The sequence below is a fragment of the Azospirillum sp. BE72 genome, from assembly GCF_031455875.1.
In the GTDB taxonomy this organism is placed as follows: domain Bacteria; phylum Pseudomonadota; class Alphaproteobacteria; order Azospirillales; family Azospirillaceae; genus Azospirillum.
This window is the reverse complement of the sequence record NZ_JAVDTO010000005.1, coordinates 57085-172188: the sequence shown is the minus strand read 5'-3', so window position 1 is coordinate 172188 and position 115104 is coordinate 57085. Positions and strand designations below refer to the sequence as shown.

Genomic DNA, 115104 nt, shown 5'->3' with positions numbered 1-115104 from the left:
CGAGCCTCGGCGGTTTCGCTATAGTCCTTGCCGCATCGCGTGCTCAGGACGGCGACCTCCTTCTCGCGGGCGGTCGCTGTGGCCCGGCCCTGAGCAGCCAGTTCCCGCTGGGCGGCACGCGATCGCTTCGAAAATTCGTCGATCAGGGCGAACGGCACACCGTCCACCTCGAAGGTGTCGTCGATGATGTGGATGCCGACGCCCAACCGCGTGCGGAGCACATCGGCCAGAGCGGCTCGATAGATGGCGCCGAGTGCGAGCTTGTTGGCATAGAGGGGAGCAGCGTCCAGCGCCCTGATCTTGCCGTCGCGACACAAGAGCAGGTTCAGGATGAATCCATGCGTGTGTAGCTGCATGTCACCGGGTAGGGATACTTCGTGCCCGTCATCGTCGAGTTCGGTGGTCGGCCGAGAGGCCCCATGTTGCCAACAGGCCGCGATGATGCGCCCTGGAATGCGGTGCTCGCCGTCCTTTCCGACGCGCACCCAGGCGAGATGCAGCTCGAGGTGGTGCAAGGCAGTGCGGACGGCATGCCGGTGAGCAGACTCGATCTCCTGCCGGACGGTTTCCGGACACAGCGCCCACAGGAGCGAGACCGACTTTGGCGCGGAGAAGGTGAGATCCAGCCCCGGAACGCGTTTGGCGTCTTGTCGCTCTCCCTCCTTTCGGCCCGCCGCGCCAGCGTTGCGCACCAGGGGGCGCCCATCGCCATCGAAACCGGCATGCAGTTGCGCAAACAGACGAGGATTGATGATCGCACCATCGGGCACGCCGAACTGACCGCTCGGGTTGTACCAGACGCCGTCCGGTTCGGGACCGCCAACCCCAGCCCGGGTGTAGTAGCCGGTCGCCGGATTGAAGGACCAGCCGAGCTCCTCCAGATAATAAGCGGGGCTGATGGATTTCCGGATGCTCAGCATCAGCGCCTCGCGGGCGGGACGCCGCGGTCCAGTAGGGTCAGCACGCCGTCGCGGAGGTCGTCCGTCGTGGACGCGATGGCATCGGTGGCAGCGCGGATTGTCTCCATCATGGCCCTCATCTCCTGGCGCATGCACGCTATCTCGGCGCGCTCCTCCTCCAGATCCAGAGCCTGCTCAAGCAGGCGCAGCATCGTACCGGCATCGGTGCCGCGTCCCCGCCGCTGGCGGACGCGCTGCATCAGGTCGTCCGGCACGTCCAGCGGGACGCGCTCGTATCCAGTCCGGATTCTGGCCATGTGATGATCTCGCTGACGTTGGTTCCCTCCTTCCATATGGGCTTGGCGCTGAACCCCGCCGAACCGGGTTCAGGCACCTCGTCCGAGCGGGCCGGCGACACATTGCTAGTCGATGAGGGTGGGCTATCCGCCGGAGCCGGGCGTCCAAATCCATCGTGACGATGGGGACCCGTTACGGCACCCTAACCAGCCGGGAAGCAAAGCTAGCAAGGGCTGGAGCGTGCCGCGCCGGTACAATTCCGCATTTCAATGCACGGGTGTGTGTGAATGAATAATCATTGACTGGTCAATTCATGGTCAATGACTTGGATTTCCTCAGACCCGTTGCCGATGCTCTTTCCATCCTGTGTCGATATGCCCGCATCCGTCCCTCCGGGTAACAGGTTGCTGTTCGATCCAATGGCGCGGCCCGGCGACTCCGGCGCCGGGCCGCGCCTCCCTTCCAGATATTTCGCTCCGTCACGAGCGCGCAATGTCCGTCTCTCCCATGTCCTTATAGGATTTGGAGGAGAGGTGCTCACGATGACGACACCCAGCTTCTGGGATGCCCGCCGGGTCGCGCAGGCCGCAGCGAAGCCGACGGTGCGTGATTTGATCCGTGCTCATCTGAAGGACATCCGTAAGGCGCGTCAGGACGGCGACTCCTGGGCGGTGATCGCCGAGGCGCTGGCCAGCCTGGGGGTCCGATGGAAGTCCGGAGTGCCCATCAATGGCGCGGCGCTCTGCCGGATGGTTGGCGACATCGAGCGCCTGGACCACGGCATCCGCCGCCCGGTCGGACGACCGGGCCGGACACAACCGTCCGCCGCTCCAATGGTACCGCGCTGCGAGCAGGGCAGCATGGCGGAATGGCAGAAGGAGGGCATCCCCATGGCTCAACCCCGACAGATCGCTCCTTCGGTGCCGGATCGGACCGCCGACACCCCCGATTACGAGCATCGCCTCTTGGAACCGCATCAACGGCGGTCGAAGGCGGTACCACCGGTAAGAAAAATCACTGATTAGAGGAAAATCCGCCTTTGCCCCGACTCTGTTCTGATTGCGCCATCGGCAATCCGACTCCAAGTCCCAAGCAGGGAGGCGCGCTGACGCCGCTCCCTCTTTAATGGAGGTCATGATGACCAAGCGCATGGACAGCGTCCCGACGGCCGTCACTACCCCGGCCGAATCCCCGGTGGTCCCCTGCATCGAGCCCCGGCCGCTGGTCGCCATTGTCGCCAACCAGCGCGGCGGCGTCGGCAAGACGACCATCGCCACCGCCATCGGCGAGACGCTGATTTCCCGCGGCGCCGGGGTGGGGTACATCGAGATCGAGTCAAGCGCGCGGTTGTCACAGATCTACGGCGACGCCGTCCATCGTGTGCAGCCGCCGTCTCTGCAGGAAGCCGCCGAGGATGCCTCGCGAGCGCTCGCCACCTACGACGAGATCACTGACCGGACCGCGGAGGGCAACGTCGTCATCGACGTCGGCGCTAACGAGATTGCCTCCTTCGCCGAGTGGGCGGGCTTGTCGGACTTCTCCAGCGACGTGATCGACCGCGGCCACCGATTGCTCCTAGTTGCTGTCGCAACAGCTGAGCGGGAAGCAATGACCGGTGCCTTGGACGTGCTGTATGACAAAGCTACGGCGTTTCCGGGCGCGGAGCGGTACCTCGTCCTCAATGGACCCCCGCGTGCAAGTTTTGAGGATTGGGTCGATCTCCAGAGGGTGGAGGACGAGGGAATCCGGATATTGCCAATCCCGCGCTGCCTGAGCGACATGTGGCGCATCGTCGATGGCAAGATTCCGATACGCTTGGTGAAAGCCTTGAAGCTCACGCGGATGGACCTGGAGGAGGATTACGGCATGACGCGGGCTATGTCCGCCCGCGCCGTCAGATCCTACGCCGATTGGGTAACGAAAGTCATGGCTGCGATCAGCGGCACGCTGATCGAAGAGCGGGGTACGGTCTGACATGAGCGAGGCTGGTGGCATGACCCCGCACCACCTCTTCCTTAAGGAGTTGGCGCACCGTCGGGCACAGGTCGATCAGGATTACGTGCAGGATCGAGAGCGTCTGATCCGCCACATCCGCAGCCTGCCGCCAGCCGAGCGAAGGATCTATCTTTGCAGTGATGAGGAGGCCTTGGTGCTGCCGGCTGCTGATCGGCGGGAGCTGATGGTGGAGAGCAACGCCGAATCCGATGCTGCGGTCCGCGCTTTGCTGTGGCGGCAGAGCTGGAGAGAGGTGGCCGCCTGGGCCGGCCTTCTCTCGGTCGCCATTATTCTTGTGTTGATGTCGGGCGGTTTGGTCCAGGTTTCGGCGGCTCTTGATCAGGCGCGTGCTGAAGGGAGGGCGCCTTTGCCGTCCGAGCAGCAAGTTGCGCTGCAGCGGATCAATGAAATCGGAACGTCAAAATTTACGGATGTATCTCTTACCGAACTGCGGCAGCGGGTCGAGATGCCCAGACAAATGCTTGAGGTGTGGCAACGCCTAGAAGTGAATGACGCGGCCTCCTCGGTTGACAAGGAGAAGCGTGAGAAGGCGCGCATCAACGTCGTCGGTGCGTTCCTCTATGGCACGAATACGCCAGAGCCATGGGTTCAGAAAAGGGGTATTGATTTGCTGGCCGATCTGTTTGGCAATTCTGATAAGAGGGGGGAGGTTCTGGAAAATCTGTGCCATGAAAATCGATCGCCACGCAGATAATTGGTCAAGCGCAGTTCTGCGCGGCAAGTTTGGCACCGTGATTAGCTTCGTTGAACTGACGCATTTGTGGTCATCTGACGTCATGGCGGATTGCATGGTGGATATTGACAGAGCTCATTTGGATGCGCTCCAGGGCTTGGCTCTGCGAATTCCCGTATAAAACGATTTTCAGGGTGGGGCACAGCCGGTGGCTACGCCTTTCCCTATGCGGTCGCCGTTGCGCCCAATGGGGCGACGCACTGTTTGACCTCGTCTTCGGTCCAGAGATGGCAATGGCGGAGCAGTGGCTGATCTCAGGTAAGCGAGCAGGAAGCCGATTGCCGCGCCCGCTTGCTGCGCCTGTGCTGAACGCTTATCGTTCAGGCGATCGATGATCGAGCTTTGGGTACTGAAACGGACGATGATGCAGGGGATGAAAGAGCGGGGAAGGCAACAGTGGGTATGGACTGTCGGCGGTCATGAAGGCTGCCGATGTCGTTTGCCTGTGCCTTCAGTGGGATCGTGCCGTCTGATATGACATTCCGGCCGCTCCAAGAGGTGCGCACCCGCGCAGGACGGGGAGGCGCCAGAACCGCTCTGGTGCTGACTGCGTTGTCGGTGGAGATCAGGGCCGTCCTCGCGCACCTGACAGATCGCGAGAGCGTTCGCGGCGATCTCGGCATACACTACGAATGCGGGCGCTTTCGGGGGCCGTCCGACGAGTGGTACGTCATCGTGGCCCAGACCGCGGCTGGAACCCATACCGCCGGCACAATCGCGCAGGGGGGTCTGCAAGACTTCAGGGACGTTGACGTCGTACTGTTCATTGGTGTCGCGGCGTCGCTCAAGCCGGAATTATCTATCGGATCGGTCGTGGCATCGAGTCAGATCTACAACGTTCACGCGGGCAAGCAGGCGCAGGAGCACCTCGAACGCCCGGCCAGCCTCGCGGTCGACTTCGAACTCTGCCAGATTGCCCGGCATGTGGAAAGAAACGGCGCTTGGCTCGCCCGCATCATACCACCCGCCGGCATTTCCCTGTCCTTGGAGCAGCGATCCCGCTGCCCGATCCCGCCGCGCGCCGAGGTCGCGGCGATCGCCACCGGCGAGAAGGTCCTAGCGGACGGGCAATGCGATCTCGTCATGAACATGCGCCGCCAATACAACAACGCGGTCGCGTATGAGATGGAGGGATACGGCGTCCTCTTCGCGGTGAGCCATTTCGCGAAAACGCCGTGCATTGTGGTCCGCGGGATCTCCGATTTGATGGATGGGAAGACCCCGGAAGCGGATGCGCTGTTCCAACCCATTGCTGCGGCGCACGCGGCGGCGTTCTCGTTTGAAGTTCTGTTGGTGATCTCCAGGTCCGGCGCCCTAGCTAGCCCCCAGTCGCCTGAGGTGCCCGCCACGTGGGAGCGTGGCGCAGCCAGAGATGCGCGCCGCGCCTCGCTGGTGCTGTCCATCAATGGCGACCCCGCCGCCCTCGATCGGGCGCGCCTTGATGCCATCGTCGATGTGTTGCACTCCCTGACCGGCGACCGGACGATCACCTTGACGGCGGTGGAAGCCGGGTCGGTGAACCTCGTGCTCAACGCGGCATGGGAAACACAGACATACCTGATGGACGGCGACGTGCGGAAGCATCTCGCCGCCAAGGCGGGGATCACGATCCGGACGATCCTTCCGGAGAGCGTCTTCCGCGCCACTGCGGAGTTGAAGTACGCCTTCCGGTCGGCGTCGGAGGATCTGCGCCGCTGGGAGCGCACGCTGCCCGGCGGGACCTGGATGGAGCGGCAGGAACTTGCGGGTCTGCTCGACACCGTCCGTTCCGAACCGTCGTCCACCTTCATCCTGCTGGGGGAGCCGGGGTCCGGAAAATCGGCGCTGCTGTCCAAGGCGGTCGAATGCCTGGATGAGGCGCGGGTGCCCGTGCTCGCCGTGAAGGCCGACCTCCTCCCTGCTGACCTGAGCCGCGACAGCGACCTCGCCGCCCACCTGCGCTTGCCGGTGGATGCCGCGACGGCCTTGCGGAACGTCGCTCGGAGCGAGCCAGTCGTCCTGGTCATCGACCAGCTCGACGCGCTGGCGGGTTACCTCGACTTGCGGACTGGACGCCTGAACGTTCTGCTCAATCTGGTCCGGGACCTTTCGGGAACTCCCAATGTTCATATCCTGCTGTCCAGCCGGCTGTTCGAGTTCCGGCATGACGTCCGTCTGCGCTCCATTGCCGCCGATGAGGTCGGGCTCACCCTGCCACCCTGGCACACCGTCGCCGCGACGCTCCGCGAGCGTGGGATCGAGTCTGAGAATTGGCCGGACGTGCGCAAGGACCTCCTCCGTTCACCTCAAGCGTTGCGGATCTTTCTGACGCTGCTCACCGGCACCCAGGAGGATCGCATTGAGTCCGGCTATCGCGGTATGCTCGGCCAGCTGTGGCGCGACCGGCTGCAGCGGACCTCCGAAGGACAGCGCAGTGCCCGGCTTGCCACCGAACTCGCGCTTGCTATGGCCGAAGAGGAGACCCTGTGGCTGCCGCGGATGCGGTATGACGAGAGGGAAGATCTCCTCACCTGTCTCGAAAGCAGTGGTCTCATCATCGCCACACCGGATGGCCTGCGTATTGGCTTCAGCCATCAGACCGTCTTCGAGCACGCGCTGGCCCGCACCTTCGCCAAGGATCCGGACGGCCTCGCGAACTACATACGGGAGAGAAAAGGGTCGCTGTTCGTGCGGCCGCACCTGTGGGCCGGGCTGGGCTACCTGCGTGACGGCGACCCGGCGGGATATGGGCGGGTGCTGGCCGATATCTGGAACGCGCCGGACCTGCGGCGCCACCTGCGCCACCTCTTGGTCGAATTCATGGCCGGGCAGCGGGAGCCGATCGATGTCGAAGCTTGCCTGCTGATCCCCGCGCTGAAGGAGCCCGTTCTGGCGGCTGTCGCCTTCCGCACCGCCGCCGGCAGCGCAGGCTGGTTCGACCGCCTGAAGCACTTCGCCCTGCCTGAGGCCATGGAGGACGAAGCGCGTGCGCATGCGACGGTGCCCCTGCTGTCCGAGGCGTGGGGCATCGAGGCCGACGCGGTAGACGCCCTGCTTCGCGAGGCATGGCTTCCTCACGCCGAAAAGCGCTGGCTCGTCTGGCTGGTGCTGGACGGATGCCGACACTGGACAGATGCGACCGTGGATCTTGCCACGGCCGTCTTGCGCGGAACGACGATCGCCCCAGCTCTTGTCAGTCGTCTGGCGGCTACCATCGGTGTGGAGCAGCCGGACATGGCGCTCCGCATCGTCCGGGCCGCGCTGGATCGCGCCATGGAAGACGCAGATGCCGAAACGCGGCAGGCGGTGCGTACGCCGCCTAACGAAGCCACAGACATCGCGAGCCAGATTGCTTGGGAACTCGAGAATAACCCGCAAGGCCCTTACAAAAAAATCCTGAATAATTATGGGGACTGGGATGATCTCGCTGAACTCGCCCGCATCGCACCTCTCCAATTTCTGATCAACCTCTGGCCCTGGTACCTGCGGCTGTTCCGGTGCCTGGAGGACAGGAAGCCGGTCAATCGACGCGGCTTCGTGCACGGCCGATACGAGTTGGACCATCTTGTTGGCGAGGACGGATCGAGATCGCCTCCGCCTCTGATCGACGCGGTCGCCACGGCGGTGAGGACAGCCGCCACAGAACAACCGGAGGCGTTCCGCATCTGGGCTTTTGGAACCAAGAGCGTCGAGATGCCGACCGTGCAGCGGCTGATCGCTGTCGGCTTCCTAGCTGACTCGGAACGCTACGCTGGAGACATTCTCCGCTTCCTGCTCGACGATCCGCGACGGCTGATGCTGGGCACGACGTCCGACCGGTTTTCCGAGAGCAAGCGCCTGATCGCCGCGTCGGTTCCGCACCTTCCGGACGAGTCGGTGCTGCAGCTGGAACGGGCGGTGCTCAGTTTCGAGTCCTTCGACCGCCATACCAGGGATTGGGACGACCGACGAAAGCGCCGACGGTGGATCCGTGAAGATCGGCTCCGTCTGCTTCGCGCCTTCCCGGCCGAGCGCCTATCGCAGCGTGTGCGCCAGCGCGTGCCGGAAGAGGAACGCGCGCTTGGCAGCCCGCCGGATTGGGACATCGGCCCGGTTGAGGGCGGCTATATCGGCAGTCCGATGAGCGCCGAGGCCATGGTCAAGGCCAAGGATGAGGACATCCTGAACGCGCTTGCCGAACTGGACGACGCCACCGGCTGGGATCATCCGCGGGACTGGATGAAGGGCGGAAGCATCCCCCTCTCGAGGGCGTTCGCCGAGTTCGCGCGCGCGGCCCCTGAACGGGCGTTCCGGCTGATGCGTCAGATGCAGCCCGGACGTCAGGAGCGGCCGGCGGCGTACGCGATCGAAGCCATGGCGGGCGACGACGGCGATCCCGATACGCTCCTCGATGTCATCCGCGAACTCGACCAGAAGGGGTTCGGCGCGGGCGGCCCGGCGAAGGACGAATACCGGCATTCCATCGCCATCGCGGTTACCCGGTTGGCCGGGCGCCAAGCTTCAGTACCGGATGACATCGTCGCGCTCTTCCTGGGATGGCTGGCGCCTCCGGAACCGCGGGCGGAAGCGGAAGCCGGCGCCTACAGCGTCAAGCCGGGGAGTGCAAAGGACGAGGCCCGCAGCATTCTCTGGGACACTGGCAGCATCCATGCCGTGGCAGGTGGAAATTATTCCGTGCTTGCCGCGATCAGGGACGTGCTGCTGTCCCGCACGCCGAAGGAGGCGGACCGCTGGCTCGAGGTGCTGCACGACCACCTGTCCCGTCCGGAGGATGACGCGGTCTGGAAGGAACTGCTGCGTAGCTTCCCGCAACTCGTCCATGCCGATCACGATCGGGCGGCTGCGTTCCTCGACGATTGCTTCGCCCGCTATCCGGACCTCCTGTGGAGCACCGCCGGCGTGCAGTTCCTGGCGCGGGCGCGGTCATGGGTCGGCGAGGCCCGTCTGCGAGCATGGCTGGAGGCTATCCGCGGCACTAAGCACCGGCGTGCGCAGCAGTCCTACGGCGAACTGGTCGGTCTCATTCATGTTGCCGATGGCAAACCGGCATGGTCCGCGGAAGCCGTGGACTCCGTCCTAGGACGCGAAGGAAACGGAGCGATACGGAAGGGCCTCGCGCATTCCGCCGCGCACCTGTTTCCGACACGTGCGCACCGGGACGCTGCGGCAGGCGTGCTGGTGCGGCTCTTGAAAGACGCGGACGAACCGACAGCGGCGGCCGTGCGCGACGTCTTCCGGTTGGTCGATGCGCTTCAGCCGGATGGTCCGACAATCCGTCTGCTATCCGCGCTGGCCAACGAGCCCCAGCGGCTTGGAGACGAGGGAGACGAGTTCTTCATCCAAGCTCTGGCGAGCCTGCTGCCGAACGAAGCGGATCTCGTGGCCCGGCTCGCCCGGCTGGGTGCGGAGCGTTGGGCTGGCCCTCTGGCCGACATCCGTACGTCCATGGCGGCGACTGCACCCGAACTGGTCGACGTCGCTTTGACACTGCACCGCCTCGGTGGTCCCCTGAGGCAGAGAGGCCTGGAGTTGTTCGAAACAATGCTCGATCTCGGCGCCTATGGATCGCGTGACGCGCTGGCGGAGATTGACCGCCGACCGCAGGCGGGATCGCATGCTCCTCGTCCCCGTCTGCGCCGTCGGCGCCGGTCCCATCGTCACGTGTGAGCGGCGAGCGCTGGCCTTTCCGTCAGACCTCCCGCTCTATCGAATAGGACACGCCATCCCTCCCGATGGCGTCCAGACGGCACATGGTGAACTCGATCCCGGCGTTGCGGCATTTCCGTTCGATGAAGCGCGCCTCCTCGATGTCGTGCGTCGACATGATGACCTGATAGCGTTCAGCCTGGATCAGAGGGCGTAGCACGTCGAGAACGGCAGCCTTGTGCACCAGATCGTTGTGCTGCAACGGATCGTCGAGAAGAAGGGCGCGCCAGCGCGACCAGCGGTGGGACGTGCTTGCCGCTAGCAGGAAGCTCAGCGCCTTGACTCCGGCTTGCCCCTCACTCAGCCGCAGATCGGCGGCATCTCCATCGATCAGAGCGTCGAGATGCGAACTCCCACCCTTGCGCCGATGTCCCAAGCCGATGCGCCGGTCGGGGAAGGACGAGCAGGCAAGGTCGAACGCGTTCACGCGTGCTTCGAGGGGCCGGATGATCGCTTCGTAATAGGTCTTTTCCTCGTTCTTGATCACTCGTTCAACGTCATCGGCGAGCCCCCGGGCCCGATTCCATGCCGTCACCTTGGCCTGGGCCTCCAGGACGCGATTCTCCAACAATGCCAGACAAGCTTCGACGTCCCGAGCCTTCATCTCCCTGACGATCACGTCGATCTCTTCGCGCAAGCGCCTGCGCCGCTCGTCGGCAAGCCAGCGTTCGTATCCGCGCCGCAAGGCAGCGCTATGTTCGTCGGACGCGCGAACGCTCTCCTCGGCGGCTGCGGCATTCACACGGACCTGGATTAGAGTGGTGTGCGACGGCTCGCCAGGCAACCCAGCGGCATGCCAGGCCGCCAGCGTCTCCTTCTGCGCCACCACAAGCGAAGCTTGGCGAACCTTCAATTCCGCCAGCTTCTTCTCTAGCCACGCATCGAGCGCCTGCCCGCCCACCCCCTCTTTTAGGTCAGGTTCGAGAAGCTGCCACGCAGCTGCGGACTCCCTAGACGCCTCGAACAGAGCCTGCTCGGCTTCCGCCAGGGCCGTTTCGACAGTCTGCGGATCGATGTCGGGAATGTTCGGAACAGCCAAGCGCGCGGCGGTGTGGGTCTGCTCGCGCTCGGCAGTGAGCCGGTTCCGATCCATTTCCGCCGCCTCAATTGCGGCAGCTGCCTGCGCGACGGCAGCAGCAGCGCGAGTCCGGCGGTCCTGCAACGTATCCTCCGGGTCGAGATCGCGGCGTTCCTGGCGGCTGCGTGCGATATTAGCCTCAGCCGCCGCAACCCGTTGGGCCAGCCACTCGGCCAAGCCCTCCAAAGGCCGGCCGGACACCCGCGAGTCGTACCGGAGCGCGTTAGCTCGTTCTGTGGCGTCATTTGCCCGGCGTTCGAAGGCGGTTGCCAGCACCTGAGCGGCAGTGAGCAGCGGTGCGTGTTCGGTGAGCGCGACGAAGCAGTCCTGGAGTCTGCGGCGCGCATCCTGCACCCGCTCCGCGGCTGCCGCCAGGCTAGGATCCTGCCGGCTTAGCGCGTCACGGGCACGCGCGATGAGCTCACCGGTTCCGTGCTTCGTCAGGCACAGCGGGCACTCGTGGTCTTCGTCGTGCAGCGTTTTGATCAGCGCGCCGAGGTGCGCCGCCTTTTCCTCCACCTGCCGGGCCGCCGATGCATGGACCGCCTCCGCTTCCGCCAGATCACGCTCCACTTCGTTGTGCGCCTCCGTCAACGCTTTGTGTCGATCCTTCAGGGCCGCGAGAGCCGCTTCCGCAGCGGCGCGCGCCGGAACCTCCTCGGCCACGACCTCCAGGGCGGCGCTCACCTCGGCTTCCGTCCCGGCCAGCGCACGCCAGCCGTTCAGAATTGCTTCGTCGCTCCGGATCGCCTCATCAAGCTTGGTCGCCTTGAAGTTCAGTTTTTCCAGCTCCGCCTGTCCGCCCAGCACCTCATCTCTGGCCCGAATGCAGTTCTCCAATTGCGCGGAGGCGGTTGCGGCCGCCGCGTCCAAGTCCGGCAGTCGCGCCAAGTGGGCTCGGCACTCCTTCAACCCGTTGCTCCGTCGGCCCGCTTGGGCAACCCGACCGAAGGCGGCGAGCGATTCGGAGGCCTGCTGGATGGAGCGTTCGAGGCGCGCAAGGAGCGTTGCCCGATCCTGCCAGGCATCCGGCAGCGTCGCCACCCCGGCAAGCCTCGCTTGCCGCGACGCCTCGTTCGCCCGCACCCGCTCGATTGCCGCGGCGAGCGCTTCCAACACATTGGCCGCGTCGTCCGGCACCGCCACTTCCGTCCCCGTGGCTTTCCGAAGCCGTTCCGCCAGCCTGCGCCCCTCCGCCAGGATCCTGTCCGGAGGATAGGCGGCGTCAGCGCTGAGCAGGGCGTCCAGCATGCGGGCCTCGCGTAGGAGGTTGTCCAGACGCGTGCGAGTCTCCGCGAGGGCATTCCGATCCTGCTCGACTCGGCTGACGCCGTTCGTGAGGAGTGTCTTCGTGCTTTTCCCCAGACGCTCGACCATGCGGCCGATGCTGGCGGCGCCAGTCAAGTCCTTCAGATCCTCCCAGCGTTCGTCCGGGCTGCGGGAGGTAAGGCGGAGCGTCGGCGACTGGCTGAGGAAATGCGTGAAACCGAGATAGGCCGACAGGTCGAGGATAGGGAAGGGCCAACGCTCGTCAGCAAGCCAAGCCCTGACTTCGGCCACCGAAGGCCGCGACTCTGAGCCGCGCATAAAGGGTGGCCGATGGCCGAAGGTCAGGGAAACGCTGTGGCTGCCGGGTGCGACACCCTCGGCCTTGCGCGTCAGGGCCGCCTCGATGTCTTTGTCGGCATGCCGCGCCTTGAAACGGCGGATGCTGCCGGTCAACGCCCATTCGATCCCTTCCATGAGCGTCGTCTTGCCCAGACCGTTGGGGCCGACGGCCACAAGGACGCTTGGCCCAGGCTCCACCGGAATGATGCTCTGGGGGCCGAAGCTGCGGAAGTCACTGAGCACAACTTCACGCAGGAATATCTGATCGCCGTTCATGGCGCGGGCTCCAGCGCAGTGACGAGCGCCTCAATGAGGTCCGGACGGGCGGCTGGATCGGATAGGACCCCGATCCAGCGCGTGGTTTCCTCTGCGCTGAGCCCCGTCTCGCCAAGCCGAACGCGGAGCCGCCCCATCAGGTCCAGGTCTTGCGGTGCGGAAATCTCACTGGCCCCGCCGCCGGGCAACTTCTGATCATTGCCGCCATTGGCGGGTAGAGGCAGCCAGGGGCACGCCAGGAAAGTGCGCCTGATGATGCTCTCAATTGACGTGTTCAGCCGGGCGGAGTCCGACGGCGGCAACCAGACAAGCTTGCGGCAGACGCGCTCATCGCGCTCGACGCTGCTCCTCAGGTCCCGCCACTCGTCCGCCTCGTCCCCGTCCTGCGGTGGTCCGACCAGGATCAGGAGCAGATCGTCCCCCTGACGGCCGAGCCACGACCAACCGATGATCATCTGGTTGAGGTATTGACGGAGCACCGTCTGCACCGCGCGCAGATTGGGCGTGGGGCCGAGCGAGCCCAGGAGCACCCGGTGATGGCCAATGGCCAGGGAAATCGCCTGCTCCGGAAGGTCGGCCTCGGACACCAATGGTCCTTCCACGCGCCCGGCGCCTATGGCCGCATCCACCCAGAGACATCTTTTCGCCATCTCCGGGACGTCGCGGGTCACGTCCAGCGGTGGGAGATCGGGCCGCTTTTGCCGGATCGCTTCGGCACGGGCGATCAGAGCCTCGGCCAGGGCATCAAGATGGTTCATGGACAAGCTGTTTCGTAGGGGCGGGAGGGGAGACGGTGAGCAGATATTTCGCCTGCTCGTCACGCAGGTCGTGCAGCACGGTCCGCAGATGGCTTTCGACATCATGAATGCCGCCTGCGAGCGCTTGAGCGAAGGCTTCGTCGAACGTCAGGGTGATCGGGCGCGCCAAGCTGCTGTCCGTCAGCCGTCCGCTCGGCGCCACCCGTCCGATCAGCTGCTGCCGCAGCTGTGTGAGCTGCCGCGAACTCCGCAGACCGCCGAGCATGACGATGCGACATTGCCAGGGTAGGTGCGTCAGCGTGTCGATCCAATGCTCGATCGGTTTGCCCTTGACCCGCTGCGCGCCGGAGCTGTGGCCGCGCAGGGTCGGCGAGGCAAGATTTCCGGGCGCCGCGCCATGCGGCTTGAGAGGCCCGTCGCCCGTCGGGTGCATGATGGCATCGCCGCATTCCGCGACGGCCAGTGCAAGAATGGTAGCGGGCACCATGCAGTCGCGGACCGTCTGTTGTCCGATGCCGATCCCGGCTTGGGGGTGGCCACCCGCATCGTGTACGGCCGCCAGCATTTCGAAGAAGTGGCGGCGCGTCTGCGTGTTCATCCCGTCTTTCCAAGCTTCCCAGACGGTGCGGAGGCGTGCTGCCAGGGCTGGATCGACTTCGACGAAGCACCCGTGCAGGGGCTCGCGCCCGTCGAGGACTCCCTGGACACCCTCGTCCAGCCACCTCATCGTGCAGGCGTCGAGCACCAGCTCGATGCGCTGGGCGAGGTCGTCCGCCGTCAGCGGCTCTCCAGAACCCGCGGCTGGCAGCGTTGTCGGTGGCCGTAGCCGGCGGAAAACCGCTTGGTCCCTGCAGGAGGGCAGCATTTCCTTCAGGCACCGGCGGTAGTCAGTCAGCCAGTCACTGCAGTCCAGGATCTCGACGTCGAACGCGTCCTCCGGCGCGTGGCAGAGAAGCCGCAACAGCGCGTGGCGCAACGCGGGCGAGCAGCCGTGGGGCACGCCAATGCGCATGACGGAGATGGAAGAAGGACGGCTCCAAAGCCGCCCGGCCTCGGTCAGCGGCACCGCACCGCTCCATACGAACCGCCCGGGTCCGACTTCGCCGATCTGGACGGCCGGCGGAGGCGAGACCGGGGAAACCTTGGGGCGCACGCCGAGGGACGTCATCCGTGCGAGGATCTCGAAGGCGACGGCGGCGGCGCTGTCGGCGGCGATGTCCTGGCTGCCGCGGGCGTCGGTGGCCGCCTTGTCGTCGAGCAGGTCGGAGATGCCGCGTACGACCAAGCCGCGGACCTCCTCGTTGTGGTTGACGGCGTCGAGGAAGCCGTAGCCTTCCATCTCCACGGCGATGGCGTCGTTGTAGTGCTCGCGCAGGAAGCGGCACAGCTCCGACTTCGCCGAGGCCACCAGCTTCTCGCCAGCGGCGACACGGCCGAGAAAGATCTCTGGTTTGCCCTCAATCCGCCGAACCTTAAGACGCGCCCTCCACGCTGCATCATGGGCGAGGCCGCCTGCCAACGATGAGAGCGTCGTGCTGCTGTGCAGCTCGTGGGGCCTGACGAGGAAGCGGTTCTCTTCGACCTTGCCGGACTCATACCGATAAACGCCGCTCGCGATGACCACGTCACCGATGCTCACGTCCTTGACGCCCCCGGCGATGCCGACGAAGAGGGCGACCTCGGGCTCGAATTCGGTGATGGCACGCTCGGTAACCAGGGCGGCCGTGCTATTGCCGGCGCCTGTCTCGCCGACGGCGACGCTCCAGTCATCGGCTCCGCAGGAGAGGCGCCCGACATGGAAGAGGCTGCCGCGCCGCATGACCTGCTGCGGATTTGCCAGGTGCCGCAGCACCGCCATCGTCTCCACCTGGACGGCGGTTAGGACGACGGCGTTGCGTGTCGGGACCGCCGACGCGCCGGCTGCTGAGTCATGCATCGCCGGCCGCCGTGCGAACGGTGCGGACAGTCGCCGTGTAAGCGATCGGCAGCGGCCGGAAGCCGCGGCCGGACGGACGTCCGGTGTTCCAGCCCAGCTGGCAGAACAGGTCGCCGGCCGACGTCCGGCAGTTCGCACTTGCTCGGGTGTGCCAGGGATTGTTGACGTTCAAGACGAGCCAAGTCCGGGTCATTGTCGGCAGCGGCATGGAGTGCAGAGAAGAGGGCGCACGATATCAAAGACATACGAATTAGGCGAGAGGGCTCTTGCGCAGGTAATCGTTGCGCAGACATCCGCCGCGTGTGCCGACGGCTGGAGAAGCTGACGACACCTATATGTGTTCCCAGCTGAATGTCTGTATGAAAATTCAGATAGGCCGCCACGAACAGATCAACCCGTCATTGCCACGGAGAAAAGTCGCATGTAGTCTTCCGGCCCGCATCACCGGAGCAGAGCTATGCGCACCGCTATCATCATGACCGCCATACCCGTGGAGACCAGCCATGTGCTGCAGCATCTTCAGGGTCTGCGGCGGGAGATGCGGCGGGGCAGCCTATTTCATATCGGACAGTTCTCGGGCCAGACGGGCAACTGGAACGTCGTTGTCGGCGAGATGGGGGCGGGGAATGCCATGGCCGCCCTGCTCACCGAACGCACGATCGCCGAGTTCAAGCCGGATATCGCCCTTTTCGTCGGCATCGCCGGCGGCATGAAGGACGTCCGCATCGGCGACGTGGTCGTCGCCAGCAGTGTCTATGGGTACGAATCCGGAAAGATTGAATCCACCCGATTCCTGGTTCGTCCACGCGAACTGCGCAGCAGCACGAGCCTGATGTCCCTCGCGCGCGGTTTGCCGTATCGCAACGACTGGGTGGCCCGGCTGCGCTACCGGCTTCCCGGAGACAATCGCAAGCTTGTTTTCGGCCGTGTCGCCGCTGGCGAGAAGCTGGTGGCCTCGGCGAAGTCGGAGCTGTGCCGCTTCCTGCGCGAGCACTACAACGACGCCATCGCCGTGGAGATGGAAGGCTACGGCTTCCTCGACGCCGTCAACCACAACGAGGAGGTCCGCGGCTTGGTCGTACGCGGCATCTCCGACCTGCTCGACGACAAGGCGGCCACCGACGCCCGCGGCAGCCAGGACATCGCCGCCGACAGCGCCGCCGCCGTCGCCTTCGAGATCCTGTCCATGCTTCCGGACCCGATGATGGGGACAATGCTGGTAGGTTCCGGACCGGGTCCGGAGGGAGTCGTCCTTTCTGCAACCGTGTCTGCCCATACGGGCGCTTCGGCGTCCTTCTCCGTGCAGGACGGCGCGGCCAAGGAGACGCCGCTTGCTCCGTTCTGCACCATTCCGCAGCGGGAATGGCTGCCCGACCGCTCGCCGCCCGGCGCGCTTCTGCGCGCGGATTACGGAGTCGTTCCGTTCCACGGCCGCGAGCTGGAACAGCTGGATCTGGTAAAATGGTGCGAGGAAGACACGTCGGCGGTTGCCGTGCGGCTTTATACAGGAGCCGGTGGCATGGGCAAGACACGCCTGTTTATCGAACTCTGCCATCGTATGCGCAAGGACGGTTGGCGTGTCGGGTTCGTTGATCCCGACCAAGCGCCGGGCAGGCCAGACGGCTGGACAGGCAATCTGCCGGACGGCAGCGGCGACCGGATGTTCATTGTCGTCGATTACGCCGAGACACGTCCAGAGATCGTCGAAAGCCTGCTAGCCAGGGCCTCGGGACAGGAGGCGGGCCGCCTGCGCATCATCCTGCTGGCGCGCGCCATCGGCGACTGGTGGGAGTTGATGAAGGCACGCAGCCGCGGCGTCGGCGACCTATTGAGCGGACCTGCGACGCGCTGGCACCAGCTGCGACCGCTGACCCTTTCCGATGACGAGCGGCGGCATTCTTACCATCTGGCCCGGCAGGAATTTGCGGGGAAGCTGCACCGGCCCGAGCCGCAGGACGACGAGTTCGACATCGGGCTCACGCTGTTCGACCGAGTGCTTCTTCTGCATATGAGGGCGCTGGCCTCGATCGAAGGGATCCGGGTCCAGGGTGAGGACGGCGTCCTCAACTACGTATTGCAGCAGGAGAAGCACTATTGGGAGGAGCGTGCCCGCGCCCGTGGACTGCCCCCTACGCTTCTCGACGGCATCAGCCAAGCCATGGCAGTGCTGACGCTGGGCGGCGGGGCTCGAACGGCTGACGAGGCTCGGGCTATCCTTGCCAAAGTACCCTTGCTGGCCGATCAGCCGCAGCACATCCTCAACGAAGTGTCAAAGCTACTGCGCGATGCCTACCCCGGTGAGCGGTGGATTGAGCCGCTGCTTCCCGATCTCCTGGGTGAGCACCTCGTGGAGGCCGAACTCGACCGCAACGCTGACGCGCTGTTCGATCTTGTCTTCGGCACCCGGGATTTGCCATGATGGCGGATCCGTTGCCGACCCCATCCATCGTGGTGTTGACCCGTTCCTTCGAACTGCTGGGTCGCTTGGCCGCACGGGATCCACAATTGGTGCCCCGCCTGGAGCAGGCAGTGGACCGGAGTTGGCCGGAGTCCGCATCCGACGTCATGAATGCCGCGGCTCTGGTAGGCCCTCCGGTCAGCCGTATTCTGGTGGAGCTGCTGGAAAGGCGCTCTGCCCCTGCTCTGGGCTCCCAGCTCTACTCGCTGCTGCCGGAGCGGACAGTCGCCATGGCTGACGTCGCCGAGGCGGTGACCCGGCTCCATCTTCAAGACGTCTGGCGGACCGATGCGGTCGAGGCCCGTATGCTGGCTGTCACCGAGGCCCTGGATAAAGCGAAATCACACCACGAACAGGGACTGTCCACACAAGCTCGGAACCGCTACGGGGAAGCGCTTCGGCTCCTGACGCCACTGGCAGACCAGAAACCCGAGCTTTTCGGCGCGGTGCTCCGCGCCGTGGACAGCCGTATGGTGCGGTTGCCTTTGAGCGGGGCGCCAGATGACATGCAGCATGTCGAGGGACGTGCTTTGGCCGCTAGGTTCAGCGACATGCCGGCGGCATCGGGGCTGGCGCAGATTTCGGCCCGGTTCGTTCGGGAACTGCTACTGATGCGAAAGCTGGACCAGGCACTTGGCCACTGCGAGGCAGCATGCCGGCTTTTCTGCACGCTATCTATCCTCGACCCTAACCACTTCCGTGCCGACCACGCGCTGCTGCTGAACGTCCTCTCGCGCTGTCAAAGCCAGATGGGTCATACCAGCGAAGCCTTGAACTCGGCGCATTCCTATCTTGAGCTGTGCTCCGCACAAAACGGGGGCTCGAGCGTCTATGACGTCCATGGGATCGTTGCGCTCCACAATCTCTCGCTGCGTCTGGCCGCACTCGGCAGGGAACGCGAGGCGTGCGCAACGGCGACCGACGCCGTGCTGCGGATCAGGCTCGTCAGCGGGACCGACGACCCTCCCTCTCCCGAACGCGCGGCGGTGCACGCCAACGTCGGCGTCCGCCTGACTGTCAAAGGCGACTGGGCTGACGCCGAGCACCATCTGAAGCGCGCTATTGCCGAGTACCGCGCCTTGGCGGGCCAGCGTCCCGACGCCCATGAGCCGGATCTCGCGGTGGTACTCGCCGACACCGCCACGCTCTACATTCGCCTAGAGGCGCGCAGTCAGGCTCTTAACGCAGCCAAGGAAGCCGTCGACATTCTTGACCGGCTGGGCGCCGAATACCCCCTGCGTTTCGGAGAGGATCTCGGGCGGGCGCTCATCCAGCACGCGGCGGCCTTGGCTCTGACCGGAGAGGACAAGGATGCCCTGACAGCCGCGAGGCGAGCGGTGGAGTGCTTTGAGCGGCTGGGTTCTGCCGGAGCGTCCCCGGCCCGCGCCGGCCTTGCGGCCGCTCTGCGGACCATGGCGGCCATGCTGGACCGCAATGGTGAGGTGGTGACGGCCGCCGCCGCGGCTGACCGAGCCGTCAACATCTGCCGCGAACTCGCCAATAGGGTGGGCGCGGCGCATGCATTGGGTTTGGCGCAGTCGCTGGTTACACGGGCGTCGTTGCGGGGCATCTTCGATCCGACGTGGAATCCGGATCATGATCTTCGGGAAGCCATCGCGCTCTTGAGATCTGAACGAAAGGATGGGCAGCGAGAGGTTCGGCCGGAACTGGTGCATGCGATGGTACTCCGCGCCCAAGTCTGCCGAACCTGCGGACAGGCAAAGAAGGCGCGGCGCTTGGCCGGATACGCCGCCGCCTTGGTCGCCTCGCTGACCAAGTGCAACACGAAGGCATTTCCTGATCGGCAGGCGGCGGTATCAGGTCTGCAGGCAGCGTTGGCATTCGATGTAGGCGACCTGTCCGTGACCAAGGAGTTCGCGGGACGTGCCCTGGATCTGCGCGGTGCCGTCGGAATGGATTACCCGGCGGCGGTCGCGGACGACGTCGCCTCCATTCATGAACTCCTGACATTGGCCGCGCTCCGCACCGACGATCTTCAAGAAGCGCAGAAGGCGGCTGAATGTGCGTTCGACCACCGGCAGAAGCGGATGGAGCAGGTACCGACCGCACAACGGGAGTGCGCGCTGGCACGCAGCGGCATGCTGCTGGCGGAAACGTACCGGCGCACTGGGCTACTGGCCAATGCGCTGGTGCTTGCCCAGGATGCCGTCGACCGGCTTCGCACTGTCAGTCGGGACAACCTAGTTTATCGGAAGGATCTCGCCGCAGGGCTTCTCACCCAGTCCCGCGTTCAGCATGCCGGCGGGCGCTTCTACGATGCTTTGATGCTGGCGGGAGAGGCGGCCCTGATGGGAGCGGGCGCGGTGCGGAGGTCCGTTCAGGGCAATGGTCCAAGTCAGTGCGGATCGCGGGATTAGTAGGTAAGCGCGCTCAAGTCTTTGAGCGTAAGTGGCGCGCAATCAGGTCACACTCTCAAACCGCCGACCAGGATGGCGTCATCGTTTAAGAGCGCCAATGATTGCACGGCAGTCCTGGAGAAGCATAGATCAAGCATAGAACTACCAAAGAGGACGAACCATGACCGAGAAAAAGTCAGAAATCGGGGCGGTCTCGCACCGCGAGGATTCGGCAGGGCCGACCACATCGGCGCAGTGCCTGCAGCCAACAGACAAGGGGCTGGATCATGCATGGCGTTATTTTGCTCTGCACGCCCAGCAACGGATTTCAGTATTTAATTTCTTTGTTGTGTTGTCGGGCATTATATCAGCAGGTATCGGCGCCGGCCTTCAGGGAGGAAAACCGATGGCGCCGGTCGTCGCAATGCTCGGCGGCTTGCTCATGCTGTTCTCCTTCCTCTTTTTCAAGTTGGATCAACGCGGATCTGAACTCGTTAAGATAGCGGAAAATGCACTAGCATCGGGAGAAACCGCATGCATGCCGAATTTTGCCCGTGTCATCTTGGATGAGGCGCAACGCGGCCGAGCCGGTTCACAGGGGAATGACACTAAACTTGTGACATGGACGTTCGGCCGCTCGTTCAGGCTAATCTTCAGGATTATGGGGGCAGTGGGGGCAGTCGCAAGTGTTATTTCAATCTACCGCTGGATAAGCTAATAATATTTTTGTAGAAAGAGCATTGTGGTTGATGCGGAGTGGAATGTTACTGTTTGCTGAACAGGGGCGTTGCTGGCGAGAGGCGGTCTGGTACATCTGCGAGAGTTTTCACGACTGTCTGCGCCAGTCTCTATGGGCATCGCTATTCGTTCCGCAAGCATCTCACAACGTCGAGAGACGCATTTTGCAATGTGAATGCCTCCGTTGACGAGGTGCTGGTCGAACGGATGACGATGGCTGCAGACGGCACATGGACGACGCGCTCCGGGCCCAAACTGCCATTGACGGGCGTTATAGATGGCGGCGCAGGCAACGTCTTGGTCCCCAGGCCAGGGTAATCGCTTGAACCGCATCACTATACTGTCAAGCGGCACCTCATCCGCCGGCCACGATCCGAAACGCACAAGAACCCAAACCCCTAATCGTCATCCCCGCGAAGGCGGGGATCGATGCGTTCCAAAGCGGCATGCCATGGGAGTTATGGATCCCTGCCTTCGCGGGGGTGACGGAAAAGTGTTGTTCGGCAAAGGCACGGCAAGGCGCAAACCAAGGCAGGAGCTATCAAGCGATTGCCCTGCTGCCCAAGCTGGTGCCCCTTCCCTGGTGCCCATCGATCACCTATAATCAGGAGGATCGCGGCGGAACCGGCTTCCTGAGCGGTCGTGACGAGGCGGCGGGACGCTAGTTTAGAATCCTAGTCCCCCAACCAACCTTTTCCAAGCGGCCAGCACTCTCAGGAACTTAAGGGCGGCGCGCACCCTGCAACGCCGGGCGTGTGCGAAACTGACTCGCAACGCTGTCGCACATCGCGCACCCCCGGCCAGCCCGGAGTGACCGAGCGTGGCGAAGATGGCCCACCTCTCTGCGTTCCGGAATCTGGTATTGGCGGCGACGCTGCCCGCGTGCTCTTCCCTGCGGCGATCATCGGACGACATACGAGATGTCGCTCAAGACGGGCGACCGGCGCACGGCCATTCGACGAGGGCTTGCGCTTGATCTCGCGTTGGAAGAGGTCATGATCATGGATGCGCCGCCGTCCGGTCTCACGATCCGCACGCTGCTGGTTAACCTGCGCAACGAGCTGGTGCTTGAGGGCGAGATGGAGCGCGCGTCGCGCCCGACGGCGCCCAGCGCGGCCTTTGTGAACCGCGCCGGATTTCCTGGAGGCCGGATTGGTTGCGTCACGCTGCCGTGGCGACGTCTTCGGTTTGGGCAAAATTGCGCGCTTCGGCCACTGCGGGAGGAATGTTGCCGATGGGGTCGAGCAGGCGTCGATGGTTGAACCAGTCGACCCGCTCCAGGGTGGCGAACTCGACAGCCTCCAGGGTGCGCCATGGCCCGCGGCGCCGGATCACCTCGGTCATGTAGAGACCGTTGATCGTCTCGGCCAACGCGTTATCGTGGGAATCGCCAGCGCTGCCCACGGAGGGCTCGACCCCGGCTTCGGTGAGACGCTCGGTGTAGCGAATCGCGACGTATGCCTACCGGGTTATCGCGACCTGTTGCAGGCGGCCGGGATGCGGCAGTCCATGTCGCGCAAGGGCTGCTGCTACGACAATGCTCCCATGGAGAGCTTCTTCCACACTCTCAAGGTCGAGTTGGTCCATCGGACTCGGTTCGAAACCCGCGACCAAGCGCGCCGGGAGGTGTTCGCCTATGTCGAGACCGACTACAATCGTCAACGCGCCCACTCGGCCATCGGATACATCACCCCCGAACAGGCCGAGCCAAGATCTGCGTGAACCCGTGTCCACCGAACCGGGGCAAGATCAAAGTCCAACTCCCCAAATCGGCCGGATAATGGAAGCACTAAATTGTACGTAATGCAAACTTGACTGCGCCGTCAGTCCGGCGCATGATGGCGACCGTGATGGATGGTGCCGAAAATGCATTGTTCCCACGACGCCGACCGGCTTGACGGCCGGCCGGAACCACGGCTGGAGTTCCAGAGGCAACGCCCTGCGGCCGCTGTCTTGCGCGCCGCCACATGACCTGTTGCCCGTCCGGCTGAGCGGCGGCGGAGCCATACCCGGGTGGCTCCGCCGCCGATTGTTTTTTGGGCTTTGGCCCACGACGGCCTCATTCCCGTCCGATCCCGGCCATCTTCCTGCCTCATTCCTGTCACGTCCTGTCGCCCTCCGCCTGTACCCCACAAAGCGGTCGACGTAGAATGGACTTGACCCAATTGCGTACCACTTTTGAGCAAAACACGGGGAGATCCCCCGACGCATTCGCTCGAAATTCAAACGAAAATTCGCAAAATATTGGTAGGTTTTCGCAAAATGGGGGTATGTGCTGTGGCTTTAACGCGCCATTAACCAGGATGGACTGAGTTTAGGGTCATCAGACGCGGTCAACCCCAACTCAGACGCGAAGTAAACTTTGCGGTCAGATGGAAACGGCCGGTTCCGTGTTAATGCCGCTATAGCCGACCATCTCGTGTTTGTCCCTCCAGTGTTTGAAAGGCTCGCCCCCATGACCGTGCCGGCAGTCCTCCGCGATGTGGCGCAGTTCGGCGCCTACGCCGCCGGCCGGGGCCGACATGCGGGCCTGCTGGTCGCGGTCCTGCTGCTGGCCGGCTGCCCGGCCAACACGGTCGGGCCGGGATGGGGCGGACCTGATATGTCGGCCGCCAACCCGAACGCCCGTCCGGCTTCCCCGCCGGTGCCCAGGCAGAAGCCGGTCCGCAAGATTGCCGACGCCGCATCGCTGGCGCCGACCCTGCCGATGCCGCAGCCGGGCCCGCCGGTGACGAACGGCGACGTGGCGGCGGCCAGCACCGACGCCAACGCCGCCGCCACCCAATTGGCGGCCATTGACCCCCGGACGGCGAACGCCTCGGCCATGCCGGCCGTGGGGCCGGCCGTGGGGCTGACGCCCACCCCTCCCGCAACCACCAACGCCGACCCCGACAGTCTTGTCGGGCTGGACGAAGTCCAGACTCTCAACCTCCTGGGGTCCCCTGTTGCAAGGGAAGAGGCGCCTCCCGCCAAGATCTGGCGGTATTCCAAGGGTGACTGCACCCTCAAGGTCTTCTTCTTCATGGATATGACCTCGTCCCAGGACTTCCGCGCCCTCTCCTACGATATGAAGAGCAGCCAAAATGTCCCTGACGCCGACCACCGATGCTTCGCCCAACTCCTCGCTCACGCTGACGCAGGGCGCCCTGTCCGCCCCGGGATTCAGTAAGGCGGAGTCGAACAAGGGAATGTCCGCAATGACCGAACCGACCATTGCCCGCATCGCTCTGGTGGACGACGACGATCTGTTCCGTGAGTCGCTCAGCCTCAACCTCGGCGACGAGGGATACGAGGTCATCACCTTCGACCGCGGCGAGCCGGCGCTCGATTTCTTCGCCGCCGACGGATCGGTCGACATCGTCCTGCTGGACTGGCGCATGCCCAAGCTTGACGGCATCGACGTCCTGCGCCAGATGCGCGCCCGCGGCATCGCCACCCCGGTGATCTTCCTGACGGTCCTGTCCGACCAGATTTATGAAGAGGCGGCGCTGGCCGGCGGCGCGCTGGACTTCGTGGAGAAGTCGCGCAGCCTGTCGATCCTGCTGAAGCGCATGCGCCTGATCCTGGACGGCACCAAGGGAGATGCGGTCAAGGGTGCCGAGGAGGCGGAGGCCGGCGGCAACGCCACCATGCATCGCCTGGGCGAGCTGGAGCTGCGCCTGGACAACAGCCGCGCCTTTTGGAAGGGCAAGCGCATCGACCTGACGCTGACCGAGTTCAACATCGTCAAGCTGATGTCGACCCGTCCGGAAGAGGACGTGTCCTACCGCGAGATCTACGACCTCGTCCACGGCAAGGGCTTCGTCGCCGGCTATGGCCCGTCGGGCTACCGCGCCAACGTCCGCGCCTTCATCAAGCGCATCCGCCAGAAGTTCCGCTCGGTCGATGCCAACTTCGCCTGCATCGAGAACTATCCGGGCTTCGGCTATCGCTGGGGCAAGGGCGAGAACCCGGCCCAGGGCGGCGACGAGGACGGCGTGGACAATGCCCCGGGCAACGGCACGCGCAATGGTATGAGCGAGGACATGCTGATCAATGGCGCTGCTGCCGAGTGACCTCGCGATGCGGGCGCCCAGACAAGCGTCCGCCCGCCTGCTTTGGCTGTGGCGTTCGATGGCGAGCCGCCTGGTGCTGCTCACCGTCGTCTTCGTCGCCGTGCCGGTTCTGCTCTACGACCAGTTCCAGCGCGCCGACGAGGCCTCGCAGCAGCTCCTGCTGAAAAGCGCCCAGCGCCAGGGCGAGCTGATCGCCCGCGCGCTGGAACCGGAACTTCTGGGCGTCGACCGCACGGCGCTGCCCAGCCTCAGCAGCGCGCTGGCCCGCTACGGCGACGACCGCACGCGGCTGAAGCTGCTGGTGCGTCCGCGCGTGGCGGCCACCGGGGCCGCGGCGCTCAGGACCGGACCGGAACCCTTCTTCTATGTCGCGGCGGCGCCCAGCCTGTCGACCGCCGACATCGATGCCGAACGGCGCCTGCTGCTCGAACAGGGCGTGCTGGACCGGCTGGGGTCGAGCTGTGCCGGCAACTCCACGCTGGCGATGCGCGTTCCCCATGCCGAGGGCGGCGAGGAGGTGCTGTCCTCCATCACCCCGATCAAGACCAGCTTCGGCTGCTGGGCGCTGGTGACCAGCCATGCGACCGAAGCCTACATCTCCTCCTCCATCGGCCGTCCCTATTGGAGCACGCCGGCGGTTCAGGCCGCCGCGGCGATCTATCTGGCGATGGCGGCCCTGGTGCTGGCCGTGCTTGCCGGCGTCTGGCGCAACCTGAACCGTTTCGGCGATCTTGCCCGCCGCATCGTCGGCGGCGAGGATACCCCCGACCATGAGGGCCGCAGCGCCTCCTTCGCCGCGCGCAACACCGTGCCGGAACTGGCCGGGGTGGCGGAGGATTTCGACCGTCTCGTTTCCACGCTGCGCGACAGCGCCCAATCGCTGCGCCGTGCGGCGGAGGACAACGCCCACGCCTTCAAGACGCCGATCGCCGTCATCCGCCAGTCGGTGGAGCCGCTGCGCCGCGCCCTGCCGGCGGAGAACGCCCGCAGCCAGCGCGCGCTGACGATGATCGAGAAGTCGCTGGACAAGCTGGACGGGCTGGTGTCCTTCGCCCGCCGCATGGACGAGGCGGCGGCCGACCTGCTGGCCCCTTCGCGCCGCCGCGTCGACCTGTCGTCACTGGTGGAGCGGATGGCCGGCGGTTATACCGGTCTGCTGGCCGAACAGCGCCTGCACATGCGCTCGCGCATCGATGCCGGGCTGGTGGTCCGGGCCAGCGAGGAGACGCTGGAGACCATCGTCGAGAATCTGGTGGAGAACGCCGTCAGCTTCTCGCCGGCCGACTCCGCTGTCAGCGTCCGCCTGACCCGCAACGGCCGCTGGGCCGAGCTGGTGGTGGACGACGAAGGACCGGGCGTCGATCCGGCCAACCTGGAACGCATCTTCGAGCGTTACTTCTCCCACCGCGAACCCGGCCGCGGCATGCCGGAAGACGAATCGGCGGCCCATCAGGCCGGGGCCGCGCATTTCGGCATCGGCTTGTGGATCGTCCGCCGCAACATCGAGGCCTTCGGCGGCCGCGTCAGCGCCCAGAACCGCCCGACCGGCGGGCTGCGCATGACGGTGATGCTGCCGCTGGCGGCGTGACGGCGTCCGCCCGTCACCGGCAAACAGGCTTCGGAGTGGCGCGGTCGGCGCCGTTCCTGCTATGGTCGGTTCCGGGGTCGCCCCGTTCTTTGCCCGAAGATCGGGGCAGCCTGCCGAACAGCATTCCGAGCCGCCGATGGACCGCAGCCTCGATCCCACCGATATCAAGATCCTGCGTGAACTGCAGGAGGATGGACGTCTCAGCAATGTCGAACTGGCCCGCCGCATCAACCTGAGCCCGGCCGCCTGCCTGGAGCGGGTGAAGCGGCTGCAGGCGGACGGCATCATCCAGCGCTATGTCGCGCTGCTCGACCCGCACCGGCTGGAAGCGGGGATGCTGGTCTTCGTGGAGGTGGTGCTGGACCGCACGACGCCCGACAATTTCGACGACTTCAAGGCCACCGTGCTGCGCATGCCGCAGATCATGGAATGCCACATGGTCGCCGGCGGCTTCGACTATCTGGTCAAGGCGCGGGTGCGCGACATGAACGAATACCGCCTGTTCCTGGGCGAACTGCTGTCCACCGCGCGCGGCGTGCGGGAAACCCACACCTATGCGGTGATGGAAGAGGTCAAGAGCGTCACCGCCATTCCGCTGGACGGCTTGTCCGAAGGCTCGTTGCGCGGCTAAACAATTAGACTGTATAGCTTTTTTCAGTTTGCACCGCGCGCCGCGCCCGCCATTCTTTTCCGGACGCATTTTGCGACAAGTTCGGCGGGCGGAGATCGCCTTTCCGTTGTATTCCGTCGCGCAGATTGTTCAGCTGCTGTCGATTTATCGCGGCATGCCGCTTGCAGCGCAACGTCCGGTTCGGGGGTGCGACCGATGCGGTCGTCCGGCGCTACTGTTTTCGCCTCCACGCCCGACCGCTTTCTGCAAGACTCTGGCTGGAGCGGAACCGCGTCATGCGCGTCAACACCCCGATCACCGACCGTGAGGTCCATCTGACCGAAGGCGTCCCCCTGGTGTCGCGTACCGACACCGGCGGGCGGATCACCTTCGTGAACCAGGCTTTCGTCGAGATCAGCGGTTTCGACGAACATGAGTTGATCGGCGCTCCGCACAACCTCGTCCGTCATCCCCACATGCCCAAGGAAGCCTTCGCCGACCTGTGGGCGACCGTGAAGTCGGGACGGCCCTGGGAAGGGCTGGTGAAGAACCGGACCAAGTCCGGCGACTTCTACTGGGTGCGCGCCAACGTCACCCCGGTGATCGAGAACGGCGCCGTCACCGGCTATATCTCCATCCGCTCCAAACCATCGCGCGACGAGGTCGCGGCAGCCGATGCCCTGTATGCGGCCATGCGCGACGGGCGGGCGGCGGTGGCGCTGGAACAGGGCGCGCTCGTTCGCCGCAGCCGCGCGGGCCGGGCCGCCGCCATGGCGTGGTCCAGCCTGTCCGGGCGTCTGGCCGGGGTGATGGTGCTGCTGATCCTGGCGATGCTGCTGGCCGGCTGGCTCGGCCTGGACGGCATGGAGGCCTCCAACCGGTCGCTTCGTACGGTGTATGAGGATCGGACCGTTCCCGCCTATCAGATCGGCGAGATCCAGAATCTCGCCCGCGACAGCCGGCAGCGCCTGACCGATCTCGCCGCGGATCTTCAGGCGGGCAAAGGAGCCGGCGACTTCGGTGCCGTCGAAGCGGAGGTTTCCGGCAACACCGCAGCCATGCAGCGGCTGCTGAGCGCCTATCTCGCCACCTACCTGACGCCTGAGGAGGCGGTTCTTGCCGACCGGTTCAAGCCGCTGGTCGGCTCCTATCTCCAGTCCGGCATCGGTCCGGCCCTGGCCCTGGCGCGGGAGAAGAACGGAGCCGCGCTGGACGCCCATCTGCGCGGCTCCGTCCGCCCCGCCTTCGCCGAGCTGCGCCGGGTGTCGGACGCGCTGCTGGAACTCCAGATCCGGGTGGCGCGGGAGGAGTTCGACAAGGCCGAAGCCGACCACGGGCGGCGCATCGCCGTGGTCGACGCGGCGGTTCTGCTGAGCTGCCTGCTGGCCGCCCTGTTCGGCTGGCTGATCCTGCGCACGGTGCGCCGTCCGCTGTCGGTCCTGGAACAGACGTTCGAGCGCATCGCCCGCGGCGCTCTCACCGATCCGATGACGCCGATCACCGTGCCGGAATTCGCCCGCGTGGCGTCCGAACTGAACGCGATGAAGGCGAAGCTGGCCTATGCCGCCCACGAGAAGCACGAGACCGAACTGCGGCAGAAGGCGCTGACCCGCCAAGCCCTGCTGGAGACCTGCAAGTCGATCGAGAGCGATTTGGATTCCACCTGGATCGGGGTGGAGCTGACCAGCAACCGCGCCGGCGACGGCATCCAGCATCTGATGCAGGCCCTGGGCGTGGTGCGGGAGAACACGATGGTGGTGTCGGCGGCCTCGGAGCAGGCCAGCGCCAATGCCCAGTCGGTCGCCGCCGCGACGGAGGAGCTGAACAGTGCCGGGCACGAGATCGCGCGGCAGGCGGCCCGGTCCAGCGAGGTGGCCCGGCGGGCGGTGGACAGCGCCCGCGGTTCAGCCTCCGCCATCGGCCAGATGGAGGTGGCGACGGAAGAGATCGCCAAGGTCGCCAACCTGATCAACGAGATCGCCGGCCAGACAAACCTGCTGGCACTGAATGCCACCATCGAGGCCGCCAGGGCAGGGGAGGCCGGCAAGGGCTTCGCCGTCGTCGCCAGCGAGGTCAAGGCGCTCGCCAACCAGACGGCGCGGGCGACGGAGGACATCGCCCGCCAGATCGACCAGCTGAAGCAGGCGGTCGGCGGCAGCGTCACGGCGATCCAGACCGTCATTTCCGTGATCGAGGAGATCGACGAGGCCGCCGCCGCCACCGCCGCCGCGGTGGAGGAGCAATCCGCCGCCAATGGGGAGATCGGGCGCAGCGCCACCAACTCGGCCGGCGGGGCATCGCAGGTGTCGGTCAGCGTCCTGCATATCCGCGATCAGGCCGATGGGATCACCGGCATCGCCACCGACGTCAGCCGCCGGATGGCCGATACCCAGACCGCCGTCGCCGATCTGAAGCGCCGGCTGGTCATCGCGCTCCGCCAGTCGGTTGCCGGCGACCGCCGCATGTCCGACCGGATCCCCTGCGAAGAGCCCGTCACGCTGGTCCTGGCCGGCGATCGCCGCAACGCCACCATGCTTGACCTGTCGCTCGAGGGGATGCTGGTGGAGGGCACGGGGCTTCCCCCGCTTGCCGAGCAGATGCGGCTGACCGTAACGTTGCGCGATGTCGGCGACCTGCCGGCTGTCGTCGCCGGGATCAGCGACCTCGGCCTGCATCTGGCCTTCGACGAGCTGTCCGATGGTCAGGCGGACCGTCTGGGCCGGGCCTATCGCGCGATGGTGGAGGCCGATTCCGACGTCATCCGCACCGCGCAGGACACCGCCGCGGCCCTGTCCAAGGCTCTGGAAGGCGCTCTTTCCAGCGGCAGCATCGGTGAGGAGGCGCTGTTCTCCACCGACCTCTCCCCGATTGCCGGCAGCGACCCGGAACAGGCGCTGGCCCCCTTCACCGAGTTGACCGACCGCCTGTTCCCAGCGATCCAGGAGCCGGTCCTGGCCTCCAACCCCCGCTTCCAGTTCTGCGTGGCGGCCAACAGCGTCGGTTATGTGCCGACCCACAACAGCCGCTATTCCGAACCGCAGCGGCTGGGCGACCCCGCCTGGAACACCGCCAACTGCCGCAACCGCCGCGTCTTCGCCGACCGGTCGGGCCTTGCCGCCGCGCGCAACGCCCGGCCGTTCCTGCTGCAGGCCTATCGCCGCGACATGGGCGGCGGCCGGATGGTGCGCCTGAAGGAGGTCGATGCGCCGATCGTCGTGCGCGGCCGCCACTGGGGCAATGTGCGGCTGGCCTATACGCCCTGAGGTGCCCCTGAGGCGCTAGACCTGTGCCTCCGGCACCAGCACGTCGGCACAGATCGCCCGCACCACCTCGGCGCGGTCGGCCGCGGCGCCGGGGGCGAGCAGCCCCTGGCCGAAGGCGAAGGCGTAGAACAGGTAGGCGCGGGCGAAGGCCTGGTCGGGGGGGAGGCCGAGCGCCACGAACAGGCCGGCGACGCTGTGAAGGCGCTCGCGGTCGACCTCGGCGATGACGCTTTCCGCCTCGGGATCGCGCCGCGCCCAGTCGCGCACCGCCAGCTCTATCGCCATGCCCCGCGGCTTGCTGCCGCCATAGAGCGCCAGCAGGTCGCGCAGCTGGTGCGCCGGTTCGCGCCCGTCCAGCCGGGTCTGTTCCTTGATGGCGGCGATGCGGCCCAGCTTCCAGCTGTCGAGCAGGGCGTTCATCAGGTCGGTGCGGTCGCGGAAATGCCAATAGAAGCTGCCCTTGGTGACCTTCAGGGCCTTCGCCAGCACCTCCACCCGCACCTTGTCGACGCCGCCTTCGGCCAGCGCCGCGAAGGCGGCGGCCAGCCAGGATTCGCGGTTCTTCGTCTTGGATTCCATACCCGTCCTTCGCGCTCCCCCGGCGTCCGCCGCCGCATTCCGCCGCAGCGTTCTCAAGGGCGATCTATACCCGAAAACCGGTGCCCCTGCCTATTCGCCCTGCTGCATCTGGATCGCGTCGGATGCCCGGCCGCGGTAATGGATGTTGCCGTCGCCATCCAGGAAGGCGCGGTCGCCGGTCAGGTAATAGCGCCGGCCATGGCGGAAGCGCTGGGCGGTGCGTTCCGGGTTGTTGGCGTAGGATTCGAACCAGAACAGCGGCGAGTGGTCGACGTCGATGGCGATCTCGCCGGCGCCGCCGACCGGCGCCTCCCGGCCGTCGGGGTCGAGGATGACGACGCGGAATCCCGGCATCGGCCGGCCGAGCGAACCGCTGGGCGGCTGGGCGGCCTCGCCACCGTCGGCCCCTTCGGATTCGTAACGGCCGATTCCGTCGGGATCGTAGCGATTGACGATGAAGATGCCGGTCTCGCGCTGGCCATACTGGTCGAGCAGGGGGACCTTCACCGTCCGGTTGGCCCAGGCGATCAGGTCGGGTGGCAGCGGTTCGCCCACCACGGACAGGATGCGCAGCGCGAACTGGTGTGACACACCGGGATCGGCGCCGTGCCAGGCGCGGATCTGCGATGGGGCGGCGGTCAGGTTGGTGACGCCGAACTTCGTCAGCATGCGGTAGCCCTGCCGCACGTCGTAGGGGCCGTCGCAGAAGATCGTCGTCCGCCCCAGCAGCAGCGGCCCGACCAGCCCGTAATAGGCGCCATAGGCCCAGCCGGGATCGGCCATGTTCCAATAGATGTCGTCGTCGCGCAGATCCAGGCCGATGCGCATGTACTGTTCGATCCCCGACAGCGCCTTGACCGGCAGCGAGACGCCCAGCGGCGTCGGTTCGGATTCCGACGTGTAGATCAGGGCGAAGGCGTCTCCCTCGCGATAGCGCGCCACCTCGGCCAGCGGCGCGGCCTCGTGCAGCGACGACCAGAAGGGCACGGCATCGGGACCGAAGGCCTCGTCGCCCTCCACCGTCACCACCGGCCGGGTGTTGTCGCGCGGCACCTTGCGGCGCAGGAAGCCGTTGGTGACGATGGCCCGCGCGTCGCTGTCGGCCAGCCGGTAGGCCACGGATGAGGCGGTATAGGTGGTGAACAGCGGCATGTAGACGCCGCCCAGCCGCCAGATCGCCAGCGCGGTGATCAGCAGCTCCGGCCCCTTGGGCAGCAGCACCGCCACCCGGTCGCCCTGTCCCACCCCCATGCCGGCCAGCACGGTGGCGAAGCGCGCCGAATCATGGGCAAGGCGGGCGAAGCTCAGTTCCGTGGTCTGTCCCGCGACGCTTTCATGCAGCAGCGCCGCCCGCGCGCCGTCGGCGGCGCGGACATGACGGTCGCACAACAGCGAAGCCAGTGCGATGGACAGGCCGCGATACTCCGGCCGCAGGAAGGCCGACGGCCTCACCATCAGGGGCGGCGGCGCCTCGGCAACCACCGACGCCGCTGCTTCCGGCGGCTGGGGCAGGGCAGGGGGAGCCGGCCGGTGCCGCAACGCAGCCAGATCGCCCAGCGCCACCAGATCCGGACCCAGGTGATAGCGCTTGCTGCGCCCGTCCTGCTCCACCAGCCCTTCGCGCGCCAGCGCCATCAGCAGCCGGTGGGTGGTCGCCTTCGACAGCCCGACCCCGGCCATCAGATCGGCCAGCCGCGCGCCGTCCGTGCCCGCGTCGGCAACCGCGCGCAGCAGGGCAATGGCGCGTTCCAGGCTTTGGGTGCCGCCCGCCCCGCTCGGAGCGGCAGGAGGTGTGGCGATGTCGGCGTGACTGCTCATGAGGTCCATCATATGGACCGCGCGGCGGCTTGTCGCGTCAAAAAACATGCAATAGCGGAATGTCAGTGTTGATAACAGAACGGAACCCGGTATATAGTGCGGAAGTTGCTCATGAAACGGTCCACAATATGGACCTCGCCGGCCACCAAAGAGCCGGGTCGTGACCCCGAGAAGCGGTACCAACAGCAACGGAGGAGGAAATGTCAGGCGCGCCCGTCGCACCACACCCCGGCCCTGCCAAAACGTCGCCCACCACCCAGGCGGAGACCATCTTCGAGGCTCGGGGCGTCAATCTGCGCTTCGGGGGCGTCCATGCGCTGACCGACGTCAGTTTCGGCATCCGTAAGGGCGAGTTGTTCTCGATCATCGGCCCGAACGGGGCCGGCAAGACCTCGATGGTCAACTGCATCTCCGGCCGCTACAGGCCGACGGACGGCAAGGTCTATTTCAAGGGCCGCGACGTGACGGGGATGACCCCGAACCATCGCGCCTCGCTCGGCATCGGGCGCACCTTCCAGAATCTGGCGCTGTTCGGGCACATGACCGTGCTCGACAACATCATGGTCGGCCGCCACCACCTGCTGAAGAACAACTTCCTGACCGGGTCGCTCTACTGGCTGACCGGCGCCAGGAAGGAGGAACTGTCCCACCGCCGCGAGGTGGAGGAGATCATCGACTTCCTCGAAATCCAGCATGTGCGCAAGGCCACCGCCGGCACCCTGTCCTACGGCCTGCGCAAGCGGGTGGAACTGGCCCGCGCCATGGCGCTGAAGCCGGACCTGATCCTGCTGGACGAGCCGATGGCCGGCATGAACCTGGAAGAGAAGGAGGACATGGCCCGCTACATCGTCGACCTGAACGAGGAGTTCGGCATGACCGTGGTCATGATCGAGCACGACATGGGCGTGGTCATGGACATCTCGCACCGGGTGATGGTGCTGGAATTCGGCAAGAAGATCGCCGAAGGCAGGCCGGAAGAGGTCCTGGCCGATCCCCGCGTCCGCCGCGCCTATCTGGGCGAGGACGACGAGGAAGAGGCGCCGGCGGCTCCTGCCGCGGTCGTACCGCCGCGCAAGGAGGTCGCGTGATGTCGAACCTCAATCTGCCTGATCTGGCCGTCTACGACACCCTGCCGAAGCTGGTGGCATTGCACGCCCGCGACCATGGCGGCGACATCGCCATGCGCGAGAAGGATTTCGGCATCTGGCGGACCTTCACTTGGGGCCAGGTGCATGCCCGCGTCCGTGCCTTCGCGCTGGGCATGACCAAGCTTGGCGTCGTGCCGGGCGAGGTGGTCGGCCTGCTCGGCGACAACCGTCCCGACTGGGTGATGGGCGAGATCGCGACCCACGCGCTGCGCGGCTACAGCCTGGGCATCTACCGCGATGCGCTGGACGAGGAGGTCGCGTACCTCATCACCTATGCCGACGTGAAGGTGGTGTTCGCCGAGGACGAGGAGCAGGTCGACAAGCTGCTGAACCTCGCCGACCGGCTGCCGACGCTGCAGCACATCATCTATTCCGACCCGCGCGGCATGCGCAAATACCACGACTCCCGGCTGATGCCGGTCACCGACCTGATCCGCATGGGCGAGGAGCTGCTGGCCGCGCAGCCGGACCTCTACGACCGCATGGTGGCGGAGACCAAGGGCGAGGATGTCGCCATCCTCTGTACCACGTCGGGCACCACCTCGAACCCGAAGATGGCGATGCTGCCGGCCGGGCGCCTGATCCGCCACGTCGCCAGCTACCTGTCCGCCGATCCCAAGGGGCCGGAGGACGAGTATGTCTCGGTCCTGCCGCTGTCCTGGATCATGGAGCAGGTCTATGCCGTCGGCATGGGCGTGGTGTCGCGGATGCGCGTGAACTTCGTCGAGGAAGCCGAGACGATGATGCACGACTTCCGCGAGATCGGACCGACCTTCGTCCTGTTCGCCCCCCGCCTGTGGGAGGCCATCGCCGCCGACGTGCGCGCCCGGATGATGGACGCCTCGCCCTTCAAGCAGAAGATGTACGAACTCGGCATGAAGCTGGGGCTGGAGGCGCTGTCGAAGGGACAGCGCTCGGCGATGGCCGACGCGATCCTGTTCAAGGCTCTGCGCGACCGGCTCGGCTTCACAAACCTGAAATCGGCGGCGACCGGCGGTGCTGCGCTGGGGCCGGACACCTTCAAGTTCTTCCAGGCGCTGGGCGTCCCGCTGCGCCAGATCTACGGCCAGACCGAAACGATGGGCGCCTACACCGTCCATCGCGGCGCCGACGTGGATTTCGACACGGTCGGCGTGCCTTTCGACGACGGCATCGAGGTGAAGGTGATCGACGCCGACCACAACGGTGTCGGCGAGATCGTCACCCGCCATCCAAACATGTTCGCCGGCTATTACCGGAACGAGAAGGCGACCGTCGCCGACATGCGCGACGGCTGGATGCACACCGGCGATGCCGGCTTCTTCGACAAGAAGGGGCATCTGGTCATCATCGACCGCATCAAGGACATCGCCACCACCGCCCAGGGCGACCGCTTCAGCCCGCAATACATCGAGAACAAGCTGAAGTTCAGCCCCTATGTCGCCGAGGCGGTGATCCTGGGAGACAAGCGCGAATACCTGTCGGCGATCATCTGCATCCGCTTCTCCATCGTTTCGAAATGGGCGGAAAAGAACCGCATCGCCTTCACCACATACTCCGACCTGTCGTCCAAGCAGGAGGTCTACGACCTGCTGCGGGCGGAGGTGGAGCGGGTGAACCAGACGCTTCCCGAGTTTCAGCGCATCTCCAAGTTCCTGCTGCTCTACAAGGAGCTGGACGCCGATGACGGCGAGCTGACCCGCACCCGCAAGGTGCGCCGCGGCGTCGTCGCCGAGAAGTACGGCACCATCATCGACAGCATCTATGCCGGCCAACCGAAGATCGACGTGGACACCACGATCGCCTTCCAGGACGGCACCAAGCAGCGCATCCGCACGACGCTGACCGTCATCGATCTGCTGCCCGCCGCCGCCAAGGCGCTGCAGCAGCCGGTCGCGGCTTAGCAATGCACACGCTGAATACCCCTCTCCCCCCCGCTCACGCGCAAACGAAGTTTGCGCTGACGCGACAGGCGGACCTTCGGTCCGCCGAAAGTGGGGAGAGGATGGGTGAGGGGGATCCGCCTGCCGGACGCTCCTCGCCATGCAACCCCCTCACCCCGACCCTCTCCCCGGGGGGGAGAGGGGGATCTGGATCCCAATTCGGCGAGGCCACGCCATGACCCTTCTGTTTCAGCTTCTCGTCAACGGCCTGATCGTCGGCGCGCTGTATGGCGTGGTCGCCATGTCCTTCGTGCTGATCTACAAGGCCAGCCGCATCGTCAACTTCGCGCAGGGCGAATTCCTGCTGATCGGCGCCTGGACCTGCTGGTGGCTTCTCACCAGCTGGCAACTGCCCTTCTGGATCGGCTTCCCGATCACGCTGGTCTTCATGCTGGCCTTCGGCGTCATCCTGCAGATCGTCGTGCTCAGGCCGATGATCGGCGAGCCGATCATCTCCGTCATCATGGTGACGATCGGCCTGTCCATCGTCTTCCAGGCGGCGATGAAGTGGATGTTCGGCGTCTTCGCCAAGCCATTCCCGCCGATCTTCGCCAGCCCCACCATGAACCTGTTCGGGTTGGAGGTGCAGACCGTCTACGTCATGTCGCTGCTGATCTCGATCCTGATCATGGCGGGCTTCGGCTGGTTCTTCAAATACTCGCGGACCGGCCTCGCCATGCGGGCCACCGCCTTCGACCAGCAGGTGGCGCAGTCGCTGGGCATCTCGGTCCGCCACATGTTCGCGATGAGCTGGGCGATCTCCGCCATGGTGTCGGCGGTGGCCGGCGTCACGGTGGGCGTGGTCAACGGCGTGTCGTCGGCCCTGTCCTTCTTCGGCATCAAGGTGTTCCCGGCGGTGATCCTGGGCGGTCTCGACAGCGTCATCGGCGCGGTGGTCGGCGGCTTGATCGTCGGCGTGCTGGAGAACATGGCGCACTACCTGGACAGCCAGTGGCTGAACTGGGGCAACATGTACGAGATCGCGCCCTTCTACGTCCTGATCGCCATCCTGATGATCAAGCCCTACGGCCTGTTCGGCACCAAAGACATCGAGCGCGTGTGAGGCCCCCATGGCGAACATCAGCATCATCCCGAGCGGCGATTTCAAGACGTCCTACGGGACCGACACCACCATCTTCCCGACGAAGACCAGCCGCAACTTCGCGATCCTGGGAGTGGTCCTCCTGCTGGCCTGCCCGGCCTTCATGGACCGCTACTGGCTCAGCCTGCTGATCCAGATCAGCTATCTCGGCATCGCCGCGCTCGGCCTGAACATCCTGGTCGGCTTCACCGGCCAGATCTCCATCGGCCATTCCGCCTTCTTCGGCTTCGGCGCCTTCGCCTCGGCCTGGCTCAACAACAGTGTCGGCGTTCCGGTGGCGCTCGCCATCCCGCTGGCGGGCGTGGTCACCACGCTGGTCGGGCTGCTGTTCGGCATGCCGGCGGCGCGGTTGAAGGGTCTGTACCTCGCCATTGCCACGCTGGCGGCGCAGTACATCCTGCAGGACTTCTTCGCCCGCGCCGACTGGTTCACCGGCGGCACTGCCGGCACCATCGCCGAGCCGCTGACCATCTTCGGCTTCGCCTTCGACACCGACGAACGGTACTTCTACGTCGCCCTGGTGGCGCTGGTGGTGATGTACATCCTCGCCACCAACCTGATGCGGACCCGCGACGGCCGCGCCCTGGTGGCGGTGCGCGACCATTACCTGTCCGCCGAGATCATGGGCATCAACCTGACGAAGTACCGGACGATGTCCTTCGGCATCTCCGCCTTCTACGCCGGCATCGGCGGCGCCCTCTACGCCCATTACCTGCAGTTCGTGTCGGTGGAGGGCTTCACCATCCTCTTCTCGATCCAGTTCCTGGGCATGATCATCATCGGCGGGCTGGGTTCGATCATGGGCACGCTGATGGGCACCGCCTTCATGGTCTTCCTGCCGGAGGCGATGCAGGCGCTCACCAAGCTGGTCAGCGGCACCGCCATCGATACCGCGCTGAACCTGAAGGACAACATCGCCTTCCTGCGCGAGATGTCGATCGGTCTCGTCATCATCCTCTTCCTGGTGTTCGAGCCCGACGGGCTGGCCCACCGCTGGAAGCAGATCAAGGCCTACTGGAAGCTCTATCCCTTCTCGCATTGAGTTTCGACGCTTTGCCGGTCAACAAACAGAACAGAATGGGGAGTCAACGCACCATGTCGATCAAGACCGCGCTTTTCGCCACCACTGCCGTTACTGGCGCGCTCCTGCTGGCGACCACCGCCACCGCTTACGCCGACATCCCGGTCGGCCATCTGGCCGACCAGTCCGGCGCCACCTCGGACGTCGGCGTGCCCTATGCGCAGGGTGTGGCGGACGCGCTCGCCTACATCAACGCCAAGGGCGGCGTCAACGGCACCAAGCTGGCGGTCGACACCGTCGACTACGGCTATCAGGCGCCGCGCGCCATCAGCCAGTACAAGAAGTGGTCGTCGGGCAGCGACAAGATCGCGGCCCTGCAGGGTTGGGGCACCGCCGATACCGAGGCGCTGACCGGCTTCGTCGGCAAGGACGAGATCCCGGCCTATTCCGGCTCCTACTCCGGCCACCTGACCGATCCGACCGGCAAGGGCCCGCACGGCTCCAAGCCGGCCCCCTACAACTTCTTCTACGGCCCGTCCTACTCCGACGCGCTGCGCGGCATGCTGATGTGGGCGGCCGAGGACTGGAAGAAGCAGGGCGGCCAGGGCAAGCCGAAATACGTCCACATGGGCGCCAACCACCCCTATCCCAACGCGCCCAAGGATGCCGGCGAGCAGCTGGCCAAGGAGCTGGGCTTCGACGTCCTGCCGGCCGTGCAGTTCGCGCTGACCCCCGGCGACTACACCGCCCAGTGCCTGACGCTGAAGCAGTCCGGCGTCAACTACGCCTATCTCGGCAACACCGCCGGCTCCAACATCTCGGTGCTGAAGGCCTGCCAGACGGTCGGCGCCAAGGTGCAGTTCATGGGCAATGTCTGGGGCATGGACGAGAACGCCGCCAAGGCCGCCGGCGCCGCCGCCGACGGCGTGGTGTTCCCGATGCGCACCGCAGTGACCTGGAACGCCGAAGTGCCGGGCATGAAGACGCTGAAGGACATTTCCAAGATGTCCGACGCGGCCGGCACCGCCTATCGTCCGGTGCACTACATGGCCGGCGTCTGCACCGCCTTCTACATGAAGGAGGCGATGGACTGGGCGTCGAAGAACGGCGGCGTCACCGGTCCGAACATCCGCAAGGCGATGTACCAGAAGAAGGACTGGGTCCCGGCCGGGCTGGAGGGCGTCTGCGTTCCCTCGACCTGGACCGAGAACGACCACCGCGGCATGACGGCGGTCAACATCTACCGCGCCAAGGTCGGCGGCGACACCGGCGCCGGCGTGGACGAGCTGGTCAAGGCCGGCACGATCAAGCTGGACAAGCTGACCACCGTCGATGTGCCGCGCAAGCCGGAATGGCTGGGCTGGTAAGCCTTTGAGTGCCTGGCGCCTCCGCTTTTTCGCGGCGGGGGCGCCCCCCTTCTTCCGAACAGTTCAGGTGCCGCATGCAGACCACCGCCACGGCCGCTTCGACCAACGCACCCGTTGTACCGCCCGTCACGGCTGCGAAGCGGATGATGCTGTCCGTCAACAACATCGAGGTCGTCTACAACGACGTGATCCTCGTGCTCCGCGGCCTCAGCCTGGAGGTGCCGGAGGGAGAGATCGTTGCCCTGCTTGGCGCCAACGGCGCCGGCAAGTCGACGACGCTGAAGGCGATCTCCGGCCTGCTGAAAACTGAGGACGGCGAGGTCACGCGCGGCGACATCACCTTCAATGGCGAGCGCATCAACGGCATCGACCCCGACCAGATCGTCCGCAAGGGAATTTTCCAGGTGATGGAGGGCCGGCGCATCATCGCCGACATGACCTGCCTGGAAAACCTGCGCCTGGGCGCCTACACCCGCCGTGACAACGGGGTGAAGGACGACCTGGACATGGTCTTCAGCTACTTCCCCCGCCTGAAAGAGCGCACCGGCCTTGCCGGTTATCTCTCCGGCGGCGAACAGCAGATGCTGGCCATCGGCCGCGCGATGATGGCCCGGCCGAAGCTGATCCTGATGGACGAACCCAGCATGGGCCTGTCGCCCCTGATGGTGAAGGAGGTGTTCAGCATCGTCCAGCAGATCAACAAGGATCTGGGCGTCACCATCCTGTTGGTGGAACAGAACGCCCGCATGGCGCTGCAGGCGGCATCCCGCGGCTACATCATGGAAAACGGCAAGGTCGTGCTGGACGGCACTGCCGAAGAGCTGCGCAACAACGAGGACGTGAAGGAATTCTACCTCGGCGGCGGCAACGAAGAGCGCAAGAGCTTCAAGAACCTCAAGAGCTTCAAGCGGCGCAAGCGCTGGATTTGAGCGGGGAGGCGTCGGCTGACGATGCCCCCTCCCTAACCCTCCCCCGCTCTCGGCGGACCGAAGGTCCGTCCGATGCGGGGGAGGGGACTGCCGCCACTCTTCCCGACTAGCGCTTACCCCCTCCCCCGCCCAGCGGGGGAGGGTAGGGGTGGGGGCAAGAGGGAGGGGCAAAACTGGCGATGATCGGCCGACCCCTGAACGGACGAACGACCATGACCGACTTCTACGACGACCTCGAAACCCGTTCCTCCGACCGGCGCGAGGCCGAGCAGTTCGCGGCGCTGCCCGCCCATCTGCACCACGCCAAGGACAACGCTCCCTATTTCCGCCGGCTGCTGGCGGAGATCGACCCGGCGGAGATCCACGACCGCGCGTCGCTCGCCACCCTGCCGGTGACGCGCAAGGCCGACCTGATCGCGCTGCAGCAGGCGAACCCGCCCTTCGGCGGTCTGGCGGCGGTGGAGATCGGGCGGCTGGCCCGCGTCTTCGCCTCGCCCGGCCCGATCCATGATCCGGAGCCGCATGGCGTCGATCCTTGGCGCAGCGCCCGCGCGCTGTTCGCCGCCGGCTTCCGCGCCGGCGACCTCGCCCACAACTGCTTCGCCTATCACCTGACTCCCGCCGGCTCGATGTTCGAGACGGGCGCGCACGCCGTCGGCTGCGCTGTCATCCCCGCCGGCACCGGCAACACCGAAATGCAGGCGCAGGTCGTCGCCAGCCTCAAGCCACGCGGCTATATCGGCACGCCCGACTTCCTGAAGATCATCCTGGAGAAGGGCGACGCGCTGGGCCTCGACGTTTCCTCCATCCGCATCGCCGCCGTGTCGGGCGGCCCCTATCTGCCCGACGCCCGCGCCTTCTACGAGGCGCGCGGGCTGGACGTCTACCAGAGCTACGGCACCGCCGACCTGGGCATCGTCGCCTACGAGACCGAAGCCCGCTCAGGTTTGGTGGTGAACGAGGGCTGCATCGTCGAGATCGTCCGCCCCGGCACCGGCGACCCGGTTCCGGACGGCGAGGTGGGCGAGGTGGTGGTGACCATCTTCAACCCGGCCTATCCGCTGATCCGCTTCGCCACCGGCGACCTGTCGGCGGTGCTGCCGGGAACGAGCCCCTGCGGCCGGACCAACATGCGGCTGAAGGGCTGGATGGGCCGCGCCGACCAGACCACCAAGGTCAAGGGCATGTTCGTCCATCCCGGGCAGGTTGCCGAGGTGCTGCGCCGCCATCCCCAGCTCTCCCGCGGCCGCCTCGTCGTCGGGCGCCAGGACGCCAGCGACACCATGACGTTGCGCTGCGAGGCGGAGGAGAGCGGGGACAATCTCGCCGCCGCCATCCGCGAGACGCTGTCGTCGGTGACCAAGCTGAAAGGGGCGGTGGAATTCGTGCCGCCGGGCAGTCTGCCCAATGACGGCAAGGTGATCGACGACACGCGGAGTTAGACCCCCACCCTAACCCTCCCCCGCCCAGCTCTCGCACAAAGCTGTGCTTTGTGCTGACGCGGCAGGCGGACCGTAGGTCCGCTGAGAGCGGGGGAGGTTAGGTGGGGGTCTAACGCCGCAAGAATCCTACCTCAGCACTCCGCATCCGCCGACGGCATCAGCTCATACTGCGGTTTGTAGCCCGGCTGCGCGCGGATGCGGTCGGCCCAGGCCTGGACGTTGGGGTAGTCCTTCGCCTCGATGGCGGATTCGTTCAGCAGGTCGATCCAGGGGAAGGCGAAGATGTCGGCAATGGTCAGCCGTTCGCTCTGGATGAAGCTGTGGCCGGCCAGATGCTCGTCGAACAGCTTCATGCCGCTGGCGGCGGAAGCGTCGAGCCAGGGCAGGGCGTTGGCGTCGCCGTTGAACTTGCGCACGGCCCGGGCGCGCTGGACCGGCAGAAGCACGTCGGCCAGCCAGCTCAGCCATTCGGCGATGCGCAGCTTCTCGGCGTCGTCGCGACCGCCGAACTGCCCGGTCTGTTCGGCAAGATAGGTCAGGATCACGCTGGATTCGGAAATCGAATGGTCGCCATGCACCAGCGTCGGCACCCGGCCGAACCGGTTGATCGCCTGGTATTCCGGCGACTTCTGCTGCCCGTTGCGCAGGTCGACATGCCGGTACTGGAACGGGATGCCGGCCAGCCGGAAAAACAGCGCGACGCGGGTCGCCGGCTGGGAATTCACGTTGCCGTAGAGGATGAAGGGCGCTGTCACGATGCTCTGTCTCCCTGGTTTGCGGACCCGAATGGTCCCCCCGGATGATCGTGCGGAAGATCGATCTCCGGCTTTGCCGCGAGGATGGCCTCAACCGGACCGATCGCGCCAGTGGAAAGCGCAGCCCTACTATTCATGGCACTCCTGCAACAAGTTTCACACAACATCGGTGAAAGTGCCCTTCTCCAAAGCTGTGGGCTGCTTGACCGGCGAAACCAAAAGCCGTAGACACTGAGTTACATGTGAAATACCGCGTGGATATGCCGTGTGTGGTCCTGCGCGCCGGTCGGCGCCGCATGGCCGGCGTCACGGGGCGCGGAACCAAGGTCCGGATGACGAGATGGTGGACACGGTCGAAAAGACGCGGACGATCCTGGTGGTCGAAGACAATGTGCTGATGCGCAAGCTCTTCGTCCGTTGCCTGGAGGAAGGCGGCTTCGCCGTCGTCGAGGCGTCCGACGCCACCTCGGTTCTGTCGCTGATGCGCGAGATGGTTCCGGATCTGGTGGTGATGGACATCGTCATGCCCGGCCTGTCGGGGCTGGAGTTGATCAAGCAGATCCGCGCCGACGGCGACCTCGCCGCGACGACGGTTCTGGCCGTAACCAACCTCGCCACCCCCGCCGACAAGCGTCGCCTGGCGGATGCGGGCTTCGACGGTCATGTCTCCAAGCCGATCAAGCCCAAGGAATTCCAGGCCGCCGTCGCCGGTTTCCTGACCGCCGCCTGAGCGGGTCCGGGCGATTTCCGCGGGCGGCGTGAGATCCGCCATCCTAATCCTCGCGTACTTTCCACCATATACCCAAAATCGGAAGGAGCCGCAGCGATGGCGCGTTACCTGGTCACCGGCGGTTGCGGCTTCATCGGCTCGCACCTGATCGAGCGGCTGCTGGCCTCCGGTCACGAGGTCAGGGTTCTGGACGACCTGTCCACCGGCAAGCGCGAGAACCTGCCTCCGTCAGTGCCGGTGACGGTCGGCGACGTCGCCGACGCCGCGGCGGTCGAGGCGGCGATGGCCGGTCCTGACGGCAGCGGTGTGGACGGCTGTTTCCATCTGGCCGCCGTCGCTTCCGTCGACCGCTCGCGCGAAGCGTGGCTGGAAACCCACCATGCCAACCAGTCCGGCACCATCGCCGTGTTCGACGCCGCCCGCCGCGCCAACCCCAAGGGGCCGGTGCCGGTGGTCTACGCCTCCTCCGCCGCCGTCTATGGCGACAATCCGGCCATGCCGCTGACCGAGGACGCGGCGACCCGCCCGCTGTCCGCCTATGGCGCCGACAAGCTGGGCTGCGAACTGCATGCGCGGGTTGCCGACATCGTGCACGGCGTGCCGACCACCGGTTTCCGCTTCTTCAACGTCTATGGACCGCGCCAGGATCCGAAATCACCCTATTCCGGCGTCATTTCCATCTTCGCCGGCCGGATCGTGAGGGGAGAGCCGGTCACCATCAACGGTGACGGCGAACAGGTTCGCGATTTCATCTTTGTAAAGGACTTGGTGCGATACCTGACCGCGGCGATGGATAACCCAAGGTCCGGCCCAAGGTCCGGCGCACCGGTCTTCAACGTCTGCACCGGCCGTCCGACTTCGGTCAATCGGCTGGCGGAGGTGCTGGCGGAGCTGTCCGGCCGGCCTCTCGACCGCCGGCACGGCCCGGCGCGGCCGGGTGACATCCGGGTGTCCATCGGCGATCCGTCGCGCCTCGTCGCCGCCTTCGGCATGAGTTGCGACACGCCGTTGGAGGACGGGCTGCGCAAGACGCTGGCGTGGCTGGGCTGACCGTTCAGGTCGGGTAAGCGTCGGGAAGGGTTCGGCTGGCGTGATCGGTGGTCTGATCGGGCGGCGTGCTGTCGCCGCAGGGCTCGTGTCGGGTGCGGCGTCGCTGGCGCTGCCCAACCGCCCCTTGCGGGCCGCCGAGGCCGGCCAAGCTTCCGCTTCGCGGTCCTCCTTTTCTCCCTGGGCGGTCTATTACGCCGATGCCGCTCCGCTGTCGGCCTTCCAGCCCTACCGCCTGCTGGTTCTGGACAGCCGCGCCCATCCGCCGCTCCAGCCGCTGGCCGACCGCGGCAAGACCCTGTTCGGCTATCTCAGCGTGGGGGAGGTGGAGACGCACCGTCCCTGGTTCGGCCGGGTGAAGGACTGGGGCATCTTGGACCAGGAGAACCCCAACTGGCCCGGCAGCTTCTATGTCGACGTCCGCGACCGCCGCTGGGTCAAGCTGGTGGTGGAGGAACTGGTTCCGGCGATCCTGCGCGAAGGCTTCCACGGCGTCTTCCTCGACACGCTCGACAACCCGCCGCATCTGGAGCGCACCGATCCGAAGCGCTGGCGCGGTATGACCGATGCCGCGGCGGCCCTGGTGCGGGCCATCCGCCGCAACTGGCCGGATATTGGCCTGATGCAGAACCGCGCGTATGAAATCCTGCCGCAGACCGCGCCGCTGCTGAGCCATGTGCTGGGGGAGAGCGTCTATGCCGGCTGGGATTTCGCCGCCAAGCGCCCGCACCGCCAGAGCGCCGAGGATTACCGGTTCCAGGTGGAGGCGCTGAAGGCCGCCGGCGCGTTGAACCCGCGGCTCGGCCTGCTTACGCTCGATTACTGGGATCCGGCCGATACGGCGGGCGTCCGGGCCATCTATGCGCTGCAGCGGGCCAACGGCTTTTCCCCCTATGTCTCGACGGTCGAACTCGACCGCCTGATCCCGGAGCCGCCCCGGTGATGAGCATCGCCAAGGCGGCAGCGGCGGTGACGGCGCTGGCGCTCGGCCTTCTGCTGCCGTGGGCTGCTCCCGCCACGGCGGCCGGCGCGCAGCCCACGGCCGCACCATTCCGGCAGGAGGTGCCGCGCATCATCCTGGCGCTGGTCGACCTGCGCGAAGAGGAAACGATCCGCCTCGGCCGCATCCACACGATGGCGGAACTTCCGCTGAACCATCTGGGCCTGTCCGTCGTCTATTGGAACGTCGCCGACGGCCTTCCCGACCTGTCGCGCTATCCGGGGCTGCGCGGCGTCGTCACCTGGTTCGCGGGGGAGCCCTTCGCCGATGTCGGCGCCTACATCGACTGGGTGGGGCGGGCGATGGACAGCGGCGTCCGCTTCGCCGTGCTGGGCCAGCCGGGGGTGCGGCTGGAAAGCGGCGGCAGGCCGGTGCCGCTGGCGCTCGCCAACCGCTTCTTCGCCCGCTTCGGGCTGCGCGACGACGACGGTTTTTCCGACCTGACCTATAAATCCAAGCCGGCGCTCGCCGATGGCATGATCGGTTTCGAACGGCCGCTGTCGGGCGTGCTGCCCGGTTACCCGCTGTTCCGCAAGACCGATGCGCGCGTCGCCTCCCATCTGGTGATGCGGCGGGCGGACGACCCGGCCGGCGACAGCCATCTGGTGGTGACCGGCCCGGCCGGCGGGTTGGCGGCCGAAGGCTACAGCCGCTATTTCGACGCCGAGTACAACCGGCGCCAATGGATCGTCGACCCCTTCGCCTTCTTCCGGGACGCCTTCGCCACCGACGACCTGCCGAAGCCCGATGTTACCACCTTGTCGGGCCGGCGGCTCTATTTCAGCCACATCGACGGCGATGGCTGGCGCAACGTGACGGAGGTGGCGCCCCATGCCGCCAAGCGCGTGCTGTCCGCCGATATGGTGCGCATCGCCGCCATCGAGCCCTTTCCCGACCTGCCGGTGACCGTCGCCCCCATCGTCGGTGACCTCGACCCGACCTGGAACGGCACGCCGCAGTCGGTGGAGGCCGCCAAGAAACTGTTCGCCCTGCCGCAGGTCGAACCGGCCAGCCACACCTGGACCCACCCCTTCCAATGGGCCTTCTTCAAGGACTACAGCCGGCAGAAGGAAGCGCCGTTTCTCGACCGCGACGGCACCTACCGCCCCGCCAAGGGCGACGACCATGCGGCGGAAACGGTGGGCGAGGTGTCGGACATCGGCCGCTATGCCGTTCCGCGCGCCTATCTGCAGCAGCCCTTCGACCTCGACCAGGAGATCGGCGGCGCGCTGGACTATTTCACCCGGCTGGCGCCCGCCGGCAAGCGGGCGGTGCTGGTGCAGTGGTCGGGCGATACGTCCCCATACGAGGCGGCGCTGGCGGCGGTGCGCAAGGCGGGCGGCGTCAACATGAACGGCGGCGACGCCCGGTTCGACGCCGATTTCCCCTCCATCACCGGCCTGCCACCCGTCGGCCTGCCGGTGGGGGCGGAGCGCCAGATCTACGCCGCCGGCAGCAACGAGAACACCTACACGGACCTGTGGACCAACCGCTTCTACGGCTACCGCAATCTGGTCAACACCATGCGGCATGCCGGCGGTCCGATCCGGCTGAAGCCCTTCAACGTCTATTACCACATGTACAGCGGCCAGAAGGCGGCCAGCCTGAACGCGCTGGTTTCGGTGCTGACCGCCGCCCGTGGGCAGGAGCTGGCCCCGGTCGCCGCCTCCACCTATGCCCGTATTGCCGAGGGCTTCTACACTGCGCGGTTCGAGCCGCTGGAGGGTGGGCAGCGCTGGCGCGTGCGCGACCGTGGGGCGTTGAACACGCTGCGTTTCGACCGGGCCAGCGCCACCGCGGTCGATTTCGCCCGTTCCGCCGGGGTACTGGGCCAGCGCCACAGCCAGGGCAGCCTCTATGTCGCGCTCGACCCCGCCGTGGCGGAGCCGGTGGTGGCGCTCGCCGAGATCGACCGCGCCGACCGCGATCCGCCCGCGTCCGTGCCTTATCTGGTCGAAGGGCGCTGGGCCTTCTCGGCCCTGGCGGGGGAGGGCGCGGGGGAGGGCGCTGGCTTCCGCGTCGCCGCCGCCGGCTATGGCGAGGGCGCCATGGTCTGGCGGGTTCCCCGTCCCGGTCCCTGGACGGTCACGGCGGAGCGTGACGGCACCGTTCTGTGGACCGGCACCGCGACCGCGGATGAGGATGGCCGACTGGCGCTGACCGTTCCGGTTTCCGGCATCGCTCCGCTGCTGCTGCGGCTTCGTCCCATCCTTCGTCCCAACGGCGGCGTGGCGGGGTAAGGCGGCGATGCGTGCCAACATCCTCGTCGTCCTGCTGGTGCTGCTCGTGGGCATCGGCGCCAGCCTGCTGCTGATCCCGCGCGGCGGCGAGCTTGCCCTGCAGAAATTCCGCGACCGTGATTACGACAGCGCCCGCGCCGTCTACGAGGAGCGCTATGCCGCCGGCGACCGCGGCGGCGCCACGGTGATGCCGCTGACCCGCCTGTCGCTGGCCCAGGGCGACGTGGAGCGCGCCATCGCCCTGACCGAAGAGTTCATCGTCGCCGAACCGTCCTCGATCGAGGCGCGCGAGTTGCTGAACCGCCTCTACCAGGATGCCCAGCGGCCCGGCGATTATCTGGAAAACCTGACGGTCCTGGCGGAGCTGCGGCACAGCGCCGACCTCTACCGCGAACTGGCCTATGCCGCTGGTTTCCGCAACCGGATGGCGTTGAAGGCCGATGCGCTGGCCCGCTACTGCGCGCTGGCGCCCGACGATGTCGAGGCGCAGCAGGAACTGGCCGCCCTGCTGGCGGCGCGCGGCGACCATGCCGGCGCGGTGGACCGGCTTCTGTACGCCGACGACCGCGCCCAGGGCAACATCGGCGCAGACAGCCGCGAAATGCTGATGAGCCTGCTGATCGACCTCGGCCGGGCGGAGGATGCCTTCGGCCGCGCCCGGCGCTGGCTCGGCGAGCAGCCGACCGTCGCCGCCATGATCGGTTTGGCGAGCCAGCTGGCGGCGGCATCCCGTCCGGACCTGGGGCTGCGGCTGATCGAACCACAGGTGATCGGGCCGCAAGGGACCGGTCGAAAGCCCGCGCTGGCGCTGGAACTGACCTACATCGACCTGCTGATCGCCGCCGACCGCCGGGAGGAGGCGCGGACCCGCCTGTCGGCGCTGTCCGGCCCGGTGGAGGACACCCAGTTCGGCCGGCTGCTGGCGCTGGCGCTGAGTGCCGGGCAGGCGCAGGAGGCATTGCGTGCCGCCAAGGGCCGCGACCTGCGTCTGGTGCCGGATTGGGTGCTGGCCGGGCTGGCCGAGACGGCTCTGCGCGACGGCGACCGCCCCTTCCTCGACCGCCTGCATCACGAACTGGGCGAGGGGTTCCTGGTCGATTACCCGGTGCTGGCGGCAAACATCGCGCTCGGCCGCGGCGATGCCGATGCCGCCGCGCGCTGGGCGGAGCGCGGTCTGGCCGGGAGCGCGCTGACCCTCGGCGACCGGCTGGCCGTCATCCGCATTCTCGACCGCGCCGGCCGCCGTGCCGCCGCGTCCGCGGCCTTCGACCGTCTGGCACTGTCGGACTCTCTCTCCGACGATCGGTCGCCCGGCGATCAGTTGCCCGACGACCAACTGGAGGAGTTGGCCGCCCTGTTCATCGACCTCGACCGCGCGCCGGCCGGCCTGGACTGGTTCGCCGCGCGCCGGCAGGCAAAGCCCTCGCCGGCGGCGTACCAGGGCTGGGCGAGGCTGGCGGCCAAAGCCGGCGATCCCGATGCCGTCGCCGATTGGCTGGCCGCCCAGCCGGTGCTGCCCGCCGCCCTGTTGCAGGACATCGCCGGCAGCGCCGCCGAACGGGCCGTTGCTGATCGACGTGCCGCCCCGCTGGCTCTGGTCGCCGCGCAACGCGCCTTTGCGCTTGACCCCTCGCCGCGCAGCCGTCTGGCCGTCGCAGCCGCCTTTACCGCGACCGGTAAACCGGCGGAGGCGCTGCCGCTGCTGGCACCCCTGCTCGACCAGGGCGGTGCGGAGGTGGAGGCCGCCTACATCGCGGCGCTCGACGGCGCCGGCCGGTCGGAGGAATTGGCCCGCCACCTGACCGCCAAGCTGGCGAAGGGTGGACTGACCGACGTGGAGGAGCAGGGCATCGCCTATCTGCTGCTCGACCACAAGGCCTACCGCGCCGCGCTGCCGCTGCTGCGCGTACGGGCGGAGCGGCTGGGCGGCGATTGGCTGGCGGCCTATGCCGATGCAGCCGCCAAAGCGAACGCGCTGCCCGATCTCGCCGCGCTGCTGCAACGGCAGGCTGTCGCCGCCCCGCTGGCCGAGGCGGAGGACTCGCTCTATCGCGGCACGTTGGAAAAGCTGGGCCGCAAGGCCGACCTGCGCCGCTACCTGCTGGCCCGCGCGACCGACGACCGCCTGCCGGTCGAACGGCGGCGGGAGCCGGCCTCCGCCCTGCTGGCGCTCGGCGACAAGGCAGGGGCGCAGCAGGCCTTGCAACGGCTGGCCGCCGCGCAGGGGCCGCAGAGCGACGATTTCAGGCAGCTGGCCTATCTGTGGGGTCCACGTCCGCCCCCGGCTGCGCTGGACTGGCTGGAGGTGCGGGCCAAGGCGGCGGCGGGCCCGGCCGAGCAGGCGGCATGGTACGACCGTCTGGCCGAACTCGGCGGCGGCGCCCGTGTCACCGCCGGCCTCGTCACGCAAGCCGGCCCGCCGACCCAGCCGGCGCTGAAGGCCCCCTACATCGAGGCCCTCGCGTCGGCCGGCAAGGGCAAGGAGCTGGCGGTCGCCCTGCGTGCCGCCCTGCGCGAGGAAACCGCGCCCGACCGCCTGCGCCGCTATGCCCGCCTCGCCGAACAGACCGGCCAGCGCACCGCCGCCGGGGAAGCCTGGACGGCGCTGCTGGCGCAGAAGCCGGAGGATGCCGACGCGCTGCGCCAGCTGGGCATGCTGGCCTATGACGAGAATCGCCTCGCCGACGCCGAGCGCCTGTTGCGCCGTTTCACCGCACGCGGTCCCGACGATTACGAGGCGCATTACTTCCTGGGCGAGGCATTGACCGCCCTCAAGCGCCCGGCCGCCGCCGCACCTTTCTACCGCACCGCGCTGGCCCAGCTGCGCGCCCGCGGCGTCCGGGGCGACGCGGCGGTCCTGACGGAGGCGAACCTGCTGAACCGGCTGGGCAAGGTGGACGACGCGGTGGCTCTGTTCGAATCGCTGCGCAAGCGCCGCCCCGGCGACCGGCAGCTGAAGGCGGACTATGCATCGATGCTGATCGAAAACGGACGACTGCCGGAGGCCCGCCGTGTCCTGGCTCTTCCGTGACCGATCCCCGCAATCCACCCCCTCTCCCCCCCGGGGAGAGGGTCGGGGTGAGGGGGTCACATCGCGTGACTTCCCGAGAATACTCGCCACGCATCCCCCTCACCCTAACCCTCTCCCCGGGGGGGAGAGGGGATTCTGGGTGCTTCTCCTAACCCTCCTTCTCGCCGCCACCCCCATCCACGCCCAGCCGGCGCCATCCTCCGTCCGGCTGGAGACCGTGCGGGAGGACCGCGCCGCCCGCCTCACCCTGGGCTGGACCGCTCCGGTCGCAACCGAGGTGGAGCGCCAGGGCCGTGAAATCGTCCTGCGCTTCAGCCGGCCACTCGGCGAGGTCGCGCTCGACCGCGTGCCGGAGCGGCTGGAGTCCTGGATCGACAACATCCTCTACGGCTACGACAGCGTCGTCCTGGTTCTCGCCGCCGACGTCACGGCCGAGATCGCGGCGGACCCCAAGGGCGTCGCTGTTGCACTGGCCCGCGCCCCCGCCGTGCGCCCGACGCCGCAGGCCGAGGCGGCCGACCGGGCAGCCGGGCGCCGCATCGACTATTTCCGTGCCCTGGCCCTGATGGAAGGCGGCGAGGTCCGTTCGGCGCGGGTGGTGCTGCACGACCTGCTGGCGCAGGACCCGCGGGATGCCCAGTCCACCGCCCTGCTGGCCCAGGCGGAGGAGCGGCTCGGCCGCTGGCGCGAGGCGGTCATGGCCTATGACAGCGCGCTGGAGCTGACGCCCGACGAACCGTCGCTGGTCCAGGGCAAGGCACTGCTTCTGCACGCTAATGCCGACCGCGCCCGCCTGGACGTCGATTGGCAGCAGGTGCGCAACGCCGACATGCAGCGCATCGCCCGGCTGAGCGGCGTGCAGGAACTCGGCCGCTCGACCAGCCTGACATGGGCGTTGGAACGGCGAGAGGTGGATGTCGACGCCGCCCAGCGCGCCGATGGCCGGCTGGAGCCCTTCCACGGCGCGCGGTCGCGGCTGGAGGTCGGGCTGGTCCATGACTGGCCCGAGTTGCAACGCTCCACCCTGTCCGTCTACGCCGCCCCGCAGACGTTGGGCGCCGGCTACACCCATGCTTGGCGCGACGAGGAGTCGGAGACCCGCGCCGGCTTCGCCTGGAGCGAGCCCAACTTCGCCTTTCTGGAGGGCATCGTCGACGGCGGCAGGCGCGACCGCCTGTTCCTACAGCATGAGGAGCGGCTGTCGGAGCGCTGGTCCCTGTCGCTCGGTGCCGGGTACAACCGCTATGGGCTGGCCGGGGCCGCCGATCTGGCGCGCAGCGCCACGGTGGAAGGCTCCTTGCGTTACACCCTGAACACGGCCGGGCCGCTCGCCAGCGTCGCCTATGTGCTTGACGCCGAGTATGTCGGCCACCGCGAGGAACGGCAGAACGCGGACGGACAGACCTACGTCCCGCTGCCGGCTGCGACGCGCGAGGTCCACGCGCTCCAGATCAATGTCGAGGACCATGTCACGGATTATGTCCGCTATGCCGCGCAGCTCGGCTACGCCTACGACCGGCGGGGGCGCAGCGGCCCGCAAGGCGCGGTTTCCCTGGGTTGGGAGCCGGTGGACGGGCTGGAACTGGGGATTCGCGCCGCCCACGCCCGCTCCACCGCCCGCGGCACGGCCAGCGCGGTGAACAGCGCAGGCGTCACGTTGGTCTGGCGTTATTGACGGTGTGTCAACGTCTTCATGGTTAAAGGAAGGGAAACAGCGGAATGGGGATGCGTGACGCGATGGGTCCGACGGGCATGGGGATGAAAGCCAGGGGAATACAGGCTTGCGGCGCGCTTCTGCTGGCCGGGATGCTGCTGGCGGGGTGCAGTGTCGGGCGGATCAACAGCCGCGACTTTGCCCAGCCGGGTGCCGCGCTGCCGGCCGGCGCCACCGTCGCCGTTCTGCCGTTCGAGAACCTGACCAACCACCCCAACGCCGGCCAGATCGCCGCCGATCTCGTCTCCACCGAGCTGTATGGCGTCGGCAGCGTCCGCCCGGTGGAGGCCGGACGCGTCCGCAGCCGCCTTGCGGCCCAGAAGTCCACCGACGCCGGTGCCGCAACGGCGCCCGAGGCCCCGGCCGATGCCCCGCTCGATGCGCAGGCCGCCGGCCGGGCGCTGGCAGTGGACGCGGTGCTGGCCGGCAGCGTATCGGAATACGGCTATCAACATGGCCTGCGGGAAGAGCCGGTGGTCGGGCTGAACGCCCGGCTGGTCCGGGTTTCCGACGGTGCCGTTCTCTGGACCTCCAGCCAGTCGGAGGCCGGACGCGGCTATTTCAGCCGCGACAGCGTCAACAACGTTGCCCAGCGCGTGGTGACGCGCATGATCGACAGCCTGCGGCCGGTGGTCGCCGCCACTCCCTGAGGCTCGGTCCGACGATGAGCAGCCAGCCCCCCGCCGTCCCGGCCGACCCGATCCCCGCCGACGGTGCGCCCCGCCGCCGCTGGTTCGGCCTGCGCCCAGTGGCGCTGCTGGAGCTTGCGCTGTTCTTCGCCGTGGCGCTGGGGCTCGATGTCTGGCTCGGCTCCGGGCTGCGGTTCGAGGGGGTGCAGCCGCATCCCTTCTGGATCCCGGTCCTGCTGCTGGCGATCCAGTACGGCACCAACGAGGGCGTGCTGGCGGCACTGGCCGCGTCGGTGGCGTTGCGGCTGGGCAACGTGCCGGACGCCGGCATCACCCAGGACCTCTACGACCATCTCTTCACCCTGACGCGTGAACCGATCCTGTGGCTGGTGGCTGCCGTGCTGTTCGGCGAGCTGCGCATGCGCCAGCTGCGCGAGCGGGAGGAGCTTCGCGCCGGCCTTGCCACCGCCCGTCAGGAGGCGGAGGCCATCGCTCGCTCCTACCGTGCCCTGAAATCGGTCAAGGAGAGCCTGGAAACCCGTGTCGCCGGCCAGCTGCGCACCGTCTTCACCCTCTATCAGGCCGCCAAGTCCATCGACCGGCTGGACGAGGGGGAGGTGATGCTGGGCGTCGCCGACCTCGTCCGCACCGTCATGAAGCCGGAGAAGTTCTCGCTGTTCCTGCTGAACAACGACGTGCTGGAATCGGTGACGAACGAGGGCTGGGACGACGACAACGACACCTATGCGCGCTGGTTCGACAGCGGCACCGCCCTGTTCCAGCAGGTGATCGCCCGCCAGCGCCAAGTCTGCGTCAGCCGCGCTGAGGACGAGCGCATCCTGGCCGGCGAAGGCGTTCTGGCCGGCCCGCTGGTCAGCAGCGACACCGGCGAGGTGATCGGCATGGTGAAGATCGAAAGCCTGGGCTTCACCGACCTCAGCGTCAACACGGTCGAGAACTTCCGTATCCTGTGCGAATGGATCGGCACCGCGCTGGCCAAGGCGCGCCAGTACCGCGCCGCCAACGAACAGCGGGTGTTCACCGACGACGCGCTCTATTCCTCCAGCTACATCGGCCGTCAGGCGGAGTTCCTGGCCCTGCTCGGCCGCCGCATGGGGTTCGAGACGACGGCCATCACCATCCGCCCGACCGGCATCGCCCGCCTGTCGGTGGGCCAGCGGGCGGAGCTTGCCGCCGCCATCGGCGAGGCGGTGCGCGGCAGCCTGCGCGACACCGACCTTGCCTGCGATTTCGGCCATCAGGGAACGTCTTTTGGCGTCGTGCTGGCCGGCACGCCGCTGGACGGCGCCCGGCTGGTGGAGGCGAAGCTTGAACGCGCCGTCCGGCAGGCGCTGCCCGCGGCACTGGCCGACATCACCATCGGCTTCACCACCCGGCGGATCGAAGCCCCCGCCGATGGCCGGGTGGAAAACCGGCTGGACGGGCAGGAAGTGCGATGAGCGCCCCGATCCCCGCCGCTTTCGATGGTCTTCCCGGCGACCGGCCTTCCGCCGGTGTGGGCGAGCTGCTGCTGGTGGCACCGGCCGCCGGTCTGCTCGACGCCGCCGCCGTGGCATTCGCCCTCTCGGAGCTTCCCTACGCCCTGTCGCTCGGCGCGGCGCTGCATCTGGCGCTCTGCGCTTTGGTCGGGCTGTGGGTGCGCGGGCTGGTGCGGCGCGGGCGGGACCTGCGGCTGGCCGGGCTTCTGCTGGTCACCATGGTGCCGCTGGGGCCGGTCGGCGCCGCCTGCACCGTGGTGACCGCGGCGCTGCTGGCGCTGTTCAGCCGCTATGCCACCGGGTTCCAGGACTGGTATCTCTCCCTCTTCCCCGACAGCGAGACCGGACCGGTGCGCGAGCTGTACGAGCTGATCGTGACGGGGCGGGAGAATGCCCATCTCGCCGCCGGCGACTCCTTCACGGACGTGATGTGGATCGGCTCGCCGCAGCAGAAGCAGGCGGTGATCGCGCTCGTCGCCCGCCATTTCCGTCCCGCCTTCACGCCTGCCCTGAAGGCGGGTCTTGCCGACGCCGACCCGTCTGTCCGCGTCCAGGCCGCCACCGCCACCGCGCGGGTGGAACATGAGTTCAACGAGCGCTGGCTGGCGCTGGACCATGCGGCGCGCGACCGGGCGGAGGATCCGGACGCCCTGGCCGCGCTCGCCCGCCATCTCGACGATTACGCCTTCTGCGGCCTGCTGGACGCCAACCGCGAGGCGGAGATCCGGGAAAAAGCGCTGGAGGGCTATCGCCGCAGCCTGCACCTGACCCCGGACGACGACACCATCCGCCTTGACCTCGGCCGGCTGCTGCTGCGCTGCGGACTGGCGGCGGAGGCAGCGGCGCGGCTGGAGCCGCTGGTCGACCGCACGCCCGACCGCCGCATCCTGTACTGGTACGCCGAAAGCCTGTTCCGGCTGGGCCGCTTCGCCGAGCTGCGTGCGCTTCCCGGCCGCCGGCCCGACCTGCTGGGCGACGAGGCGGAACTGCCCCACACGCTGCGCGACGTCTTCGCCCTCTGGCGCGACGATCCGCCATCGACACCGCCGGAGGCCGTTCCCCCGGTGACCGGCGCGAAGGAGCTTGCCGCATGAGCCGCAGCACGCCTCTGCCGGAAGCGCCCTTTGCCCCCAAGGCCGACGTCTGCCTGCTGATGGAGGGATCCTATCCCTATGTCGCGGGCGGCGTGTCGACCTGGACCCATGACCTGATCCGCTCCCATGCCGACCTGACCTTCCATGTCGTGGCGCTGGTCGCCGACCGCAGCGCGCGTCGGCTGGCCTATGAGTTGCCGCCCAACGTCACCGGCCTGACCCATGTCTATCTGCAGGACCCGCCCGCCGGCTGGCGCTGGCAACCCGGAACGGCGCGGCTGGTGGCGGCGCTGGAGAAGCCGCTCGGCCGGCTGCAGCAGGGCGGCGGGCTGGCCGAGGTGGCCGAGGTGCTGCAATTGCTGGCGCCCCGGCGTGGCCGGGTCGGCAAGCGGGCGCTGCTGAATTCCGAAGACGCCTTCCAGATGGTGGTGCGCATGTGCAGGGCCACCCTGCCGGACGCCTCCTTCCTCGAATATTTCTGGGGCAGCCGCGCGCTGATGAGCGGGCTGTTCGCCACGCTGCTGGTGCCGATGCCGCAGGCCTCCATCTACCATGCCGTCTCCACCGGCTATGCCGGGCTGTTCGCCGCGCGGGCGAGGCTGGAGACCGGACGGCCGGCGCTGCTGACCGAACACGGCATCTACACCAACGAGCGGCGCATCGAGATCCTGATGGCCGAATGGCTGTTCGAGGGGGGCGACACCTCCCTGGTGCTCGACAGGAAGAAGCGCGATTTGCGGGATCTGTGGTTGGACACCTTCGCCAGCTACTCCAAGGCCTGTTATGACGCCTGCGACCGCATCATCACCTTGTACGGCGGAAACCAGGAGTTCCAGCGCCGCCAGGGCGCCGATCCGGCCAAGCTGATGATCGTGCCCAACGGCATCGATTACGCCGGCTATTCCCAGGTGCGGCGCGATCCGGAACCGCGCCCGCCGACCATCGCCCTGATCGGCCGCGTCGTGCCGATCAAGGACGTGAAGACCTACATCCGCGCGGCCGCCATCCTGCGCGAGGACATTCCCGATTTGAAGGCGATGATCCTCGGGCCGCTGGAGGAGGACCCCGGCTATGTCGAGGAATGCCGCACCATCGTGGCGCATCTGGGGCTGGAGCAGACGGTGGTCTTCGCCGGCCGGGTCAAGCTGACGGACTGGCTGGGCCGGGTCGACGCCATCGCGCTGACCAGCGTCAGCGAGGCGCAGCCGCTGGTGATCCTGGAGGCCGGCGCGTCCGGCGTGCCGACCGTGGCGACTGACGTCGGGTCCTGTTCCGAACTGCTGCTGGGCCGCCCGGACGAGATTCCGCCGCTAGGGCCGGGCGGGGCGGTGACGCCGCTGGCCAGCCCGCTCGACACCGCGCGGGAACTGCGCGCCCTGCTGCTCGACCGCCCCTGGCGCGAGCGCTGCGCCCAGGCCATCGCCCGGCGCGTCGCCCAGTCCTACGACAAAGTCGCCATCGACCGAATCTACCGCGCCATCTATGACGAGCACATCGCCATGCCGACACGTCCGGTATCGCATGCCCCAATCGCCAATCAAAGCCCCTCTCCCCTCGCGGGAGAGGGGTTGGGGTGAGGGGGCGCAAATTCGGATTGCACCGGCCTTGCGGCCGCTTCCACCCCTCATCCCAACCCTTCTCCCGCAAGGGGAGAAGGGCATTCGCAACCGAAAGCCGTTGCACTGGACCGACAATTCGATGCCCCAGCTTCCCATTCCTAACCAGTCTGCCTTCACCCTGAGCGGGGCGGCCTGAGATGGCCGGCATCGGCTTCGCGCTCCGCCGGCTGGCCCGGCGCGACGACCTGCTGGGCGTGCTGCAGGGCTACGCCCATTCCGCCTTCATCACCTCGGGGCCGTGGATGTTCACCATCCTGGCGCTGGCCGGCATCACCCTGATCGGCCGCGATCTGGTGGGGGTGGAGCAACTGACGCTGTTCCGCGTGGTGGTGATCTACAATTTCTGCTTCTCGGTGGTCTTCACCGGGCCGCTGGTGATGGTCGCCACCCGCTATCTCGCCGACGCCATCTATGCCAAGGAGGTGGAGGCGGCGCCGGGCATGCTGCTGGCCACACTGGGGCTGGCCTATGCCATCGCCGCGCTGACCGCCGGTCCCTTCTATCCGCTGTTCAGCGGGCTGCCGCTGCCGGTGATGCTGGGCGGGCTGGCGAACTTCTTCCTGGTCTGCGGCATCTGGGTGGTGTCGATCTTCCTGTCGGCGCTGAAGGACTATCTGGCCGTCACCGTCGCCTTCGGCGTCGGCATGGCGGTGGGCATGGCCGCCACGCTGCTGCTGGGCGACCGCTATGGCGCCGCCGGGATGGTCTGGGGCTTTTCCGCAGGGCTGGCGGTGATCCAGTTCGGTCTGATCGCGCGGGTGCTTGCCGAATATCCCTATCCAGTCGGCCGGCTGTTCGACTTCCTGTCCTACTTCAGGCGCTATTGGGACCTCGCCCTGATCGGCCTATTCGCCAACGCCGCGGTGTGGACCGACAAATGGATCATGTGGTTCGCGCCGGAACGCGAGATCGTCTCCGGCGCCATGGCGATCTACAGCGCCTATGACGGCGCCATGTTCGTCGCCTATCTGACGACGCTGCCGGCGCTGACCCTGTTCACGGTGAACATCGAGACGCGCTTCTTCGAGCATTACCAGGGCTTCTACCGCGACATCCAAAAACACGCGACCTTCGACCAGATCGCCCGCAACCACCGCGCCATCATCGCCGCCTTGGCAGACAGCAGCCGCAATCTGGTGATCCTGCAGGGGGCGGTCTGCGCCGTCTGCATCTTCCTGGCCCCGACGATCATCGGCGCCATCGGCTTGCAGTACCAGCAGATCGGCATGTTCCGTTTCGGCGTGCTGGGCGCCTTCTTCCAGGTGATGTTCCTGTTCTGCACGGTCATCCTGGCCTATTTCGACCTGCGGGGGCGGAACCTGACGGCGCAGCTGGTCTATCTGGCCGCCAATGCCGGCTTCACCCTGCTGTTCAGCCGGATGGGCTTCCCGTGGTACGGCTACGGCTATTTCCTCAGCTCGCTGATCGCCTTCGCCGTCGCCTATCTGATGGTGGCGGACGCGGTGCGGCGGCTGCCCTATTTCGCCTTCGTCGCCAACAACCCGTCGGTGCGATGACCCGCCTGCTCCTGACCATCGCCACGGTGGCCGCCCTTCTGCCTCATCTGTCCGCCGAAGCGCAGGAGGTGCTGTCCACCGACCGGACCGCCCCCGGCCATCTGCGCCCGCCGTTCCGCGCCTACGAGCCCCCGCCGCCCGGTCACGAGCCGCGCCTGCGCCGCACCGAAAGCCGCCGCGTCTACGCCCTGCCGCAGGGATTGAAGGGCCTCGCCACCTTCGACCGCACCCTGTCGCATCTGTGCCGGCGCGGCGCCTTCCTGCAGGAGATCGACGGCCTCTATTGGGCGGCGACGCCGGAATTCCGCTATGGCGTCGCCTTTTCCGGCGGGGCCAACCTGATCGATCCGCAGAACCGGCGCCAGCCCGGCAAGGTCTATTTCTTCCGCAACCAGGACAGCCGCTGCAGCGTCTGGGTCGGCGATCAGGCGAAGCTGATGCCGCACTACATCGGCGGCTGAGCGCACTGCGCGGCGGCGGCGTCTTCTGCCAGCCGTGCCTTCCCGTCATCGATCTGCCGGACGCCGTCGCAGACGAGCCGGCAGAGGTCGCGGACGAGCGGCAGCGCGATGAAATAGATCACCGATACGCCGTCGCGGCGTCGGCCGAGGATGCCCGCCTCGACGAGACACCCCAGCTGCTTCGACACGTTCGCCTGTTTCAGCCCGGTCGCTTCGACGATCCGGTTGACTGCCTGCGGCTTTTCCCAGACGGCCCGGACGATGCGCAGCCGCGACGGCTCGCCCAGAACGGCCAGCAGGCGGGCCACGCCCGCGATTTCGGTGTCGGCGATCGGCATTGACGGTTCGGGGACGGCTCGGGGATGGCTGCGGACCGGTGAGGCTGTCGCTCTTAATCCAAAGGGCCCGCACCTGCAAAGCGATAACCGGCCTACCTCGAATTCGCTTGATTGTATTGCCATCCAGCAATATAAGATTTTTCTTATAAATAAGACGCGTCCTCACGCCGGGCCGGCGCACGGACGACACCGAATTCCGGGGGAAAGCGCATGACGAACGAAGCCCCGCCGCGCGATGGTCTGATCGCGGGCCTCGACTCTCCGCTGAGCCGCCGCAGGATGCTGGCGCTGTCCGGTGCCGGCGCGGCGACGCTGATGGTGCCGTCCGCACCCGCCAGGGCGGTGGAGGCGCCGCCGAAGGTCGCGACCAAGGCCCACATCGTCATCGCCGGTGCCGGCGCCGCCGGTCTGGCCGCCGCCGCCCGCCTTGCCGAACGGCTGGACGGTGCGACGATCACGGTGATCGACCGTCGCAAGGAACATTATTATCAGCCGGGCTTCACCCTGGTGGCGGCCGGGCTGAAGCCGCAGGGCTACGTCGTCTCGACGACCGCCGACTATCTTCCCCGCGGCGTCACCCTGATCGAGGAGCAGGTGGCGGAGTTCGACCCCGTGGCGAACAAGGTGGTCACCGACCAGGGCCGGGCCATCCGGTACGACTTCCTGATGGTGGCGACCGGACTGCATCTCGACTATGCCGCCATCGAAGGTATGAACACCGATCTGATCGGCAAGGATGGGCTGGGCAGCGTCTATGCCGGTCCGGCCGCCGCCGTGGTGACCTGGAAGGAGATGGCGCGCTTTGCCGAGACCGGCGGTGTCGGCCTGTTCGGCCGTCCGGCCACCGAGATGAAATGCGCGGGCGCGCCGCTGAAATACACCTTCATCACCGACGACTACCTGCGCCGCCATGGCATGCGCGGCAAGTCGGAACTGGTCTATACGGCGCAGAACAAGGGCCTGTTCAGCGTTCCCATCGTCTCCGAGAAGGTGCGGATGCTGTTCCGCGACCGGCAGGTGAAGGTCGCCTACGACCATGTCATGACGGCGATCGATCCCGGCCGCAAGATCGCCACCTACAAGACCCCGACCGGCACGGCAGAATTCAAATACGACTTCATCAATGTCGTCCCGCCGATGCGGGCACCGGCCGCCGTGCGCAACAGCCCGCTGCGCTGGCAGGAGGGCGTCTGGGCCGGCGACGGCTGGATGGAGGTGGAAAAGCCGACCCTGCGGCACAAGCGCTTCCCCAACGTCTTCGGCATCGGCGACGTGGCGGGCGTTCCGAAGGGCAAGACGGCGGCCAGCGTGAAATGGCAGGTGCCGGTGGCGGTGGACCACCTGATCGCCGGCATCCAGGGCACGACCTCGGCCAGCGTCTACGACGGCTACACCTCCTGTCCGCTGATCACGCGGCTGGGCCGGGCGATGCTTGTGGAATTCGATTACGAGGACAACCTCGTTCCCTCCTTCCCCGGCGTCATCGCGCCGCTGGAGGAGCTGTGGGTGACCTGGGTCATGAAGACCATGGCGCTGAAGCCGACCTACGTGTCGATGCTGCGCGGCCAGGCATAAGCGGAGGACGACAGCATGAAGGAGTTCGATCTCGCGGTCTTCCTGGTGGTATTCCAGGAAATGCTCGGCCCGCTTCTGTGGATCCTGCCGGCGCTCGCCATCGCCGGGCTGGCCGCCTTCGTTGCCGTGCTGCTGCACGAAGGCGGGCTGGTCAGCCGCCGGCTGGTCCGGTCCGAGATCGTCGGCGTCCTGGGCGGCTTCGCCGCGCTCGGCCTGATGGCGACGGTGACCATCTCCGGCTTTTCCGACGCCGGCGGGCCGGTGGACTGGCTGCTGGTCTGCCTGATCTGGGGCGTGGGGCTGGTCGGTGCGACCATTCTCGCCTATGCGGTCCAAGGACTGTTCGCCTGGAAGGCGCCGCACGGGCACTGACGCCGGCATGACCGGAAAGACGCCATGAGCTGGCTGGATCCCGGCCTCGGTCCCGGCACCGGCGCTGCGCTGGCGCTTGCTCTCGGATTTCCGCTGGCGGTCCGGGCGCTGGTGCATCGCGGTTTCCGCATTCCCTGCCGTCCGGAGGTCGGGACGCCCGCCGACGCCGGCCTGCCGTACCGCTCCGCCTTCATCGTCACGGAAGGGGGCCGCCGTCTGTTCGCGTGGCACATCCTGCCGCCGGGAGGCGGCCCGGCTCCCCATCTGGTGGTGATGCACGGTTGGGGCGCCAATGCGGAGGACATGCTGCCGGTCGCCGCACCGTTGTGGCGGGCGGGCTATGGCGTTCTGCTGGTGGATGCGCGCAACCACGGCCGCAGCGACCGGGACGGCCATTCCTCCATGCCGCGCTTCGCCGAGGATCTGGCCCACGCCTTCGACTGGCTGGAACGGCAGCCGGAGGCGAGTCCGGGGCGCATCGCTCTGCTCGGCCATTCGGTGGGTGCTGCCGCGGCGCTGCTGGCGGCGGCGCGTCTGCGCAGGCCGGCCGCCGTGGTGTCGTTGGCCGCCTTCCGCCATCCGGAAATTGTCATGCGGCGCTTTCTCGCCCTGCATCGCGTGCCTTACCGGCCGCTGGGCTGGATGATCTGCCGCTATGTGGAACGCGTGATCGGCGAGCGCTTCGACGGAATCGCACCGGTGCACACGGCGGCGCGCGTCCGCTGCCCGACGCTGGTCCTGCATGGCGCCGACGACTCCACCACGCCGCCGGAGGATTCCGCGGCCATCGCCGCCGCCCTTCCCGAGGGGTTGGGGCGGCTGGCGATCCTTCCCGGCGTCGGCCATGACACGGTGGACCGGATGGAGGAGGTGATGGCCCCTGTTCTGGCTTTCCTAAGCGAGCATCTGCCCGCCGCCGGTCAATAGCGCAGCGACAGCTTGAGTATGGAGCCCGCCGCCGGGAGTGCGAAGGCCGACGCCTCGAAGGAGGGAGGGCCGGTCACCTCCGGATCGTTGCTCAGGGCATAGCCTTCCGTGGGAATCATGCCGAGGAAGCGATTGAGGTCGCCGCTCGCGTCCTCGTCATGATAGGCCATGATCGCATAGGTGCCGGCGGGGAGATCGCGGAAGACCACCTCCACCGTGCCGGGCATTGCCGGAACCGCCTGGATGGCGCGGCTCTGCGCCTCTTTGCGGAAGGCATCCGGGCGATCATACAGGACGACCTTCACCTGTCCCGCCGCGTCCCGCACGGGGCCGACCGAAACGGCGAGATCCGCCGCCGCCGCCGTACCGCCCGTGACGATGCCAGCCGCGAACAGGGCCGTGGCGGCGAGGGAAAGCGCGAGGTGGTTCATGGTCGTCTCTGTTCCGTCGATCAGGCCGTGACCTTAGCCTTTTCCGTGAATTGGTCATAGGCTTCCAGCGCTTGGGCTGCATACATGACGGAGGGGCCGGCGCCCATGTAGACGGCCATGCCCATGGTCTCCATGATCTCCTCGCGGGTGGCGCCCTGCTTCACTGCGGCCTCGGCGTGGAAGGCGACGCAGCCGTCGCAGCGGATGGCGACGGCGATGCCCAGCGCGATCAGCTCCTTCGTCTTGGTGTCGAGCGCGTTCGCCTTCAGCGCCGCCTGGGCGATGCCGGAAAAGGCCTTCATCACCTCCGGCGCGCCGCCGCGCAGTTCGCGGATGGCGCCGGACAGTTCGACCGTCATGTCGGGCCAGTTCTTGTGCATGATCCGTATCCTTCTGTGAGCGGTGGAGATCAGTTGAAGGCGCAGCCGGGGCGGGCGCCGGCCTTCTTCAGCACGATGGCCAGCGGGCAGAAGCCGGTGAAGGCGGCCTGCAGCATGTTGGCGCCGACGAAGGCGGGCAGCCACAGCCATGCCATGCTGTAAAGTTGCGACAGGGCGAGGCCGGCCAGGATGACGGTTCCGGCGAAGGCCATGACGATGCGGTCGATGTTCATGTGTCCACTCCCGAGGCGGTGCGGTCGGGGCGCCGGCTTTCGGGCGACCCTTGCTATGCATTCGTTGACGCTAAATTAGATTTATCTTATTAATAGGTCAAGCGTCAAACCGAGAGCCAGAGGCCAGGGCTTCCCATCATGTGCACCCGCAAGAGCGCCTTTCCGGCGCTTCCCATCCTCGCCCTCCTGCTGTGTTGCCTTTCCGCTCCGCTTGCGGCGGCGGAGGAGGGCCGTATGACCGTCGAAAGCCGTCCCGTCGAGGATCTGAAATCCGTGTTCGCCACGGTGGACAGCGTCCGTCAGGCCAAGGCGCGGACCCGGATCGGCGGCACGCTGTCCGGCCTGACGGTGCGGGAAGGCGACCGGGTGGAGGTGGGGCAGGTGATCGCCACCGTCGGCGACCCGAAGCTGCCGCTGCAGATCGCGGCGCTCGACGCCCGGCTGCAGTCGCTCCAGGCGCAGCAGCGTCAGGCGGAGATCGAGCTCGACCGCGCCCGCCAGCTGCGCGCCACCGGCATCGGCAGCCAGCAGAAGCTCGACGACGCGACGACCGCGCTCGACGTCGTCCGCGCTCAGATGGCCGCCATGAAGGCCGACCGCGCCGTGGTCGAACAGCAGCTCCGCGAGGGCAACGTCCTGGCCCCGGCGGCCGGCCGGGTGCTGCAGGTGCCGCTTGTCGACGGCGTCGTGGTGCTGCCGGGGGAGGCGGTGGCGACCATCGCCACGGAAAGCTATGTGCTGCGCCTGCGCCTGCCTGAACGTCACGCCCGCTTCATGAAGCAGGGCGATCCCGTTCTGGTCGGCGCCCGCGGTCTCGCGCCGAACTCGGCGGTGGGCCTTTCCCGCGGAACGGTGCGTCGGGTCTATCCCGAACTGGAGGACGGGCAGGTGGTGGCGGATGCCGAGGTCTCCGGTCTCGGCGACTATTTCGTCGGCGAGCGGGTGCGGGTTCTGGTCGCCACCGGCAGCCGCGAGGCGATCCTCATCCCGCCGGACTTTCTGGTCCGGCGGCTGGGCCTGGACATGGTGCGCCTCGCCGACGGGTCCGAGATCCCGGTTCAGGCCGGCCGGCCGGTGCCGGGCGACGGCTCCGACAATGGTTCCGGCGCCATCGAGATCCTGTCCGGCCTGCGGCCCGGCGACGTGATCGTCAAGGCGGGGGCGGCACGATGAGGCTCGGCCTGTCCGGCTGGCTGACGCGGACCTTCATCCGCTCGCCGCTGACCCCTCTGCTGCTGTTGGCCTCGCTGGTGGTCGGGACGGTCGCCCTGCTGTCCCTCCCGCGCGAGGAGGAACCGCAGATCAGCGTGCCGATGGTCGACGTCCATGTCCGCGCCGACGGGCTGCGTGCCGACGACGCGGTGGAGCTGGTGACCAAGCCGCTGGAGGAGATCGTCAAGGCGATCGACGGCGTCGAGCATGTCTACAGCCAGACGGTGGACGACGGCGCCGTGGTGACGGCGCGCTTCGTCGTCGGCACGCCCTCCGACAACGCCATCCTGCGCGTGCACGAGAAGCTGCGCGCCAATTACGACCGCATGCCGCTCGGCATTCCGGAACCGCTGGTCGTCGGCCGCGGCATCGACGACGTGGCGATCCTGACGCTGACGCTGTTTCCCCGCGCGGAAGCGGCGGCGCGCTGGGACGACAACGCGCTGTGGACGGCGGCCGACCGCATGCTGGCCGAGCTGGTGAAGACCGAGGATGTCGGCCTGACCTACATCGTCGGCGGCCGGCCGGACCAGATCCGGGTGGAGCCGGACCCGGAACGTCTGGCGCTGGCCGGCGTCACGCTGAACCAGTTGGTCGAAAAGGTGAAGAACGCCAACCGCTCCTTCCAGGTCGGGCAGCTGCGCGCGCGCGGCGGCAGCCTGCCGGCGGTGGCGGGCCAGACCCTGCAGGGCGTTCCCGACATCGGCCTGCTGCTGCTGACCACGCGCGACGGACGCCCGGTCTATGTCAAGGACGTCGCCGACGTGATCGTCGGTGCCCGGCCGGAGGAGGCGCGGGCTTGGCACATGACGCCGGACGGCAAGGGCGGGCTGACCCGCGTGCCGGCCGTTACCATCGCCGTCGCCAAGCGGGCGGGGGCCAACGCCGTGGTCATCGCCGACCATGTGCTGGAGCGTCTGGACGCCCTGCGCTCCGCCGAACTGCCGCAGGACCTGGAGGTCGCCGTCACCCGGAACTTTGGTGAGACGGCGGACGAGAAGGTGGACGAGCTGCTGTTCCATCTGGCGCTCGCCACCCTGTCCATCGTGCTTCTGGTGGCACTCGCCATCGGCTGGCGCGAGGGGGCGGTGGTCTTCGTGGTCATCCCCACCACGATCCTGCTGACCATGTTCGCGTCCTGGGCGATGGGCTACACCATCAACCGCGTCAGTCTGTTCGCGCTGATCTTCTCCATCGGCATCCTGGTGGACGACGCCATCGTGGTGGTGGAGAACATCGACCGCCACTGGTCGATGCGCGACGGCCGGCCGAAGATCCAGGCCGCCATCGAAGCGGTGGCCGAGGTCGGCAACCCCACCATCGTCGCCACCCTGACGGTGGTCGCCGCCCTGCTGCCGATGATGTTCGTGTCCGGCCTGATGGGGCCGTACATGAGTCCGATCCCGGCCAACGCGTCTGCCGCCATGCTCTTCAGCTTCTTCGTCGCCATGGTGCTGACGCCCTGGCTGATGGTGAAGCTGCGCCGCGGCGAGATGCCGCCCGCGCATGGCGATCATGGAGGCGATCATGGAGGCGGCCATGGCGGGCGCCTCGGCCGGCTCTATCTGGCGGCAGCGCGGCCGGTGGTGCGCAGCAGGCGGTCGGCCTGGATCTTCCTGCTGGCGGTGGGCGTCGCCACGCTGGCATCGCTGCTGCTGTTCTACAGCAAGGACGTGACCGTCAAGCTGCTGCCCTTCGACAACAAGTCGGAGCTTCAGGTGGTCGTCGACCTGCCGGAGGGCGCCTCGCTGGAGGATACCGAACGCGCGCTGTTCGCCGCCGCCGACCGCATCGCCGGCCTGCCCGAACTGACCGGCATCCAGGCCTATGCCGGCACGGCGTCTCCCTTCAACTTCAACGGTCTGGTGCGCCATTCCTACCTGCGCCGCCAGCCGGCGCAGGGCGATCTCCAGGTCAATCTGGCACCCAGGGCTGAACGTGCGCGCGCCAGCCACGACGTGGCGATCGACCTGCGCCGGCGGCTTGCCGCCGTGCCCTTCCCCGCGGGGACCGTGGTGAAGGTGGTGGAGGTTCCGCCGGGGCCGCCCGTGCTGTCCACGCTGCTGGCCGAGGTCTACGGCCCGGATGCCGAGACCCGACGCGAGACCGCCGGTCTGGTCCGGGAAGCGTTCCGGCGGGTCGACTTCGTCGTTGATATCGACGGCACCGTCCGCCAACCGGGGGAGCGCCTGCGCTTCGCGCTCGACCACGGCAATCTGGAGTTCTTCGGCGTGGAGGAGCAGGCGGTCTACGACACGCTCCAGGCGTTGCTCGGCGGCGTGCCGGTCGGCTATTCCCATCGCGGTGCCGGCCGGTTGCCGATGGATATCTCCGTCCGCCTGCCGAAATCGGACCTGTTCCTGTCGGAGCGCGTGCTGGCGACGCCGGTGCCGGGGAGGCGCGGATCGGTGGAACTGGGCAACCTCGTCACCATGACCAGGGAGCCCGCCTCCTACACCGTCTTCCGGCGCGACGGGCGCTTTGCCGAAATGGTGCAGGCGGAGCTGGCCGGCAGCTTCGAGGCGCCGATCTACGGCATGCTGGCGGTGCAGGACCGCCTGTCGGAGATCGACTGGCGCGCCGTCGGGCTGGACCGCCCGCCGGAGGTACGGCTGCACGGCCAGCCGGCGGACGAAACCCGGCCCAGTATCCTGTGGGACGGCGAATGGGAGATCACCTATGTCACCTTCCGCGACATGGGGGCGGCCTTCGGCGTCGCCATCCTCGGCATCTATCTGCTGGTGGTGGCCCAGTTCGGCAGCTTCAAGCTGCCGCTGGTCATCCTGGTGCCGGTGCCGCTGACGCTGATCGGCATCCTGATCGGACATTGGCTGTTCGCGGCGCCCTTCACTGCAACCTCGATGATCGGCTTCATCGCGCTGGCCGGAATCATCGTCCGCAACTCCATCCTGCTGGTCGATTTCATCCGCCATCTGCGGGAGGACCACATGCAGGAGGGCGTCCGTCCGATCCGCGACATCGTGCTGGAGGCCGGAGCGATCCGCTTCAAGCCGATCCTGCTGACGGCGCTGGCCGCGATTATCGGGGCGGCCTTCATCCTGACCGACCCGATCTTCCAGGGGCTGGCGATCTCCATGCTGTTCGGGCTTGCCAGTTCCACTCTGCTGACCGTGCTGGTCATCCCCGCCATCTACGTCGCGCTTCGCGGCGGGACCCCGTCCAAAACCGAGAGGGCAATACCATGAGCACCGAACACAAGATCGTCGATCTCGATCCCGCCGAGGCGAAGGCGCGGCTGGACCGGGGCGAGGCCGTCCTCGTCGACGTCCGCGAGCCCTACGAATATGGCGCGGAGCGCATTCCCGGCGCACTGCTCTATCCGCTGGTCACCTTCGATCCGAAGGCGCTGCCGGCCATGTGGGGCGACCGGATGGTGATCCTGCAATGCGGCACCGGCCGGCGGTCCGGCATGGCCGCGCAACGCATGATCGAGGCCGGTGCCGGCACGGTCCATCACGTCAAGGGCGGGCTCAATGCCTGGAAGGAGGCGAAGCTGCCCATCCTCGGCCTCAACCCCACCACCGGCGTGATCGAGCCGAAGGCGTACGGCTGACCGGCCCCCGCGCGGCGGTTCGGGTGGCGGAGGGAGGGTCGTCTCCTTCTCCGCCCGTTCCGGCGCTTCCGCTAATCGGACAGCGCCGTAGCGACGACCGCCAGCGCGCGGTCGAGGTCGGAGCGCGGGATGATCAGCGGCGGGGAAAGCGTCAGAACCGCCCCCTGCGAGATCTTCAGGCTGACCCCGGCTTCCAATGCCGCATAGAAGGCCGCTTCCGCCCGGTCGGCAGCGCTACGGCCGTCATGGTCGGCCAGTTCCACCCCGATCAGCAGCCCCGCGCCGCGGATGCCGGCAATGCCGGGCAGGGTCGCAGTCAATTCGCGCAGGCGGTCCAGCGCATAGGCCCCCAACTCGGCGGCACGCTCCACCAGCCCTTCGTCGCGGATGATGTCGAGGGTGGTCAGGCCGGCGCGCGCGAGCAGCGGGTTCTTCTCGTGGGTGTAATGGCCGAGCGCGCGGTCGGCGGCCACGTCCAGCCCGGCGCGGGCAATCACCGCGGACAGCGGCAGCATGGCGCCGCCCAACGCCTTGCCCAGCACCAGGATATCCGGCCGCGCGCCGAACGGCTCGTGGCTGAACAGGCTTCCGGTTTTGCCGAGGCCTGTCGGGATCTCGTCGAAGATCAGCAGGGCGCCGGCGGCATCGCAGGCCCGGCGCACCTCCGCCCAGAAGCCCGGCGGCGGCACATAGGGCACGGCGCGCACCGGTTCCGCCACCACGGCGGCGACGTCGCCCTCCTTTTCCAGCACATAGCGCAGCATCCGCGCGCAGGTCATCCGGCAGGCATCCAGATCGGGGCCGCCGCCGGGGGCCGGGTCGAAGCCGTAGGGGCAGCGGGCGCAGGCGAATGGCGCTACATGCTCCGTCCCCGGCAGCAGCGGCCCGATCCCGTGGGAGCGGAACAGCGCCTCGCCCCCGACCCCGGACGCGCCGAATCCGGCGCCATGGAAGGCATCCCAGAAGGAGACGGTTTTGAAGCGGCCGGTGGCGACACGGGCCAGCTTCAGCGCGATCTCGATCCCCTCCGACCCGCCGGGCGCGAACAGAACGCGGCTGCCGGGACCGGTCGGGGCCAGCGCCGCCAACCGCTCCGCCAGTTCGGCCGCCGGCTCGCAGGCGAAGCGGCGCGGGGCGAAGCTCAGATCGTCCATCTGCGCCTTCAGCGCCGCCACCAGCCGGGGGTGGGCGTAACCGATGTGGTGGACGCTGTTGCCGTGGAAATCCATGAAACGGCGACCGTCCATGTCCTCGATCCAGATGCCGTCCGCCTTGCGGATCGCCGACAGGCAGGGGGTGGACAGCGACTGTCTCAGGAAGGCGGCGGCATCGCGCTCCACCAGAGTGCGGGACCTGGGGCCGAGCGCGTCGGCCATCCAGCGCGCGCGTTGCGGGCCGAGGTTGACGTCGCCTTCGGAACGGTCGGGTTGCATGGGGTCTTCCTTACTGTCAGTCGCTCCGTCAGCCGCCGGTCTTGCCGGAGCGTGCGGCGGCGCAGGCGCCGCGCAGTGCCGGGGAAAAGGGATCGAGCGCGCCGAGCCGGCCGGGCGCGAAGGGGGCGAGGTCCACCGGTCCTGGTTGGCCCAGGACGGCTGCCGCCACCGCCCGGCCAATGCCACCCGACGCGGCGATGCCGGCACCGCAGCAGCCGGTCGCCATGAACAGCCCCTCCACCTCCGGAACCGGTCCCAGCACGAAGCGGCCATCGGCGGTGTAGGTGGACAGGCCGGAGACGTAATGGGCGATGCCGGCCTGGAGCAGCGGCGGGCAGAGACGCGCCAATGCCTGCCAGCCTTCCTCCAGCGTCTCCAGGCCGCCGTCCGAATCGTCGAGGTCGAGCCCGGCCGTGTCGTGGGGAAGCCGCGCCGGGTCGAGTGCCAGCGACCGGCGCCCGCGCAGCCCGAACAGCAGCGCCCCCAGTTCCGGCCGGGCATAGGCCCCGGCATCGGGCATGACCAGCACGGGCAGGTCGCGGGGAAACATGTCGGGGCGGGGTTCGGTGATCCAATACTGGCTGCGCACCGGCGCCTGCGGCAGTCCGACCCCGGCGGACCAGGCCAGTCCGGCCGCCCAGGCTCCGGCGGCATTCACCACCACCGGTGCGGCGATGAAGCCCCGATCGGTACAGATGCCCGCCACACGACCGCGCTCCACCCGGATCGCCTGCACCGACAGGCCGGTGCTGATCCGGACGCCGGCATGTCGGGCCGACCGGCGGTAGGCGTCGGCCAGCCGCATCGGGTCGATGAAGCCGTCCAGCGGCATGAAGGCGGCACGCTCGACGGCCTCCGCCGACAGGCAGGGGGCGAGGCGGGCGGCGCCGTCGCCGTCCAGCCAGTCCACCGGATCGGTGCCGGCGGCGACCAGGGTGCGCAGGGAATCGACACGCGCGCCGCTGGCGGCGACATGCAGGGTGCCGACCCTTCGCAGGCCGAGATCCTCGCCCAACTCCTCTTCCAGGCTCGTGATCGCGGTGTAGGTGTCCCGCACCAGTGCCGCCGTCGCGGCATCGCCGCGGGCGCGGGTCAGCAGGGCGGCGGCCCGCGCCGTGGCCTGTGTCGAGGGCGGATGACGGTCGACCACCAGAACCGACCGGGCGCCGCCGGTCCCCAACGCCCGCCCGAGCGCCCAGGCGACCGCCAGACCCAGGATGCCGGCGCCGACAATGACAATGTCGGCACCGTCGATGGGGGCGGGAGTGATGGTCACGGCTTCTCGCCGCGCGCCAGCCGCGCTTCGATGGCGTCGAGCAGCGGCAGCGCCTCGGCCAGCGAGCGCACTACGTAATGGGCGCCGGCCCGCGCTAGCCGGTCGGCCGCCGCGGCATGCAGCGCGTCGCGCCTGCCCGGCGCCAGCGCCTGCCAGTCGGCAAGCGGCAGGCCAACCTCGTTGCCGGTGTCGGCCACCGCGATGGTCCACATGCCGGCGTTCAGCCCCTCTTCCACATCGACAACGGTGTCGCCGATCTTCACGCACGCCTCGACCGGCGAGACCGACAGCTCGACGATGCAGCGCAGAGCCATCGCCGGACCGGGGCGCCCGGCCGGCGTCTCCCCGGCGCAGACGGTGATGTCGGGCTTATAGCCCTGCGCCGCCGCCACCCGCTGCACCACATCCATCACCGGGCGCGGATAGCCGGTGGTCGAGCCGATCTTCAGCCCGCGCGCCCGCATGGCGGCGACCGTTTCGGCGGCGCCGGGGATCAGGTCGGAATGCTGGGCCACTACATCCACCTGCAGGGGCAGGAAGGTTTCATAGAGGCGGTCGACATCGGCGTCGGTGGGGGCCGCGCCATGCACCGCGGTCCAGGCCTCGGCCACCGGCGCCATGCGGGTGATCGCCTGGATGTGGTGCCACTTTGCCATGCCCATGGGGGCGCGGGCCTGTTCCAGCGTGATGATGACGCCGGAGCGGCGGAAGGCCTCCATGAAGGCGCCGGCCGGGGCGAGGCAGCCATGGTCCACCGTGGTCCCGGCCCAGTCGAGAATGACGGCCTGCAGCGGGCCGGTGTAGCGGCGCGAATAGACGAAGCTCATGGGATCGGGCTTTCGAGCGGAAGGGTAGGGTCAGGGTGCGCCGGAGGCGACGCCCATCTCGGACAGGGTGGCGCGGATGGCGGCGATGGCGGCGGTCATCTCCTCCGCGCCCAGCCGGCCGATGCAGCCGATGCGGAAGCTGTCGGCCACCGTCAGCTTGCCGGGATAGATGACGAAGCCGCTCTGGCGCAGCCGGTCGTAGAAATCGGCGAAGACGAAGGCTGGGTCGGCCGGCATGCGGAAGGTGACGATGATCGGGGCCTGCAGATGGTCGGGCAGCAGCGTCTCGAAGCCCAGCGCCCGCATGCCGTCGATCAGGATGGCGGCGTTGGCGCGATAGCGGGCGCCGCGTCCCTCGACGCCGCCTTCCGCCTCATGCTCGTCCAGCGCCTGGGCGAAGGCGGCGACCACATGGGTGGGCGGGGTGAAGCGCCACTGCGCGTTCGCCTCGAACCCGCGCCACTGGTCGTACAGGTCGAGCGACAGGGAATGGGCATTGCCCTTGGCGGCTTCCAGCGCGTCGCGGCGGGCGATGACGAAGCCCATGCCCGGCACCCCCTCCAGGCACTTGTTGGAGGATGCGGCGACCGCCACGGCGCCCAGCGCCGCCATGTCCAGGGGAAGCGCGCCGAATGCGCTCATGGCGTCGATCAGCAGGGCGCGGCCACGGGACCGGACCACCTCCGCCACGGCTTCGATGGGATTGAGGATGCCGGAGGTGGTTTCGCAGTGGACGACGGCGACATGGGTGATCGCCGGATCGGCGTCCAGCGCCTCGGCGAGGGCGGCGGGCGACACCGGCTGGTCCTCCGCCGTTTCCAGCGCGGTGACGGACCGGCCTGCCACCTCGGCGATGCGGACCATGCGGGTGCCGTAGGCGCCGTTGACCAGAACCAGCAGCCGGCCGGCGCGCGGCACCAGCGTGCCGATCATCGCCTCCACCGCAAAGGTGCCGGACCCCTGGACCGGAACCGCGGCATGGCTGTCGGCGCTGCCGCCGGCCAGACGCACCAGCCGGTCGCGGGTGGCGGCGTTCAACGCAATGAAGCGTCCGTCCCGCGATCCCCAATCACGCAGCATCGCCTGCTTTACGGAGGCGGAGGTGGTCAGCGGACCCGGGGTCAACAGATAGGGGGTCAGCAGATAGGGCACAGGGTCGGACATCTGGGAAAATCCCGAAGAGAAGAAGGGAGCGGTGACTGACGGAATGGCCCCATGACGCCGGTTCGCCTATTATAAATCCAATCCATTCGACCTATGGGTCCATAGATGAAATCAATGAACTTCGCCCAGCTTCGCGCCTTCCATGCGGTGGCGACGGAGGGGGGATTCACCAAGGCGGCCCGCCTGCTGAACGTGACGCAGCCGACCTGCTCGCAGGAGGTGAAGGCGCTGGAAGAGACCTATGGCGTCACCCTGTTCGACCGCAGCAATCGCCAAGTGGTGCTGACCGAGGTCGGCACGGCGCTGTTCGCCGTCACCCGCCGCCTGTTCGCAGCCGAGCAGGAGGCGATGGAACTGCTGGCCGGAGTCCGGCATCTGGATGGCGGCACGCTGGCGGTCGGGGCGGACGGGCCGTTCCACGCGGTGCCGCTGATCGCCCGCTTCACCTGTGCCCATCCGGGGCCGACGGTGACGCTGGCCGTCGGCAACTCGCGGACCATGCTGGAAGGGCTGATGGAGACGCGGATCGACGTGGCGGTGCTGGCCGACGTGCCGGGGGACTCCCGGCTCTATGTGCTGCCGCTGCGGCGCGACCCGGTGCGGGCGCTGCTGCCGAAGGCGCACCCACTGGCGCGGCGCCGGGCGGTGGCGCTGAGCGATCTGACGGCGGAACGGCTGGTCCTGCGCGAGCCGGGATCGATGACCCGCCGGCTGGTCGAACGCGCGCTGGCGGCGGCGGAGGTCACGCCCGCCGCGATCATCGAAATTCAAAGCCGCGAGGCGGTGGTGGAGGCGGTGGCGGCGGGGCTTGGCATCGGCTTCACCTCCGCCGCCGAGTTCACCGGCGACGGGCGTCTGGTTCTGCTGCCGATCGCCGGGGCCGAGATCGAGATGGACGAGTATGTGGTCTGCCTGCGCGAACGCCGCCGGCTGGCGGTGGTGCGGGCGTTTCTGGATCTGGCGCGGGAAGTGGCGGCGGAGGCGAGCGGCCCCTTGTCGTCCGGACTCAGCGCCGCCGCCACGCCTGCGTCCGCCGCTGCAGGGCCCAGGACAGCAGGGCATGCAGCGCCCGCACCACGGCGGAGGTGAGGACGATCATCATCGCCATGGCGGCGGCTCCCGCCACTTCGCCGGCGTCGTCCATGTTCAGCACGGCGACCGACGCCGGCTTGGTTTCCGGCGAATACAGGAAGACCACCGCCGACACCGTGGTCATGGCGTTGACGAAGAAATAGATGGCGATGTCGAGGATGGCCGGCAGGCAGAGCGGCACCGTCACCCGCAGGAAGGTGGACCACACCGGCACCTTCAGGCTGGCCGATACCGCTTCGAACTCGGCATCCAGTTGCTTCAGGGCGGTGACGGCGGTCAAATGGCTGACGGTGTAGAAATGCGCCACCGTCGCCAGCACCAGGATCGCCATGCCGTGATAGAGCGAGCCCAGCGGGTTCCACGGCGCGTTGAAGAAGAAGATGTAGGCGAGCCCCAGAACCATGCCCGGCACCGCCAGCGGCAGGATCGCCATCAGCCGCACCGTGCCCTTCATCACCGCGCGCCCCGGCGCCCGTTCCACCAGCCAGGCGCCGGTGAAGACGATGGCGGTGCCGGCCAGCGCGGTCCAGAAGGCCAGGGTCAGGCTGTTGGCGTAGCTGCTCCAGCCCGCCGAGTCGAGCTGGGCGAAGTCGTAGTTCGCCAGCGTCGGCGTCAGGTTATAGGGCCAGAAGGTGACGATGGAGGCGAAGCCGGCCACCCCCAGCAGCCCCAGCAGCAGGCCGCCGACCAGCGCGCAGAACAGGAAGGCCAGCCGGTCGCCGACCGGGTTCAGCCGCGGCTGGAACGGCACCGAGCGGGCGGACAGCAGCGCCATCTGCCGGCGCTGGCCGAACCAATCGGCGACGAAGGCCAGCACTGCGGGCAGAAGCAGGACGATGCCGACCACCGCCCCCATGCCGAAATTCTGCAGGCCGACCACCTGCTTGTAGACGTCGGTCGCCAGCATGTTGGTGGAGCCGCCGATCACCTTGGGCACGCCGAAATCGGTGACCACCAGCGTGAACACCACGAAGACGGCGGAGATCAGGCCATAGCGCACGCCGGGCAGAGTGATGGTGACGAAGCGCTTCCAGGCGCCGGCCCCCAGCGCCTCCGCCGCCTCGTACAGGCGGGCGTCGGAGGTCGACAGCGCCACGGTCAGGATCATCACCGCATGCGGGAAGGCGTAGAAGACCTCGCCCATCACGATGCCGATGGGACCGTAGATGCTCTCCCCCATCAGCAGGCCGCGCAGGATGCCCTTGTTGCCGAACAGGTAGACCAGCGCAATGGCCGGCAGCAGCGACGGCGCCAGCAGCGGGATCTGCGCCAGCAGCCGGAACACCCCTTTGCCCGCCATGGCGGTGCGGGTCAGGCAGAAGGCGTAGAGGAAGGCCAGCGGCACCGTGATCGCGGTAGTCAGCAGCGACAGGGTCAGGCTGTTGACCACCGACCGCACCAGCGTCGGCGTCTCCAGGAAAGCAGCGAAATTGGCGAGCCCAACGAAGGCGCCGTCGCGGTCGTAGACACTGCGCAGGAACAGCGCGCACAGCGGCAGCAGGACGAACAGCGCCAGGAACAGCGCGATCCCGCCCATCCCCAGCCCGAACAGCCAGCGCTCGCCCCGCTCCACCGGCCGGCCGGACTGGCGTGCGGCGAAGAGAGGGAGTTTCAGCGCATTTGCCCTGAGCGCGCTCATCGCGTCGCCTCGAACACGCGCAGCCGCTCGCGCGGCAGGGTCACCGCCAGCCGGCGGCCGGAATCCAGCGACAGGTCGCGCACCAGATTGGCCGACAGGTCGGCGGTGACGCGGGCGTCGCCCAGCCCGTCGGCGGCCAGCCGGGCGCGGTGGAAGGGGCCGAGGAATTCCAGGCTTTCGATCACCGCGTCGAGCGTGTTGGCGCCGCCGGCTGCGCGCACCTGCACGTCCTCCGGCCGCAGGCAGACGGTCACGGCGGCGCCGGGGGCCGCCGCGGACAGATGGTCGCCGTCGCAGTCGAAGCCATGCTCGCCCAGCCGCACCCGGCCCGGCGCCTCCAGCACGCCCGGCAGGAAATTCATCGCCCCGACGAAATCGGCGACGAAGGGGCTGGCCGGCCGGTGATAGACCTCGTTGGGCGTGCCGACCTGCTCGATCACGCCGTTGTTCATCACCACGATGCGGTCGGCCATGGTCAGCGCCTCCTCCTGGTCGTGGGTGACCATGATGGTGGTGATGCCCAGCCGGCGGTGCAGGTCGCGGATCTGGCGGCGCAGATGCAGCCGCACCCGCGCGTCGAGCGCCGACAAAGGCTCGTCCAGCAGAAGCAGGCCGGGGGAGGGTGCCAGCGCGCGGGCCAGCGCCACCCGCTGCTGCTGCCCGCCGGAAAGCTGACCCGGATATTTTGGGCCGGCATCGGGCAGGCCGACCAGCGCCAGCAGTTCCTCCACCCGCGCCCGTTCGGCGGCCCGGCCCAGCTTCAGGCCGTAGGCGACGTTCCTGTGCACGGTCAGGTTCGGGAACAGTGCATAGGATTGGAAGACGATGCCGTAATCGCGCGCCGACGGCGGCAGGCGCGACACGTCGCGGTCCCCCAGCCACACCGTCCCGCCGCTCTGCGGATCGAGTCCGGCGATCACCCGCAACAGCGTGGTCTTGCCGCAGCCGGACGGCCCGAGGAAGCAGACGAACTCGCCGCGCCGGATGTCGAGCGACACGCCCTTCAGCGCGGTGAAGGCACCGAAGGTCTTGACGATGGAGTCCAGGCGGAGATGGGGCTTGGCGGCGGTCATTGGCGGCATGTCCCGGCGGGAAACGGTAAGGACGGGCGGGTGCATCGGGGCACCCGCCCGTCGGTTCGGCTTGGCTCGGCTCGGTGATCGCCGACCTTCAGCACTACTCTACCAATCCCAAGAGAGGCTGGTTCCGACGCAAAGCCCTTCTCCCCCTGCGGGAGAAGGGTTGGGATGAGGGGTATTCGCCGCAGGCGAACACGCGAAGCGGACTCTCTTCCGGCCATCCGGCTGTAATCCCCCTCACCCCAACCCCTCTCCCGCGAGGGGAGAGGGGCTACTTGCAACCGCAAAGCCTCTCTCAGACGATGAGATTGGCAGAGCAGCGTCAGCTCTTCGGTTCGGACTTGGCGCCGTAGCGCTTTTCCCAATCCGCCAGGATACGGTCGCGGTTGGCGGCGGCCCAGACGAAGTCGTTGGTCTTGTTCATCGCCGCTTCCGCATTCTTCGGATAGTTCGGCGTCTCCTTGGTCACGCCCGGATGCGCCGTGACCTGATAGAAGTTCACATACTGCTCGTTCGCCTTGCGGCTGGCCGCCCAGTCGGCGAGCGCCTTCGCGGCCTCGACGTTGCGGGTGCCCTTGACGATGGCCGTCGCCTCCATCTCCCAGCCCACGCCTTCGGAGGCCAGGATCACGTCGATCGGCGCGCCCTTGGTCTTCTGCTGGGCGCCGGTGTATTCGATGGAGATGCCGATCGGGTATTCGCCGGCCGCCGCCATCTTGCAGGGCTTGGAACCCGAATGGGTGTAGAGCGCGATGTTGTCGTTCAGCGTGTCCATATAGGACCAGCCCTTTTCCGCCCCCATGGTCTGCAGCCAGCCCGACACGGCGAGGAAGCCGGTGCCCGACGAGGCCGGATTCGGCATGACGATCTGGCCCTTGTATTCCGGCTTCAGCAGGTCGGCCCAGGAGGTCGGCTTCGGCAGCTTCTTCTTCTCCGCCTCCACCGTGTTGAAGCAGATGGCGGCCATCCAGGCATCCATGCCGACCCAGGCCGGCGGGGTCTTGGCGTCGCGGAAGCTCGGCTTCAACGCTTCGGCACCCTTGGGCTGATAGGGCATCAGCATGCCCTGGGCGTCCAGGATCATCAGGCTGGAGGCGGCGAGGCCCCACACCGCGTCGGCCTTGGGATTGTCCTTCTCGGCCAGCAGCTTGGCGGTGACGACGCCGGTGGAATCGCGCACCCAGTCGATCTCGATGCCGGGATTGTCGGCCTCGAACGCCTTCTTGTAGGGGGTGAGCTGTTCGTTCTCCAGCGCGGTGTAGACGGTCAGGCGGGTGGCGGCCCCGGCCGGGGAGGCGGTCGGAACGGCGGCGAGCAGCGCCAATGCGCAAGTGCCCAGCAGAATGGTGCGGCGGATCATCATGGTGCTCCCGTGGTCCAAAGGGCGGAGTGAAAGGGCGTCCTGGAACAGCCTGTCTGCCGCGGAGGCCGGCCTGTCTGTCGCCGCCGCCCCGGCACGGGAAATTTCTCTACGCCGAAGCCGCCGCTTACTCCCGTTAAGCTTTGGTGACTCGAGCGCCGCCCAAATGCCGGTTCTGGAAAAACCGGAACCCGACGTAACTCCGGCGGGCCGCTGTTGTTTCATGAGCGGAACTTATAGGCCCTATCGCAAATTGAGGGCTGATCGTCCGGCCGGCGCGACCCAGCTTGTGGGGATGCGCGTTGGTGGAAGCGAAGCGGGGCGCCCCTTGCGCGCTTTGCCGACGGGCAATGCCTTGACGACAGGAGGGAAGCACGCGATGCACCAGTCCGGCGACCTGGACGTTACACGGCGCGGAGTCCTGATGGGAACCGCGGCGACCATCGCGCTGACGGCGGGAAGCTTCCCGGTGCCGGCCGAAGCGGCAATCGGCGACGCCGCCCCGCAACAGACCCTGACCCCCGTCACCTCGACCGTGTCCTTCACGGTGAATGGCCGAAGCCATGACCTGACGCTGGACACGCGCACCACCCTGCTGGATGCGCTGCGCGAGCATCTGCATGTGACTGGTCCCAAGAAGGGATGCGACCACGGGCAGTGCGGCGCCTGCACCGTTCTGGTCGAGGGGCGGCGGATCAACTCCTGCCTGTCGCTGGCGGTGATGCACCAGGGCGACAGCATCACGACCATCGAGGGGCTGGGCATGCCCGACCGCATGCATCCGATGCAGGCCGCCTTCGTGAAGCATGACGGCTATCAGTGCGGCTATTGCACCCCCGGCCAGATCTGTTCCGCCGTCGCCGTCCTGAAGGAGATCGAGGCCGGTATCCCCAGCCATGTCAGCGCCGACCTGATGGCGGCGCCGAGGCTGACCGCCGACGAACTGCGCGAGCGGATGAGCGGCAACATCTGCCGCTGCGGCGCCTATTCCAACATCGTCGATGCGATCACCGAGGTCGCCGGGAGGGAAGCATGAGGCCCTTCAGCTACGAACGCGCGGGCAACCCGGCCGAAGCCGCGGCCGCCGCGGTCCGCACCCCCGGCGCCAAGTTCATTGCCGGCGGCACCAACCTGCTCGACCTGATGAAGCTGGAGATCGAGACGCCGGTCCATCTGATCGACGTCAATGGCCTGTCGCTCGACAAGGTGGAACCGACCGCGGACGGGGGCTTGCGCGTCGGCGCACTGGTGCGCAACACCGATCTTGCCGCCGACGAACGGGTGCGGCGCGATTACGGGGTGCTGTCGCGGGCACTGCTCGCCGGGGCCTCTGGCCAGCTGCGCAACAAGGCGACCACCGCGGGCAACCTGCTTCAGCGCACCCGTTGCCCCTATTTCTACGACACGGCGCAGCCCTGCAACAAGCGCCGGCCCGGCAGCGGATGCGCCGCCATCGGCGGTTTCAGCCGCCAGCTGGCGGTGATCGGCGGCAGCGAGGCCTGCATCGCCACCCACCCCAGCGACATGGCGGTTGCCATGCGCGTGCTGGACGCGACCGTGGAGACGGTGCGGCCGGACGGCGCCACCCGCAGCATCCCGATCGCCGACTTCCACCGTCTGCCCGGCGACACCCCGCATATCGAGACGGTGCTGGAACCCGGCGAGCTGATCACCGCGGTGACTCTGCCGCGGCCGGCCGGCGGCACGCATCTCTATCGCAAGGTGCGCGACCGCGCCTCCTACGCCTTCGCGCTGGTGGCCGTTGCGGCGGTCGTCCAGCCGGATGGCAGCGGGCGGGTGGCGCTGGGCGGCGTCGCGCACAAGCCGTGGCGCGTCGAGGCGGCCGAGGCCGAAATGCCCAAGGGGGCCAAGGCCGTCACCGCGCAACTGCTGGCCGGCGCCAAGCCGACGCCGGAGAACGCCTTCAAGCTGCCGCTGGTCGAGCGAACGCTCGGCTCCGTCCTGGCCGAAGCGAAAGGCTGAGCCATGAAGTTCGACACCCCCGCGACCACCAACCCGATCGACCAGCTGAAAATCATCGGCAAGCCGACCAGCCGCATCGACGGGCCGCTGAAGACCACGGGAACGGCCCCCTATGCCTATGAGCGCCACGACGTGGTGCCGGATCAGGTCTATGGCCATGTCGTCGGTGCCGGCATCGCCAAGGGCCGCATCGCCTCGCTGTCGGTGGAGGAGGCGAAGGCCGCGCCGGGCGTGCTGGCCGTCGTCACCCATGAGACGGCGGGCAAGCTCGGCAAGGGCAAGCGCAACGCCGCTCCGCTTCTGGGTGGTCCGGAGATCGCCCATTACCATCAGGCCGTGGCGCTGGTCGTCGCCGAGACCTTCGAGCAGGCGCGCGCCGCGGCGAACCTCGTCCGCGTCGAGTACCGGAAGGCCGACGGCGCCTTCGATCTCGCCCGCGCCAAGGAGGCCATGGGCGATGCGGCCGAGCACAAGAAGGAGGACTCCGTCGTCGGCGATTTCGCCGGGGCCTTCGCTTCGGCACCGGTCAAGCTGGACGAGACCTACAGCACGCCCGACGAGACCCACGCGATGATGGAACCCCATGCCAGCATCGCCGCCTGGCAGGGTGACCGGCTGACGGTGTGGACCTCCAACCAGATGATCGACTGGGCGGCGACCGATCTGGCCGAGACGCTGGAGATGCCGAAGGAGAAGGTCCGCGTGATCTCCCCCTTCGTCGGTGGCGGTTTCGGCGGCAAGCTGTTCCTGCGGGCAGACACGCTGCTGGCGGCGCTGGGCGCGCGGGCGGCGGGGCGGCCGGTCAAGGTGGCGCTGCCGCGGCCGATGATGGCCAACAACACCACCCATCGGCCGGCGACGATCCAGCGCGTCCGCATCGGCGCCACCGCCGACGGCAGGATCACCGCCATCGCCCATGAAAGCTGGTCCGGCAACCTGCCCGACGGCAGTCCGGAGACCGCGACCGACCAGACGCGCCTGCTCTATGCCGGGGCCAACCGGCTGACCGGGACGCGGCTTGCCCGTCTGGACCTGCCGGAAGGCAATGCCATGCGGGCGCCGGGCGAGGCGCCGGGCCTGATGGTGCTGGAAATCGCCATGGACGAGATGGCGGAGCGGCTGAAGCTCGATCCGGTGGAATTCCGCATCCTCAACGACACCCAGGTCGACCCCGAAAAGCCGGAGCGCCCCTTCTCCCAGCGCCAGCTGGTGCAATGCCTGCGCACCGGTGCCGAGCGCTTCGGCTGGAGCAAGCGCAGCGCCGAGCCGGGGCGGGTGCGCGACGGGCGCTGGCTGGTCGGCGTCGGCATGGCTGCGGCCTTCCGCAACAACCTGCTGACCAAGTCGGCGGGGCGGGTGCGGCTGGACAGGCGCGGCGTTGTGACGGTCGAGACCGACATGACCGACATCGGCACCGGCAGCTACACCATCATCGCCCAGACCGCGGCGGAGATGATGGGCGTCGGGCTGGACAAGGTCGTCGTACGGCTGGGCGATTCCAGCTTCCCGGTGTCGGCCGGGTCGGGTGGGCAATGGGGCGCCAACAACTCCACCGCCGGCGTCTATGCCGCCTGCGTGAAGCTGCGGGAGGCGGTGGCGCAGAAGCTGGGTTTCAATTCGGCCGACGCGCAGTTCGCGGACGGGCAGGTGCTCTCGGGGAACCGCCGCGTGCCGCTGGCGCAGGCGGCCGGCGACGGCGACCTTTCGGCGGAGGACGGCATCGAATATGGCGACCTCGACAAGAAGGCCCAGCAATCGACCTTCGGTGCGCATTTCGTCGAGGTCGGCGTCGATGCCGCGACGGCGGAAATCCGCGTGCGGCGGATGCTGGCCGTCTGCGCGGCGGGCCGCATCCTGAACCCGCTGTCGGCGCGCAGCCAGGTGATCGGCGCCATGACCATGGGGGTGGGCGCCGCGCTGATGGAGGAACTGGCGGTGGACACCCGCGCCGGCTTCTTCGTCAACCACGACCTCGCCGGCTACGAGGTGCCGGTCCATGCCGACATCCCCCACCAGGAGGTGATTTTCCTGGACGAAACCGACCCGATGTCGTCGCCGATGAAGGCGAAGGGTGTCGGCGAGTTGGGCCTGTGCGGCGTCGGTGCCGCCATCGCCAACGCCGTCTACAACGCCACCGGCGTGCGCGTACGCGATTACCCCGTCACGCTGGACAAGCTGATCGACCGCATGCCGCCGATCGGCTAGCCATCCGCGGTCAGTCGCCCGCGGCGGGTGTCCCCAGGGAGGACAGATACTGCTCCTCCCACTGGCGGCAGGCGTCCAGTTCGCCGAACAGCCATTGGCGGAACAGCCGGATCTTGGGCAGGTCGGCGGTCGATTTCAGCGTGACGAAGCCATGCCCCTGCGCCCGCAGGCCGCGGGTGGGGAAGGGGACGACCAACTGCCCGGACTGAAGCTCCTGCCGGGCGAGCAGAAGGCTGTCCAGGCACACCCCCATGCCGTTCACCGCCGCATTGATCGCCATGAAGGAGCGGTCGAAGCGCAGGCCGCGGTCCATGTCCAGCTGCACGCCGCGATGTTTGCGCGCCCAGTCGCGCCAGCCGACGATGTTGATCTCCGAATGGATCAGGATGTGGCGGCTGAGATCCTTCGGCTCGCGGATCGGGATCAGTCCGTTCGCCAGCGCAGGCGAGCACATCGGCACGATGACGTCGTCCGGGAACTGCTCCAGCACGCAGCCGGCCGGCGGCGGGCCGGGGTTGTAGCGGATGTCGACGTCCACCGCTCCCGTCGTCAGGTCGATTGGCGAAACCGAGGCCTGCAGCCGGATGTCGATGGCGGGATGCAGCGCCTTCACCCGGTTCAGTCGCGGCATCAGCCATTGGGTGGCGAAGCTGGGCATCGAGCGGACGGTGAGGATCTCGGTGCCGCTGTTCGACGTGGTGACGTTGCGGATGGCGGTCTCCATCCGGGCGAAGGCGCCGACGATCTCGGTGGCGAAGCTGCGCCCGGCATCGGTCAGCGCAACCGAACGGTGCACCCGATGAAACAGCGGCAAGCCAAGCTGTTCCTCTAGGATTTTCACCTGATGGCTGATCGCCGAGGGCGTCAGTCCGAGATCCTCTGCCGCGGTCGCGAAGGAGCCGAGCCGCGCAGCAGCCTCGAACGCCTGTAAAGCCTTGATCGAGACCCGTTTCCGCATCGCGCCATTCACATGAATTACATTCATCAATGCGTGATCTTATTCGTTTGTCGAATTCATCTCAAGATCATACGATCACCTCAATCATCGGCTGAACGAATCATCGGTCAGCCAGAGTGAAATCACCACAACCGAGCGAAACCGACGCTCCGTCGCGGCATCCACCGGGCCGCCACGGCGGAGCCTGCTTCGACAAAGGGAGCGAGCATGCTGCTGTCCAACAAGGTCTGCGTCATCACCGGCGCCGCGTCGCGCCGCGGCATCGGCCGGGCGACCGCGAGGCTTTTCGCGCTGCATGGCGGGCGCGCGATCATCCTGGACCTCGACGCCGGGCAGGCTGCCGAAGCCGCCGCCGAGCTGGGCGAGGCCCATCGCGGTCTGGCCTGCGACGTGACCGACCGCGACGCCTGCTTCGCCGCCGCGAACCGCGTGGTCGAGGAGTTCGGCCGCATCGACGTGCTGGTCAACAATGCCGGCATCACCCAGCCGCTGAAGTTCATGGACATCGGCCCAAAGAACTACGAGGCGGTGACCGACGTCAGCCTGCGCGGCACGCTGTACATGAGCCAGGCGGTCGTCCCCCACATGCGGGAGCGCAAGTCCGGCTCCATCGTCTGCATCTCGTCCGTTTCGGCGCAGCGCGGCGGCGGCATCTTCGGCGGTCCGCACTACAGCGCGGCCAAGGCCGGCGTGCTGGGCCTCGCCAAGGCGATGGCGCGCGAACTGGGGCCGGACAATGTCCGCGTCAATTCGGTGACGCCGGGCCTGATCCAGACCGACATCACCGGCGGCAAGCTGACCGACGAGCTGCGGGCGGAAATCCTGAAGGGCATCCCGCTGAACCGCCTGGGCGACGCCGAGGATGTGGCCCGCTCCTGCCTGTTCCTGGCGTCGGAGCTGTCCTCCTACATCACCGGCGCCACGCTCGACGTCAACGGCGGCATGCTGATCCACTGATCCCGAAATGCTGGAGACACCTCCCGTGGACACCGCACTCGACACCACCCCGCTGGGGCACAATGTGCCGCTGGCCGAACGCGCCTACCGCATCCGCCGCAACGCCCTGCTGATGGGCGAGGTGCAGGGGCAGGGCTACATCGGCCAGGCGCTCGACATCGCCGACGTTCTGGCGGTCTCCTATTTCCACGCCATGAAGTACCGGCCCGAGGACCCGCATTGGGAGGAGCGCGACCGCTTTCTGCTGTCCAACGGCCATTACGCCATCGCGCTCTACGCGGCATTGATCGAGGCCGGCATCGTCCCGGCGGAAGAACTGGAGACCTACGGCAGCGACGACAGCCGCCTGCCGATGTCGGGCATGGCCAGCTACACGCCGGGCATGGAGATGTCGGGCGGCTCGCTCGGCCTCGGCCTCAGCATCGCGGTCGGCATCGGGCTGGGGCTGAAGCGCAAGAACTCCGCTGCCCGTGTCTACACGCTGTTTTCTGACGGCGAGCTGGACGAGGGTTCGGTGTGGGAGGCCATCATGTCGGCCGCCCATTACAAGCTCGACAACATGATCGCCATCGTCGACGTCAACAACCAGCAGGCCGATGGCCCCTCCACCCAGGTGATGGCGTTCGAGCCGCTGGTGGACAAGCTGGAAGCCTTCGGCTGGTTCGTCCAGCGCATCGACGGCAACGACATGGACGCGGTGATCGCCGCCTTCGACGCCGCCAAGTCGCACCCGGAGGCCAAGCCGCGGATGATCGTCTGCGACACGAAGATGGGCAAGGGCGTGCCCTTCCTCGAAGCCCGCGAAAAGAACCACTTCATCCGCGTCGACGCGCACGAATGGCAGCTGGCGCTCGATGCGCTCGACGCCGGGAGGACCGCATGAGCACCGCTGCAAACACCACCGCAAAGCCGCGCCTGAAGACCTCCGCCATGATCGCCTCGATCGCGGCGGACGGGCAGCGGACCAGGCCGGCCCCCTTCGGCCATGCGCTGGTCGAGTTGGCGAAGCAGCGGCCGGAGATCGTCGGCATGACCGCCGATCTCGCCAAATACACCGACCTGCACATCTTCGCCCAGGCCTATCCCGACCGCTTCTATCAGATGGGGATGGCCGAGCAGCTGCTGATGGGCGCGGCGTCGGGCATGGCGCATGAGGGCATGATGCCCTTCGTCACCACCTACGCCGTCTTCGCCTCGCGCCGCGCCTATGACTTCGTCCACCAGACGATCGCGGAGGAGAACCGCAACGTCAAGATCGCCTGCGCCCTGCCGGGGCTGACCTCCGGCTACGGACCCAGCCACCAGGCGGCCGAGGATCTGGCGCTGATGCGCGCCATGCCGAACATGGTGGTGATCGATCCCTGCGACGCGCACGAGATCGAGCAGGTGGTGCCGGCCATGGCCGCGCACAACGGCCCGGTTTACATGCGGCTGTTGCGTGGCAACGTCCCGCTGGTGCTGGACGAGTACGACTACAAATTCGAGCTCGGCAAGGCCAAGCTGCTGCGCGAAGGCGTGGACGTGCTGGTCATCTCGTCCGGCATCATGACGATGCGGGCGCTGGAAGTGGCGCAGCGGCTGGAGGCCGACAAGGTCGGCGTCGCCGTGCTGCACGTCCCCACCATCAAGCCGCTCGACACCGAGACCATCCTGCGTGAAGCCGGGCGCACCGGTCGCATGGTGGTGGTGGCGGAGAACCACACCGTCATCGGCGGGCTGGGCGAGGCGGTGGCCGGCACCCTGCTGCGCGCCGGCGTCGCCCCGGTCTTCCGCCAGATCGGCCTGCCCGACGAGTTCCTGAAGGCCGGCGCCCTGCCGACCCTGCACGACCTCTACGGCATCTCCACCGACGCCATGGCGGCCAGCATCAAGGGCTGGCTCTAGGACGACCGTTCATCCGACCCGATCAATCAACAAACGTCTATTGGGCAAACGCCCATAAGGCAAACGTCCATAGGGAGAGGAATCCGATGAAGAAGCTGCTCTTGTCGCTGATGGTGGGCACCGCCCTGGTCGCGTCGCCCGCCGCCTGGGCCCAGCAGGTCCTGCGTCTGGCCCACAACGCGGCCCCCGGCAACCCGAAGGCGGAAGCCTCGCTGAAGTTCGCGGAACTCGTCGCCCAAAAGACGGACGGACGGGTGAAGATCGAGGTCGGCGGCAGCGCCCAGTACGGCGACGACGTCGAGGCTCTGACCAGCATGCGTCTCGGCACGCTGGCCTTCAGCGCCAACTCGCAGGGCACCACCTCGGGCGTGGTGCCGGACTATGCGGTGCTGGGCCTGCCCTTCCTGTTCCAGTCGCTGCCGCAGGCCTGGAAGGTGCTGGACGGCCCGGTGGCGAAGAAGCTGGACGACGCGTCGAAGACCAAGGGTCTGGTGCTGCTGGCGATGTGGGACAACGGCATCCGCCATGTTTCCAACAACGTCCGCCCGATCACCAAGCCGGAGGATCTGGCCGGTGTGAAAATCCGCACCCCGCCGGACCCGATGACTGTGGACATCTTCAAGGCGCTGGGCGCCAACCCGACGCCGCTGGCCTTCTCCGAACTCTACATCGCGCTCCAGCAGGGCGTGGTGGACGGGCAGGAGAACCCGCTGATGAACATCCATTCCTCCAAGCTCTTCGAGGTGCAGAAATACATCTCGCTGACCGGCCACAAGTATGAGTCGACCCCGCTGCTGGCCAGCAAGATGGTGTTCGACACCCTGTCGAAGGCCGACCAGAAGGCGGTGCTGGACGCGGCGGCGGAGGCGGGCAAGCTGAACCGCGAGATGTCCGCCAAGGCCGACAAGGAACTGCGGTCGAAGATGGAGGACGCGGGCGTGAAGTTCAACACGGTGGATCCGGCGCCCTTCGTCGCCAAGACCAAGTCGGTCTACGACAAGTGGGAGAAGCAATTCCCCGAACTGGTGGCGCTGGTCCGCAAGGAGGCTGCGGCCGGGGCGGCGCCGTGATGACGGTGTCCCACGACCGGGAGCATGTGGTGGCGGGACTTCCCGCCACCCTTCTCCAGGCGGCTGACGGCGCGATTTCCGTCGCCTCCGCCGCCGTGTCGATCCTGTCGCTGGTCGTGCTGTTCCTGTCGCTGGGGGCCGAAGTCGTGGTCCGCTACCTGACCACCCAGGGGATGGGCTGGCCGTCCGAACTGCCCAACCTGCTGTTTCCCTGGCTGGTGATGGGCGGCGTGGTGCTGGCGGCGCAGAAGGGCGCGCACATCTCGGTCACGCTGCTGCTGGACATGCTTCCCCGTACGGCGGCCCGGTCGCTGCTGCTGGCGATGCAGGTGGTGGTGGCTGCGACCTTCTTCTATCTCGCCTACATCGGCCTCGCCGTCATCGAGATCACCGGCAGCGAGGTTTATCCGGTGACGGGCGTCAGCGCCCGCTGGGCCTACCTGTCGCTGATCGCAGGATTCGTCGGGGTGGGGCTGACCGCCGTCACCACCTTCCTGCGCCTTCTGATCGCCGAGGATCCGCGGTCCGTCCGCGCCCATGTGTCGGAGGAAGAGATATGACCGCCATGATGGTGGCCGTCTTCGGCCTTCTCCTGCTTCTCTCGTTCCCCGTCGGCTACGCACTGGTCATCAGTTCCGGCGCCGCCGTCATGACACTGGGCTCGGTTCCCACCGTCATCTCCGTCATCAAGCTGTTCCAGCCGACCCAGAGCTTCCCGCTGCTGGCCATTCCCTTCTTCATCCTGTCCGGTGCGCTGATGATGAGCGGCACGCTGGGCCAGAAGCTGGTGCGTTTCGCCGCGGCGCTGGTCGGGCGCTATCCCGGCGGGCTGGCGCAGGTCACCGTCGTCGGTTCGACCATCTTCGGCGGCGTGTCCGGCTCCGCCGTGGCCGAGGCGTCGGCGCTGGGCTCCATGCTGATCCCCTGGCAGAAGCGCGAGGGCTATCCCGCCGCCTTCGGCGCGGCGGCGACCGCCTCCTCGTCGGTGATCGCGGGTCTGATCCCGCCGTCGATCCCGCTGATCCTCTATGCCGCGGTGTCGAACGCCTCCATCGCCTCGCTGTTCCTCGCCGGCATCCTGCCGGGGCTGATGCTTGCCGCCGGCATGATGATCGTCTGCTATGTCAGCGGCCGCATGCGCAACTTCCCCCTGCTGAAGAGCGAGGGTGGGCTGCGGGCGCTGGGGATGGCGACCGTCGCGGCGCTGCCGGCGCTGCTGATGCCGGCCTTCATCCTGGTGCTGCTGCGCTTCGGCATCGCCACCCCGACCGAGGTCAGCGTCATCGCCGTCGCCTACGCCCTGCTGGTCAGCGTGCTGATCTACCGCGACCTGACGGTGAAGCGGATCTACGCCGCGCTGCTGGGCACGGTCGTGACCACGGGCGTCGTCATGCTGGTCATCGCCGCCTCCAACCTTGTCGGCTATGTGCTGATCACCGAAGCCATCCCGAACGCCGTCGCCGGCTATGCCGAGAGCGTGCTGAAGGAGCCGTGGCTGATCATCCTGGCGATGAACCTGATCATGCTGGTGGTCGGCATGTTCCTCGACCTGCCGGCGGCGATCCTGCTGCTGGGCCCCACCTTCGTCGCGGTCGGCGGTGCCATCGGCATGGACCCGATCCAGTTGGGCATCATGATGGCCGTCAATCTCAGCATCGGCCTGTTCACCCCGCCCATCGGCACCACCCTGTTCATCTCCGCCGCCATCTCGCGCGAACCCATCGGCGCCATCGTGCGCGAGCTGTGGCCCTTCTATCTGGTGGCGCTGATTGTGCTGGGGCTGGTGTCCTACATACCGGCGACGATCCTGTACTGACCCGGCGGCACCTCGATCCAAGGCCCAATCCAAGGATATTCAAGCGATGACGACAGTCGGTTTCATCGGCCTCGGTTCCATGGGCATGCCCATGGCGCGCAATCTGCTGGCGAAGGGCTTCACGGTTCAGGGCTTCGACGTGCGGACCGAGAGTGTCCGGACGTTGGAGACCGCGGGCGGGAAGGGCGTCTCAAGCGCTGCTGCTGCGGCTGTGGATGCGGATGTGCTGGTGCTGATGGTGGTGAACGCCGCCCAGGCCGACGCCGCCCTCTTCGCCGACGGCGCGCTGGAGGCACTGCCGGCCGGCGCGGCGGTGATCCTGATGGCGACCTGTCCGCCGGGCGCGGTCGCCGCCCTGGCGGAGCGGGTGGAGGCGGCCGGGCGCCGCTTCGTCGATGCTCCCGTCTCCGGCGGGGTGGTGGGAGCGGTCGCCGGAACGCTGTCGATCATGGCGGCGGCCCCGGCGGCGACGGTGGAGCGGGTGCGCCCGGTCCTGGCCGCCATGGGCGACAAGGTGTTCCACGTCGGCGAGAAGCCGGGGCAGGGCGCCACGGTGAAGACCGTCAACCAGCTGCTCTGCGGCGTCCACATCGCCGTGGTGGCGGAGGCTTTCGCGCTGGCCGCCAAGGTCGGCGTGGATCTGAAGGTCCTGCTGGAGATCATGAGCGGGTCGTCGGCATCGAGTTGGATGCTGAAGGACCGCGGGCCCCGCATGCTGGAAGCGGAGCCGGGCATCACCAGCGCCGTCGACATCTTCGTCAAGGATCTCGGCATCGTGCTGGAGGCCGGGCGCGACGCCAAGGCCGCCCTGCCGCTGGCCGCAGTCGCCCACCAGATGTTCCTGGCGACCTCCGGCCGCGGCGAAGGGTCGATGGACGACAGCCAGGTGATCCGCAGCTACCACGCGGTCAACGGCACGCCCTTGCCGCGCTGAGGCTGAGGTCCGGGAGCCCTTCTCAGGCCCCCGGCACCACCCAGGGCCGGGCCTCGGCGTCCGACCGGTCGAAGGCGTCGATGGCGTCCTGATGGCGCAGGGTCAACGCCACGTCGTCAAGCCCCTCGACAAGACACTCCTTCTTGAAGGGATCGATGGCGAAGGACAGCGCCCGCCCGTCCGGGCCGGTCAGGGTCTGGGCCGGCAGATCGACCGTGACGACGGCACCCGGCTTCTCCTGAAGCTGGCGGCGCAGCGCCGCCACCGCATCCTCCGGCAGGGTGATGGTCAGCAGGCCGTTCTTGGCGGCGTTGGCGGCGAAGATGTCGCCGAAGCTGGGCGCGATGACGCAGCGGAACCCGCCATCCACCAGCGCATAGACCGCCCCTTCCCGCGAGGAGCCGCAGCCGAAATTGCGGTCGCTCACCAGAACGCGGGCACCGGCATAGGCGGGGTCGTCCAGCGGGAAGCCGGGCTTGCGCTCGTCATGGAACAGGAAGTTGCCGTAGCCGGCGCTGCGCGGCTTTTTCAGGAAGCGGGCGGGCAGCAGCTGGTCGGTGTCGATGTTGGCGATGTCGAGCGGCACCGCCGCTGCGGTCAGCGTGACGAAGGGGTCCATTCTACGACGCTCCCAGCTTGCGGAGATCGAGCTTGCGGACATCGGTGAGGTGGCCGGTCGCGGCGGCTGCGGCAGCCATCGCCGGGCTCATCAGATGGGTGCGGGCGTTCGGCCCCTGGCGGCCGGGGAAGTTGCGGTTGGTGGTGGAGGCGCAGCGCTCTCCCGCCGGAACCAGATCGCCGTTGATGCCCACGCACATGGAGCAGCCGGGCTCCCCCCATTCCAGGCCGGCGTCGATGAACACGCGGTCCAGCCCCTCCGCCTCCGCCTGCCGGCGCACCGGGACCGATCCCGGAACCACCAGCCCCGGCACCACCGCGCGACGGCCGCGCAGCACCTCGGCGGCGGCGCGCAGATCCTCCAGACGGGCGTTGGTGCAGGAGCCGATGAAGACGCGGTCGATGGGCACATCCTCCAGCGCCATGCCGGGGGCGAGGCCCATGTAGTCCAGCATCTTGCGCATCTGCCCGGCGCGCACCGGATCGGCCTCGGCGCCGGGATCGGGAACCGCCGCCGTCACCGGAACCGCCGTCTCCGGGCTGGTGCCCCAGGTCACGGCCGGGGCGATGTCGGCGGCGTGCAGCGTCACCTCGCGGTCGAAGACGGCGCCGTCATCGCTGGGCAGGGTCCGCCAATGCTCCACGGCCCGGTCGAACAGCGCACCCTTGGGGGCGTAATTCCGCCGCTCGACCCAGGAGAAGGTGGTGTCGTCGGGGGCGATCATGCCGGCACGCGCGCCGGCCTCGATCGACATGTTGCAGACGGTCAGCCGGCCTTCCATCGACAGGGCGCGGATGGCGCTGCCGGCATATTCGATGACATGGCCGGCTGCACCGTCGGCGCCGATGGCGGCGATCACCGCCAGGATCAGATCCTTGGCCGTCACATGCGGCCCCAGAGCCCCGTCCACGGTGATGCGCATGGTCTTGGGACGGCGCTGCCACAGCGTCTGCGTCGCCAGCACATGCGACACCTCGGTCGCCCCGATGCCGAAGGCCAGCGCGCCGAAAGCGCCGTGGGTGGAGGTGTGGCTGTCGCCGCAGACGATGGTCAGGCCGGGCAGCGTCAGCCCCTGTTCGGGCGCCAGCACATGGACGATGCCCTGCGCCGGATCGTGCAGGCCGAAATGGCGCAGGCCGTGGCGGCCGGCATTCGCCTCCAGCATCGTCACCATGTTGGCGATCTCGGGATCGGCGATGGGCCTGGCCCGGCTGTGTGAGGGCACGTAATGGTCGGCGACGGCGAAGGTCAGCTCCGGCCGGCGCACCTTGCGGCCGGCATGGTCGATCATGCCGAAGGCGTGGAAAGAGCCCTCGTGCAGGAAATGACGGTCGATGGCGAGTAGGGCCTGACCGTCGGGCCGGGTCGCCACGACATGGGCGTCCCAGACCTTTTCGAACAGGCTGCGTGGCTGCGATGTCATCGGCTGGTTTCCTCCCTTACGACGCCCGCGGCGGCGTTTCCGGCGATGCGCCCGAGAGCCACCGCGGTCAGCAGGCCGTTGCCGGACAGATAGCCGGACGCCTTGGATCCCGACACGCCGCAGGCGGCCCCGCCAGCGGCATAGAGGTTGGGCAGCGGCGCGCCCTGGGCATCCAGGACGCGCGCATCGTCATCGACGACCAGCCCGCCCTGGGTGTGGAACAGGGCGCCGGTGACGCGGACGGCGCGGTAGGGCTGGACCAGCGGGGCCGAACCGGTGAAGTCGCGGCCGAAAGCGTCGGTTCCGCTCTCCGCCTTCAGCCGGTCGATCTCGGCCAGCGTGACCGTCAGAGCGTCCGCGTCGATCTTCATCTGCCGGGCAAGCTCGGCCGGGGTGTCGGCGCTCAGCACCGCGCCCATCGCCTCGGCCTGCCGGAAATCCTCGAACTGGCGGGCGATGCCGGCGATACGCTCGTCGAACACGGTCCAGGCGATGCCGTCCGGCTGGCGCAGCACGATGGCGGCTTGCTCCGAATAGCCCTGCGCCTCGTTGGAGAAGCGCCGGCCCTCCACATTCACCTGCACGCCGCCCTCGGTGATCGTCGCCCAGGTGACGAGGATGCCGGCGGGATGCGCGACGGAGCCATGGCCCTGGTGCCCCGACAAATGCCGGGTGGCGGCGCCCAGAGCCTCGCCCCACAGCAGCGCGTCGCCCTGATTGCCGGGATGGCCGAAATAGAGCGCGTCGGCCAGCTCCGGCACATGGCGCTCCACTAGCGCCTTGTTGCCGCCATAGCCGTTGCAGGCGAGGATCAGCGCGCCGCAGCCGACCCGTTCGACGCTGCCGTCGGGGCGGGTGATCTCCACGCCGCGGACGAGAGGCCCATCGGCATACAGCGCCGTGACATGCGCCTCGCACAGCACGTCGATGCCGGCGGTTTCCACGGCTCCACGCAGCCTGTCGATCAACTCCGCGCCCGACCGGCTGGGCAGACCGTGCATGCGCCGGGCGCTGTGGCCGGGATAGCTGAAATTGTCCACCACCGAGAAGGGCAGGCCGTAGCGGTCGGCCAGCCATTCCAGCGCCGGCCCCACGGCCTGCGCAACGCGGGCGACCTCGGCCGGGTCCGGTTCGCCCTTGGCCTTGGCGACGATGTCGGCGGCGAAGCGTTCCGGACTGTCCTCGATCCCGGCATCGCGCTGCCAACGGGTGCCCGGCGCCGGGACCAGCCCGGCCGACAGGGCGGTGGAGCCCTGGGGCAGCGCGTCTCGCTCCAGCACCAGCACGGCGGCACCCTGCTCATGCGCGGCCAGCGCCGCGACCATGCCGGCCGCTCCGCCGCCGATCACGACGACGGGAACGGTGAACTCGAACTCCACGCCATCGGCGGGCAGGATGCGGCTGATCATGCGGCTCATGGGCTTGCCGCCTCCTCCATCATCGCGGCGACGGTCGCCACGCGGCAGACCGGGCGTAGCGCGGCGACGGAGACCTCATGCAGCTCGCGGCTGAAGGCGGCGCAGCCGTCCTCCAGCAATATGGTGTCGAACTCGCGGACATGGGCGTCGCGCACGGTGGAGGCGACGCCGCCATTGGTGACGATGCCGCAGACCAGCAGCCGCTCCACCCCGCATTTCCGCAGCACCCATTCCAGCCGCGACATGTAGAAGGCGGAATAGGCGACCTTCTCAACCTCCACATCGACGGGCTGGAGCGCATCCACCGTGCGGTGCCCCCAGCTGCCGGGCTGGAAATCGCCCTTGGCCAGGAAAGGGCGCAGCGCCTTCAGGTGGGGCGAGATCATCGGCTCGCCGCCACGGCCCGGCACGAGCGTGAAGTTGGTGGAGATCACCCAGCCGCCGCGCGAGCGCAGCAAATCGGCCAGCGGCTTCACCCGCTCCGGCAGGGCCAGGATCTCCGGCGCGGTCTGCCCGGCGCGGCCATAGGCGCCCTCGGGATGGATGAAGTCGTTTTGCAGGTCGCAGACTAGCAGGGCGGTGCGCTCGATGGGAATGGCGGTGGCGCTCATCGGGCGCTCCTTTCCACGATGACGTTGCCGTAGACGTCGACGCGGGCGCTGAGGTCGGGGTCGATGACGGTGGTCGCGTCCGGCTGCTCAAGGATCGCCGGCCCCTGGATCACCGCGCCGACCGGCAGGTCGAGCCGGTTGTAGACCGCCGTCTCGTGCCACGCCCCGTCGAACCATACCGGCCGCGAGCCGGCATACGCTCCTTCCACCGTGGTGCCGGAGGCGGGAGCCAGCGCGGAGAGGTCGAAATGCGGGCGGCGGCCGATGGCGGCGGTGCGCAGATTGACGATCTTGGCGCCGACGCCCGGCAGCAGGCGGCTGAAGGAGGCCTGATAGGCCCGCTCGAAGGCGGCGCGGATGGTCGCCTCGTCGATGCCGGTCGTTCCGCTCTCGACCGACACCGGCAGCGGCACGGCGACGGTGTGGGTCTGGCCGATGTAGTGCATGTCGAGTTCGAAGACGAGGTCGATGCGCTCGACGCTGAGCCCGGCCGATTCCACCACGGCGCGGGCGGCGGTCGCCTCCACCACCATGCGGCGGTCGAGCGCCCCTGCATCGATGCCCGCCAGCGGCAAATTGACCGTCTGCACCTGATCGTGGCGGATGTCGGCGATGACGCAGCCGAGTGCCGAGGTCACGCCGGGAAAGCGCGGCACCAGCGCCGCCTTCAAGCCGACCTCCTTGATGAGGGCGCCGACATGCAGCGCGCCGCCGCCGCCGAAGGGCACGGCGGCGAACTTGGCCGGGTCGTGGCCGCGCTCGATGGAGACGAGGCGGATGGCGCCGGCCATCTTGCTGTTGGCGATGCGCACCACCGCCTCTGCCGCCGCCATGACGTCGAGGCCGAGCGGCTCGGCGACATGGGTGGCGATGGCGGTTCGGGCGGCGTCGACGTCCAGCCGCGCCAGCTTTCCGCCGATGGGACGCTCGGCATTGATGCGGCCGAGCAGCACGTTGGCGTCGGTCAGGGTCGGACGGGTGTTGCCCTGGCCGTAGCAGACCGGCCCCGGCCGCGAGCCTGCGCTCTCCGGCCCGACCTGCAGCATGCCGCCAGGATCGACCCCGGCGATGGAGCCGCCGCCGGCGCCGATGGTGGTGATCTCGATCATCGGGGTGCGGACGACCAGACCGAAATCGATGGTGGTCTGGGCGGCCAGCATGGTCTGTCCCTCCACCACCAGCGACACGTCGAAGCTGGTGCCGCCGAGGTCGCCGGTGATGACGTTGGGGAAGCCGGCCGCCTTGGAGATCGCCGCCGCCGCGATGACGCCCGCCGCCGGCCCCGACAGGGCGGTGCGTACTGGCAGCCGCCGCGCGGTGTCCGTGGACATGACGCCGCCGTTGGACTGCACGATGTGGAAGCGTCCGCCGAAGCCCTCGCCGGCCAGCGCGTTGTCGAGCTTGGCGAGATAGCTGCCGACCACCGGCTGGAGATAGGCGTTCAGCGCGGTGGTGGAGGTGCGCTCGAACTCGCGGATTTCCGGCAGGATGCGCGACGAGCATTCGAGGTTGGCGTTTGGCCAGACCTCGCGCGCCGCCTCCAGCGCCGCCAGTTCGTTGGCCGGGTTGGCATAGGCGTTTATGAAGACGATGGCGAGCGCCTCCGCCCCCTGGTCGGCCAGCTTACGGGCGGCGGCGCGGACCTCCTCCGGGTCGATGGCGCTGCGGATGGTGCCGTCGGCCAGCGTGCGCTCCGCCACCTCCAGACGCATGTCGCGGTCGACCACGGGGACGAAATCGCCCCACAGGCCCCAGGTGTGGCGACGGTCGCGGCGGCGCATCTCCAGCACGTCGCGGAAGCCGGCGGTGGTGATCAGGCCGACCTTGGCGCCCTTGCGCTCCAGCAGCGCGTTGGTGCCGACGGTGGTGCCGTGGACGATGGAACCCAGTTCGGCGACGGGGCCGAAGCTCTGCAGCCCGGCCAAAAAGCCGACCGCCTCGTCGCCGCGGTTGGAGGGGACCTTGGCGGTGCGGAAGCTGCCGCGCGCCTCGTCGTAATGGAACAGGTCGGTGAAGGTGCCGCCGACATCGACGCCGACGATCGCACCGCGCGAAGTAACGTTGCTCATGGTCTTGATCCCGGTGTCGTCAGGCGGCGGAGGATTCGCGCAAGGTCGCGGTGGCGGCGAGGTCCAGCGCGCCGTCGTCGGTCAGCGCCACGCCATAGGCATTGCGCGCCGCCTCAATGCCGAGATAGCCGAGCCGCACGTCGCGGGCGACGGCCTCCGCATCGCGCCGCTTCGGGTCGCCCCAGCCGCCGCCGCCCGGCGTCTCCAGCCGCACGCGCTGGCCGTCGCGGATCTTCACGTCGGTGACCTTGGAGGCCAGCGGTGGCGACTTCTCGCCCTCGTCGCTCTGCCAGGTGAAGCGGTTGAGCGCCGCAGGCGTGCCGCCGGCCACGCCGAAGGGCGCGAAGACGCCGCGCTCGCCCAGCAGGAAGACGTCGGCATCGGTCAGCGCCTCGATCTCGTAGACTGCGCCAAGACCGCCGCGATGCAGGCCGGCCCCGGCGGAGTCCGGGCGCAGCGCCCATTGGGTGAACATCACCGGATAGGCCGCTTCAAGGATTTCCACCGGCGGGATGGTGGCGGTGGAGATCGGATTGTTGGCGTGGTTCAGCCCGTCCGTCTCCGGATTGCCGCCCAAGCCCCCGCCGAAGAAGGAGAACATGACCCAGCGCGAGCCGTCCTTGCGGTGGCCGGCCAGCGACAGGGCGTTGATGGTGCCGAAGGGCGCGGCGGTGGCGCGGGCCGGGTCGGCCAGGGCGAGCGCGCCGAACACCACGCCGATGACGCGCAGGATGGTTTCCGTATAGCCGCCGACCGGCTTCGGCGGCTTCACCGCCAGCAGCGTGCTTTCCGGGATGACGAAGGTGATCGGATTCAGGCAGCCGGCATTGGCCGGCACGTCGGTGAAGACATGCTTCAGCGCGACATAGCAGCAGGCGACGGCGGTGGAATAGGCGATGTTCAGCGGCCCGGCGCAGGGGGCGGACGAGCGGGAAAAGTCCAGCGTCATCCGGTCGCCGGCGATGGTCAAATCCAGCGCGATGAGCAGCCGGTCCGCCGTGATGCCGTCGTTGTCGAGGTAATCCTCGAAGCTGTAGACGCCGTCCGGCAGCTTCCCGATGGCGCTGCGCATCAGCGCGTCGGCCCGCGCGGTGAAGGCGTCGAAGGCGGCGGCGACCGTCTCCTCGCCGTGGTCGTCCAGCAGCTCCGAAAGACGGCGCACGCCGAGATCCAGCGCGTTCAGCTGCCCGTTCAGGTCGCCGTAGTTCGACACCGGCACACGGGAATTGGCGGCGAGGATCGCCAGCAGGTCGTGGTTCATCACGCCGGCCTTGACCAGCTTCACCGGCGGGATGCGCACGCCTTCCTGGAAGCTGTCGGTGGCGCGGGCGTTGAAGTTGCCCGGCACGTTGCCGCCGATGTCGAGCCAGTGGCCGACCGACGCCATCCAGCAGAACAGCCGGCCATTGCGGAAGATCGGCCGCACCAGACGGAAGTCGTTCAGGTGGGTCCCGCCGTCATAGGGGTCGTTGAACAGGAAGATGTCGTCGGCGTGGAGGTCGCCTTCCCGAGCCACCTTGTCGATCACCGCCTTGACCGCGAAGGCCATGGCGCCGACGAAGATCGGCAGGCCGTTGGTGCCCTGCACCAGCGTAGCGCCGGTTTCCGCATGGTAGAGTCCGTGGCAGGCGTCGCGCGCCTCGGCGATGATCGGGTTGAAGGCGGAGCGGTAGAGCGTTGCGTCCATCTCGTCGGCGATCTGCTCCAGCCGGCCCTTCAGGACGGCCAGCGTGACGGGGTCGATTGCAGTGGTTCTGGTGGTCATGCTGCGTCCTCCCGCTTGGCGGGGCCAGAGTCCTTGCCAAAGTCCTTGTAGGTCTCGCCGAGCGCCAGCATCTCCGGCGTGCCGATCAGGTCGTTCAGCGCGTTGAAATCGAACATGCGGTCGCGGAAGGGCTGGGTGGTGCCGTGCTGCGCCAGCGAGGCGTAATAGTCCTGCGCCTGCCGGGCGAGCGCCCGCACGATGCCGCCGGGGAAGATCACCAGCCGGTAGCCCAACTCGCCCAGTTCCGATGCGGAGCTGATCGGCGTCTGCCCGCCCTCCACCATGTTGGCCAGCAGCGGGCGGATGCCGCCCAGGTCGGTGGCGATGGCGGACAGCTGCTCCCGGCTCTTCGGCGCCTCGACGAACAGCACGTCGGCCCCGGCCTCGACGTAGAGACGGGCGCGGTCCAGCGCCGCCGGCACGCCTTCCACCGCCACCGCGTCGGTGCGGGCGATGATGAGCGTGGCTTCGCTGGCGCGGGCATCGACCGCCGCCTTGATCTTGCCGGCCATCTCGCCGGCGGGGATCACCGCCTTGTCGGTCAGGTGGCCGCAGCGCTTGGGGAAGCTCTGGTCCTCCAACTGCAGCGCGGTGGCGCCGGCACGTTCGAACATGCGGACGGTGCGTTGGACATTGAGTGCGTTGCCGTAGCCGGTGTCGGCATCGACGATCAGCGGCGTCGGCACCCGGTCGCGCACCAGGGCGATGGTGTCCGCCACCTCGCTGACCGAGACCAGCCCGATGTCGGGCCGGCCGAGCCGGGTGTAGGCGATTGCTGCGCCGGAGAGGTAGAGCGCCTCGAATCCCGCACGCGCCGCCATCGAGGCGGTGAAGGCGTCATAGACGCCGGGGGCCAGCACGACGCGGTTTTCGGAAAGCCGCTGTTTGAAGCTGAGGTCGGGCATGGTCATCTCAAGCGCTCCCCCCGGCGGCGGCAGGCGCCGACAGAAGCCGGGTCAGGGTTGAAAGATCGGCCGCGCGATCGATGGTCTTGACGCAATCGGCAATGGCGGCGGCATGAGGGGCGCCCCAGACCGGAACGGCGAGTTCGGCAAACTTCTCGCGCACCTCGTCGGGGCTGTAGGGATCCTCGGTGTCGCCCTTGTTGGTCAGCGCCTCCGCCGCGAAGCTGCGGCCGTCGGCGAGCGTCAGGCGGACGCGGGCCGGGCGCAGGCCGGGAAGCCGGGCGGTCAGCTCCGTGTCCTCGCGCACCGTCACCCGGCGGGCGAGATCGCGGGTCGCAGTCGCCTGCCGGGCGTCTTCGCGGAAGGCATCGGGCGTCGCCGCCCCATTGGCGAGAAAGGTCGCCAGCGCGAAGGGCAGCGAGAATTTCGCCGCCAGCATGTTCTTCGGCTCCGGCCCGTTCAGCTGGGCGGCCCAGACATAGGTGTCGACTTCGATGGAGGCGACCTGTTCCGGGGCGATCCGCCCGCCGGCCTGTGCGACGATGTCGCCCAGCGCATCCAGCGCGCCGTGGGTGTAGCGGCAGGCGGCGTGGCGCTTGAAATAGTTGCGGGCGATCTCCCAGCGTTCGCCCAACTCGTCGACCATCAGCTCCGGCCGGAAATCGCGGGCGATGACGCCGCCGAACACGCTGCCCACCCCGTCGGTCTCGCCGACAAAGCCGCTGGCCGCCAGATCCCAGGCGGTCAGGCCCAGCTGGTTCGACACGCCGGCATAGGCGTTGCGCACGGTGCCGCCCTCCAGCATCGTCCGCCGGCTGGTGGCGAGGCCGAGGGTGGAGGCGATGTTGATCGTCTCGATCATTGCCGCCGCATCGGCCCGGTTCAGATGCGCCACCGCCAGCGCCGCCCCCGCCGTGCCCCAGGTGCCGTGCGGATGGGTGGTGACCAGCAGCTTGGCGGCGATGCCGATGCGCGAGCCGATCTCGTAACCCAGCGCCAGCGCGGTCAGCAGGTCGGCGCCGGAGGATTTCAGCCGCGGACCGGCGGCGAGTGCGGCCGGCAGCACATGGATGCCCGGATGGCCGCGTGCATACTGGTTGCCCTCGTCCAGCTCCAGCATGGTGCCGGCGACGCCGTTCAGGAAGGCGGCCGAACCGGCGGCGAAGCCGCGCCCTGCACCGATGGCCGGGCAGTCTCCGCTCCCGGCGGTCTCGGCCATGCGGCCCGCCAGCGCGCGGCATTCCGGTTCCTGCATGCCGGCGGCGATCACGCCGATGCAGTCGAGCAGCACCAGCTTCGCCCGCTCCACCACCGGGGCCGGCAGCTCGGCGAAGGTCAGGCCGGCGGCGAAGGCGCCCCAGCGGTCGAGCCAGGACGGGCGGGCGGCGGCGAGCAGCTCGCTCGCCGGCTTCACGTCGAAGGACAGGCTTGTCATGTCACCGCTCCCAGGCGGACGGCCCCTCTAAAGGCCGAGATAGGTGCGTTTCAATTCGGGGTCGCGCGCGATCTCGTCGGACGGTCCCGACAGCGCGAAGACGCCGTTTTCAAGGATGTAGGCTCGGCGGGCGACTTCCAGCGACTGGACGACGTTCTGCTCCACCAGCAGGATCGCCAGCCCGTCGGCGTTCAGCTTGCGGATCAGCCCGAACATCTCCTCCACCACCAGGGGCGAGAGGCCGAGCGACGGCTCGTCGAGGATCAGCAGACGCGGCTCCGCCATCATGCCGCGGCCGATGGCCAGCATCTGCTGCTCGCCGCCCGACAGGGTGCCGGCGAACTGCGCCTCGCGCTCCTTCAGCCGGGGGAATGTCGCGAAGATGCGGTCCAGGTTCCGCGCCCGGTTGGGCTTGCCGCGGCGGTAGCTGCCGAGTTCCAGATTCTCGCGGATCGACAGGTTGGGGAAGATCTTACGGCCTTCCGGCACCTGGATCAGCCCCTCCTCCACGATGCGGGCGGCGGACTTGCCGTCGATGCGGGTGCCGCCGAAGCGGATCTCGCCGGTCCAGGGCGGCAGCACGCCCGACAGCACCTTGTTCAGCGTCGTCTTGCCGACGCCGTTGGAGCCCAGCACGGTGACGATCTCGCCGCCATGCACCGCCATGTCGATGCCGCGCAGCACCTCGGTCGCGCCATAGCCTGTCTTCAGGCCGCGGATCTCCAGAAGCTGCTCAGCCATGGGCCGCCCCCTCCGCCTTCAGCCGGGCGGCGGCGCCGTGGCCGAGATAAGCCTCGATCACGCGGGCGTCGGCGCAGACGGCGGCGGGCGGCCCCTCGGCGATCATGCGGCCCTGGGCCAGCACATAGACGCGCTCGCACAGGTTCATCACCGCCTGCATGACGTGTTCGATCATCAGGATCGTCACCCCTTCGTCGCGGATGCCCCGGATCACCGGGATGATGTCGCGGATCTCCGACGGGTTCAGGCCGGCCAGCACCTCGTCCAGCAGCAGCAGCTTGGGTTCGGTGGCGAGCGCGCGGGCCAGTTCCAGCCGCTTGCGCCCGGCCACCGTCAGCCCGCCGGCCGGCCGGTCCAGCTCCGGCCCCAGCCCGACCCGGCGCGCCACCTCGCGCGCCTTGGCGATGGCGTCGGCCCGCTTGGCATGGCGCAGATAGGCGCCGACCGCGATGTTCTCGCACACCGTCAAACCGGCGAAGGGCTGGACGATCTGGAAGGTGCGGCCGATGCCGCGCTCCGCCCGGCGGTGCGGCTCCTCGGCGGTGATGTCGGTGCCCTCGAAGCGGATGCGGCCGTCGGTGGGGGCGATGAAGCCGGAGATCATCGAGAACAGCGTGGTCTTGCCCGCACCGTTCGGACCGATCAGCCCAATGATGCCGCCGGGCTCCAGCGACAGCGTCGCGCTGTCCACCGCCATCAGCCCGCCGAACCGCTTGGAAACGCCGTCAACGGCCAGCATGGGAAACCTCCTTGGTGCCGCGCGCCACCATCCCCCGGCCGCGGTCGCGCAGCCGCTCCAGCAGGCCCAGGATGCCGCCGCGGGCGAAGGCCACGGCCAGCACCAGCACGCCGCCGAAGACGATCAGGTCGATGCCGGGAATGCGGCCGGCGAACTGCTTGGCGACCTCGCCCAGCCCGTGCAGGGTAAGCGCCCCCACCACCGGGCCGAAGACGGTGCCGACGCCGCCGATGATCGGGGCCAGCAGCAGCTCCACCGAAATCCAGCTGCCATAGGCGATGTTGGCGTCGATGTAGAGGAAGTATTGGGCATAGAGGCAGCCGGACAGTGCCGTCACGCCGCCCGACAGGGCGATGGCGCGCAGCTTCACCTTGAGGGAATCCACGCCCAGCGCCTTGGCCGCATCCTCGTTCTCGCGCACCGCCACCAGCTGCGCCCCGAAGCGGGAGCGCTGGATCCAACGGGTCAGCAGCAGCGTCGCCGCGACGAAGGCCAGAACCAGCCAGTAGAGGACGGCGCGGTCGTCGAATTGCAGGTTGGCCGGGCGCACGTCCAGCTTGATCAGCAGGCCCGCCGCACCGCCGGTGAAGGAGGCGGCGTTGGCGAGGATGCGAAACACCTCGGCGAAGGCCAGCGTCACCAGCGCGAAGTAGGAGCCGCGCAGGCCTGACCGGAAGCTGAGGAAACCGATGGTCCAGCCGACCACCCCACCGGCCGCCGTCGCCAGCACCAGTCCGGCCCAGGCGTTGACGCCGTAGCGCAGCTGCAGGATCGCCGTCACATAGGCGCCGGTGCCGAAGAAGGCGGCATGGCCGAAGCTGAACTGGCCGCCGAAACCGCCCAGGATGTTCCAGCCCTGCGCGCCCAGCGACACGATCAGCGTGAAGACCAGGAAGTTCAGCACCGTGCTGGACGTCACCACCAGCGGCAGCAGGGCGGCCAGGATGGTCAGGACGGCGATCGGGATCAGGTCGCGCGCGGTCATGCCTTGGCTCCGAACAGTCCGGTCGGCCGCACCAGCAGCACGGCGATGAAGATCAGGAAGATGCCGATCTGGCCCAGGCTGTCGCCCAGGAACAGGCCGCACAGGCTCTCCACCACGCCGATGAACAGGCCGCCCAGCAGCGCGCCGGGAATGGAGCCCATGCCGCCCAGCACCACCACGGTGAAGGCGACCAGTACGAAGGCGCCGCCGATGCGCGGGTTGACGTAGAAGGTCGGCATCAGCAGCCCCGCCGCCACGGCAAGACAGGCGCAGCCCAGGCCGAAGGTGACTGCATAGATGTGCGGCACGTCGATGCCGACCAGATTGGCGCCCAGCTTTTCCTTGGCGACGGCGCGGATCGCCTTGCCGGTGTCGGTGCGGTTCAGCACCAGCCACAACAGCCCGGTCACCACCACCGCCATCCCCAGCCCGATCACCCGCGGGTAGGAGAGGAGCAGCGGCCCCAGCGCCACCACCTGGAAGGAATAGTCGGTGTCGAGCGTGCGGGTGTCCGACTGGAACAGCGCCAGCAGCACATTCTCCAGCACGATGGACAGGCCCAGAGTAACCAGCAGGATGTTGCCGTCGTCGCCATGGCTGGCCGGCCCGACGACGAAGCGCTGCAGGCCGTAGCCGAGCGCGAACATCAGCGGCACCAGCGGCAGGATGACCAGATAGGGGTCGATCCCCAGCCCGGCCCAGGCGCCCCAGACCGCGAACATCGCGCAGGTCAGCAGCGCGCCATGGGCGAAGTTGATGATGTGGAGCACGCCGTAGATCAGCGTCAGGCCGAGTGCGATCAGCGCATAGACCGCACCGGTCATCAGACCGTTCAGCGCCGCTTCCAGGATGATCTGAGGTGAATACATGGCAGCCCGCGCATGAGAGGAATGACCCCCTCGCCCGTCCGGGCGGCCGGTTCGCGGCCAAGCCCGGACGGGCGAGGGGACTGCGGAGGTGCGACGGCGAAAAAAGGGATCAGGCCGCCGGGAAGTTGGCCTTCGCCTCGGCGAACGCTTCGGGGAAGATCACCTTGATGTCGCTGCCCTGGATCTGGGTGTTGATCGGGGTGGCGCCCTCGTTCTGGCCGTTCACGAACTTCGTCGGGCCGTAGGGCATGATGTGGCCGGCGAAGCTGGAGGCGTTCAGCGCCTCGATGATCTTCTTGCGGTCGGTGGAGGCGGCGCGCTCGATGGCATCGGCCAGCAGCAGCAGGTTCGAATAGTTTAGCGGCACATTGTAGGCGAAGGATTTGCCCTGGTCCTCCACCGCCTTGCGCAGAGCCAGCGCCTTGGGATTCTTCGGATCGTGCCAGTGGTTGCAGTCGATGACGTTCTGGGCCGCCTGCGGGAATTCCTTGACGAAGCGTCCGTTCGACGCCGCGCCGCCCAGGATCGCATAGACGCCCTTCGGCTTGATGCGCTGCTGCTGCATCGTGCGGGCGAGCAGCACGAACTCGCCGTAGTAGTTCGACGGGATCACCAGATCCGGGTTCAGCGAGCGGATGCGCAGAGCGACATTGGACATGTCGCGCGCCGGCGTCGGGTGGGCGATGGTCTCCAGAATCTCGAAGCCGCGCTTGGGCAGTTCCGTCTGCAGCAGCTTGGCGAGGCCGGAGCCGAACAGCCCGTCCTCATGCACCAGCACGACGGTCTTGGCCGGCTTGCCCGCCCGCTCGTTGATGGCGGTCAGGTTGTCGAGCGCCACCTGCGTGACCTTGCCGAAGCCGGGGCTGAAGCGGAAGGTGTTGGTCAGGCCGCGCGACATGATCTGGTCCGACACGCCGACATCGACCAGATAGGGCAGGTCGTAGCGCGCCGCCGCCTGCGAGGCGGCAAGGCAGATCGGGCTGGCGAAGCCGCCGACGATGGCCGACACGCCTTCGGCCTGCATCCGCTCGACTTCCTGCGTGCCGGCTTCGGGCATGGAGCGGGCGTCGCCGAACACCATCTCGATCCTGGCGCCGCCCAGCGACTTGATGCCGCCCGCGGCGTTGATCTCGTTGATCGCGATTTCGGCGCCCAGACGGCCGAGGTCGCCGTCATGGGCCAGCGCGCCGGTCACCGGCTGGAGGATGCCGATCTTCACCGCCGGTGTCTGCGCCCGCAGGATCGACGGGGCGGCCACCGGCAAGGCGGCGAAGGCCGCGGCTGCGGCACCGGCCTTCAGCACGGTGCGGCGGGAAATTCCGCAAGGCGCGGGGTCCTGAACCGAACGTCCCATAACGCTCAACTCCTCTGCTTGATGACCCGCGCTGCGCGGGTGGGCTTTTCGCCCGATTTACCTTTGTCGGTCTTGGTCTTGTCGGTTTTGCTTTTGTCGCTGCTGCGCGGCCGGCCCAATGCCGGGCTCCAGCGCCGCTCGCCGTCGTTGCCTGTGCGCACGAGGTCCATGTGGAAGCTGTAGCGGTCGGGCCGGTACTGTGCGTGCAGATGCTCGACGCCGCGGCCCGACGGTTCGTAGACGATGCGGGTCAGCGTCAGCAGTGGCGATCCGATCTCCAGATCCAGCGCCGCAGCGGCGTCCGGCCCGGCCAACGTGGCGTTGATCGCCTGCGTCGCCCGGTCGGTTTCCACGCCCGACCGCTCGATCAACTCCAGCAGCGGGCGCGCCGCCAGTTCGGCTTCCGAATAGGTCAGGCCGATCCATTCCGGCACATGGGTGGTCAGGTAGGAGAAGGGTTCCCCATCGATCAGGCGCACGCGCACCGACCGCTGGACCCGCTCCCCTGGCTGCAGCCCCAGGCTCGCGGCGATCGCTTCGGACGGCAGGACATAGCCGAAGGACAGCAGCCTCACGTCGGTGCTGCGCCCCATGTCGATCAGGTGCGACAGCACGTTGGACAGGTCGGCGACGATCGGGCGGACGGTGCGCGTATCGTGCACGAAGGTGCCGGAGCCGGGCTTGCGCTGCACCAGCCCTTCCTTTTCCAGCAGGTCGAGCGCACGGCGCACGGTAACCCGCGACACGGCATGTTCGGCCGCCAGCGCCGGCTCGCCCGGCAGGCGCGCGCCCGGCGGCAGTTCGCCGGCGACAATGCGGTCGCGCAGCAGCAGATAGATCCTGCGCGCCTTCAGGGGTTCGACCGCCGACTTCACAGTGCTCCGCCTCCCCCGTCGTTGGAAAAGTCCCTGGAACCCGCTTCCTGTCTCTTCATCAGACAGGAACCTGTATGATTCATAATACAGGTTTGGTCAACAGCGATGTTCGGGGTCTGAACGGTCCGTGGGACGAGCGGCAGAGGGATCGACCCGATTCCCGGCGCATGCGAGACGCCTGTGGAGTGAAGAAATTCGAGGCCAATGGTGGTTCGGTCGGGCGTGATGTTTAATAGGGTGTGACTATCGAGGTAATGAAATTGCGGATCGGTGCAACTTTGAGCCGACTGATACAAAGTCTCTTTTCGAGAGAAATAATATGCCGAAGTGGCCATTAATTAATTTCTGAATGCGTGGTTTGTGCATTCGAGAAGTGTCAGGGTTTCCCTCAGATAGCCCGTTCATCTCGCCATGATATCTCTTGAGTACTGAAGTAGGAGATTTCAGTCGCCGGCCCATGCATGGGCGCAGCAGGGAGGGAAATGCGAATGTCATGGGTCACTGACACCACCATCCGGACGAAGTCGCTGATCAGCTTCGCCTTGGTCATGCTGTTCACGCTCGTCCTCGGTGTTTTCTCCATCGAAAGGCTCTCCGAAGTAAACGATGAGGCAGCGGAGGTTCGGGACAATTGGCTGCCCAGTGTCAAATCCATCGGCGAATTGCGTGCGGCTTTCGATTTCTACCGGATTCTCGAAGGAGCCCATATCGCCTCCGAGACGCCCCAGGAATTGAAGGTCGAGGAAGACACGATGCAGGTCGTGCTGAACGATCTGGAGAAGGCAAAGCAGGCCTATGCCGCGCTCCTGACGCCGGGGTGGGAGACGGAGAACTACCGAAAATTCATCATGCTCTGGGACAGCTACCTGTCCATCAGCCAGCAGAAGCTTTTGCCGGCGTCACGCGCCAACCGGAACAGCGAGGCGGCGGTGCTGTATCGCGGCGACTCCCGTGTGGCCTACCGGTCTGCCAAGAAGCTGCTGGACGAACTGACGGAGTTCAACACCAGGAACGGAGCCGAGGCGGCGACCCGTGGCGAGCAGGTCTACCTGAGCAGCAGAACCCTCATCGTCGTTGCGCTCGGCGTCGTCATGGTGGTCTGCCTTGTCGCCGCCTGGATGATCATCGCCACGGTGTCGCGGCCGATCCAGGTCATCACCGGCACGATGGGCCGGCTTGCCGCCCGCGACCTGTCGACCGAGGTGACCGGCACCGGGCGGGGCGACGAACTGGGCGCGATGGCGCGGGCGGTCCAAGTGTTCAAGGACGGCTTGGTGCAGGCCGACCGGCTGGCGGCGGAACAGGCGGCGGAGCAGGCCGCCAAGCTGCGCCGGACCGAGCGGATCGAGCATCTGATCTCCGACTTCGACCGGGTTGCCGCCTCTGCGTTGCGCACCGTGTCGTCGGCTGCGTCGGAGTTGGACGCGACGGCCCAGAGCATGGTGGCGATGGCGCAGCAGACCAATTCCCAGGCCGGAGCCGTCGCTGCGGCGGCCGAGCAGACCAGCGCCAACGTGCAGACAGTCGCCACCGCGACGGAGGAGATGAGCAGTTCGATCCGCGAGATCAGCCAGCAGGTCACCAACTCCACCCGCATCGCCGGGCAGGCGGTGGAGGAGGCGTCGCGGACCAATGAGACGGTGCGCGGTCTGGCCGACGCCGCCCAGCGCATCGGCGACGTCGTGAACCTCATCACCAACATCGCCAGCCAGACCAACCTGCTGGCGTTGAACGCCACCATCGAGGCGGCCCGCGCCGGGGAGGCGGGAAAAGGCTTCGCCGTCGTCGCCGGGGAGGTGAAGTCGCTGGCCGCCCAGACCGCCAAGGCGACCGACGAGATAGCCAGCCAGATCGCCGGGATCCAGTCCGCGACGTCCGGCGCCGTCGCCGCCATCGGCGGGATCAGCGGCACCATCACCAGCATCAACGACATCTCGACCACCATCGCGGCGGCGATCGAAGAGCAGGGTGCGGCGACCAACGAAATCTCCCGCAGCGTGCAGCAGGCCGCGGTCGGGACGCAGGAGGTCTCCGTCAACATCACCCAGGTGACGCAGACCGCGGGCGAGACCGGCAGCGCCGCCGGTCAGGTCCAGTCGGCCGCAGGCGAGCTGGCCCGGCAGGCCGAAACCCTGCGCCGCGAGGTGGAGCAGTTCCTTGCGTCGATCAAGGCTGCGTAAATCAGGCGGGAGCGCCGCGCCGAAGACCGGCGCTCCCGATCCACCCCGGCCTCAGCCGGATCAGCTGTGCAGGCCCGGCGCTTCCTGTCCGGTGCTCGCCACATACTCGGTGTAGCCGCCGCCATACTGGTGGATCCCATCGGGCGTCAGCTCCAGCACGCGGTTGGACAGCGCGGCCAGGAAATGCCGGTCGTGCGAGACGAACAGCATGGTGCCCTCATACGCGCCCAGCGCCGCGATCAGCATCTGCTTGGTGTCGAGATCGAGGTGGTTGGTCGGTTCGTCGAGCACCAGGAAGTTCGGCGGGTTGAACAGCATGATCGCCATCACCAGCCGTGCCTTCTCGCCGCCCGACAGCACGCGGCACTTCTTCTCCACATCGTCGCCGGAAAAGCCGAAGCAGCCCGCCAGCGCCCGCAACGATCCCTGGCTCGCCTGCGGGAAATGCGCCTCCAACGATTCGAAGATGGTCTGGTCGCCGTCCAGCAGTTCCATGGCGTGCTGGGAGAAATAGCCCATCTTGACGCTGCCGCCGACGGTGACGGTGCCGGCATCGGGTTCGGTCGCGCCGGCGATCAGCTTCAGCAGCGTCGATTTGCCGGCGCCGTTGACGCCCATGACGCACCAGCGTTCCTTGCGGCGGATGGTCAGGTCGAATCCCTGGTAGATCGCCCGGCTGCCATAGCCTTTGTGCACGTTCTTCAGAACCGCGACGTCGTCGCCGGAGCGCGGAGCCGGCGGGAAGTCGAAGGTCACCACCTGACGGCGCTTGGGCGGCTCGAAGCGCTCGATCTTGTCCAGCTTCTTCACCCGGCTCTGCACCTGGGAGGCGTGCGAGGCGCGGGCCTTGAAGCGCTCGATGAACTTCAGTTCCTTCGCCAGCATGGCCTGCTGCCGTTCGAACTGCGCCTCCTGCTGCTTCTCCTTCAGCGCCCGCTGCTTTTCGTAGAAGGTGTAGTCGCCGGAATAGCTGGTCAGCGTTCCGCCGTCGATCTCGATGATCTTGGTGACGATCCGGTTCATGAACTCGCGGTCGTGCGAGGTCATCAGCAGGGCGCCCTCGTAGCCCTTCAGGAAGCCTTCCAGCCAGATCAGGCTTTCGATGTCCAGATGGTTGCTCGGCTCGTCCAGCAGCATGGCGTCGGGCCGCATCAGCAGGATGCGGGCGAGCGCCACGCGCATCTTCCAGCCGCCGGACAGGCCGCCGACATCGCCGTCCATCATCTCCTGGCTGAAGCTGAGGCCGGCCAGCACCTCGCGCGCCTTGCCCTCCAGTTCGTAACCGCCAAGCTCGTCGAAGCGCGCCTGCACCTCGCCGTAGCGCTCGATGATGGCGTCCATCTCGTCGGCGCGGTCCGGGTCGGCCATGGCCGCTTCCAGTTCCGCCAGTTCGGCCGCGACGACGCTGACCGGACCGGCGCCGTCCATGACCTCCGCCACCGCGCTGCGGCCGGACATCTCGCCGACATCCTGGTTGAAATAGCCGATGCTGACCTGCTTCTCGATGGCGACCTGCCCGGCGTCCGGCTGCTCCTCGCCGGTGATCATGCGGAACAGGGTCGTCTTGCCCGCACCGTTGGGACCGACGAGACCGATCTTCTCACCCCGGTTCAGTGCCGCAGAGGCCTCCAGGAAAAGAATGCGGTGACCATTCTGCTTGCTGACGTTATCGAAACGAATCATGTCCGGCTGAAATCCCGTGGCGTGGTTGGCCCCTTATGCCACAGGATGTGCGCCGCAACAGAGTCCTGATCGATGCAGGGACGGTCAGCAGTCGCCCAGAGACCGTTCGACCTCCGACACCAGGCGGTCGGCCAGCCGGATCGAGCGGTGCAGGTCGTCGGCGCTCATGCCCAGACCGGGATCCTCGACCACCGGGAAGCTCTCCGCCCGGTCGACGCCCATGGCGCGCGCGCAGACCAGCACCTCGTAGCTGCGGTTGTCTTCGTTGAACAGGCATTCGGTCTGGAAACCGCGGGCATCGGTTTCGGCCCACATGATCGCTTTGCTCATGGTCTTGTCCCTTGGATGAAATTGAAAAGGGCAGGGGGCTTGCGGCATGGCAGGCCCCCTGCCGCCTGTCATTTGGCGAGCGACGCTTCCTTGCGTGCGGCGTCCTTGCGCGCGGCGGTCTTCGTCTGGGCCTGGGCCTGGACGGGGGCGGCATCCTGGGCGGACGCCTCCGCATAGGCGCGTCCATAGTAGCTGTCGATGAGCAGCTGCCTGATCTCGGCGACCAGCGGATAGCGCGGGTTGGCGCCGGTGCACTGGTCGTCGAAGGCGGCCTCGGCAATCGCATCGACCCGCGCCAGGAACGCCGCCTCCGGCACCCCCGCCGCCTGGATCGAGGCCGGGATCTCCAAAGCCTGCTTCAGATCCTCGACCCAGCCGATCAGCTTCTCCACCCGCTCATGGTCGCGGCTGCCGCCCAGGTCCAGATGCCGGGCGATCTGCGCATAGCGCGCCACGCCCTTCGGCCGGTCATACTGGCTGAACGCCGTCTGCTTGGTCGGGATGTCCGCCGCGTTGTAGCGGATCACATTGGCGATCAGCAGCGCGTTGGCGATGCCGTGCGGAATGTGGAACTCCGCCCCCAGCTTGTGCGCCATCGAATGGCACACCCCCAGGAAGGCGTTGGCAAAGGCGATGCCGGCCAGCGTCGCCGCGTTGTGAACCAGTTCCCGCGCCTTCGGGTCCTTCGACCCGTTGCGGTAGGCGGACGGCAGGTTCTCCTTCAACAGCTTCAGCGCCTGCAGAGCCTGACCGTCGGTATACTCGTTCGCCACCACCGAGACATAGGCCTCCAGCGCGTGCGTCACCGCGTCGATGCCGCCTGCCGCGGTCAGCCCCTTGGGCATGTCCATGACGAGGTTGGCGTCGATGATCGCCAGCGTCGGCGTCAGTTCGTAGTCGGCGATAGGATACTTGGTCCCGGTGCGCTCGTCGGTCACCACGGCAAACGGCGTCACTTCCGATCCCGTGCCCGAGGTGGTCGGCACCGCCACCAGCTGCGCCTTCACGCCCAGCTTGGGGAAGGTGTAGATGCGCTTGCGGATGTCCATGAAGCGCAGCGCCAGATCCTCGAAGGCCACGTCGGGCGCCTCGTACATCACCCAGATGATCTTGGCCGCATCCATCGGCGAGCCGCCGCCCAGCGCCAGGATCACGTCGGGCTGGAAGGCGTTCGCCAGGGCCACGCCCTTGCGCACCACCGCCAGCGTCGGGTCGGCGCTGACCTCGAAGAAGGTCTCCACCTCCAGCCCCAGCGACTTCAGCACGCGGACGCTCTCGGCGACATGGCCGTTCTCGAACAGGAAGCGGTCGGTGACGATCAGGCAGCGCTTCTTGCCGCGCAGCTCCTCAAGCGCGAAGGGCAGGCAGCCCCGGCGGAAGTAGATCGACTTGGGCAGCTTGTGCCACAGCATGTTCTCCGCCCTCTTCGCCACCGTCTTCTTGTTGATCAGGTGCTGCGGACCGACATTTTCGGAGATCGAGTTGCCGCCCCACGAGCCGCAGCCCAGCGTCAGCGACGGGGCGAGGCGGAAGTTGTAGAGGTCGCCGATGCCGCCATGCGACGACGGCGTGTTGATCAGGATGCGGGCGGTCTTCATCTTGTCGCCGAAATGGCGGATGCGGTCGCTCTGCTGGTCCTGGTCGGTGTAGAGCGCCGAGGTGTGGCCGATGCCGCCGAGAGCCACCAGCGCGGCGGCCTTGTCGCAGGCCTCGGCGAAGTCCTTGGCGCGGTAGAGCGCCAGGGTGGGGGAGAGCTTCTCGTGGGCGAAGGGTTCGCTGTCGTCGACGTCCGAAACCTCGGCGATCAGCACCTTGGTGGCGTGCGGCACGGTCAGGCCGGCCATGGCGGCGATGGCATGGGCGGGCTGGCCGACGATGTCGGCATTGAGGTGGCCGTCAGTCAGCAGGACCTTGCGCACGGCATCGGCCTCGCGGGCCGAGAGGATGTAGCCGCCATGATGGGCGAAGCGGTCGCGCACCGCGTCATAGACGGCATCGACCACCACCGCCGACTGTTCGGACGCGCAGACCACGCCGTTGTCGAAGGTCTTGGACATCAGGATGGAGGCGACGGCACGCTTGATGTCGGCGAACTCGTCGATGACGGCAGGCGTGTTGCCGGCGCCGACGCCGATGGCGGGCTTGCCGGAGGAATAGGCGGCCTTGACCATGCCCGGCCCGCCGGTGGCGAGGATCAGGTTGATGTCGGGATGGTGCATGACGGCGTTGGAGAGCTCCAGCGAGGGCTCGTCGATCCAGCCGATGATGTCGTCGGGGGCGCCGGCCTCGACCGCGGCGGCGAGCACCAGGCGGGCGGCCTCGCAGGTCGATTTGCGGGCGCGGGGATGGGGGGAGAGGACCAGTCCGTTGCGGGTCTTCAGCGCGATCAGCGCCTTGAAGATGGCGGTGGAGGTCGGGTTGGTGGTGGGGACGATGCCGCAGATCAGGCCGACCGGCTCGGCGATGGTGAGGATGCCGGCGTCATGGTCTTCGGAGAGGACGCCGCAGGTCTTGTCGTCCTTGTACTTGTTGTAGATGTATTCGGCGGCGAAGTGGTTCTTGATGACCTTGTCCTCCATCACGCCCATGCCGGTCTCCGCCACCGCCATCTTGGCGAGCGGGATGCGGGCGTCGGCGGCGGCAAGCGCCGCGTTGCGGAAGATCAGGTCGACCTTCTCCTGCGGATACTCGGCGAAGCGCGCTTGCGCCGCCTTCACGCGCGAGATCAGGGCGTTCAGGTCGGAGAGGGATTGGACAGTCGTAACCATGATCGGGCGTCTCCCGTCGGGTGTCGCCATGCGGCCGGCAAACGGGCCCGGAACCCGCCATATCGCGGTTCCATGCGGTATGTAGGAAACCTACATCCTCTCTGATCGGTTCGCAAGAGTGGTCATACCACTTGCCATCATGATTGATATGGATCATTCATCAAGGCGCCTATTTCGGATGATAAAGAAATATTGCCGGAATAAGGCTGCAATCTACAATGTAGTTTAACTACACATAATATATGTTCGGTGGGATTTGCCGGAAAATGATTTTACTATTTAAAAAATGAAGAACATAAGAGTGTTTGCTAATTAGCAGGATTGGTTTGTTTTGGCGATATCCGTTCCGCGGCTGTTGAGGATGGGTGTGAAACAGCAGCGCCGGTCAGGATTTTCGAACGCCTGCGTCGAGGTCCGGCTTGCGACTGTGTCACGGGCGGGTCGTTGCCGCGGAGTGAGGCCGCCGGTCCTCAGCCGATCCGCTGGAGCGCCAGCCCCGTCGCAGCGATGCGGAACCCGCCGTCCGCCGTCTCCTCCACCGCCTCGCCGCCATCCAGGCGATAGCTCTTCCCGTCCGGCACCCAGCCGGCGGGGCCGCGGAAGGTGACCATCTGGATGTAGCTGGTGACTTCGACGACCGAATGGACGGTGCCATCCTCGGCCCGTGCCTCGAACCGGCCGGTCTCCATGTTCTGACGCAACGGCATCCGCCTGCTCCCTTCGCCCATCGCTGGCGGTCCATAGGGTGCCACGGCGACGGTGGGCCGGGGAAGCTCTTCAGCCATTAGTTTAATTTGTGTCTTCCGCGAGGAAACCTCGTTTGTTCGCGTGGCGCCGGGTTTCTATCGTCCGGCCATCGCAACGGCAAGGAGGGTGGCCGCAATGATCGGAAGACGGGGTTTCCTGGTGGCGACGGGTGGAGCACTGCTGCTCACTGCAAGTGCGGCGCAGGCGTCGAAAGGAAAGGAGTCCGCGACCAATGGGCTGGCGGAGCGCTTGGCGGCCCTGGAGGAGCGGACCGGCGGACGACTGGGGGTCGCGGTGCTCGACACCGGAAGCGGACGGCTGCAGGGCTGGCGCGTGGACGAGCGGTTCCCGATGTGCAGCACCTTCAAATTTCTATTGGCTGCCGCCGTGCTGAAATCGGTGGACCAGGGCAAGGAACGGCTGGACCGGCGAATCCCGGTGACGCAGGCCGATCTGGTGCCCTATGCGCCCTTCGCGGAAACCCGGCTGAACGGCACGCCGCCGACGGTGGCGGAGCTGTGCGAGGCGACGATGACGCTCAGCGACAATGTGGCGGCCAACCTGCTGCTGCCGGGCGTCGGCAATCCGGCCGGCCTCACCGCCTTCCTGCGGGGCATCGGCGACAAGACCACCCGCCTGGACCGCAATGAGCCGACGCTGAACACCGCCATCCCCGGTGATCCGCGCGACACCACCACCCCCGCCGCCATGGTGCGCAGCATGGAACGGCTGCTGGTGGGCGACGTGCTGCATCCGGAGTCCCGCCGGCAGCTGGCCGACTGGATGATTGCCAACAAGACCGGCGACAAGCGGCTGCGCGCGGGTCTGCCGGCCGGCTGGCGCGTCGGCGACAAGACCGGCACCGGCACCAACGGCACCGTCAACGACATTGCCATCCTTTGGCCGGAGAACCGTCCGCCGCTGCTGGTCGCCAGCTACCTGACCCAGACGGCGAAGGACTTCAAGCAGCACGATTCGATCCACGCCGAGGTGGCGCGGGCGGTTGCCGGCATCGTCGGCTGACGCAGCTCAGAGGGGCGTATCGGCGGGGGCCGCATGCGGCGGCCGGGCCCATCTTACGATGGCGCGTACGGCGTTCAGGGCGTTCACATTGTCCTGAATGGGGAAATGCCGCCGCAACTCGACGACCGCCGCCCATTCGCCGCTTTCGTGAAACGCCTTCTGAATGGCGGCGGCTTCATCCTGGCTGACGCTGAACATTCCGACCCCTCGGCCGACCTTGCGGACCGTGCCGCCGATCATGCCCCGCGGCCGGGTCCGGTTGCAAGGGGGGCCTGCCGCAAGGGGGCGCGTTCCGTCACGCGCCTTCCATTTCGGCGCCCGGCTCCAGGCCGCCGGACTCGTCGAAATAGTCACCGGCGACGTCCGGCCCCCATTCCTGGACCAGCGCCACCTTCTTCTGCTTCAGCACCTCCACCCGCTTTTCGGCGCGGGTGACCTCCATGCCGGCGACCAGCGGCGGGATGCCGTAATAGAGGCCCCAGCCGACGGCGGCGGCCGTATACATCACCAGCCAGGCCAGCGGGTCTGCGAAGATCTTCGCGGCGGCGCCGATGGTGTGCTGGTGCTTCCACAGATCGATGGCGAAGGGCATGCAGCCGCAGAAATTCAGCCCGCCGACGGTGATCGGCGCCGACTTGTCGGGATCGCGGTCGACGACATAGGCGACGATGGTCGGGATCATGCCCACCCCGAACAGGATGGTGGTCGGCAGCACGATCAGCGCCGCCGGGATGATCAGCAGGATCAGGGTGAGGGCGCCGCCCTTCTTCTTTTTCTTGCGCGCCATGGCGATCCCCCCGTTGTCCGGTCAGAAGGCGAAGAACAGG

General features: G+C 67.6%; 92 protein-coding genes and 2 pseudogenes (2 of these 94 cut by a window edge). 52 read left to right on the top strand and 42 right to left on the bottom strand.

Going from position 1 to position 115104, the window contains the following annotated elements; all coding sequences use genetic code 11:
* Together mobF and J2Y49_RS17070 are read right to left on the bottom strand one after the other, a co-directional pair.
* Positions 1 to 920 carry the 5' portion of a MobF family relaxase gene (gene mobF, locus J2Y49_RS17075; protein WP_310116058.1) on the bottom strand. 2392 nt of this gene lie to the left of the window's left edge, so 920 of the gene's 3312 nt are visible here — the first part of the coding sequence; its start codon is at positions 918 to 920; its stop codon lies beyond the left edge, outside the window.
* Positions 920 to 1216: a hypothetical protein gene (locus J2Y49_RS17070; protein WP_310116057.1), complete on the bottom strand. Its 297-nt coding sequence runs from the start codon at positions 1214 to 1216 to the stop codon at positions 920 to 922. The genes mobF and J2Y49_RS17070 overlap by 1 nt, the downstream gene beginning before the upstream one ends.
* Positions 1217 to 1738: 522 nt before the next feature.
* Here J2Y49_RS17070 and J2Y49_RS17065 point away from each other — a divergent pair.
* From J2Y49_RS17065 to J2Y49_RS17050, 4 genes are all read left to right on the top strand, one after another.
* Complete coding sequence (locus J2Y49_RS17065; RefSeq protein ID WP_310116056.1) at positions 1739 to 2221, top strand: hypothetical protein; 483 nt, start codon at positions 1739 to 1741, stop codon at positions 2219 to 2221.
* Positions 2222 to 2333: 112 nt separating this feature from the next.
* Complete coding sequence (locus J2Y49_RS17060) at positions 2334 to 3170, top strand: hypothetical protein (RefSeq protein ID WP_310116055.1); 837 nt, start codon at positions 2334 to 2336, stop codon at positions 3168 to 3170.
* A 1-nt stretch (position 3171) separates the two neighbouring features.
* Positions 3172 to 3906, top strand: a complete 735-nt coding sequence (locus tag J2Y49_RS17055; protein WP_310116054.1) for a hypothetical protein — start codon at positions 3172 to 3174, stop codon at positions 3904 to 3906.
* A 579-nt stretch (positions 3907 to 4485) separates the two neighbouring features.
* Positions 4486 to 9591 (top strand): hypothetical protein, encoded by a 5106-nt coding sequence (locus J2Y49_RS17050; RefSeq protein WP_310116052.1) that lies wholly within the window; start codon positions 4486 to 4488, stop codon positions 9589 to 9591.
* 22 nt (positions 9592 to 9613) lie between these two features.
* Here the strand turns inward: J2Y49_RS17050 and J2Y49_RS17045 are convergent, their stop codons facing one another.
* Genes J2Y49_RS17045 through J2Y49_RS17035 form a run of 3 tightly spaced genes read right to left on the bottom strand, consistent with a single transcriptional unit; the run spans position 9614 to position 15286 of the window.
* Positions 9614 to 12592 (bottom strand): AAA family ATPase, encoded by a 2979-nt coding sequence (locus J2Y49_RS17045; protein WP_310116051.1) that lies wholly within the window; start codon positions 12590 to 12592, stop codon positions 9614 to 9616.
* Positions 12589 to 13350 carry an ABC-three component system middle component 1 gene (locus tag J2Y49_RS17040; protein WP_310116050.1) on the bottom strand — a complete coding sequence of 254 codons (762 nt, stop codon included), beginning with the start codon at positions 13348 to 13350 and terminating at the stop codon, positions 12589 to 12591. Before J2Y49_RS17040 ends, J2Y49_RS17045 begins: the two co-directional genes overlap by 4 nt.
* Positions 13337 to 15286, bottom strand: coding sequence for an ABC-three component system protein (locus J2Y49_RS17035; protein WP_310116049.1), 1950 nt, complete (start codon positions 15284 to 15286; stop codon positions 13337 to 13339). The genes J2Y49_RS17040 and J2Y49_RS17035 overlap by 14 nt, the downstream gene beginning before the upstream one ends.
* Positions 15287 to 15743: 457 nt before the next feature.
* On the opposite strand from J2Y49_RS17035, the gene J2Y49_RS17030 reads away from it, so the two are divergent.
* From J2Y49_RS17030 to J2Y49_RS17015, 4 genes are all read left to right on the top strand, one after another.
* Positions 15744 to 17705, top strand: coding sequence for a 5'-methylthioadenosine/S-adenosylhomocysteine nucleosidase (locus J2Y49_RS17030; RefSeq protein WP_310116048.1), 1962 nt, complete (start codon positions 15744 to 15746; stop codon positions 17703 to 17705).
* On the top strand, positions 17702 to 20122 hold the full coding sequence (locus J2Y49_RS17025) for a tetratricopeptide repeat protein (protein WP_310116047.1): 2421 nt from the start codon (positions 17702 to 17704) through the stop codon (positions 20120 to 20122). Before J2Y49_RS17030 ends, J2Y49_RS17025 begins: the two co-directional genes overlap by 4 nt.
* 160 nt (positions 20123 to 20282) lie before the next feature.
* Positions 20283 to 20819 carry a hypothetical protein gene (locus J2Y49_RS17020; RefSeq protein ID WP_310116046.1) on the top strand — a complete coding sequence of 179 codons (537 nt, stop codon included), beginning with the start codon at positions 20283 to 20285 and terminating at the stop codon, positions 20817 to 20819.
* A gap of 796 nt (positions 20820 to 21615) precedes the next feature.
* Positions 21616 to 22101: a DUF6538 domain-containing protein gene (locus tag J2Y49_RS17015; protein ID WP_310116117.1), complete on the top strand. Its 486-nt coding sequence runs from the start codon at positions 21616 to 21618 to the stop codon at positions 22099 to 22101.
* Here the strand turns inward: J2Y49_RS17015 and J2Y49_RS17010 are convergent.
* Positions 22001 to 22297 (bottom strand): annotated as a pseudogene (locus J2Y49_RS17010) (integrase core domain-containing protein); the annotation flags it as partial. The gene J2Y49_RS17015 and the pseudogene J2Y49_RS17010 overlap by 101 nt on opposite strands.
* A gap of 12 nt (positions 22298 to 22309) precedes the next feature.
* Between J2Y49_RS17010 and J2Y49_RS17005 the strand changes: the two are divergent.
* From J2Y49_RS17005 to J2Y49_RS16980, 6 genes and pseudogenes are all read left to right on the top strand, one after another.
* A pseudogene (locus J2Y49_RS17005) lies at positions 22310 to 22561 on the top strand (IS3 family transposase); the annotation flags it as partial.
* 733 nt (positions 22562 to 23294) lie between these two features.
* A complete protein-coding gene (locus J2Y49_RS17000) occupies positions 23295 to 24008 on the top strand; it encodes a hypothetical protein (protein WP_310116045.1) in 714 nt (237 codons plus the stop codon).
* Positions 24009 to 24036: 28 nt separating this feature from the next.
* Complete coding sequence (locus J2Y49_RS16995) at positions 24037 to 24894, top strand: response regulator transcription factor (RefSeq protein WP_310116044.1); 858 nt, start codon at positions 24037 to 24039, stop codon at positions 24892 to 24894.
* Positions 24875 to 26482 carry a HAMP domain-containing sensor histidine kinase gene (locus J2Y49_RS16990; protein WP_310116043.1) on the top strand — a complete coding sequence of 536 codons (1608 nt, stop codon included), beginning with the start codon at positions 24875 to 24877 and terminating at the stop codon, positions 26480 to 26482. The genes J2Y49_RS16995 and J2Y49_RS16990 overlap by 20 nt, the downstream gene beginning before the upstream one ends.
* A gap of 136 nt (positions 26483 to 26618) precedes the next feature.
* Positions 26619 to 27113, top strand: coding sequence for a winged helix-turn-helix transcriptional regulator (locus tag J2Y49_RS16985; RefSeq protein WP_310116042.1), 495 nt, complete (start codon positions 26619 to 26621; stop codon positions 27111 to 27113).
* 275 nt (positions 27114 to 27388) lie between these two features.
* A complete protein-coding gene (locus J2Y49_RS16980) occupies positions 27389 to 30355 on the top strand; it encodes a methyl-accepting chemotaxis protein (RefSeq protein ID WP_310116041.1) in 2967 nt (988 codons plus the stop codon).
* A 15-nt stretch (positions 30356 to 30370) separates the two neighbouring features.
* Here the strand turns inward: J2Y49_RS16980 and J2Y49_RS16975 are convergent, their stop codons facing one another.
* Positions 30371 to 30934 carry a TetR/AcrR family transcriptional regulator gene (locus J2Y49_RS16975; protein ID WP_310116040.1) on the bottom strand — a complete coding sequence of 188 codons (564 nt, stop codon included), beginning with the start codon at positions 30932 to 30934 and terminating at the stop codon, positions 30371 to 30373.
* A 90-nt stretch (positions 30935 to 31024) separates the two neighbouring features.
* Positions 31025 to 32752 (bottom strand): AMP-binding protein, encoded by a 1728-nt coding sequence (locus J2Y49_RS16970; RefSeq protein WP_310116039.1) that lies wholly within the window; start codon positions 32750 to 32752, stop codon positions 31025 to 31027.
* A gap of 200 nt (positions 32753 to 32952) precedes the next feature.
* On the opposite strand from J2Y49_RS16970, the gene J2Y49_RS16965 reads away from it, so the two are divergent.
* From J2Y49_RS16965 to J2Y49_RS16935, 7 genes are all read left to right on the top strand, one after another.
* On the top strand, positions 32953 to 33840 hold the full coding sequence (locus J2Y49_RS16965) for an ABC transporter ATP-binding protein (RefSeq protein WP_310116038.1): 888 nt from the start codon (positions 32953 to 32955) through the stop codon (positions 33838 to 33840).
* Positions 33840 to 35783 carry a long-chain fatty acid--CoA ligase gene (locus tag J2Y49_RS16960; RefSeq protein ID WP_310116037.1) on the top strand — a complete coding sequence of 648 codons (1944 nt, stop codon included), beginning with the start codon at positions 33840 to 33842 and terminating at the stop codon, positions 35781 to 35783. The genes J2Y49_RS16965 and J2Y49_RS16960 overlap by 1 nt, the downstream gene beginning before the upstream one ends.
* 214 nt (positions 35784 to 35997) lie before the next feature.
* The gene (locus J2Y49_RS16955; RefSeq protein WP_014187949.1) at positions 35998 to 36885 is read left to right on the top strand and encodes a branched-chain amino acid ABC transporter permease; all 888 of its coding nucleotides are present in this window, start codon (positions 35998 to 36000) and stop codon (positions 36883 to 36885) included.
* Positions 36886 to 36892: 7 nt separating this feature from the next.
* Positions 36893 to 37966: a branched-chain amino acid ABC transporter permease gene (locus J2Y49_RS16950; RefSeq protein WP_310116036.1), complete on the top strand. Its 1074-nt coding sequence runs from the start codon at positions 36893 to 36895 to the stop codon at positions 37964 to 37966.
* Positions 37967 to 38019: 53 nt separating this feature from the next.
* Positions 38020 to 39312 (top strand): ABC transporter substrate-binding protein, encoded by a 1293-nt coding sequence (locus J2Y49_RS16945; RefSeq protein ID WP_310116035.1) that lies wholly within the window; start codon positions 38020 to 38022, stop codon positions 39310 to 39312.
* Between the two features lie 74 nt (positions 39313 to 39386).
* Positions 39387 to 40241, top strand: a complete 855-nt coding sequence (locus J2Y49_RS16940) for an ABC transporter ATP-binding protein (protein WP_370540490.1) — start codon at positions 39387 to 39389, stop codon at positions 40239 to 40241.
* A gap of 212 nt (positions 40242 to 40453) precedes the next feature.
* Positions 40454 to 41683, top strand: a complete 1230-nt coding sequence (locus J2Y49_RS16935; protein ID WP_310116034.1) for an AMP-binding protein — start codon at positions 40454 to 40456, stop codon at positions 41681 to 41683.
* A gap of 131 nt (positions 41684 to 41814) precedes the next feature.
* Here J2Y49_RS16935 and J2Y49_RS16930 read toward each other — a convergent pair whose 3' ends face one another.
* Positions 41815 to 42438, bottom strand: a complete 624-nt coding sequence (locus tag J2Y49_RS16930) for a glutathione S-transferase family protein (protein WP_310116033.1) — start codon at positions 42436 to 42438, stop codon at positions 41815 to 41817.
* A 340-nt stretch (positions 42439 to 42778) separates the two neighbouring features.
* Between J2Y49_RS16930 and J2Y49_RS16925 the strand changes: the two genes are divergently transcribed.
* From J2Y49_RS16925 to J2Y49_RS16870, 12 genes are all read left to right on the top strand, one after another.
* The gene (locus J2Y49_RS16925; RefSeq protein WP_310116032.1) at positions 42779 to 43168 is read left to right on the top strand and encodes a response regulator; all 390 of its coding nucleotides are present in this window, start codon (positions 42779 to 42781) and stop codon (positions 43166 to 43168) included.
* A gap of 96 nt (positions 43169 to 43264) precedes the next feature.
* A complete protein-coding gene (locus tag J2Y49_RS16920) occupies positions 43265 to 44218 on the top strand; it encodes an NAD-dependent epimerase/dehydratase family protein (protein WP_310116031.1) in 954 nt (317 codons plus the stop codon).
* A gap of 40 nt (positions 44219 to 44258) precedes the next feature.
* On the top strand, positions 44259 to 45158 hold the full coding sequence (locus J2Y49_RS16915) for an endo alpha-1,4 polygalactosaminidase (protein WP_310116030.1): 900 nt from the start codon (positions 44259 to 44261) through the stop codon (positions 45156 to 45158).
* Positions 45158 to 47455, top strand: a complete 2298-nt coding sequence (locus J2Y49_RS16910; protein WP_310116029.1) for a hypothetical protein — start codon at positions 45158 to 45160, stop codon at positions 47453 to 47455. The genes J2Y49_RS16915 and J2Y49_RS16910 overlap by 1 nt, the downstream gene beginning before the upstream one ends.
* 7 nt (positions 47456 to 47462) lie before the next feature.
* The gene (locus tag J2Y49_RS16905) at positions 47463 to 50486 is read left to right on the top strand and encodes a tetratricopeptide repeat protein (protein WP_310116028.1); all 3024 of its coding nucleotides are present in this window, start codon (positions 47463 to 47465) and stop codon (positions 50484 to 50486) included.
* 139 nt (positions 50487 to 50625) lie between these two features.
* Complete coding sequence (locus J2Y49_RS16900; RefSeq protein WP_310116027.1) at positions 50626 to 52161, top strand: tetratricopeptide repeat protein; 1536 nt, start codon at positions 50626 to 50628, stop codon at positions 52159 to 52161.
* A gap of 44 nt (positions 52162 to 52205) precedes the next feature.
* Complete coding sequence (locus tag J2Y49_RS16895; protein ID WP_310116026.1) at positions 52206 to 52850, top strand: hypothetical protein; 645 nt, start codon at positions 52206 to 52208, stop codon at positions 52848 to 52850.
* A gap of 14 nt (positions 52851 to 52864) precedes the next feature.
* Complete coding sequence (locus J2Y49_RS16890; protein WP_310116025.1) at positions 52865 to 54289, top strand: GAF domain-containing protein; 1425 nt, start codon at positions 52865 to 52867, stop codon at positions 54287 to 54289.
* Positions 54286 to 55422 (top strand): tetratricopeptide repeat protein, encoded by a 1137-nt coding sequence (locus tag J2Y49_RS16885; RefSeq protein WP_310116024.1) that lies wholly within the window; start codon positions 54286 to 54288, stop codon positions 55420 to 55422. Before J2Y49_RS16890 ends, J2Y49_RS16885 begins: the two co-directional genes overlap by 4 nt.
* Entirely contained in the window at positions 55419 to 56999 is a 1581-nt protein-coding gene (gene pelF, locus J2Y49_RS16880; protein WP_310116023.1) for a GT4 family glycosyltransferase PelF, read from the top strand. The genes J2Y49_RS16885 and pelF overlap by 4 nt, the downstream gene beginning before the upstream one ends.
* Before the next feature lie 179 nt (positions 57000 to 57178).
* Positions 57179 to 58558, top strand: coding sequence for an exopolysaccharide Pel transporter PelG (pelG, locus tag J2Y49_RS16875; protein ID WP_310116022.1), 1380 nt, complete (start codon positions 57179 to 57181; stop codon positions 58556 to 58558).
* Positions 58555 to 59019 carry a hypothetical protein gene (locus tag J2Y49_RS16870; protein WP_310116021.1) on the top strand — a complete coding sequence of 155 codons (465 nt, stop codon included), beginning with the start codon at positions 58555 to 58557 and terminating at the stop codon, positions 59017 to 59019. The genes pelG and J2Y49_RS16870 overlap by 4 nt, the downstream gene beginning before the upstream one ends.
* Here J2Y49_RS16870 and J2Y49_RS16865 read toward each other — a convergent pair.
* On the bottom strand, positions 59004 to 59357 hold the full coding sequence (locus tag J2Y49_RS16865) for a metalloregulator ArsR/SmtB family transcription factor (RefSeq protein WP_310116020.1): 354 nt from the start codon (positions 59355 to 59357) through the stop codon (positions 59004 to 59006). The two genes, J2Y49_RS16870 and J2Y49_RS16865, sit on opposite strands and share 16 nt — an antisense overlap.
* Before the next feature lie 210 nt (positions 59358 to 59567).
* Here J2Y49_RS16865 and J2Y49_RS16860 point away from each other — a divergent pair, with 210 nt between their 5' ends.
* Genes J2Y49_RS16860 through J2Y49_RS16850 form a run of 3 tightly spaced genes read left to right on the top strand, consistent with a single transcriptional unit; the run spans position 59568 to position 62231 of the window.
* Positions 59568 to 60932 carry an FAD/NAD(P)-binding oxidoreductase gene (locus tag J2Y49_RS16860; protein ID WP_310116019.1) on the top strand — a complete coding sequence of 455 codons (1365 nt, stop codon included), beginning with the start codon at positions 59568 to 59570 and terminating at the stop codon, positions 60930 to 60932.
* Between the two features lie 15 nt (positions 60933 to 60947).
* A complete protein-coding gene (locus J2Y49_RS16855; RefSeq protein ID WP_310116018.1) occupies positions 60948 to 61304 on the top strand; it encodes a DUF5368 domain-containing protein in 357 nt (118 codons plus the stop codon).
* A gap of 24 nt (positions 61305 to 61328) precedes the next feature.
* Positions 61329 to 62231, top strand: coding sequence for an alpha/beta fold hydrolase (locus J2Y49_RS16850; protein WP_310116017.1), 903 nt, complete (start codon positions 61329 to 61331; stop codon positions 62229 to 62231).
* Here the strand turns inward: J2Y49_RS16850 and J2Y49_RS16845 are convergent.
* From J2Y49_RS16845 to J2Y49_RS16835, 3 genes are read right to left on the bottom strand one after another with little or no spacing between them, the layout of a single operon-like run.
* Positions 62225 to 62662: a DUF2141 domain-containing protein gene (locus J2Y49_RS16845; protein ID WP_310116016.1), complete on the bottom strand. Its 438-nt coding sequence runs from the start codon at positions 62660 to 62662 to the stop codon at positions 62225 to 62227. The genes J2Y49_RS16850 and J2Y49_RS16845 overlap by 7 nt on opposite strands.
* Positions 62663 to 62682: 20 nt before the next feature.
* Positions 62683 to 63042, bottom strand: coding sequence for a carboxymuconolactone decarboxylase family protein (locus J2Y49_RS16840; RefSeq protein WP_310116015.1), 360 nt, complete (start codon positions 63040 to 63042; stop codon positions 62683 to 62685).
* Positions 63043 to 63071: 29 nt separating this feature from the next.
* Complete coding sequence (locus J2Y49_RS16835; protein WP_310116014.1) at positions 63072 to 63275, bottom strand: DUF2892 domain-containing protein; 204 nt, start codon at positions 63273 to 63275, stop codon at positions 63072 to 63074.
* A gap of 234 nt (positions 63276 to 63509) precedes the next feature.
* Between J2Y49_RS16835 and J2Y49_RS16830 the strand changes: the two genes are divergently transcribed.
* The 3 genes from J2Y49_RS16830 to J2Y49_RS16820 are packed head-to-tail and all read left to right on the top strand — an operon-like array spanning position 63510 to position 68061.
* Positions 63510 to 64448, top strand: coding sequence for an efflux RND transporter periplasmic adaptor subunit (locus tag J2Y49_RS16830; RefSeq protein WP_310116013.1), 939 nt, complete (start codon positions 63510 to 63512; stop codon positions 64446 to 64448).
* Positions 64445 to 67693 carry an efflux RND transporter permease subunit gene (locus J2Y49_RS16825; protein ID WP_310116012.1) on the top strand — a complete coding sequence of 1083 codons (3249 nt, stop codon included), beginning with the start codon at positions 64445 to 64447 and terminating at the stop codon, positions 67691 to 67693. Before J2Y49_RS16830 ends, J2Y49_RS16825 begins: the two co-directional genes overlap by 4 nt.
* Positions 67690 to 68061: a rhodanese-like domain-containing protein gene (locus J2Y49_RS16820; protein ID WP_310116011.1), complete on the top strand. Its 372-nt coding sequence runs from the start codon at positions 67690 to 67692 to the stop codon at positions 68059 to 68061. The genes J2Y49_RS16825 and J2Y49_RS16820 overlap by 4 nt, the downstream gene beginning before the upstream one ends.
* 71 nt (positions 68062 to 68132) lie before the next feature.
* Here J2Y49_RS16820 and J2Y49_RS16815 read toward each other — a convergent pair whose 3' ends face one another.
* The 4 genes from J2Y49_RS16815 to J2Y49_RS16800 are packed head-to-tail and all read right to left on the bottom strand — an operon-like array spanning position 68133 to position 72761.
* Positions 68133 to 69494, bottom strand: coding sequence for an aspartate aminotransferase family protein (locus J2Y49_RS16815; protein ID WP_310116010.1), 1362 nt, complete (start codon positions 69492 to 69494; stop codon positions 68133 to 68135).
* A gap of 28 nt (positions 69495 to 69522) precedes the next feature.
* Positions 69523 to 70770: an FAD-binding oxidoreductase gene (locus J2Y49_RS16810; protein ID WP_310116009.1), complete on the bottom strand. Its 1248-nt coding sequence runs from the start codon at positions 70768 to 70770 to the stop codon at positions 69523 to 69525.
* The gene (phnX, locus tag J2Y49_RS16805; RefSeq protein ID WP_310116008.1) at positions 70767 to 71597 is read right to left on the bottom strand and encodes a phosphonoacetaldehyde hydrolase; all 831 of its coding nucleotides are present in this window, start codon (positions 71595 to 71597) and stop codon (positions 70767 to 70769) included. Before phnX ends, J2Y49_RS16810 begins: the two co-directional genes overlap by 4 nt.
* A 30-nt stretch (positions 71598 to 71627) precedes the next feature.
* A complete protein-coding gene (locus J2Y49_RS16800) occupies positions 71628 to 72761 on the bottom strand; it encodes a 2-aminoethylphosphonate--pyruvate transaminase (RefSeq protein ID WP_310116007.1) in 1134 nt (377 codons plus the stop codon).
* 105 nt (positions 72762 to 72866) lie between these two features.
* Between J2Y49_RS16800 and J2Y49_RS16795 the strand changes: the two genes are divergently transcribed.
* A complete protein-coding gene (locus J2Y49_RS16795) occupies positions 72867 to 73850 on the top strand; it encodes a LysR substrate-binding domain-containing protein (protein ID WP_310116006.1) in 984 nt (327 codons plus the stop codon).
* Here J2Y49_RS16795 and J2Y49_RS16790 read toward each other — a convergent pair.
* The 3 genes from J2Y49_RS16790 to J2Y49_RS16780 all read right to left on the bottom strand — a co-directional run bounded on the left by J2Y49_RS16790 (position 73768) and on the right by J2Y49_RS16780 (position 77931).
* Entirely contained in the window at positions 73768 to 75492 is a 1725-nt protein-coding gene (locus tag J2Y49_RS16790; protein ID WP_310116005.1) for a putative 2-aminoethylphosphonate ABC transporter permease subunit, read from the bottom strand. The genes J2Y49_RS16795 and J2Y49_RS16790 overlap by 83 nt on opposite strands.
* Entirely contained in the window at positions 75489 to 76565 is a 1077-nt protein-coding gene (locus J2Y49_RS16785; protein WP_310116003.1) for a putative 2-aminoethylphosphonate ABC transporter ATP-binding protein, read from the bottom strand. Before J2Y49_RS16785 ends, J2Y49_RS16790 begins: the two co-directional genes overlap by 4 nt.
* Positions 76566 to 76893: 328 nt before the next feature.
* Entirely contained in the window at positions 76894 to 77931 is a 1038-nt protein-coding gene (locus J2Y49_RS16780; RefSeq protein WP_310116002.1) for a putative 2-aminoethylphosphonate ABC transporter substrate-binding protein, read from the bottom strand.
* 379 nt (positions 77932 to 78310) lie between these two features.
* On the opposite strand from J2Y49_RS16780, the gene paoA reads away from it, so the two are divergent.
* The 3 genes from paoA to paoC are packed head-to-tail and all read left to right on the top strand — an operon-like array spanning position 78311 to position 82119.
* On the top strand, positions 78311 to 78967 hold the full coding sequence (gene paoA / locus J2Y49_RS16775; protein WP_310116001.1) for an aldehyde dehydrogenase iron-sulfur subunit PaoA: 657 nt from the start codon (positions 78311 to 78313) through the stop codon (positions 78965 to 78967).
* Positions 78964 to 79914, top strand: a complete 951-nt coding sequence (locus J2Y49_RS16770) for a xanthine dehydrogenase family protein subunit M (protein WP_310116000.1) — start codon at positions 78964 to 78966, stop codon at positions 79912 to 79914. Before paoA ends, J2Y49_RS16770 begins: the two co-directional genes overlap by 4 nt.
* A 3-nt stretch (positions 79915 to 79917) precedes the next feature.
* Entirely contained in the window at positions 79918 to 82119 is a 2202-nt protein-coding gene (gene paoC / locus J2Y49_RS16765) for an aldehyde oxidoreductase molybdenum-binding subunit PaoC (protein WP_310115999.1), read from the top strand.
* 10 nt (positions 82120 to 82129) lie between these two features.
* Here paoC and J2Y49_RS16760 read toward each other — a convergent pair whose 3' ends face one another.
* Positions 82130 to 83077: a LysR substrate-binding domain-containing protein gene (locus J2Y49_RS16760; protein WP_310115998.1), complete on the bottom strand. Its 948-nt coding sequence runs from the start codon at positions 83075 to 83077 to the stop codon at positions 82130 to 82132.
* A gap of 207 nt (positions 83078 to 83284) precedes the next feature.
* On the opposite strand from J2Y49_RS16760, the gene J2Y49_RS16755 reads away from it, so the two are divergent.
* The 7 genes from J2Y49_RS16755 to J2Y49_RS16725 all read left to right on the top strand — a co-directional run bounded on the left by J2Y49_RS16755 (position 83285) and on the right by J2Y49_RS16725 (position 89738).
* On the top strand, positions 83285 to 84034 hold the full coding sequence (locus J2Y49_RS16755) for an SDR family NAD(P)-dependent oxidoreductase (protein ID WP_149224772.1): 750 nt from the start codon (positions 83285 to 83287) through the stop codon (positions 84032 to 84034).
* Positions 84035 to 84059: 25 nt separating this feature from the next.
* Positions 84060 to 84917, top strand: coding sequence for a transketolase (locus J2Y49_RS16750; protein ID WP_310115997.1), 858 nt, complete (start codon positions 84060 to 84062; stop codon positions 84915 to 84917).
* Positions 84914 to 85918 (top strand): transketolase family protein, encoded by a 1005-nt coding sequence (locus tag J2Y49_RS16745; RefSeq protein ID WP_310115996.1) that lies wholly within the window; start codon positions 84914 to 84916, stop codon positions 85916 to 85918. Before J2Y49_RS16750 ends, J2Y49_RS16745 begins: the two co-directional genes overlap by 4 nt.
* 86 nt (positions 85919 to 86004) lie before the next feature.
* Positions 86005 to 86988 carry a TRAP transporter substrate-binding protein gene (locus J2Y49_RS16740; protein ID WP_310115995.1) on the top strand — a complete coding sequence of 328 codons (984 nt, stop codon included), beginning with the start codon at positions 86005 to 86007 and terminating at the stop codon, positions 86986 to 86988.
* The gene (locus J2Y49_RS16735) at positions 86988 to 87548 is read left to right on the top strand and encodes a TRAP transporter small permease (protein WP_310115994.1); all 561 of its coding nucleotides are present in this window, start codon (positions 86988 to 86990) and stop codon (positions 87546 to 87548) included. The genes J2Y49_RS16740 and J2Y49_RS16735 overlap by 1 nt, the downstream gene beginning before the upstream one ends.
* A complete protein-coding gene (locus J2Y49_RS16730) occupies positions 87545 to 88804 on the top strand; it encodes a TRAP transporter large permease (RefSeq protein WP_310115993.1) in 1260 nt (419 codons plus the stop codon). The genes J2Y49_RS16735 and J2Y49_RS16730 overlap by 4 nt, the downstream gene beginning before the upstream one ends.
* Entirely contained in the window at positions 88758 to 89738 is a 981-nt protein-coding gene (locus J2Y49_RS16725) for an NAD(P)-dependent oxidoreductase (protein WP_409017859.1), read from the top strand. The genes J2Y49_RS16730 and J2Y49_RS16725 overlap by 47 nt, the downstream gene beginning before the upstream one ends.
* Before the next feature lie 22 nt (positions 89739 to 89760).
* On the opposite strand, the gene leuD is transcribed toward J2Y49_RS16725, so the two are convergent.
* From leuD to J2Y49_RS16655, 14 genes are all read right to left on the bottom strand, one after another.
* On the bottom strand, positions 89761 to 90357 hold the full coding sequence (leuD, locus tag J2Y49_RS16720) for a 3-isopropylmalate dehydratase small subunit (RefSeq protein WP_310115991.1): 597 nt from the start codon (positions 90355 to 90357) through the stop codon (positions 89761 to 89763).
* A gap of 1 nt (position 90358) precedes the next feature.
* Positions 90359 to 91780 (bottom strand): 3-isopropylmalate dehydratase large subunit, encoded by a 1422-nt coding sequence (leuC, locus tag J2Y49_RS16715; protein WP_310115990.1) that lies wholly within the window; start codon positions 91778 to 91780, stop codon positions 90359 to 90361.
* On the bottom strand, positions 91777 to 93198 hold the full coding sequence (locus J2Y49_RS16710; protein WP_409017858.1) for an FAD-dependent oxidoreductase: 1422 nt from the start codon (positions 93196 to 93198) through the stop codon (positions 91777 to 91779). The genes leuC and J2Y49_RS16710 overlap by 4 nt, the downstream gene beginning before the upstream one ends.
* Positions 93195 to 93809: a cysteine hydrolase gene (locus J2Y49_RS16705; protein ID WP_310115989.1), complete on the bottom strand. Its 615-nt coding sequence runs from the start codon at positions 93807 to 93809 to the stop codon at positions 93195 to 93197. The genes J2Y49_RS16710 and J2Y49_RS16705 overlap by 4 nt, the downstream gene beginning before the upstream one ends.
* Positions 93806 to 95878, bottom strand: coding sequence for a hydantoinase/oxoprolinase family protein (locus tag J2Y49_RS16700; protein ID WP_310115988.1), 2073 nt, complete (start codon positions 95876 to 95878; stop codon positions 93806 to 93808). Before J2Y49_RS16700 ends, J2Y49_RS16705 begins: the two co-directional genes overlap by 4 nt.
* Before the next feature lie 19 nt (positions 95879 to 95897).
* Positions 95898 to 97643, bottom strand: a complete 1746-nt coding sequence (locus J2Y49_RS16695; RefSeq protein ID WP_310115987.1) for a hydantoinase B/oxoprolinase family protein — start codon at positions 97641 to 97643, stop codon at positions 95898 to 95900.
* Entirely contained in the window at positions 97640 to 98554 is a 915-nt protein-coding gene (locus J2Y49_RS16690; protein WP_310115986.1) for an isocitrate lyase/phosphoenolpyruvate mutase family protein, read from the bottom strand. Before J2Y49_RS16690 ends, J2Y49_RS16695 begins: the two co-directional genes overlap by 4 nt.
* A gap of 1 nt (position 98555) precedes the next feature.
* A complete protein-coding gene (locus J2Y49_RS16685; RefSeq protein ID WP_310115985.1) occupies positions 98556 to 99983 on the bottom strand; it encodes an MmgE/PrpD family protein in 1428 nt (475 codons plus the stop codon).
* A 27-nt stretch (positions 99984 to 100010) separates the two neighbouring features.
* Positions 100011 to 100724, bottom strand: coding sequence for an ABC transporter ATP-binding protein (locus J2Y49_RS16680; protein ID WP_310115984.1), 714 nt, complete (start codon positions 100722 to 100724; stop codon positions 100011 to 100013).
* Positions 100717 to 101463, bottom strand: coding sequence for an ABC transporter ATP-binding protein (locus J2Y49_RS16675; RefSeq protein WP_310115983.1), 747 nt, complete (start codon positions 101461 to 101463; stop codon positions 100717 to 100719). The genes J2Y49_RS16680 and J2Y49_RS16675 overlap by 8 nt, the downstream gene beginning before the upstream one ends.
* On the bottom strand, positions 101450 to 102448 hold the full coding sequence (locus J2Y49_RS16670) for a branched-chain amino acid ABC transporter permease (RefSeq protein WP_310115982.1): 999 nt from the start codon (positions 102446 to 102448) through the stop codon (positions 101450 to 101452). Before J2Y49_RS16670 ends, J2Y49_RS16675 begins: the two co-directional genes overlap by 14 nt.
* Complete coding sequence (locus J2Y49_RS16665; RefSeq protein WP_310115981.1) at positions 102445 to 103317, bottom strand: branched-chain amino acid ABC transporter permease; 873 nt, start codon at positions 103315 to 103317, stop codon at positions 102445 to 102447. The genes J2Y49_RS16670 and J2Y49_RS16665 overlap by 4 nt, the downstream gene beginning before the upstream one ends.
* A gap of 109 nt (positions 103318 to 103426) precedes the next feature.
* Positions 103427 to 104671, bottom strand: a complete 1245-nt coding sequence (locus tag J2Y49_RS16660; protein ID WP_310115980.1) for an ABC transporter substrate-binding protein — start codon at positions 104669 to 104671, stop codon at positions 103427 to 103429.
* Between the two features lie 5 nt (positions 104672 to 104676).
* Positions 104677 to 105546 carry a GntR family transcriptional regulator gene (locus J2Y49_RS16655; protein ID WP_310115979.1) on the bottom strand — a complete coding sequence of 290 codons (870 nt, stop codon included), beginning with the start codon at positions 105544 to 105546 and terminating at the stop codon, positions 104677 to 104679.
* A 488-nt stretch (positions 105547 to 106034) separates the two neighbouring features.
* Between J2Y49_RS16655 and J2Y49_RS16650 the strand changes: the two genes are divergently transcribed.
* Positions 106035 to 107726: a methyl-accepting chemotaxis protein gene (locus J2Y49_RS16650; RefSeq protein ID WP_310115978.1), complete on the top strand. Its 1692-nt coding sequence runs from the start codon at positions 106035 to 106037 to the stop codon at positions 107724 to 107726.
* 60 nt (positions 107727 to 107786) lie between these two features.
* On the opposite strand, the gene J2Y49_RS16645 is transcribed toward J2Y49_RS16650, so the two are convergent.
* The 4 genes from J2Y49_RS16645 to J2Y49_RS16630 all read right to left on the bottom strand — a co-directional run bounded on the left by J2Y49_RS16645 (position 107787) and on the right by J2Y49_RS16630 (position 113214).
* The gene (locus tag J2Y49_RS16645) at positions 107787 to 109409 is read right to left on the bottom strand and encodes an ABC-F family ATP-binding cassette domain-containing protein (protein WP_310115977.1); all 1623 of its coding nucleotides are present in this window, start codon (positions 109407 to 109409) and stop codon (positions 107787 to 107789) included.
* An 84-nt stretch (positions 109410 to 109493) separates the two neighbouring features.
* Complete coding sequence (locus tag J2Y49_RS16640; protein ID WP_310115976.1) at positions 109494 to 109739, bottom strand: hypothetical protein; 246 nt, start codon at positions 109737 to 109739, stop codon at positions 109494 to 109496.
* A 68-nt stretch (positions 109740 to 109807) separates the two neighbouring features.
* Positions 109808 to 112507 carry a bifunctional acetaldehyde-CoA/alcohol dehydrogenase gene (gene adhE, locus J2Y49_RS16635; protein WP_310115975.1) on the bottom strand — a complete coding sequence of 900 codons (2700 nt, stop codon included), beginning with the start codon at positions 112505 to 112507 and terminating at the stop codon, positions 109808 to 109810.
* Between the two features lie 470 nt (positions 112508 to 112977).
* Positions 112978 to 113214 (bottom strand): hypothetical protein, encoded by a 237-nt coding sequence (locus J2Y49_RS16630; protein ID WP_310115974.1) that lies wholly within the window; start codon positions 113212 to 113214, stop codon positions 112978 to 112980.
* 175 nt (positions 113215 to 113389) lie between these two features.
* Here J2Y49_RS16630 and bla point away from each other — a divergent pair, with 175 nt between their 5' ends.
* Entirely contained in the window at positions 113390 to 114277 is an 888-nt protein-coding gene (gene bla, locus J2Y49_RS16625) for a class A beta-lactamase (protein ID WP_310115973.1), read from the top strand.
* 6 nt (positions 114278 to 114283) lie between these two features.
* On the opposite strand, the gene J2Y49_RS16620 is transcribed toward bla, so the two are convergent.
* The 3 genes in view from J2Y49_RS16620 to J2Y49_RS16610 are tightly spaced (at most 55 nt apart) and all read right to left on the bottom strand, a layout consistent with a single transcriptional unit that may run on beyond the window.
* Entirely contained in the window at positions 114284 to 114517 is a 234-nt protein-coding gene (locus J2Y49_RS16620) for a hypothetical protein (RefSeq protein ID WP_310115972.1), read from the bottom strand.
* Positions 114518 to 114572: 55 nt separating this feature from the next.
* Positions 114573 to 115064, bottom strand: a complete 492-nt coding sequence (locus tag J2Y49_RS16615) for a hypothetical protein (protein WP_149224746.1) — start codon at positions 115062 to 115064, stop codon at positions 114573 to 114575.
* Between the two features lie 21 nt (positions 115065 to 115085).
* Positions 115086 to 115104, bottom strand: partial view of a serine/threonine protein kinase gene (locus J2Y49_RS16610; RefSeq protein ID WP_310115971.1) — the 3' portion only. The gene runs 2027 nt beyond the window's last position; only the last 19 of its 2046 coding nucleotides appear in the window; the start codon falls outside the window, past its right edge; its stop codon occupies positions 115086 to 115088.

Bases quoted from the DNA above. Each gene is read 5' to 3' on its own strand.
- J2Y49_RS17070 (WP_310116057.1), bottom strand. From the start codon at position 1,216: ATGGCCAGAATCCGGACTGGATACGAGCGCGTCCCGCTGGACGTGCCG.
- J2Y49_RS17065 (WP_310116056.1), top strand. From the start codon at position 1,739: ATGACGACACCCAGCTTCTGGGATGCCCGCCGGGTCGCGCAGGCCGCA.
- J2Y49_RS17060 (WP_310116055.1), top strand. From the start codon at position 2,334: ATGACCAAGCGCATGGACAGCGTCCCGACGGCCGTCACTACCCCGGCC.
- J2Y49_RS17055 (WP_310116054.1), top strand. From the start codon at position 3,172: ATGAGCGAGGCTGGTGGCATGACCCCGCACCACCTCTTCCTTAAGGAG.
- J2Y49_RS17045 (WP_310116051.1), bottom strand. From the start codon at position 12,592: ATGAACGGCGATCAGATATTCCTGCGTGAAGTTGTGCTCAGTGACTTC.
- J2Y49_RS17040 (WP_310116050.1), bottom strand. From the start codon at position 13,350: ATGAACCATCTTGATGCCCTGGCCGAGGCTCTGATCGCCCGTGCCGAA.
- J2Y49_RS17035 (WP_310116049.1), bottom strand. From the start codon at position 15,286: ATGCATGACTCAGCAGCCGGCGCGTCGGCGGTCCCGACACGCAACGCC.
- J2Y49_RS17030 (WP_310116048.1), top strand. From the start codon at position 15,744: ATGCGCACCGCTATCATCATGACCGCCATACCCGTGGAGACCAGCCAT.
- J2Y49_RS17025 (WP_310116047.1), top strand. From the start codon at position 17,702: ATGATGGCGGATCCGTTGCCGACCCCATCCATCGTGGTGTTGACCCGT.
- J2Y49_RS17020 (WP_310116046.1), top strand. From the start codon at position 20,283: ATGACCGAGAAAAAGTCAGAAATCGGGGCGGTCTCGCACCGCGAGGAT.
- J2Y49_RS17000 (WP_310116045.1), top strand. From the start codon at position 23,295: ATGACCGTGCCGGCAGTCCTCCGCGATGTGGCGCAGTTCGGCGCCTAC.
- J2Y49_RS16995 (WP_310116044.1), top strand. From the start codon at position 24,037: ATGACCGAACCGACCATTGCCCGCATCGCTCTGGTGGACGACGACGAT.
- J2Y49_RS16990 (WP_310116043.1), top strand. From the start codon at position 24,875: ATGGCGCTGCTGCCGAGTGACCTCGCGATGCGGGCGCCCAGACAAGCG.
- J2Y49_RS16985 (WP_310116042.1), top strand. From the start codon at position 26,619: ATGGACCGCAGCCTCGATCCCACCGATATCAAGATCCTGCGTGAACTG.
- J2Y49_RS16980 (WP_310116041.1), top strand. From the start codon at position 27,389: ATGCGCGTCAACACCCCGATCACCGACCGTGAGGTCCATCTGACCGAA.
- J2Y49_RS16975 (WP_310116040.1), bottom strand. From the start codon at position 30,934: ATGGAATCCAAGACGAAGAACCGCGAATCCTGGCTGGCCGCCGCCTTC.
- J2Y49_RS16970 (WP_310116039.1), bottom strand. From the start codon at position 32,752: ATGAGCAGTCACGCCGACATCGCCACACCTCCTGCCGCTCCGAGCGGG.
- J2Y49_RS16965 (WP_310116038.1), top strand. From the start codon at position 32,953: ATGTCAGGCGCGCCCGTCGCACCACACCCCGGCCCTGCCAAAACGTCG.
- J2Y49_RS16960 (WP_310116037.1), top strand. From the start codon at position 33,840: ATGTCGAACCTCAATCTGCCTGATCTGGCCGTCTACGACACCCTGCCG.
- J2Y49_RS16955 (WP_014187949.1), top strand. From the start codon at position 35,998: ATGACCCTTCTGTTTCAGCTTCTCGTCAACGGCCTGATCGTCGGCGCG.
- J2Y49_RS16950 (WP_310116036.1), top strand. From the start codon at position 36,893: ATGGCGAACATCAGCATCATCCCGAGCGGCGATTTCAAGACGTCCTAC.
- J2Y49_RS16945 (WP_310116035.1), top strand. From the start codon at position 38,020: ATGTCGATCAAGACCGCGCTTTTCGCCACCACTGCCGTTACTGGCGCG.
- J2Y49_RS16940 (WP_370540490.1), top strand. From the start codon at position 39,387: ATGCAGACCACCGCCACGGCCGCTTCGACCAACGCACCCGTTGTACCG.
- J2Y49_RS16935 (WP_310116034.1), top strand. From the start codon at position 40,454: ATGACCGACTTCTACGACGACCTCGAAACCCGTTCCTCCGACCGGCGC.
- J2Y49_RS16925 (WP_310116032.1), top strand. From the start codon at position 42,779: ATGGTGGACACGGTCGAAAAGACGCGGACGATCCTGGTGGTCGAAGAC.
- J2Y49_RS16920 (WP_310116031.1), top strand. From the start codon at position 43,265: ATGGCGCGTTACCTGGTCACCGGCGGTTGCGGCTTCATCGGCTCGCAC.
- J2Y49_RS16910 (WP_310116029.1), top strand. From the start codon at position 45,158: ATGAGCATCGCCAAGGCGGCAGCGGCGGTGACGGCGCTGGCGCTCGGC.
- J2Y49_RS16905 (WP_310116028.1), top strand. From the start codon at position 47,463: ATGCGTGCCAACATCCTCGTCGTCCTGCTGGTGCTGCTCGTGGGCATC.
- J2Y49_RS16895 (WP_310116026.1), top strand. From the start codon at position 52,206: ATGGGGATGCGTGACGCGATGGGTCCGACGGGCATGGGGATGAAAGCC.
- J2Y49_RS16890 (WP_310116025.1), top strand. From the start codon at position 52,865: ATGAGCAGCCAGCCCCCCGCCGTCCCGGCCGACCCGATCCCCGCCGAC.
- J2Y49_RS16885 (WP_310116024.1), top strand. From the start codon at position 54,286: ATGAGCGCCCCGATCCCCGCCGCTTTCGATGGTCTTCCCGGCGACCGG.
- pelF (WP_310116023.1), top strand. From the start codon at position 55,419: ATGAGCCGCAGCACGCCTCTGCCGGAAGCGCCCTTTGCCCCCAAGGCC.
- pelG (WP_310116022.1), top strand. From the start codon at position 57,179: ATGGCCGGCATCGGCTTCGCGCTCCGCCGGCTGGCCCGGCGCGACGAC.
- J2Y49_RS16870 (WP_310116021.1), top strand. From the start codon at position 58,555: ATGACCCGCCTGCTCCTGACCATCGCCACGGTGGCCGCCCTTCTGCCT.
- J2Y49_RS16865 (WP_310116020.1), bottom strand. From the start codon at position 59,357: ATGCCGATCGCCGACACCGAAATCGCGGGCGTGGCCCGCCTGCTGGCC.
- J2Y49_RS16860 (WP_310116019.1), top strand. From the start codon at position 59,568: ATGACGAACGAAGCCCCGCCGCGCGATGGTCTGATCGCGGGCCTCGAC.
- J2Y49_RS16855 (WP_310116018.1), top strand. From the start codon at position 60,948: ATGAAGGAGTTCGATCTCGCGGTCTTCCTGGTGGTATTCCAGGAAATG.
- J2Y49_RS16850 (WP_310116017.1), top strand. From the start codon at position 61,329: ATGAGCTGGCTGGATCCCGGCCTCGGTCCCGGCACCGGCGCTGCGCTG.
- J2Y49_RS16845 (WP_310116016.1), bottom strand. From the start codon at position 62,662: ATGAACCACCTCGCGCTTTCCCTCGCCGCCACGGCCCTGTTCGCGGCT.
- J2Y49_RS16840 (WP_310116015.1), bottom strand. From the start codon at position 63,042: ATGCACAAGAACTGGCCCGACATGACGGTCGAACTGTCCGGCGCCATC.
- J2Y49_RS16835 (WP_310116014.1), bottom strand. From the start codon at position 63,275: ATGAACATCGACCGCATCGTCATGGCCTTCGCCGGAACCGTCATCCTG.
- J2Y49_RS16830 (WP_310116013.1), top strand. From the start codon at position 63,510: ATGACCGTCGAAAGCCGTCCCGTCGAGGATCTGAAATCCGTGTTCGCC.
- J2Y49_RS16825 (WP_310116012.1), top strand. From the start codon at position 64,445: ATGAGGCTCGGCCTGTCCGGCTGGCTGACGCGGACCTTCATCCGCTCG.
- J2Y49_RS16820 (WP_310116011.1), top strand. From the start codon at position 67,690: ATGAGCACCGAACACAAGATCGTCGATCTCGATCCCGCCGAGGCGAAG.
- J2Y49_RS16815 (WP_310116010.1), bottom strand. From the start codon at position 69,494: ATGCAACCCGACCGTTCCGAAGGCGACGTCAACCTCGGCCCGCAACGC.
- phnX (WP_310116008.1), bottom strand. From the start codon at position 71,597: ATGAGCTTCGTCTATTCGCGCCGCTACACCGGCCCGCTGCAGGCCGTC.
- J2Y49_RS16800 (WP_310116007.1), bottom strand. From the start codon at position 72,761: ATGTCCGACCCTGTGCCCTATCTGCTGACCCCCTATCTGTTGACCCCG.
- J2Y49_RS16795 (WP_310116006.1), top strand. From the start codon at position 72,867: ATGAAATCAATGAACTTCGCCCAGCTTCGCGCCTTCCATGCGGTGGCG.
- J2Y49_RS16790 (WP_310116005.1), bottom strand. From the start codon at position 75,492: ATGAGCGCGCTCAGGGCAAATGCGCTGAAACTCCCTCTCTTCGCCGCA.
- J2Y49_RS16785 (WP_310116003.1), bottom strand. From the start codon at position 76,565: ATGACCGCCGCCAAGCCCCATCTCCGCCTGGACTCCATCGTCAAGACC.
- J2Y49_RS16780 (WP_310116002.1), bottom strand. From the start codon at position 77,931: ATGATCCGCCGCACCATTCTGCTGGGCACTTGCGCATTGGCGCTGCTC.
- paoA (WP_310116001.1), top strand. From the start codon at position 78,311: ATGCACCAGTCCGGCGACCTGGACGTTACACGGCGCGGAGTCCTGATG.
- J2Y49_RS16770 (WP_310116000.1), top strand. From the start codon at position 78,964: ATGAGGCCCTTCAGCTACGAACGCGCGGGCAACCCGGCCGAAGCCGCG.
- paoC (WP_310115999.1), top strand. From the start codon at position 79,918: ATGAAGTTCGACACCCCCGCGACCACCAACCCGATCGACCAGCTGAAA.
- J2Y49_RS16760 (WP_310115998.1), bottom strand. From the start codon at position 83,077: ATGCGGAAACGGGTCTCGATCAAGGCTTTACAGGCGTTCGAGGCTGCT.
- J2Y49_RS16755 (WP_149224772.1), top strand. From the start codon at position 83,285: ATGCTGCTGTCCAACAAGGTCTGCGTCATCACCGGCGCCGCGTCGCGC.
- J2Y49_RS16745 (WP_310115996.1), top strand. From the start codon at position 84,914: ATGAGCACCGCTGCAAACACCACCGCAAAGCCGCGCCTGAAGACCTCC.
- J2Y49_RS16740 (WP_310115995.1), top strand. From the start codon at position 86,005: ATGAAGAAGCTGCTCTTGTCGCTGATGGTGGGCACCGCCCTGGTCGCG.
- J2Y49_RS16735 (WP_310115994.1), top strand. From the start codon at position 86,988: ATGACGGTGTCCCACGACCGGGAGCATGTGGTGGCGGGACTTCCCGCC.
- J2Y49_RS16730 (WP_310115993.1), top strand. From the start codon at position 87,545: ATGACCGCCATGATGGTGGCCGTCTTCGGCCTTCTCCTGCTTCTCTCG.
- leuD (WP_310115991.1), bottom strand. From the start codon at position 90,357: ATGGACCCCTTCGTCACGCTGACCGCAGCGGCGGTGCCGCTCGACATC.
- leuC (WP_310115990.1), bottom strand. From the start codon at position 91,780: ATGACATCGCAGCCACGCAGCCTGTTCGAAAAGGTCTGGGACGCCCAT.
- J2Y49_RS16710 (WP_409017858.1), bottom strand. From the start codon at position 93,198: ATGAGCCGCATGATCAGCCGCATCCTGCCCGCCGATGGCGTGGAGTTC.
- J2Y49_RS16705 (WP_310115989.1), bottom strand. From the start codon at position 93,809: ATGAGCGCCACCGCCATTCCCATCGAGCGCACCGCCCTGCTAGTCTGC.
- J2Y49_RS16700 (WP_310115988.1), bottom strand. From the start codon at position 95,878: ATGAGCAACGTTACTTCGCGCGGTGCGATCGTCGGCGTCGATGTCGGC.
- J2Y49_RS16695 (WP_310115987.1), bottom strand. From the start codon at position 97,643: ATGACCACCAGAACCACTGCAATCGACCCCGTCACGCTGGCCGTCCTG.
- J2Y49_RS16690 (WP_310115986.1), bottom strand. From the start codon at position 98,554: ATGACCATGCCCGACCTCAGCTTCAAACAGCGGCTTTCCGAAAACCGC.
- J2Y49_RS16685 (WP_310115985.1), bottom strand. From the start codon at position 99,983: ATGACAAGCCTGTCCTTCGACGTGAAGCCGGCGAGCGAGCTGCTCGCC.
- J2Y49_RS16680 (WP_310115984.1), bottom strand. From the start codon at position 100,724: ATGGCTGAGCAGCTTCTGGAGATCCGCGGCCTGAAGACAGGCTATGGC.
- J2Y49_RS16675 (WP_310115983.1), bottom strand. From the start codon at position 101,463: ATGCTGGCCGTTGACGGCGTTTCCAAGCGGTTCGGCGGGCTGATGGCG.
- J2Y49_RS16670 (WP_310115982.1), bottom strand. From the start codon at position 102,448: ATGACCGCGCGCGACCTGATCCCGATCGCCGTCCTGACCATCCTGGCC.
- J2Y49_RS16665 (WP_310115981.1), bottom strand. From the start codon at position 103,317: ATGTATTCACCTCAGATCATCCTGGAAGCGGCGCTGAACGGTCTGATG.
- J2Y49_RS16660 (WP_310115980.1), bottom strand. From the start codon at position 104,671: ATGGGACGTTCGGTTCAGGACCCCGCGCCTTGCGGAATTTCCCGCCGC.
- J2Y49_RS16650 (WP_310115978.1), top strand. From the start codon at position 106,035: ATGTCATGGGTCACTGACACCACCATCCGGACGAAGTCGCTGATCAGC.
- J2Y49_RS16645 (WP_310115977.1), bottom strand. From the start codon at position 109,409: ATGATTCGTTTCGATAACGTCAGCAAGCAGAATGGTCACCGCATTCTT.
- J2Y49_RS16640 (WP_310115976.1), bottom strand. From the start codon at position 109,739: ATGAGCAAAGCGATCATGTGGGCCGAAACCGATGCCCGCGGTTTCCAG.
- adhE (WP_310115975.1), bottom strand. From the start codon at position 112,507: ATGGTTACGACTGTCCAATCCCTCTCCGACCTGAACGCCCTGATCTCG.
- J2Y49_RS16630 (WP_310115974.1), bottom strand. From the start codon at position 113,214: ATGCCGTTGCGTCAGAACATGGAGACCGGCCGGTTCGAGGCACGGGCC.
- bla (WP_310115973.1), top strand. From the start codon at position 113,390: ATGATCGGAAGACGGGGTTTCCTGGTGGCGACGGGTGGAGCACTGCTG.
- J2Y49_RS16620 (WP_310115972.1), bottom strand. From the start codon at position 114,517: ATGATCGGCGGCACGGTCCGCAAGGTCGGCCGAGGGGTCGGAATGTTC.
- J2Y49_RS16615 (WP_149224746.1), bottom strand. From the start codon at position 115,064: ATGGCGCGCAAGAAAAAGAAGAAGGGCGGCGCCCTCACCCTGATCCTG.